Consider the following 115,343-nt stretch of genomic DNA (forward strand, 5'->3'; position numbering starts at 1 on the left):
CATCTGTCATCCAATGGCACGGGGGCAAAAACAAATTGAACCAGGGGCAAATAGTCTCGTGCGGCCACAATTTGCTCAAAAAGCTACCCAAATAGTCAATGATGGGTAGCTTTGTCCATAAATTAAGTTACAGTTCCTAACCCTTCCCACTTGCGGGTCAACACGCCCACTTCTTCGGCAATCTCTAAGTCGTAATTCTGCTCTTTGAGCGCTGCTGCAACTTCATTCTTGCTGTGGTAGTAGCCCAATCCCAACTCGGCGATCGCCTCTCGACTCATGCTCCTCTCGGCAATCAAGTGGTTGAGGGCGCCACTTCCTACTTCGCCCCACAGCCAATCCCGGCACTGGGCGTACACCGCAGCCAGTATCCCCCGGCGCATCTCCCACTTCGCTGCTATTTCTATTTCCCTAAGGCTGTGTTCGCGTTCGGGCAGCGCTGCTCCCACCCTCGAAGCTGCTTCCCGCAAAGCTTCTACCCAATCAATGGCGGTGCATGGAAGTGATTGCCCGGTTGCGTCCGCGTAGCGAGTGCGCTAGCGTAGTTCGCATCGTTTCCCAAGAGAATGACTTTGAAACAAGAAGGATGAGAGAAGAACATCCGCTCTTGAGGATCGAACGAGCCTTATCTGAGCTCAAGGACGAGACTGAGGAAAATCAAGTAATGCTGTTGGTAGCACGCCATTTGAGAGAATCGCAGCGCAAAGTTGGTTGAAGGCTGAAAGGCTCGGGTATGGCAACATTCACCTCAAGGCGTGGAATAGCAGCAAAAAGCTAATCGAAAACACCACCACCACTGGGCGCCACCGCTATTTTTGCTGCTATCAATGCGGGCGATCGCAATTACCTTGTCAAAGCTGCAACTTTTGAAAGCTCGTGTCTGTCCCCGGTAGTTTTGTTACCGAGAAGGCTCCAAGAGTCCAGCATCTGACCGTACAAACAAGTCATTTCCCAAGCAATCCGAGCGTAGACCTTACCCAAAGATGAGTCTTTCTCGCATTGAGGAATCAGGTCAAGTCCCATTGCTAGGTGCTGTTGGTCAATCTGATTATGGATTTGCCAGTAGCGACCCGCTTGCAGCCCCAGCTTTGCAAGCTTCGGACTCGCTGCACAGAAGAAGTCATAGGACACCCCTTCTGAGATTAAATTCAGTGTAATGATTTGGTGTGCGTTTGATTCGCGCAGGACTGAACGAAAGCAATATGCGTTTACTGATATGGTTTCAAGGGTTGCCGGCACGTTAGTTGGACTCTCATCGGGTTCCAGAAAATCATATGTGTGCATCCACTCAATTAGCCGTTCGCAGTGATCGACTTCCTCCATCGCATGTCGGGCAAAGCACCCTTGGTAATAAGGGTCGTGGCACATGGCATGGCGCAGAGATAGCGCCGAGGTAAAATCGCGGGATAGGTGATATAACTGGCGAATCCAACCTCTAATCTCCTCTGGCGTTGAAGTCACTGCCAAGGTTTCGTAAAAATGTCCATTTCGGAGGAGATTCCGATATTCTTCTGCCAAACTTAACAGCCACTGCATAGATCCACTCCTGCCGTATAATTTTACTTTGACTAGATTTGGTGCCTTTAGGGGGCGAAATTTGTTAAGCGCCAGTATATTATAATAATAAAGCAGTATACTAAAACCAGTCAAGTAGACTAATGCCCCTTGAGTGGCCCTACCGTGTTCTATTCTTTTTTCTCTCATTGCCAGACACGTAAGCGTTGCTATCCGCTAAACACTGGACAAAAGTGGACAAGATAGCCAGTCTAAGTCTCTAACCAGGCTACGTTAGTAAGGTCACGACACCTATGGGTGCTTTCCAGCCCATAGCTATGTCGCCGGAGATTAAACATCTCTATTTAGCTAAGGAAGTGTCTCCGGCACGACAAGCCCCACTAACATTGACGAGGAAAACATTACCGGAGAAATCCGAGGGGGATTTATCCCTAAGAAACGCCCCATTGAGGCGGGTCTTCATCGAACAGTATCAATAGCCTCTGTCCTGTAATGCCAGCAGGTATGCCAAAAAGAATGACCGCTTTTGAGGCGTCTTGGTTTTATTTTGTATGCTGAGTCCACGTTTGTCCAATTAATTGGCGATTAGAGACGTACCGATCGGAAAACCGATCCCAGGCCTTTGTGAAAGTGTCAGTTCTGCGTCTGTCCTGACACAGCGAAGTTTATTCGTACCGACCTACCTATTTTATGGGCTGATCGTGCAACCAGAGCAAGTTGCTTCCCAACTCTGTTAGACTTGCTTTAGGTATGCTTCATCAAAAATACCCAAACATCACAATTATGAGCAAATTATATCAAGGGAAAAGTCAATCTAATACGGGAATTCTTGTAGTCGATAATAACAGAAGAATAGTGAGTATAAATCGAAATTTTATAGAGTTGTGGAGTCTCCCAAAATACGTTATAGACTCACAAAACGAGTTCCAAGCTTTACAGTTAGCTTCTCACTATTTAGAAGAACCTCAAAAATTTGTTAAACAAATAACAGAAGTATACCAAAAGCCGGAATTGAATATTTATGCAATTATTAAATTTAAATGCGGTCGGCTGTTAGAGATATCTTCTCAGTCGCAATGGCTTGAAGAACAATATGTAGGGAGAGTCTGGAAAAGTCGCGAACTTGACAAATTCATATTTGATGAGCCAAAATTAATAGTTTATATTTGCCCTGATTTTTTTAGACATCTCCCAAAAAGAAATGGTTGACCGATCGCTCTTAAAGTATTATAAAACTTCATTCAGTTTGTAAGCAGGGATAAGCGATTGTGGTATCCTGTAATCAGGATGTTAAAAATAAAACTATCAAACTACGCTAAAACAATAATAAGTTACACAACCGCATGGGGAGGCGTCCAAGCCCTCTGGCATTGCCACATCCGGCATGACAGACAGAAAGTGGTTTAATTATAGTTGACTACTCCCCACAATCGCCGAGCTGAAAGAAGGAGGTTCAGAATGCAGCTAACAGAACGTCACATCATCAAATCTACCGAACACCGTTTTGCTCAGATTGACGAACTAGCTTTCAAATCGAAGAATCTTTACAATGCAGCCAATTATGCGATCCGTCAAAGCTTTGTGTATGGATGGGGCTACATCAATTACAACGAAATGAATCGCCTCATGAAATCTCACGAAGCTTACAAAGCAATACCCGCAAAAGTAAGCCAGCAAATCTTGATGTTGTTAGATAAAAATTGGAAATCGTTTTTTGAAGCTCTCAAAGCTTACAAAAAAGATGCCTCTAAATTTACGGGTCGTCCAAAACTACCTAAGTACAAAGATAAAGTAAAAGGTCGAAACATCCTGGTTTATACAAAGCAAGCGATTAGCAGCAGGCAGTTAAAGAGTGGAATTATTAAACTGTCGGGTACTGAAATTTCAATCAAAACCAAAATAAATCCCGAACAAATCTGTCAAGTTAGATTGGTTCCCAAATGCGATGCTTATGTAATTGAGGTAATTTACGATGAACCGGAGTCCACCGCTAGAATTAACAACTTCGTAGCTAGTATTGATTTGGGACTGGACAATTTACTGGCGCTAACTTCAAATCAACCGGGATTTATCCCTCTTTTGGTTAACGGGCGACCACTCAAATCGATTAACCAGTTCTACAACAAACGTAAAGCCCAATTGCAGTCTCAATTAAAAGGAAATAGCCAGACATCATCACGGATTCAACGCTTGACCCGGTGTCGCCACCAAAAAGTAGATAATTACTTGCATCACACCAGCCGATTAATCGTCGATATTTTGACGGCGCATCAAATTGGGACGCTAGTAATTGGTAAAAATGCACAGTGGAAAACCGGAATAGACCTGTCCAAACAAACTAATCAAAACTTTGTCAGCATTCCTCACGCTAGACTAATTGAGATGTTGGAATACAAAACTCGATTGGTGGGAATTAAAGTGATAGTTCAAGAAGAGTCTTACACCTCTAAGTCGAGCTTTTTGAACCTAGATCCAATTCCTGTTTACGGACATATTGATGCGTCGAATGTCATATTTAGTGGCAGGCGAATCAAAAGAGGATTGTACAGAACATCAATCGGTCAATTAATTAATTCCGATGTTAATGGTTCTTATAACATCCTCAGAAAAGCAATCCCAAATGCTTTTAGCACTCTTGATAGAGAGCTGCGTAGTTCAGCCGAGGCGGGTTAATCCGCTCAAAGTAAAAGCGAAGGGGGAGGGATTTAACGCCTCCCATGTCATGTGCAATAAATGACTATACTTTTACAAGCTATAATGAAGTTTTACCCCCTCTCAACATGAGCCAACTTCGAGAATATCTTGAAAAGCATCCATCCGAGACTCAAAGAATGTTGGGTATAGACTCCGACCAATTAATACAACTAATTACTAATGCCGAAAATCTGTATGCTCGTCAAAAAAAATCTTGCGTAAAGTCAGAAAACTCGGCTCATTAAACCCGGCAGTGGTCGCCCCCCTAAACTAACGATCGCAGATCAAATTCTGTTGACATTGGTGTACCTGCATAACTTACCTACTTTTCATCCGGTAAAGAGATTGTTGACGTAGTAGTAGGAGAAACCGGATCAACAGCCGACATAAACATTTGGAGAAAGCAGCGATTGTCACTCTTAACCTCACAAAAGTTTCAAGGGGATAAAGCTTATGTAGGATAACCGTTAATTAATACTCCTCATAAAAAACCTCGTCACGGAGTTCTGACCCCAGCTCAAAAAAGAGCGAATAAGTCAAAGACTCAAAAAAGAATCTTTGTCGAACATCTAATTAGATTACTAAAAATCTGGAGAGTAGCATCGGAAAGATTTCGCTGAAAATCGAAAAATTTTGGTGGTATGTGGATTAGTAAGATGGCGAATAGGTGCGATCGTTATGTGTCAATAAAAGTCCCTACAAGCTGAAAAAAAACAGTAAAATTTAGATCATGAAACCGGGCAGTTTTTATCGCTCGACCGTTGAAACCCTTATTGAAGCGTTGGTTTTGGCAGCCAGGCCCTTGAGCAGGGCTGTTTCATTCTCAGACGAATCATCGTTTTGTAGGGGTAGTGCCCCCGTGCCTACCCTCCCCCTCCACGATTTTGTAGGTGTTTCAGAGATCGGGCGGGCACTCTTGGCACCGCCCCTACAAGAGAATGAAACAGCCCTGGGCCCTTTAGGGGGCCGGGTTCCCAAAACCAAGCGGGGGAAGGGATTAGAATTATGGGAGAGGTCTACTGTATCGAAAAGCACAAAGATTTGGCGATGAAATCGCTGAAATCCTTACCCTGAGACACATAAGCTATATCAATCACCGGATAGCCAGGAGCGACCCGTAGTACCAGTCAACCAGTGTTATCTGGGAACTTTCGTGTTTCAGTTGTGGTAGGATGTATTGTAAGTAGGTAAAACTGTCCTTCTACAGTTTTAAAAGTGTGATAAGAAAATTAAATATTGGAGAAACAAACTAAATATTTATTTTTCTTAATAAAAAGTAACCCCGAACCCCAATCACTTTTTGATGTTGCCAATTTCAGACAAGTTAAAAAATCAAGATGCAAACTCTGGAATTTTGTTAGTAAACAGCCAGAGACAAATTTCAGGGCTGACTCCCAGTGTGTTAAAAATCTGGAATGTACCTGAATTTATTATCAGGTCACTATCCGATCGCCTAGCGTTGCAGTTTGTTGCCGAACAATTCGACAATCCCCAAGTTTTTCTCAAGAACATAACAGAAATTTACAAGCAGACTCAGCTAGAATTTCACGATAAAGTTCAACTGAGGGACGGCCGCACAATCGAACGCTATTCTAAACCGTTGTGGACTGATGGGGAATACGCCGGGCGTCTGTGGATATGTAAACTTAATTAATGGATAGAAAAGTACCCACAAAAAGCGGAGTGCAAACATACATTTTAAGAGAGAGGGCGCTTTTCGTACTGAATTTTAGAAATTGCTTGAATGTCAAAAAGATTAATTACTAAAATAGTCACAAATATGCCAGCTTACATGAAAGACCCGGTTTTACTCCCTATTGTTGTGGATACTGGAGCGCCACTAACAATTGCCGCTCAAATTACCGAGCAGATTAAGCTATTGATCGTGCGGGGCAGTCTCAAGCCGAACCAGCCACTACCACCGGGCGTTCATTTAGCAAAGCATTTAGGAGTCAACCACAATACTGTAGCCTTGGTGTACAACGAACTGATTAATTCAGGATATTTGATAGGTCTGCGGGGCAAAGGAACTTTTATCGCCGATTCCCAGTCTGTGAAACAAATAATAGCCCGGAAAAGTTTCTACGACTTGCTCGATCAAGCTTTTCGTTCTGCATCTCAAAGTGGGCTGAGCGTGTCGGAGTTTTCAGCAGCGGCTTACGCTCAAGCAGTCCTTGTCGATCGCCATCAAATCAACGTAGCATTTGTGAATTTTTTCCCAGATAGTATCGATATTGGCAGCAGCATTCAATCTGCAACCGGGTTAGCTTTAGTATCAATTGATTGGAACACGTTAAAAAATAAGGAAGCAGAATCAGTTCAACAGTTGTTGGCGGCAGATTTGGTGGTAACAACTATTAAAAACTTGTGGGATGTAGCGAAGCTGGCAGATCCCAACAAAGAAATAATCGGAATTGACGTGCAACCCGATATGCAATTGTTAAGCTGTATTTCACCGCTGCCCCGCAATGCCAAGCTGTTATTCGTATGTAAAGAACAAATTAGCAGCGAAGCGATGAAGGAGATAATCGAGTACAACGTGCATCACGTAGAGTCAGAAGCAGTTACCCTCGAAACCGTTCAAAATAATAAATGCGACCTGGATCAATTTGATTTGATAGTGTGTTCGAGTCAAGTAGAGAGTCGGTTGAGTAAATACGTCCCCCAAAACTTGAAAGTAATGACTTTTCGTATCGCCATAGATCCGATAAACTTGTTGGTACTTCAAGCTCGTTTGGCTGCTGTTGAAATGGAAAAGTTAATGTAATCCGAATCTTTCCAAACTTGTGAAACAACTCGAACTTTTCCCCAAATTCAACTCCAACTATCCGAGTCGGGCATCTAAATTGGCGATGAGCGCTGATGCCCTACATTCTTGGAAAAACCGAATTTTCGAGTGTCAGCAATTTGCTAGCACGCCCGCAACCGCAGCATGGAACTTTATTCGAGTTAACTCCCAATCCTTGCTACTCCGATACCCTCGACCCTTTTACCCTGCAACTTCACCGAAAAACGAGCCCGGCGTGCCTCTGGCTTTAGACATGAGGAGGAAGTCGGCAGCGGTTTCAACCGCCTTTAATATTTATTTACATAATGGATCTAAAGATTTGTTATAATTAGATTGTAAGTGTGCGATTCGTTTAGCCGAAACTGAGTAACAATACTTGGGGGATGACTAGGATGACTATAAAGTCATAATAACTGGATACACATCTGGGTGCGGGTCATTCTTAATCCCAGTCCGCAAGTGCAGCGGTTAAAGCATATCCCCTATCTTGTCAGGTAGCAACTAACAGGGTAAAGCGGGGATAAAAGACAGACTACTGGTAGCCGAAACTGGTAACTGTCAAGCAAGAGTTCATGTGCAGCGAAAGCAAAGATGTGTCTGAACCATCGTTATCTAAGATGGTCTAACGGCTCAATCAGAATAAACCCGTCGCAAAACACGGTAAAGACTGATTAAGACCAAGCCAAAAGGCAAGGATAGGGCATAGGCGATTGTTTACTCGACCTATAAGCACCGCCCATAAACCCGGTGGATAGCATCGCACTAAAAACTCAAACAATGTGTATTTGGAACGAAGTAAAGCACTCACAGCCCTTAAATAATTAAGTAGGTTGCTAGCCGTAAGCTGTGAGTGTGAGAGATGGTTGCAGAAGCCAAAGCTCTACCGTAATAGTAGAGATATGCTGACAGCGCCGGGTGGTGTAAAAGATGGAGACTGAGTAACCCTTTAAAAGCCTAATACCACAGAAAAATCTGATGGTGGGATGTAGGGGTAAAAGGAAAACTATCAAGTGGTATGAATCATTTCTGATGCGTTCGTACTATATCCATACCCAGGATTACATCACTCAGGAGCCGTGTGCGGTGAAAGTCGCAAGCACGGTTTTGTAGGAGAGGTGGTGGGGGACACCCTGCCATCGACTCTCTAATAAAAAACCCATCTACGTGTTGAAACTTGTCTAGTATCGGAGAAATCCCGGCGCAGTGAGCCACCACTACCATTCATGTAATAAGCCTGTATAACTGACAAGTAATGGCAGAATGTGTGTTGCGTACCTATCTGGCAAATGTGATGGATACTGACAAGCAAACACAATTTAAAGTAAGCGCAATTGCAATACCTTTTGTACGGGTAGTTGTTTTGAGCGAATAGAGGTGATTTGATAACGCCTTTGAGAGTTTTCCGATTCATTCAAGAATCTCCGTGGCTTTAGCCCTGGGGAGTATCAAAACCTTTCATTTTGCGATCGACCCGATTCGGGCGATCGCACTTGCCTCTACTTCGTTATCGATAACGCGCTCCCGCTGCTGCTGTACGTCGGAGAAACGCAGCGCACTCCAAAACAGCGGTGGATGAGCCACGATTGTCATAAATACATTGAAAATTACATCGGATTGCACCGGAGTTATTCTTTGGATGCGGCTGTGGGTATTGCATTTTGGTACGGAGCGCCCGGTAATCGCAAACAGCGGTTGCAATTGGAGTCAGAGCTGATTTATAAGTGGAAGTCGCCCTTCAATAAAGAGTGTTGGCAGTGGTGGGGACAGCCGTTCGGGAAGTGAAATGGCTGGAATAACGTATCGAATTGATGGCGCTAACAAAACACCCCTTGTCGTACCGATTCAGGTGAAAACCTACGCCAACTAAGAAATGAAAAAGTACCTCAACCTCGCCACCGCCCTCATCGCCTCCCTCAAACCCAAATCCCAGCCACCCGAAATCGATACTTGCGGTCAACCGCGTTAACTCAGGAACAGCAGCTAGCTCTCATGGAATGGTTGTTCGCTAGTTTGATGGGTGTTGGGTACTTCGGCAAAGCTCACCTGATTTGGGATGATGGCAAAGACAGGGAGCGGCAGATATTCACCGCATTGATGAGAAACGAGCCAATATTCCTCTATAGCCAAGGAACGCGACCCACCCCAACTGCTGAGGGATATTGCTGGCGGCTACTTGGCGAACATCCCAGTTTGAGTGTGTATCAGTTGCAGGTGGAAGTGGAAGGAAAGTGAGGGCAATGGAGAGCTATAAAAACCAGAAAGCCCACAAAATTGGGAAACATACACTGTCAAAATTTCGAGCTTTTTGTACGCGTGTAACATTTAAGACCTCAAAACCCGCCTCGAAGCGCTACTCCCCTCAACAGCATTCGAGATGGTGCAGGCGCGCGAAAGGCAATATATCAGTTGCACATAAAAATTGAAGCCTGTTGGTAGCGCAGAAGTGTTAAGAGCCTTTACCTAATCGATTCCAAGGTTCCTGCAAATGAGAGTTGCTGCAAAACTTGCATAAATCATTTGTATTGGCTACATATGATATCCGCAGCGAAATTTTAACTTGACAAACGTAAAATTTATTACTTATACTGCTATACAGGTATTTTAATACCGTACAAGCGGATAAAACAAGTCAGACCGAGCAAACTACCGAACCTTTGGTTTTTGCGGCTCTATTGACACGCAGGAAAATGTATCGACTGAAGTTAAACTTCCGTCGGGACTAAATGCGATTAAAACCAAATGAAATGCAACTAGCAAAGATTTTGCCTCAGTGACAGGCTTGAATGAGCGCAACTATTGGTGTTAACAGCCGCTCTCGTTCAAAACTCTCTATCGGTACTGTACCAATAGAGAAACAACAGCATGATTTATGGCGCGAACCTAACAACACAGGAATTATTGTTTGATGAATACTCCAAGAGACACTCAAAGTCAAGGCTTTGAAAAAGCCCGCCGCAACCTGCAAGAACTTTCCCGTTCTTCCAACCTTCCAAAACTGGACAGCACGTCAGGAACGCGCTCCCTTGAAGCATGGTTTATGGGGCCAAAGGGAGAAAATGCTGGCGTGCTGGAGACTTTAATTGTAGAAGCAATTCGCGACCAGGCTGAATGGAGAAATAATTATCATCCAGAAGATCCCAAGCACATTACAGACGAAATTAAGCAGTCTCCAGAATATTTACAGGCAATGGAGAATTTCAATGAGGGCTATCACTCATTGCTGGAGTTTCTTAAAAATTCAGTTCCTTTCTTCAGCATGCGCTATCAAGGGCACATGGACTGGGATTTGACAATGCCGAGCGTGGTTGGTTACTTCGCGGCGATGCTCTACAACCCCAATAACGTAGCATTTGAAGCATCAACAGCAACGACCTACCTGGAAATTATCGTCGGTAACGATTTGTGCCTCATGCTGGGATACAAAATCCCGGAAAATGAGGAAGAGATTGCTCCCTGGGGACACATAACTTGTGGGGGTACAGTTGCCAATATAGAGGCTCTATGGTCAGCTAGAAATCTCAAGTTCTATCCCATTGCTTTGCAACAAGCTGTAATCAACGACTTGAAAGAAGCAAAAAATATCGAGGTTTCTTTTTACGAAGATGGTATTTTGGTGGTGAAGCCTTTAATTGAACTAACCGTTTGGCAACTGCTCAACCTCAAAGCCGATGACATTCTAGGATTGCCCGCCCGTCTAGAATCGGAGTGTGATATCGATTCGACTGTCCTCTCAGATGCTGTGTCAAAATATTCGCTGCAAGATTTGGGAATACAAAAGTTTGCCAAAAATTTCCTGAGCGATGTGCCAGAACCTTTGTTTTTTGTACCGGGCAGCAAGCACTACTCTTTCCCCAAAGCAGCAGCACTGTTAGGCATGGGAGCGTCTCACATGCAAGACGTTGATGTGGATGCGAACGGTCGAATGAAGATAGATGTTCTGCGCGCTCACCTCGATAAATGCTTGGTAGAAAAAAGACCGGTGTACACAGTAGTTGCGGTGATGGGAAGCACTGAAGAAGGTGCAGTTGACCCGCTGCGGGAGATTCTCAATCTGCGGGACGAATATCGCAAACAAGGTTTAGAATTTACAGTTCATGCTGATGCAGCTTGGGGAGGCTATTTTGCATCTATATTGCGCGATGACTTTGAAATCGAACCCCTACTCTTTCGCTCCGCTCCCCCACCAATTTCACCGTTAAGTGCCTACGTAACCACCCAATTTGAAGCGCTCGGCGAGACTGATTCTATCACCGTCGATCCTCATAAAGCAGGTTACATCCCGTATCCGGCAGGAGCACTTTGCTACCGCAATTCAGCCATGCGCTCTCTAGTTACCTTTGCTGCGCCTTATATATTTCACGGCGATGCTGAACCAACAACAGGTATTTACGGTATAGAGGGTTCTAAACCCGGGGCTGCTTGTGCTTCAGTATATTTGAGCCATCGAGTAATTCGACCAACAAAAAGCGGCTACGGCAAACTCTTGGGTCAGGCTTTGTACAGTTGTGACAAGCTTTACGCACGGCTAATGTGCATGAACAAGCCCGAAGATAGTTTTATCGTAGTTCCCCTATCCGCTCTCCCAAACGGTGTTACCGAACAACAAGTTGGGGATTTGATTGATGGCAAAACTAATGAGGAGATCCAAAATAACCCAGACGCAATGGCCCTCCTGAAAGAAATTGGACCCGACCAAAATATCTTGGTCTATGCTTTCAACTTCAAGACTCCATCGGGCAAAGTCAACAACAATTTAGAGAAGGCAAACAAACTCAACCAAAAAATTTACGAGAAGCTGAGCATCAAACCGGAGACTGATATCTCTGATTACGATCTGATTGTGAGCACGACGGATTTCTACGAAAAGTCCTACGGGATAGAATTCATCGAAACCTACAAAAAACGTTTGTTGGAAGTAGATGACTCATCAGACATGCCCATCACCGTTTTGCGTTCTGTAGTGATGGACCCCTGGGTCACAGAAACTGCAACTGGTTCATTTATTGACGTGCTAGAAAAAATATTGCGCGATACAGTTAACCAGGTTATCAACGAAAATCCCGGTGATTTCCAAGTCGAAAATATAATGCCGGTGATTTCCGAGTCGAAAATGTAATGCAGTCCAGCGCTTCACAGATGCGCGCGCATTAGGATTAAAAGCCTGGGCGGTTTGTTCTTTTTCTTGATTTCTCACCAATCCAGAGTACGGATTGTTGAATCAGGGCAGAGAGCCGTAGCTGGCAGCAGGTAAATCAAGTACGAAATGCCAAGATGGAGATGCAATTCGCATCGGCATTCGTACTTGAGTTACTAGCAAACTACATATTGGATGGGTTCTACAGGTATGGCTTGCAGGCAAAATTCATTAAAAAAAGCAACAGCAAGAGTTTGTATGATTTTACATTTGGTTGCACAATACGGTTGACTCACGCCTATTTACCAGTCAATTTGAGTGTAAAATTTGGGTAAGTATTACTAATATTTAGGTAGGGTATTTTCCTAGACCCTGGTGTTCAGCAGCTTTGATAGAACGATCGCGGTGTGACTGTCAACCACAACCTCCAAGATTACTTGAAACTTACAGCCAGAGTTTAGGCATTAGAAATGAAATTAGGTTCTCAATTATCTAGCATTTCAAAGCAGTCGGATCGCTCGTCAGATACAAGCACAAATTTTTGGCAACAATGGAACCAGCACCGAGATTATCTTTACCGTTGCTGTTTGAAGTGGATGGACGGAAACGCGACTAATGCCGAAGAGGTACTCAGTCGAGCGATGCTCAAAGCCTTTGAGAAGAGTCAAGATTCTACTGGTGTCATCACTAATTTTAAAGCTTGGTTGACCCGACTGACTTATAACCTCTGTATGGATATACATCGAGAAAATAAGAGGTTGGGCGATCGGGTTGAGAGTTTGGAAGTAATAATTGAAAAAGGGGAAGAGGGACTGGTTTCTCTCTCCCATAGTCCTGAAACTGTCGCTTTACACTGCGAATTAGCAATGATAATCCAACGCGCTATTGAGGATTTGCCGCCCAAACTGCGCGAACCTTTTATCCTACACTTCATTGCGGAAAAATCCTATCTGGAAATAGTACAAAAGCTAGGTGTATCCTACGAAAACCTTCGCAAACGTATTTCACAAGCGCGAAAAATTCTGCAAAAGCGTTTGACAAAGTATTTGTCAGGGTTGGACAATTCTCTGTTAAATTCCTCCGAGTCACCGGACAAAAAGGGAGAGCCCGGAATGGAAAGTTTTCACTCCGATGAAATAATCACGATTTACCAAAAAATAGCTCCATTCCCCCAACAAAAGGGGCGCTTTGATTGTTCTCTTAATTATCAAGTAAGCGCAATATGTCTGGAAACAATTTTTCCTGCTTGGTACCAGTCACCCACTGCTCTGGGGTGGAGTTGAATGTTCATCTAGTCTTAGAAAAAAAGCTAACGAGACAAGAGCAGAAGCTGAACGCATTAAGTCAGTATGTGGAGCAGTATCCCTCGGGCTGGAAGAAACGCTTGGAATTAGCTAATCTCCTGTCAGTAATTGGTAACTGGGAGCGGGCGGTTGAGGAGTATCGCCAAGTCATTGAGCGGCAACCTCAATTAATAGATGTGTTGTTAAAATTGGGGAAACTCTTGCAGCTAATGGGAAGGGAAGCTGAGGCGATCGCAGTTTATCAGAGTGCCTTACCATTATGCGACAATGAAGGGATAGGACAGTATATCAATGGAGCGATCGCAATTTGTCGAGGTGACAGTAAAAAAGCCATCACTGCGTTGGAAACTGCGGCTAACCTACAACCAGATAACGTAGCTAACTGGCTGGTTTTGGGACAATTGCAGATGGGGAGAGAGAATCCTGTTGGGGCTTTAGGAGCCTTTGAGATGATTTTGTCACTTAACCCTGATGATATTGTCGCCTTAATTCATAGCTATGATGCCCTAATGGCGGTGGGGAATCTTCAGGAAGCACAGCGACGGTTGCATAAATTAATCGTCTTAGCTGCTGATGATTTCCGGGTACTTCAACGACAGTTGAATGAGCGTTGCGCGATGAGATTGGTATCTGGGAAGGAGGGGAAGGAGACGAAAAAGATAATTACCTCTGCTCTGCGACAGTATCCTCATGGGGCTGAGGCTCACAAATCTCTGGCATATTATCACATCTTTCGAGGAGATTGGAAGGAAGGTTTGGAGGTGTTAGCAGAGTTTACCGCACAACACCCGAATCATCCTCATGGTTGGTATTACTATGGGCGCTGCTTGTTTGAGACGGGGGAATATCAGAGGGCGGCGGAAATGATGCTAAAAGCTTATCATCTGTATCCCGATGAGTGTGAAATTTATCGGGCTTTGTGTGAGATTTTGCCTGTTGCGAAAATGACCTCTCTTCCTCTAACTTTCCCCTTAAAAAAGGGGGTCGAGGGTACTCTCCAAACAAAAGAGGGGAATAACATAACCCTTGCTTCCATAGTGGAAGAGATGCTAGAGCGTTTCCCTCAACGCTGGAGTGTTTGGGCGATCGCGGGGCGAGTGTTGGTGGAATGCTTTAAAGAGGTTGAAAGGGGGTGTCAGGTTTCCGAAGAGGGGACAAAACTACAGCCTCAGTTAGCTAATGCTTGGTTTTGTCATGGAAGGGTGTTGGCTTTGGCTCTTAAACATCGGGAAGCGGTGGAGGCGTTGGAGAAAGGATGGGAGTTTTTACCAGCAGGGGGTTCTCTGCAATCATTACCTGCTGCGCTTTGGCTGGGGGAGAGTTACCGAGTGCTGGGGGATGTTGGGGCGAGTTTGCGATCGTGGGAAGCAGCTTGTGAGGGATGTCAGGAATTGAGGGCATTTAATCCGGCTTCGGCTGATTACTGGCTGGGGAGGGCCTTGGTGGGGTTGGGGGATAGGTTGGGGGCGATAAAAGCTTATGAAAGTGCTTTGGGTCAGCAGTTGTTGTATCCGAATCGTGGGGAAGTTGAGAAGACTTTGAAGAGGTTGAAAGGTAAGGGGAGGAAGGGTTTGGGGGGTTGAGGGTGGATTTTGGGGGAGAAAATTTGCCTGTAAGTCGAAAAATTCACAAATGGGGGTTGGGAAACGTCATTAAAGTGCAAGCGGAAAAAACTTAAGTCGTCTCTAAAGTCCAAAACAGAAGCAACACAGGAGAATAAACATGACGTTAATCAAAAACCGACTGATGACCGTACTAGCAATACTCATGCTAGTTGTAAGCGGCATTAGCATGACAGTAAACCCCGCAAACGCCCAAGCAGCAACTATTGAGTGTCAGTCACAGACTCCTTACACACTCAACCCCGGCGATAAGTGCAACTTGGTAGGAGCAAGTAAAATTACTTCGTTGTACGTAAATGCAAGTATATTATTTGCACCAGACGGTACGCAGGATGTTAAAATTCAAGGACAGCCAGCAGCAGTAACATCAGAGTGTAACAAAACATTAACATTATCTGCTGCTATTCCCACGGCAACCCATAATTGTGTACGTGCTGCAAACACAACAGGCATTACTGTTGAAAACGTAGAAGTACCTTTTAAAGATATGCCTGTCCGTATTCGATGGGGCAATAATACATTGTAGGTCTAGCAACCTGCAATTGAAGATCCTCAAGCTCTGCCAGCATCTGATCGGCTTCGTGTCCAAGCCTATTACAAAGCAACTTACCCTAGTGAAGGAAATCCTTGGTACTGTGCCATTCCCGTCTATTCACCTACAAGAGGAGGATTTGTGGTTACTTGGATTGCAGCATCGGGAAATACCTTGGGTAAAACTACCATTACTGGACCGGATGTAACCAATCAAATCATAGAGAATTGTCAAGATCATGACTTAAACTGAGATCTAGCCCCATTCTCAACAAGACCTGAAAAATAGCATTTTTAAAGAATCAAGGGTTACAAGTTTCAATGATTGCAATAAATTAGACTTGCATTGGTGCAAGTCTAATTTATTGCAGTTCTATATGGTGTAGTTACAGTACAAATGATCTAAATTTCTACTGAGCGAGCATCCATCATCTAACCTGTAACTACCCCAGCGCGCAGCGCCATAAATCCCGTTACAGGGATGCGATAAACAGAAGTGGAACTGGATTCTATGTAGTAATTTTTGACAGGGTTGAGAAACGTCATGAAAATGTAATGACTTAAGTCTTAGAAGACCAAGGAAAAAACCATGAAACGAATTGCTCTAATCGTACTTGCAACAGTATTAGCTTTTAGTACCAGCCTTTTTGGGTTTGTTAATACCGCCCATGCCAACACTGGACAACCTGCTGCTATTAATCCTAGCGTAGTTCAACTATTAGCACAACCAGCACCTACCAGAGCCACAATTGTGGTGAATAGCATTAAAGATGCAGTGAATGACCCTAGCGTTACCACCTTGCGAGATGCGATCAATAAAGCCAACGCTGACTCTGAAAAAGACTTGATTGAGTTTGACCGTTCTTTATTCTCCACACCACAGATTATTACCTTGCAGTTAGGAGAGCTGGATATTATTCATAGTTTAGATATCATTGCTCCACAAGATACACTGACGGGTAGGCCTTTGGTAACGGTGAGTGGAAATAATGCGTCGCGGGTTTTTAAGATTCAGTCGGGAGCAGCGGTGACGCTTGCTGGATTGATTGTAGAGTCCGGTCGTGTCACAAGCAAAAACGGAGGGGGAATCGAGAACTTGGGTAAACTTACCTTAGATAGCAGTATTGTTCGCAATAATTCTGCATTGAATAGTTCTGGATCGCTTCATAATACTGAGGGAGGTGGTATTGATAGCACTGGTGACTTAACGGTAAATAACAGTAGCATTACAGGTAATTCAGCACACTCTGGCTCTGGTATTTATAGCCATGGCAACTTAATGGTAAACAACAGTACCATCAGCGATAATTCAGGAACTTGGTTTGGTGGCGGTATTTATCATACAACTGGCACCCTTACGGTAAACAACAGTACCATTAGCGATAATTCGGGAATTGGCTTTGGCGGCGGCATCTATAATGACAGAGGCACCATGAGGGTAGACAAAAGTACGATAAGTAGTAATTCGGCTAACTCTTCTGGTGGCGGCGGCGGCATCTATAATGACGGAGGCAACATCATAGTAAATAACAGTACCATTAGCCGTAATTTAGCTGGCGCTGATGGTGGCGGCATCTTTAATAACAGCAATAGCACCATTACAGTAATTAACAGTACCATTAGCCGTAATTCGGCTGGCACTTTTGGTGGCGGCATCAATAACTTGGGCACCAATACAGTAATTAACAGTACGATCAGCGATAATTCGGGTGGGTTTAGCGGCGGCATCACAAACTTGGGCACCAGCACAGTAATCTACAGTACCATTAGCAATAATTCGAGTAAATTTAGCTCCAGCGTGATTCATAATGGATCTAGCTCATTCACGGTGCGGAATACTATTATCAGTGGTGGTCAAACTCAATTTGCTCCGAGTACCGATGTATCAGGTTCATTTGCCAGTAACGGCTACAACCTGATTGGCAACAGCGGGGATAGTACAGGATTTGGCACTAAAGGAGACATCGTTGGTACAATTAACAACCCGATTGACCCCCTTCTGAGTTCATTGAGTGACAACAGTGGCCCCACCCAAACAATGCGTCTTCTCCCTAATAGCCGAGCTATTCGTGCTGGTGACCCAAAGAAACTGCCCACAGACCCCGAAACTGACCAACGAGGTAAACCTCGTCGTGCTGTCGATGGTAGTGCTGATATTGGGGCGTTCCAATTAACTCAATAGTGCGATCGCTTGATCTTGTAGGGTGCGTTAGCCAAAGCGTAACGCACCTTCTCAATTGTCGATGCGATGTCCACAATGCCATGAGCCAGAGAGCGATCGCTCATCAATTTTAATCCCTTAGTTGACCATTTGACGTTGGGGGCGATACAGGCTTATGAAAGTGCTTTGAGTTAGCAGTTGTTGTATCCGGCGAGCGGGGAAGTTGAGAAGATTTTGCGACGACTCAAAACTAAGGGGCGGAAGGTTTCTGGGGAATGAGAGTAGATTTTTGGGGAAGAAAATTTGCCTGTAACTCGAAAAATTCACAAATTGGGTTTGGGAAAGGTCTAAAAGATGTGGGAAAAAACAATACTTGGTTTTAATTACCTGTCTTGTATGATGCTCGTGTCAATATCGAACCATAATTACAATGGAGAATACCAATTATGTCAGGACATTTTTTGTTACTCAATCTGAAAACACAAGAACTTAACGACATAAAAAGAGCATGGACAGCTCCAAACGTAAAACAACCACAACTATCCCCGGTACAACACCAAAATGTAGGTTGGAACGCAACAAGTCGAAACACATTAAAACAAGCTCAAACGGAACAGGGCATAAAAAATAGGGATGGGTTGCCTCCACACATATATCTAGACTTCGGAGTAAATGAAATAAATGATAGCGCAGTACAATATGTGCTCAGTAATTCTATCGATAATGGGTGGGTAACAAGACTGCAAAAACCACCCAATATGGGATTGAAAGAGATTACCGTGAATGCACGAAATGAATGGAATCAAAACCGAAAAGCCCAAGCATTTATAAAACAACTAAAAGAAAATGGAGCAACGTTAGAAATATACTATCTAGATGGGGCAGAGATTAAATAATTAAGCAGTTTTTCAGAGACAGGTCTTCATGCCTACCGCATTAAATGTTTGCATGCCTGCATATCTGAATATGCGCATACCCAACATTAAGGCGTCTGTGACAGCAGGCGATTGCGTCATCCGCCGTTAGCATCGAACTGTAGGACGCATCATCAAGGGGAAACGTCTTTAGAGTGTAATCACCTAAGTCTTAGGAGACCAATGCCTTTAACCTTAGACCATAAAATTTCAATTGGGGAGAAATCAGAAGAATATGGGGGTATAAATATTAACCCCCACGACGGCTTATTTGATGGCTTTTTCTATTTCTTCTCCCTTATGAATGCCATAGTTATTCATAATTACACAAGCACCTTTCCAGAGTTGGGGAAGGAGTTTTCTGATAATAAAAGCCTCACAAGTATAGCGTTTCTGGGATAGATGAGGTATCTATCAAAGGTTGAAAACCTTGATGTACCTAGAATCTGGCATACCTCATCTATCCCAGAAAGGCTATACCTGACCCGGAAGCGTTGGCACTTAAGGGTGAGGCAAGAATTCAAACGGAACGGTCGCTACAAACTTTTCGGTGAGGTTGCCGCCCAACTCCCACTTTTCGATTAGTTTCGTCCCTTCAGGATGGTTTACTTCTTCGAGCATATCGATCTTCCGCACTTCCGAGCCTTCGCCAAGGTCTAATTCCTTGAGGTCGATCCAACAGACACTCGCACTGCGGGTGTTTGCGTAGTAATAAACCAGATTCTTGTGGTCGGAAACGGTGCTCCAAAGTGTGGAGGCAAGATTGGGCTTTTCGGGGTCTGCGATCCCGATCGGCACGGCGGCATTGCGAATTATGCTAAAGGTGGTTGCAATAGCTGTGCGTACATCGTTGATATGATCGCGCGGGACTGCCGATAGGTAAAACGAGCAACGGGCAAATCGATCGGAGGCGTTGTTAGTGCCCGGCAGCACGATCATGCCATCCTTTTTTTCCCAGTATTCGTTGATTGCCAGTTGTTTGTCGTAGGTCGGAGAATTGGTCATCACGATATAATCTTTACCGTGGTGGATTTGTAGCTTGCCGCCTACGTACTCGAAAATTGCGGAATCGCCAGTTGCGTCGGAAATTGACAGGTGAACTGTACTTTTCTTATTGCTGCCGTCCGGTATGACGGGCGCGTCCACCTCGAACAAATTGTCTGGTTCCATCGCTACAACCGCCTCTTTGACCGTGGCAAAACTATCGAGGAAGTACTGCGCCCATGCCGCAGTTGACATTTTTGGCAATTGTTCTTCCCCGTCCCCTCGTTCGTAGTCCGATTCTACCAGGAACAGCAAATTGGCAACCAAACCCTGAGTGTTGATACCGTCGGTAGTGCAAGCGTCTAAGGCGGAGGTAATTACGCTGCCGTACTTAGATGTCCACGTAAAGGAACTATCACCATTATTATTGTATGTTCCCCCCTGGCGCTCCATATTTGCTGGAAATGCCCAAATCTCGCTTTCAAGCGGGGCTGCCCAGTCCATGTTGCGACCGGTCACAACGTTACCAGCCGCAGTTGCCGATTTTAATGATTTTCCATCAACGTATAGAATTCTCGTACACATGATTCAGATAGCTCCATAGAAGGTATTGGCTGTTACAGAGTTTTGTTGGTTCTCCCACTGCTGTAACCGCTTAAATAAGTATACACCAAATATTACTTTTATAGCAATAGAGGCGAGGAAATAATTAACTTGAATCAGACCAGAGTTACGCACTCTTGACAAGCGAAAGTGCGGCTCGTACTATACCCGAAACCTACTAAAAAATGCGGTTATTCAAGCTCTGAGAAGTCGGTGTGTTAAAGCTTACTACAAATCAACCGTTTTGGGGAAATTTGTACCGATCGCTTTCTCGATCCAAATACTTTGACAGCAAGTCTTGAAACAAGAAAAGCACATCATCTACCTCGCGATTGAGAACGCACATTTTTAAATATAGTTCTAGTACGTGCTGCCGTCTGCGGTTGCGTATTTTCTAGATTAATTTGTATTGTTTGGAGAGTTGGGAACCAAACAATACCGAAGGCTCGGGGTGATTCATTTAGTGGCTTGACACAGAATTAAACCAAACCACTTTTGGGGATCTGTAAAGCTTTTTATGGTTTTCAGTCCTTTGGAGTCTAGTTCTTTTTCCACAGTGTCTAAATCAAATTTACGAGAAATTTCCGTAAGGATACTTTCGCCAGTTTTCCAGGTAACATTCAATCCAAGCTTTTCTAAATTCACTACATGACTTGTTTGGCAATGCAAGTACATTTCAATTTGGTTCTCTTGTTGATTGTAAATAGCTTGATGGGTGAATAAATTAGTATCAAAATCACCCTGAAAACGCCAGTTTAAATGGTCGAGCATATTTAAATTAAAAGCGGCAGTTATACCTTGAGAATCGTTATAAGCTGCTTCTAAAATTTGCTGGGGTTTTTGCAAGTCAATGCCGAGTAAAAAGTAATCTCCCGGAGCGAGTACATCTTTAATTTGGTTCAATAAAACATCGCATTCCTGCGGCGTGAAATTACCCAGAGAACTGCCCAAGAAGAAAATCATCCGCGCAGGCAAAGATGCAGGCGTTAATTGAGCGAGGGCTTGTTCGTAAGTCCCTATCAACCCTTGAACGTACAAAGCCGGATATTCTACTTGCAATTGAAGGGCGCTCTCTTTGAGAATGCTGGCGCTAACATCAACAGGCACATACTTACAGGAGTAATTTCGAGATTGATAAGCATTTAGCAAAAGGCGAGTTTTTGTGGAACTGCCACTGCCTAATTCTACGAGTTCGCAATCACCTGTTATCCGTGCGATTTCACCAGCATATTGGCGCAAAATCGAGGCTTCTGTGCGAGTTGGATAATATTCGGGCAATTCGCAAATTTGTTCAAAAAGTTGAGAACCGCGACTGTCGTAAAAATATTTAGCGGGTAAAGTTTTTGGGTTTTTGGTCAATCCTTGAATGACATCTTCGCCATCATTTTTTAGAGTAGAATGGCAATCCAGAATAGTTATTAGAGTTGTTAAAGAGGCGGTTGACATTTGGCTTTCCGAGAGTGCGAGTGCGGTAAATTTAGCAGGAATCCCCGTTGTTATTAAACGGAGCGGGATATTTTTCCCTCAAATGCTTGGATGACCGATATATTTGAGGTTGAATTATCGAGAGAAAAGCAGGCAATTTAGCATTAATGAGTGGAGTCAAGTACAGATGTCTGCTAGGACTGTAACTGTACTTCACCCGATTTTCAACCGCTATCGCACGATGCGAGCAAGCAGTTACTCTAAATTGACTTCGAGCCAACATGAATGCTCAATTGTTGGTTGCTTGCAGGCTCTTTTTGTATTTTTCAGGTTCCGTTCTTAGTTCCACGTGTAGGAAATCTATTCCTTCTTTTTCGAGTAATTCTAGTATAGCTAGATTTAAGTTTTTCTCAGCATCAAAGTAGAAATTATCGTCATTGACAACTGCCATAATTTCAATAACCCGGGCATTTTTGTCAATTTGTTTGAACCGCACCGTACACGACGGAGACAAGCCTTGAATGTACTTCGGCAATTCTTCAAGCTTTTCACAAATCCGCGCCGTTTGCCCCGCCGAAATGCCGTCTATTTTGAGAGTCAAGACTAAGCCCCATTTTAATTCTTTACCCGGATTTTGCGACCAGTTTTCGACAATTCCAGAAATCATTTTGGAATTGGGCATTTTGATGATAGAACCCCACTTAGTTATATGTAGAGTTGTAGTTCTGAATCCAATATTGAGTATCTGCACGAAACCATCGACCCCGGATATCCCCACCCAGTCACCTTCTCGGTAGAGATTGTCGGAGTAAATAATCAGGGTGCAGAACCAATCGTAAACAATATCTTTCAGCAGCAAACCAAAAGTGATACCGGCACCGCCCAATAGCCCCACCAATGCAGCAGCAGATTGTCCTAAAAATGCCTCGCTGATCTTGATGATAAAGACAATAATTGCTGCTGATTGAAAAATCTTGGGCATTAAAGGTCTGAGCAATTCATCGAGCTCTGTTTCGGTGTGCAGCACTAAGTTGGCTATAATCTGACCGAAAATAGAAGAGCATCGGTAAATAACATAGGCAACTATGAAAATAACTGTATAGTTGAGCAGGCTACCGATTGTTTGATTTAGTTGAGAACCTAAGTTATCTGCCAGAATTTCTTTACTCAGCCAAAATCCACCTATCAGAATCAGCCAACTTAAAGCAGGCTTGATAATTGTAATCAACTCATCATCAAGTGTTGTTTTAGTTTTGCTAGTAAAACTCTCAATAGTTTTAACAATGACTGCTACGAAAAATCGCCTTAACGTCTGTGTCAAGGTTAGAACAACGAGCACAATAGCGATTCTAGCAATCGGTATGCCAGAGTAATTGATATTCTTTAACGTATCCCAAACTGCTTCCATAGGTTAACCAACTGGTAATTGAGTTTTTCTAATTGATCGATCGAATATTGCCCAAATCAGAGAAAGGAGGGAAAACACGATCCTCTCCCTAGTTTGGCGGGACTCCTTACTTCGGCGCTCGCGCTCTAGATATCGGTGGGTTTGGTGGCGGGTGCGCCTCGGCTTAACAAGGTCTTCTGGGGAGGCCATTTGAAGGCAGTCGGCATAGTTCCCAGGCGATTCATAGCCTCTTGCAATTGCCGCTCCAATTCCCACTGCTGCTTGTTAATCTCGGGATCGCCATTACCAGCTAGGTTCTTGTCCTCGTAAGGATCTACTTCTAGGTTATAGAGTTCCCAATCCCCTTCGGCACCCTCAGCCTTCGCCTCGTCTTGTTCGTTGAAGTAGACCGAATATTTCCACTTGGAAGTCCGAATCGTTCGGACGATACTGGGGTGCAAAATCCTCTGCTTCGGTTTATCTTCTGGAGGAGGTATAACCGCTGGATTATCGTCGTATGTAAAGTGGATGGATTCCTGGACAGTGGAAGTCGGATTGTTGAGAATTGGCGACAAATCTTGCCCGTAAAAAATCGTCGGGTTGGCTGTTGCTGGAATCGCTTCCTCCGGTTTGTGCCACTCGACACCAAGCAACGAGGCGATGGTCGGAGTCAAATCGACGCTGCTGGCAAGGGATTGGGTAGTCTGCGCTGTAGGCCAGGCTACAGGATTGGAGAACACGAAGGGTATGCGAATGCTTTCTTCGTAAGCGTTAAAGAATTTCTCAACTAAACCGTGGCTCATAGCCATTTCACCGTGGTCAGCGAAGCGGATAATCAGGGTATTGTCGATCAGATTCTGCTTCGCCAGACAGTCCAGGAGTTGCTCGATTTGTCGATCGACCAAAATCTGGAGATAGGCGTAGAAGTTGACATAATCCTGCGGTCTGTGCTTGGGAGGCATCTTAGAGCCAGGTCGAGCGAAAGTCCACCAGCTCGCTGAGGCGTGGGCGCGAGGCTCTGAGTGTAAGTTATCCAAGAGGTGTTCGTTCAGATGCTGCCTGTAGTTACGTGGCAGCTCCACGATCGCCTCAGTGAGGGTACTGCTTGCATATCCAGAGCCACCCAGCCCTCTGAACGCTACGAACCCGTCGTGAGGATTGACAAAGGACGCAACCAGGCAAAACGGATCTTCAGCCTTCTCGTCCTGCCGTTCCACGAACTTCAGCATATCGGCGAGGTAACGGCTGTCGTTATCTGCCTCGCCACCGCCGAGGGTATTGTAGTCGCTGATGGTGATGCCTGCGTCCGGGTCATCCCATTCCGTGAATCCAGCCTCGATGGGGCTAGTATCAATTTCTCCAAGGTGCCATTTGCCGAGCCAAGCACGTGTTTTGTAGCCAGCCTTCCCTAGGACATGGGCGAGGTTGGGCAACTGTGTGTTCAGAGGCTCCTTCGGCTGTAGCTGACCAGTATCCGTTGTTTTGTGCTTTGCCGGATACTGGCTGGTCAAGAAAGTTGCGCGACTGGGGGCGCAGGCAGAAGCGGCGGTGAATGCCCGATCGAAACTCAAACCGTTGCTCATCAACTGCTTCAGTGCGGGGAGCCTGTAGATGAAGTCCCGCGGATAGTGCTGCAAGGCGCGCTGTTGGTCGGTAATGATAATAACGATGTTGGGCTTTTTGTACTTGGCGAAAAGATCCTCAATTGCCATTTTTGGGTATGAAGTAAATAGGTTTGGGGGAGCCGTGCAGGAGCGGCAAGAACTGAAGCCAGTTATAAGTTGTAGAGGGAAAATATCAGAAATATTTGGCCGTCTCAAGCTTTGAGTCCACCCGCTTGTCGAGTGGGTGGCCCTACACAAGGAAGAAAATCGCCATCGGTTTTTTCCGATTCGCTTTAATTACCCAGGATTTGGATTAAATCAGCCGTTTTCTGGAAAAATAGTTAGATTTGACTGGTTGTTCGCCTCAAAAGATAGATTACTTGAATTTGCGCCTAAAAAAACTTTTTAGCTAAAAAGTTTTGTTAACTTTTGTTTCCGGCTTGCAGTCATCTTTTTTCTTATTTATTTGGTGTATTAATTTATACGGCTTCAAGCACAGAACTAGGATGAGAACTAGCTTCCAGCCTTTGCTGGCGCTATTGCTCTCTGGCGCAAGCCGTCTTGCAACCAAGCATCAATCCACAACGCTCGCGATCGACTTTCTTTCACCTGCGAGCTTCCTGATGGTGGTCTGTGAGGAGAATTCTGATGTCGCTCAGCAGGTATGCTATATTAGCTGAGTTCGTTAAACAGTGGATTTTTGGGTTGGGCTTTCAACTTTAATCCCGAGCCGACAACTTGCCAGTTCTTGATTGGTAGCAGTCGCAAGCAGCTAAAAATCTGTAGCAATCCTTGCAGGAGTCGTAAATTTTTTCCGCCACCCCAACCCTCTCCTTAACAAAAGGAGGGAGTAAGAAATTCACAAATGATTTAGGATTGCTATATCAACTGATGCAACTAATACAAAATTAAGAGTCAAACTGTTACCAACCAATACTGAAGAATCTAATCTCGATTAACCCAATCTAGTAACTTCTCGATTCACCCAATCTAGTAATATTTTTTTGGAGCAAAATATGTCTTTTTCCAGGCAAGAAATCATTCAAACGCTGTACCGTTTCGTCACTTTTTTAGCAACGGTTCCTTTGGCTCGCAGGTTGATTGTATCTGGTAAATACGAATATGACTATACAGTTTTAGCTCCTCTAGCTATGACTGAGGTGCCACTTAGTCCGATCGCCAACCTGCCTAGACTGCCTAAAGCCGATGAACTTCCCAGCCTGAAATGGGTGAGTTTAGTGTTGAGTACGCTGAGTATTTTGAGCGAGGCTGAAAAGTCGGCTAATCTTCTCAAAAGCTCGCTGTCAAACGAGCGTGAAATTGATTCGTTAGAGTCTATCGAGCGTGAAATAAGGGCAGCCCAGGGACAAGCAGAATTAACTAATGCTGTTTTAAAACTAGAATCAGTCTTGGAGCGAAAAGTATCCCCCAAGGTTAAAAGTAGCATTCCCTTGACAGGGGATTTTAGTGAAGTTGAAAATGTATTCGATCGAATAGATCGAGAAATACAAGCTGAACTCAGCGGAAACTTAGAAGTGAAATCTGCACGAAATCTCAAAAGCGAGCAACTCGATGAAGTTGACCGAGTTGATGAAATTGAGGAAGTCGCTCAATTCGAGGAAGTTGAGGAAGTTGAGGAAGTTGACAAAGAATTATACAAGCACCTTCAAGGAATTGCTAGATGTTTGGGAGAAGAATTGATTAACCAGGAAGCTGATTCTACGGAAATACTTGTACGCGGTACTGTCAATCCGACTCTCGAAGATTACGAAAACTTACTCAACCCGTTAACAATCAGACCCGCAACTGTAGGAAATTTCCAACAAGATGCAGTTTTTGCTTATATGCAAGTAGCAGGGCCAAACCCTGTAATGCTCAATCAAATCCAAGAACTAGACGAGCGCCTGTTAATTACCAGCGAACAGTACGGAGAGATTCTGCATGAAGATAATCTAGAAGCAGCACTGCAATCCGGGCGACTTTATCTAGCAGATTATTCCAAGCTCGATAGTTTAGTCAATAGCGATATTGGTGGGTTGCCAAAGTATATGTATGCTCCAATCGCATTATTTGCAGTACCGCCCGAACAGTGTCAAGATCGAAATTTACGGCCAATAGCAATTCGCTGCCAACAAGTTCCGGGGGATAACAATCCTGTATTTACGCCCCTAGATGGCGACAACTGGATGACAGCTAAAACCGTCGTGCAAATGGCAGATAGCAATTACCACGAGCTGATATCTCACCTAGCTCAGACTCACTTATTTATTGAGCCTTTTGTTCTGGCAACTAATCGCTGCTTTACCGATAAAAGTCATCCTGTAATGGTTTTGTTGAAACCTCACTTGCAAGGTACTATCTTGATTAATTACGGCGCACATAAGAATTTATTAGCACCAGAAGGGCCTATAGACTTCTTATTGAGTGCCACTATAGGCAGTAACGGCCAACTCGCTATTAAAGAAGCGATGAGCCACTTAGCTAACTTTAATGAAGTTGCCTTCCCCCGAACTTTAGAAAAACGGGGTGTCAATAATTCCCAGCAATTACCGATTTATCCTTATCGAGATGACGGACAACTAATTTGGGATGCGATCCATCAGTGGGTGGGCGAATACCTGCGCCTGCACTATTCTAGCGATAAGTCCGTAGTGGCAGATCGACAACTGCAAAATTGGGCTGGTGAATTGTTTGCCAAAGGACACTGCTATATTGGCGAAAATGCTGACGGTCGGATTGCAAGCTTAGATTATTTAGTAGAGGCCATCTCTACGGTTATCTTTGCAGCTAGCGCCCAACACGCTGCTGTTAACTTTCCGCAAAGTGGCTTGATGACCTACGCACCAGCATTTCCTTTGGGTTGCTATTCTCCAGCACCTACCAACTCCGCACAGCAGCAAAATTTCATGGGTTCGCTACCGCCACTAGAGCGAGCATTACTCCAAATAGAAGTGCTTTATTTGTTGGGTTCAGTTTACTATACGAACCTCCTCGATTACCCCGGTTCATCTTTTGTCGAGCCGCAGTTGAAAAGAGCTTTCGAGAAATTCAAGGTAAACCTGAATGACATCGAAGCAAAAATTCTCGAAGCAGATGCCCAAAGGCTGGTGTCTTATCGATTTTTGCAGCCTTCAAAAATCCCTCTCAGCATCAATATTTGAGTAATACAGGACTTACGCACGGGAGGCACAAAACCAGGGTTCTGCGTCAATATTCATCTAAAAAGCGACGATTTTTGTCAGAACCCGGAGTTTTTGCGTAAGTCCTATAGCGATCCTAAATCATTTGCATAATTCTTGTAGGGGCAATCCCCCCGTGGTTGCCCAAATCGCCCGGAGGGCGGGCACGGGGGCACCGCCCCTACATATCTGCATGAATGATTTAGGATTGCTATATAATATAAAGCTTGAGGGCTGACATTATTGGACATGACGCAACTGATAAATAGGGTAGCAAGCGGTTGCCAAATTTATCAGTTGCACTACCAAACAAAGGGATACCGCTATTTTTAAACTTATTGCTTCAGTCATCCAAACTGCCAAATTGCCAACTCTCCACCCACATTTAACTGTGCATTATCACCGAAAGTGAACTTTCTTTGCTGATGAACTTGATCCTTCATCGTGCAAACAACCTTGCGAATTCGATAACTTGGAGCAACTTTCTGAGATACTTGTAAAGTAAAACCATGAGAACGATAGGTAGTAATATCTCCTGAGCAAGATGAGTGATAGCCAAAGACTCGAAGTAGTAATGCTAGTTCCTCGTGTTCCGCTAAAGTCAATTCAAGATGAACTTCTGAAATGTCTTCAAATAAAGAAGTTTCGGAGGTAGCAAGGTTTTTTAGATAAGCAGCACGGTCAAAGCAACCAGCACTGGTAAGCTTGATGTTTTTATAGTCTAAATAATCCTGATGAAATTCCATCAACCACGCACTGAAGGCTTCTCTCTCTGATTTGAGCGCCCAATAATGAAACCAGGGTACTTTTCCATCTTCGGTTTGACGAATTTGCAAATCAGAAAACGTTTCTTGGGCGACTAAGGATTTTAGTTTTTCATCTACAATATCAATCTGTCCTGCTTGTTTACTATTGAAACCAATACCCGAAAAACCTTCCCTAAACCCTTCAGCACCCCCTGGTGCAAAAAGCTCAAGATAGCTATGTTTCCCTCTGAGATAAGTACCCGCCCAACTCTCTGTATCAGTTTCTACGGTATCTCTGGATATTGTGCAGAATTCTTGGCTAATGAACTCTGATTTGGCTATTGACTCTAGTGTTTCTGTGTCGAGAGTAATATATAAATGGTTAAATTCTATTCCCATGTTTTTACTTCTTGAGCCTTAGCAATACAAATTGTGGAACAGACAAGATGCCTGTTCATAAAAACTCTTTAACTTAAGTCGCGCAAAGGTATTAGGATTATTCCTAAAATTACGAGTACCTTGAACTGAGATCTTGCACCATTCTCGCTTAACAGGCTTTCCGGCCTGTTCCACAAAGAGTGAGTTTTCTTGTGGGGTGGGCGTCCCGCCCGCCCATGAAAGGCTAATTGAAAATGGTGCAAGATCTCAGTTCAAGGAAATTCTGGAATGGCCTAGAAGCTCATGTCATACCGACTCTTGTGACGTGAGTCCGTCACCAGTGCGTTCAACTCACTTTACCAGGGATTGACCAGCTCCTCACCTCACCCAAAGTGACTGGCATCGGCTGCACCACATCAAGGGTAAAGCGGAAAACCTTGCGCGATCGACTACTGCTTTCCGGGTCGAAGAACTCTAGCTTGACATCCCAACAGTCACTGTTGAGGCGACAGAAAGGGCTTTTTTCCACTGTAATGGTGTCCAGTTGACGACGCTGGGCGATCGCCCGAGCAAAGGTCACAGCGGCTTGGAATATGTTAGTGGCAGCGAAGTTGAGCGCTCGATCGCGCGAAGTCTGCCCCAAATTCCGGAGATCGTTGTAGACTCGGTTGAGGAAGGAGGTCAGAGCTTGTCGGACGATCGGTTCTTGGGCTTCGTCTAATTGACGAGAGATTCGCACCATCGCCGCGTTCACCAGAGCATTCACTTTCCAGCCGTACATCCCCCGCACGTCATGTACCTTCACCACAGGCACAAACTCACCGGAGAAGAGTTCCACCGTGCTGTTGGTACGTCGGGCGGGGACGCTAATCCGCTCCACAAATTCATCGCTGGTTTCTGGCTCCAGTTGCCCCGCCAGCATCAGCAGGAACATCTCGTAGATATCCGCTGAAAATGCTCCCGTTGGCTCTAGGACATAGATTGTGTCTCCATCGAGGCTCAATGTCCAGATCAAGGAGCGGGCTTCGTTAGGATTGCGATCGAGGTACTCGATCATCTGGCGAGTATCGTAGGGATCTGCGGTCACTATGATGCCGTTTACTTCGGAGGGAGCCATCAGTTGTTTGAAAGTGTCGCGGCGGGTTTCATCCCCGAAGTCGTAGCCGATCGTCCCTAGGGCGTAAACGTTACCAGAATAGGCGGTGCTAGCTTCCACTGTGGCAGGGTCAGCAGCAGTGACGGATGCTTCCGTAGGTGTAGCAAGAGTGGCGGGCTGCACGGCTGGGCTGCTATCCGTAGCCATAGCACCGATGATGCTTGCTGGGGCAACCGTAGCACTAGGCATGGCATAGCCAGCACGTTCGGTGCGGGTCACTTGGTCGCCCGCGAAGGAAATGGTGACGGAGGGTTGCCCAAACAGCACCCTCATTGCGCCTGGGATATTGACAAAGCCGCGCAAACAGCGTTCCGGTTCGGCGACAACCTGTGGGTCACAGGGAATCGCCGTGTTGAGCAGTGCTGTTCGGACGGCTTCGGCATCGACGGGTTTGCCCTCTTGCAGTTGCAAACTCATCAGCAGTGCAGAAATACCCGTTATCACGGGAGCTGCCATGCTGGTTCCTGTTAGGCGCACGGGTTTTTCGGTGCAGGGTTGTGCCCCCAAAATATCTTCACCCGGAGCGAGGATACCTTCTTCTGTGTTGTTGCCACCCCAGTTGCTAAAGTGGCAGGGTGTCCCATCTATATTTGCGGCTCCCACTGGCAAGGTTCCTGACACAACGGCAGGCAAACACCAGCATTCATTTGAATTGTTCCCTACCGGAGCGACGATTAAGATATTGTTGTCTTGACACTTTTTAATCGCTTGGACAAGGATCTCTTCTCCTTCACTGGTTTGAGTGGGGCGACAAAAAGCACAGTGGATAATATTTGCACCCAACTCTAAGGCTAACTCGAAGGCACGGGCTAAGTTGAGGGGAGATAGCATATCGTCATAGGTAACCAAAGCATCTTGGGGCATATTGATGACCCGGCAGTTGGGAGCCACGCCGAAAACAGGGCTGTGCTCTTGACCCATGATTGTACTGGTGACATGGCAAGCATGGTCGTTGATTTCAATGCGCGTCTTGACATTTTCTGGTAAGGCAGCGTCGATCGCATCTTCTTTCTCTTTACCCTTGAGCCCCTTGTCCCGGATTGCTTGGAAGGCGGCGTAATCTTCTGGGTTGATTGGATCTGCTGGTTCGTGCCAGTAGGGAAAAACCTTGGAGACTTTGGCTCCTGCAAAGCAAGACAATGTGTAGTCTGGATTGCCATCTATAATTACGATCCTGATCCGGGGGTCGCCGAGAGTTTGGTTGTGGAGTTCAGCTAGTCCGGGGATGCGATCGTCGAGTTCGTGGGGATGGAGTGCGATGGGGATGGGCGTTGCCGAACTCTCAACTTCACTGACTGAAACCCCTGCTGATTCGCTTTCTTCTTCAGCGACACTGGATGAATCTGGAGTCTCGGCGTAGGCGTAGCCCGTCGTAGACATTGCATTTGAAGGAGCCATGTCCTCAACTTGCACCGAGGTATTCTCAGGACTTTCCCCTACATCAGTCTGTGGATTTTCTGCCACTAACCCAACTGACTCAGCTTCACTAAAATTCTGACTTTTCACGGGATCTGGAAAACCTCTCTCCAAACCTCTCTCCTGCAAGGAGAGAGGCTTTGAATTCTCCTCCTTCCCTGAATAAAAGGCTTCGTCCTCTGCCATCCCTCCTTGTAGCGAAGGTTGGGGGGTTAGGTCTAGCGTTGATTTTTCTACATCATGTGAAAAGTCAGCACCAAACTCACTTTCAGCCTCAACTCCATCCCACTCAGTATCAGTTGCTGAGATGATTGCCTCAGTCAGCTTTTCTGAGCCATCCACCTCCATCGACTCCAACCCACTTGCTTTGACATCTTCGTTAGGCAACGATCCGAGCATAAACTCTCCGACAACCGATTCTTCGAGATAGTCTAAACCCGTTATCCCAGCAAAAGCATCGCTATCCCCAGCCCCAGCCGCCGTAGGAGCTAAACCCATATTAGTTGCTACGAGGTAAAAATTTTGTTGCAAGATCCCAACATGCTTCAGCACTAACGCATAAGCTATAGAGCGATATTTACGAAATAACCGACCAAACCGTGCCGTAATCACTAAGATAACTTGTGGAGCCGAAGTAAGAGTATGCCATAGCCCATAACCTGATGTAGTCAAGATATCAGTATCTGATTCAAATTCAAAAATCATCTCCAGGTGGTGATTCAGTGGATCGTAGTGATACACCCCTTGACTTAATCCTTGACACAGCCTTACTATCACATAGATTTCCAATTCATACATTCCCCCACCACTTGGATAAGGGCGACGAGTCAACTCGCCATAATCTACACCTGCTTCTTCAAATTTTGGCTGTTCTTTCAGCCAAAATTTGCCAAAACTCTCCTGTGGAGAAAGAATTTTCTTAACACGAGCAGTGCGATAAAGAAGTTCCCCCACTTGCTCGATCGAGATCGGATTATTGTCGTCATCTTCTCCTCTTATCGATCTTCGCCTTTCAATCGCTTCCGTGAGGGTGGCATCATTAGATATCAATGCCCCCAAGTTCGGACGTGGTAGTGGTACAATCTGGTCACTCATGGGAGGCTTCACGACTGGGAAATCTGACCACTGCTCTATATCATGGTCTATGGAGAGATAGTCATGGCGACCGAAGCGGCTACGGCTGTGGAACAGTAGGTTATGAAACTCCCAAAGCCGGAGTGAGGGGGGTTCAGGGTCAGCCGTCAGAAACCCCGCAGCCCACAGCAGGTTGAGGAACTGGTAGGCGGTTTCTGCTCCCAAGTACGGCGGTGGCGTCAGTGATCCTAAAGTTTGGGGCTGGGCGAGTTGAGCTAAGATCGCACTGGCTCCCCAGTCGAGGAGCTTGACCCGAAACTTGGAGAGGGGGGACTCCAGCACCATCGTGCCTTCGTAGGCATGCTGATAGGCAAAGCGGGAGAGGCTGAGACGGGTTTGTGTCCAGTAGGGTTCAGTGAGATTCAACTCGGCGGAATCCACCATCGGAATCACCACTGCCAGGGGCAATACAGCATAACTCAACCAACCTCGTTCATCCAATTGTTGTAGCATCTGCCCAAACTGTTCCCCGGCAGCCTGACCCTCGATTTCGGCTAACCCTTGCACGAGTGATTCAGGGGTGGTTTTGCCTGCCTTGAGGCTATCAAGAGCCATACCCATTCCGGGCGTTGTGGCAAGGGTTAGCCAAGCATTCGGCTCAGATTCTGCTCCGTGCAGGGTATAACCGTCTTCAGTGCTGGTGACTTGGACAGCAGGGTTAAGGGAAATAGCAAAAGGGCAATTGTTCATATTGATTGATAATGATAATGGTCAAAAATAATTAGATAGGTAGTAACTTGAAAAAAGTTATAATAAACCTTATCAATTGTAGAATGGGTTATTATACTTTAAATAATCCTGATCAAATTCCATCAACCATGAAGCAAAAGCTTCTCTCTCTACTGGATTGATGGACAAATAATGAAACCAGGGAACTTTTCCATCTTCGGTTTGACGAACTTGCAAATCAGAAAGTATTTCTTTAGCTCCTAATAAGGATTTTAGCTTTTCCTTGACAATATCCATCTCTCCTGCTTGTTGACTATTGAAACCAATACCGGAAAAGCCTTCCCTTAACCCTTCACCACCGCCTGGAGGAAAAAGCTCTAGATAGAAATGTTTTCCCCTGTGATAAATTCCCGTCCAGCTTTCTGTATCAGTTTTTACAGTATCTCTGGAGATTGTGCATAATTCTTGGCTAATAAACTCTGATTGGTCGATTGAATCTAGGGTTTCTGGGTCGATAGTAACATATAAATGGTTAAATTCTATTCCCATATTCTTAGGCAGTAAGCATAACTAAAGTAGAGACGGGGAGAGGGGGAGAAGACTAACTAATCTTTGCGTTTTTTAATATGCAACAAAGGTTGACATTCATCCCGTTGATTATAAAAAATACTAAAGTTTTCTAACCTGTCTTTTTCCAATTCCCGCTCTGTGACAGATACTCCAGCATAAGTCATACAATCTTGACCCTGACAAAAGCTGTAGATTCTATCCCCTAAAGTGTTAAACAAGAAATTCTTGGGTATCTCTTTAATATCCTCATAATTAAACATGAGAATTGGCTCTACATTTTTAGAAAAAACAACTACTAAGAAAGTAGATTCTTGAAATAAATAATTGATTTTTGGTGAAAAAATTCTCTGTATATAGTGCTTCAAATATTTGCCTTTATCTGAATTAGTTACTTCATATTGTTCTCCCGGAGAAGTAGCCCATAACTCAATATCACTGTAGCCATTTAAGAAAAGATTAAACCCTATTACAATAGTGCTTTTGAGTAAAACCTGTATTAGTTCAGGTGAATAGCTACCCCCATCAAGTTCGAGTGCTGTTTTGACTAATTCTTCAGGATCTTCTTCTGGGGCAAGATGCAGATATACTTTTATACAAGAATCATCATTTCTAGGTCTTAGGTCAATTCCTACCGTGTTGTCATGTATTTTATGGGAGCCAAGGTGTAATGTGGCAAACTGCTCCAGCAAATTACGATTGAGTCGAACACCTACTGTACTTTCAATTTTATCCATAAACTTGACCGCATGGGTCAAAGACATTGGCCAAGTACGTCCTTCATCATTAGAAACCTGAAAATCAATTGCAAATAGTTGAGCTTTTTCCACATTACATTGAGATTCAACACCACAAGTCCCTTCTATGCCAAGGACTGCTTCTTCAAATAGCGAAAGCATAAAGGTTGGCTCCACATCAAAAGCCTCTTGATGGCCTCGCAAAAACTGAAGACGACGGGCTTTGAGATGATTATTTTTCAGCATAGAAGTTAGGGTCATTTCCAGTAGGTTTGTTGTTGGGTTTTAGTCCCTAGAACCGAGCGGGCTTTACCCCAACAACTGATACACCGCTTTGCCGCCAGTCAAAAGTACGATGGCTCAGGCAGAGAGAGCAAGGGGATTTCCTGTACGGGTGCTGTGGCTGCGGAAGTCGTGTCAAATTGGGTACAATGAGAACTTAAAAATCCAATTAAAAGAAAACGAGGTAGATGAGAAAAGCTTACCCAATCTAGGAAAAAGCTTGGAGTGCGACTCAACATCTTTAACCTCGTTTTCTCAAATAAACGAATACACTAAATCCGGTTGAGATAGGTTAATCAGTCAGATAGACCCTATTCTCACAGATTTGGTATAGGCTATCCTTATGCTTCGTCACCGTCGAAGGCGCACGCGCAGACAGTGAAAGACGCTTCTGCACCATCGAAGGCGCAGATAGTGACACAGTGAGAGGCTTCTGCACCATCGAAGGCGCAGATAGTGACACAGTGAGAGGCTTCTGCACCATCGAAGGCGCAGATAGTGACACAGTGAGAGGCTTCTGCACCATTACCACCGAGAGACTCTTCCGAGAGTTCGGCTAAGTGGCTAGGAAGTTGGCCAGCAGTCATACGGATGACGGGTGCGCCTTGTTGGGGGAGAATGTTCTTTTTATCCATGAGTAATTTCCTCAATTGGTTGTTTGGTTTTTTGACCCGTTGAGGTGGGCCAATCCTCTTCTTCCTTGGAAAGAAGCTTATTAGGACGACATCTGGTATGTAGCGAAGCCCGTCGTCCGCAAACTTTAAAAAGACTTAAAACGGTATATTGATAGGGTTCATCTCTGCCTCAGCCGAGGGTACGGTTCGCCACCCCAGCTTCACCGGCACATCGTAGATTCGCCCTGGTCCTAACCGCGACCATAAACCTCGCATTCCCGGTATAATCACCTTGACCACGTTCAAGCCAATGTCCGGTCGCGTCTGGTCTAGCACCAATGTTTCTAGCCCTACCGCTTTTGCAATCCCCACGCAGGTCATCACATCTACATGAATGTCATCGCTCCAGCGCTTTGGGTAATCATTAGCAGTTTTCATCGGCTGCGAGGCATCTGGAGCCAAACAAGGATGAGTCTCTAAAGTTACGCCCAGCATCCAGTCCCTTGACTCGCCGTTGAGCCGATCGTCTGGAATTTTATCCAGTTCCAGCCCAACTTGGCTGACCTCAGTGAGAGCGCGCAGGATGGCAATCGTCGGGTCAAGGTGCGCTCCGAAACCAATAGATATCCGCTCTGAACTGCCTACCGTGCGACGCGATAGCCCCGCAAACGCCGGAATCCCAAAGTCAGCGGTCAAATCAATCACCCAGAGTTCCCGGTTCAGTTCCCGGTAAAACTGCTGCAATTTGGCAAAATATGGCTCATCGAAGCTGCCCAGATCTACTCCCGGACGACTGAGGCGGTTGTACCACCACATTGCTACACTATCCCGCTCCACCAGTTCAAAGAACCCTTGCAAGATGGCTTCTTCCAGGGTGTTGCCTGCTGCGTTACCGTTGGAATCTGCCTTACAGAAGCGAGAATCGTCTGGCATCGGATAGTTGTAGTAACAAAAGGTAGTGGGTAGATATTTCTGCGTCTGCTCGGTCAACGACCACACCGGCGTCCAGTCAATGGCTTGACTGGCATCAAACCGATGGGGAATCCAGCGATAGGCAGCCGATGAACCTTGAGCGTTCAAGGCTTCCCGATTGGCATACTGCTCGTCGCTAAAGTGCAAGCACTGCTCTGGATGAATTGCCAAATCTCCTAGTTCTGCCAGGGTTGCCCGTTTACGGGGTTCGTCGCCCTGAAAGATACCCGAATAGCGTTCTACGGCTTCGCACAAACCACTTGCCCGCGATTGGCTGTCGGTTTTACCTTTACCAGAACTCTTGTGTTTCAGGGTATTGCGTAGACCCCGCAGGGAGGTGGAGCTACCAAAGCTATGCCCCGCCTTGTAGGTATGTACCAACTGGTTAGTCGGGTCAGAAATCCGCACCAGTTCCGTCACTACGCCCGTGATGGGGCTAATCAAGTGCTGGTATTTCTGCACCGTTTGTTCTGGCGTAGTTCCACGGTGACCGCCATCTGAGGTGAAGTGCTTAGGGCGCGACTCCAGCTTCAGTGGCTCAAACCCTCGTTTCTGCAAAATTGTGGAGTCACCACAAGTGGGACATTGCGGTCGCTTGATCGAGATATGACTTTTCAAGTCCAGAATCGTCTGATTGAAGGTGATAATCTTGCCATCCAATGTCGGGAAGCGAGCAGTTCCCGGTGCAGCGGCATTGACGTGGTGCTTGACAATCCACTTGGCAATCTCAGTGGTGGCAAATTGTAACCCCATTTGCAGGGTCGAAGGCAGCGTTGCTCGTGCTGTGGGCAGGCATTCCATCGCACGCCCGTTTTGACCATTACGCTGCTGTTGGGCTTGTTTTTGCACTAACACCGATGCCTCAACTTCGCGGTTCCCCCGCAACCGATGAGCCATACAGCCCCAACACCCCGTCTTTCCAGGAACAAACACCGGCCCTAACCAGAGTACACTCCCCACGGGCTTTACGAGCAACCAAGTTTGTTGACTCTCCAAAGCCTGCTTGTTGATGGTGGCTAGTTCCGGCTGCAAATAGTCATCGGTCAAGACGACATTAAGGACGGCTGAAGGGCTATCCTCATTTGCAGTGTGGACATGAATGCCCATCTCCCGCAGGGCAGTAGCGAGGGCAGCAAGGGTGACTTCACTGATGTTCTCGCCCACCGTTGTTAGCGTCACCGCCTGCTGTAGCCCCTGGACTGCCACGGGGGGTGCAATCCCTAACTCGCTCCAAAATGCCGCCACTTCCGAGGACAGTTCCGGGGCTGCCTCAGTCAGATAACCTTTTTCAGCGAGGCGATCAAGTACATAGTCAATATATTCTGCCGGGACTTCCCCATCAAGTTTTTCGACAATCTGCTCCAGGGTGTGTTGCCCGTTTAAGAGGGGCACAATCTGGCAGTAGAGTTGCCCAGTGAGGGCGTGGTTGCTCTGTTCGCCAAGGAGATACACTTGCTTGGGTTCGATCGCCTCGACATGAAAGTGGGGTTTAATTTGGAGCATGGTTGGTTGCATAGGGCTAAGGCTTGTAACTAATAAGTTAAGCAAGTTTTGACAAAGGCAAAGGAAGCACTCTTTACATTTTGTTGTGGTACTTCCACGAATATTTGGCTGTTCCTTAGTAAGGAGAAGACCAAGACCGGACTTCGCCTAAGGTAACCGGAATCAAATCACTCACGTCAACAGTAAACCGGAAAATCTTTTTAGCACGGCGGCTGTTTTCGGGGTCGAAGAACTTCAACTTCACGTCCCAACAATCGCTATCGATACGGCGGAAGGGACTTTGATCAACGGTAATGCTGTCCAGTTCCATCCCCACCGCCACCGCTTGGCTGAAGGTTTGAGCAGCTTGGAAAGCGTTGGTCACAGAGAAGTTGAGGGCACGATCTTGGGATGTTGTTCCCAAATTGCGTAAATCGTAGTAAATGCGGTTGAGGAAGCCATCTAAGGTCTGGCGAATGCGACCTTCGTCAGCCATTGTGCCTTCCGCTTGAACTGCTGCCATCGCAGCATTCACTAAGTTGTTGACTTTCCAACCGTAGAGACCGCGAGTGCCGATGAGTTCAAGCACTGGAATCACCTGGCCAGAGTAGAGCTTCACTTGTTTGCCCGTTAAAATGCCAGGGAGACTGACGCGCTCAACATATTCAGCATCCCCTTCAGCTTGAATTTGACCAGATAGTAGTTCGTGGAGGGCGCGGTAAGCATCGGCAGCAAAGGGACTGGTGGGGGCGATCGCATAAACTGGAGTCAGTTCAATGTTGAGTGTCCAAATCAGCGATCGCGCTTCAGACATATTCTCTGCTAAGTAATCCACCATTTGACGGGCATCGTAGGGGTTCGCTGGAACCCGGGTTCCCTGAAAGTCAAAGGGAGGCATGAGTTGTTTGAACGAGTCCCGACGGGCTTCTGTCCCAAAGTCATAGCCTAGACTTCCTAAAGCATAGACGACTTGACCGAGGTCAGGTATTTGACTTGGGGCTTCGCTAGCAATGATGGAATCAACAGTAAGGTTCGCAATTACAGACTCTTTCGGTAAGGATTGAATGATGTCTGGCAAATTATAAAGATTATTTTGTCCAGTTTTGACTTGTTTTTGCAGGGAATTTTTAACTTTACTACTTATAGGTTTTACTGCTTTAATATCAGCACAAATCAAAGGAATGTTAGGATATAAATGATTAGCCTGATCCATAAACAGGGCAAATCCAGGCATCTTAACAGCTTGTTTGTCGTCATACTCAAGAATTTGAAAGCCCGCCTGCTCAACAAATTCCATCATTGGCTTGAGAGAAATAATATTGCTACCATACAGTACTCCCGATTTTTCTTTTGCCTTATTGAGTGACTGTTGTTCTAGGGATGACAGAGGGGACTCTTTAACAAAAAGACCGGCGATGTATAGACTTCCTCCAGGACGGAGTACGCGATTGGCTTCTGCAAGAACTTGGGAATACGGATTGGAATACTTGATGCTGTCGTTGAAAAACGCCACATCAAAGACTTCGTCAGGAAAGGGGGGAGCATGAAAATCCCCTACTTGAACCCGTATTCTATCAACCAAGTTAGCCTTGGCAATCCGATTTTGGGCTTCTGCCACTTCCACTTCAGAAATAGCAATCCCCTCAAAACACGTTCTAGGCAATGATTGAGCTATATGAATTGCAGGGATTGCCATCCCACAACCAGCATCAAAAATATAGTCTTCAGGTTGTATTCCTGCGCGAATGGCTAGACCAAGATTGTGCGCTCTAGCTATTTCCTCAGGAAGTTTCACACTTAGGTTAAGGGGATTGTCATTATACAGAGTGCGAAGTATTTCGTTCTTTGATGTCTTGTTCTCTTGAAGAGAAACGCTAGGATTAATAACATTATTGTGCATGGCAAACGAAAAAATATTCTGAATAATAAACTTAACGTGGCAGTGTAGTGCCTCACGCCTGGAGGTAACGGGCGTGAGGCACGACCTTTGTCCGCCTGTGACTTTTGCCCAGCATTCAACCGTGAATTACGGCGGGTTAAAAGCTCCCTGAAAGCCCACTTCAATGTAGTCTTTCTCGCCGTCAAACTGAGCAACTGGCACGGTTGACAGGTCTACAGATGGCGGCGCGTTTTTAGTTGACTTCGGCATAAGGAAACTCTAGTAGAGAAAAGTACAGAAGAGGCAGCAACTATGTCCAAATGCGACCCCGTCGGAAAGGCTTGCTCTGAGGATCAGGCGCTTTGGCATGTTTTTTGACGTATTCGCACCAGTAGGAATAATCTTGCAGCCCAGTCTGGCTAGTGGGGACGTAGGACTTTTTCGGTTTAGGGGTGGAGGAGACTTCCGAGGCTGTTGTTACTGTTTTATTCGTATCCATAGTTTGTTTCCGGTACTTTTTCGGTTTAGGGGTGGAGGAGACTTCCGAGGCTGTTGTTACTGTTTTATTCGTATCCATAGTTTGTTTCCGGTACGTTTTCGCTAACATTTGCTAACAAATACTGTGTATCAACCAATGCCCGTAAAAAACCTTTTGGCTGAGGCCTCGTGATTAGCTGCTAGTGGGTCGTTAATAGAATCGTCCCATGCCCCCAAAGCCACCCCAGCCCTGGCTGGCTGAACTCTGGCTGGCACTAGAGTGCATCACTTGGTTGAAACTGCGGTTGGCATAGGCTGAAGGATCGTTATAGTTAGCGCCGTGGAGCAGATCCATCCGAATATGCACCAAATCATCGGGATTACCATTTTCCACATCTACGCACAGCGCAGGCTGGATGAAATGGGGACGTTTGACGGGGGGAGACAATAAAGGAAGTCGCATGGTTGAAGATTATCCGTATGGATAGGTTGAACAAATTTAGCTCTCTTGGCGAGAGTGGTTTTTATTGTGGCACTCTCACCCCAATTGTATTGCCTTTTAGTACGGTGAAGACCAAGAACGAACTTCGCCCAAAGTAACAGGAATCAAATCGCTTACATCAATGGTGAAGCGGAAAATCTTCTTGGCACGACGGCTGTTTTCAGGGTCGAAGAATTTCAATTTCACATCCCAGCAGTCGCTATCCATGCGACAGAAGGGACTTTTCTCAACCGTAACGCTGTCGAGTTCCATGCCAACAGCAACCGCTTCGCTGAAGGTTTGGGCGGCTTGGAAGGCATTAGTAACGGAGAAATTGAGGGCGCGGTCCTGGGAGGTTGTTCCCAAGTTGCGGAGGTCGTAGTAGATGCGGTTGAGGAAGCCATCTAATGTTTTGCGGATGCGGTCTTCGTCAGCAGTGCCGTCTTCAGCTTGTACCGCGTTCATCGCGGCAGTGACCAAGTTGTTGACTTTCCAGCCGTAGATGCCACGGGTGCTTTGGGGTTCAATTACCGGAATAACTTGACCGGAGAATAGTTTGACTTTACGCCCGGTCAAGATGCCCGGTATGCTGACGCGCTCGACGTATTCGGCATCGTTTTCGGGTTGAATTTGACCAGCGAGGAGTTCGTGGAGAGCCCGGTAGGACTCGGCAGCAAAGGGACCCATAGGATCGATCGCATAGACCGGGGTCAGTTCAATATTAATCGTCCAAATAAGCGAGCGCGACTCAGAAATATTGGCGTCCAGGTAATCCACCATCTGACGGGCGTCGTAGGGATTCGCCGGAACCATCGTTGTCCCAAAGTTAAAAGGGGGCATCAGTTGTTTGAACGAGTCCCGACGAGCTTCGCTTCCAAAGTCGTAGCCGAGGGTTCCTAGGGCATAGACAAGCTGACCCATGTCAGCGACTTCGCTGGGGGCTTGGCTGGCGGTGACGGAATTAGCAGTTAAATTTGGCATCATTGGTTGTTGGGTTGTAGCAGTGGGAAACGATTGAATCAAATCTTGCAAGTTTGGGGTGTTGCTGGGGACAGCCCCAGCAGTCGCAGTGGCTGCTGTTGCAACCGAGGTTTGAGGCGATTGCCCTTGCGCGGTGGCGATCGCTTCACCCGTATTGCTTGGGCTGCCATCACAACCGCAGCCAGCAGCTTCTATTTCTGATGCATTCACTGATGTAAATTCCTCAGCCATATTTCCTCCTTTTAGTAACGTTATTGCTCCAGGGATGTTCAGTTTGCCTGTCAGACACCGCCTGGTTTCTTCTGGCAAGTCAGGGTCACAGGGTAAAGCACTCTGCAACAGTATTTGACGAACTTTGTGTGGATCGGGGGTTTCTCCCCGCTCCCGCTGAAGACTCAGCAGCACGGCTGCTACACCTGAGACAATCGGACTGGCGAAGCTCGTACCGCTGAGACGGTCGGTGCCACCACCGGGTTTAGCCCCCAAAATATCCTCGCCGGGGGCAAGAATACCTTGGTTTTGATAGGTTTCACCCCAGTTGCTAAATCCCAAGGGTTTGCCATTTGCATCCATCGCCCCGACTGCTAGCACTGCGGGCAACGCTGCGGGTACGTGCAGGCAATCGCAACCATTATTTCCAGCCGCTGCAACGAGCAAGACGTTGTTTTCTCGACACAGACGAACCGCATTTTCCAGCCACCCATCAGCTTCGCCAAAGTCGGTCAGTTGACCCCCACTGAGGTTAATAACGTGTGCTCCTGCATTGACCGCTTGCTCGATTCCCCGAGCTAAATCTAGCTGGGATGTCTTGCGGCGATCGTCGGCAAAGATCGGCACTATTATTCCCTTACATCGGGGAGCTATTCCCTGCACCGAACTACCCGGTTGCCCAAAAATAATGCTGGCAACGTGAGTTCCGTGAATGGACATATTGCCATTAGTTTGAGCTTCCCCTCTAACTAAGGTGGGCAAATAAGTTAAATCTGCACCTTGGAAACAAGGATGATTCCGATCGACAGGGCCATCCAAAACGGCAATACAAATACTATTATTTCCCTGGGATATGGTGCTTAATGTATCTAACATTTAACAAGACTCGGAACAGTTAGGGGAACCATAATACAAGTTTTACAAGGCTAGAAGTATAAAACTCTTGAATCAAATACAAGTCAGGGACGAAAATTAAATTGATTTAATTATTCGTAGTGGCTCAAAGTTATAAAAAATAAGCCATTTGGCTATCTAAAAATAGCCCGGAATATCGTTTTAAAAGAATCAAGTAGTTCTGCATGGCAAGGATAATTACGAAGTAAAACGGTTAATCCATCGTTATCAAAGCCCTGATATTTCAGGATTACCAAGAGTCAAACTTAATAGACATCTCCCTAAATAACAGATAAGTCTAAAATAGATAAGCCTAAGCAGGATAAGGATTTTAGATTTATTTGTACCCGGTACAACTGATTTTACGACCAAATATACGGACTCTTAGAATCTTAGTCACAAGTTTATTTGATCCGATCATCTAGTTGACTATCAAGTTTTTGAGATGTACCTTACCGTTTGACTGGTATCTCTATACCTTTACAACAGTACAGTAACATTTGAAATCTGTCAAGTAAAATTTATAAAAATCATATTTCAGAGGGCGGGGCTGTTTCATCATCGAATTTTAGCTATTCTAAAAGTGTGAATGAAAATATTAACTTATATATAGTATAGATAGCTCGCGAAAAAATCAACTATTAATTTTATTAATAGTCAAATAAATTTTTTTAGCGCAAAAATTAGAGAGCGATCGTAAAATACATCTAAGTTCCTCCTGGGGCGAGAATACCCTGATTGCTGTAGGTTTCTCCCCAGTTGCTGAAGTTTAGAGGCCGACCGAGATCGTCCATTGCTCCCACTGCCAAGACTGCCGGAAGGGCTGCGGGGACGTGCAAGCAATTGCAGCCGTCGTTCCCAGCAGCAGCCACAATTAATACGTTGTTGTCGCTGCACAGTTCCACAACACTCTCCAGCCAGCCTTCGGCTTCACCTATTTCGGTAAGTTGACCGCCGCTGATGTTGATGATGTGAGCGCCGGCATTCACAGCAGTTTCGATCGCGCGAGCCATGTCTAGCTGAGACACCCGAGAGCGGTTATCGGAAAAGATCGGAACTATCAATCCCCGACACCTAGGAGCAATTCCCGGTATCTCCGAGCCGTGCTGCCCGAAGATTACGCTGGCAACGTGGGTACCGTGCAAAGACATCGCACCGGTCACGCAAACTTCTTCCTGGACTAATGTCGGCAGCCGTTTCAGGTCAGCTCCGGCAAAACAAGGATGAGTCCGATCTACTAAGCCGTCAAGTACCGCTACACAAATTTGAGAATCACCAGAGGTTTTTTCCCAAAGGCTTTGAATTCCTGGAATTTGAGTTAAATCGGCCATTTAAGCTAAAAATAGCTAGGTCTGGCTGGTTTTGAACCTCAAGATACAGATTACTTGAATTTGCGCTAAAAAAAACTTTCGATCTTTAAAAATTTATTAATTTTTATTTCTTGTTACACATATCTTTTTTTAAAAAATTTTAGGGTATTAATTTATACTTGTTGGCTCGGGTAAGTAGCAGACTGCGATCGTCGATCGCGGAAAGTTCGCGTCCCGCGAAAGCTCTTTGACGGACATATCAACGGTAAACCCGACCGTCGCTTCTTTATCGGGTACTTGAAGTCAGTGAGTCAGGCTGCTTTCCGTGAATTGAACGGGGAGGGGTTCTGCTGCGGGTGTTTCGGGTGATGGTGGTGTTGGTGCTGGCAATACAGCTTCGGGCGTTGGCGGTACTAGCGATCGTGTTGATGCTGATGTTGGTGCAGCTTCCCGATCGCCAAAGACAAACTCTTTCCCCGAATATGAAGCGCTGACCGCCCAAGTCCCACTCGCGATCGCTACTTGACCCGACTAACGCTCTTTCATCACTCTAAGAAAGGAAAAATCTGACCATAATTTGATAATGCTAATCTGGTATGGTTTTGTGGAGCGATTTTCTAACACCTTGCTGGCGTTGGGAGCATTTGGCAAGAGATCCTTTGCTGTGGTGTCTTCGAGAATTTACTCTCATGAAAGTGACGAAAGAGCGCTAATACCATTTTTTTAAAGTTATGACAGACTTTAGCAAACAGGGAAAGTGTATAAATTACAATGTCTTGTCGTGTTCGATCTCTATCGGATCTTTAGAAAAATGGTATGAGGTACGGGTTCTAAACAGGGAGTTAACTTTGAGAACTGTCTTGGGATTGGGCGATCGTACAATCGGCCGAAATGCACTTCTGAGTCAAATCGCTGATAATATCTAAGCTCATATTGTCAACTAATTTAGTCAGAGCCACAGCAATTTGCTTCTGCGACAGCGCAACTCGCTCAATCAACAGCCTTACCGCTTGCTCGTCTCCACAAGCGGCTGCTTTATAAAGCTTCTCAATCGACTCCCTCGGCAACACAGACAGCGACTCAGAAGTCAGTTGCACAACAGGCTCATCCTGTTCGGACTTCCTCGGCGACTCCTCTTGATAGATATAGCGAACTCCCAAAGGTCGCGCCATCTTCTCGAAAATTACTGCCTCTCGGAACGGTTTGGCAACAAAGTCATCGAAGCCTTTCGACATGGCGAGTTCCTGAGTTTTAACAAAAGCATTAAGTAGGTAGGCGGGAAAAAACCACTCTATGTAACAAAACATTAAGTTACCTAATTGGAGTTAAACTTAAGACGTTGCGTAGTGTAATTTCCCCTTTGTCCTCTAGCTTCTACTCCATGAATTACGGCGTAGGCGAGTTCTAATTCATCATCAAACAAATGTCGCAGCCAACTCATCTTTCTTAATGTGTTGCCACTCCAATTCAATGGGGTTCATTTCCGAACAATACTTGGGTAAAAAGAAGATATATAAACCTTGCTTTTCCCAATGTGGCCATAACTCTTGGACTTCTTTGCATCGGTGTATTGGGCCGTTGTCTTGTACAATTACTCTCGGTCGTCCAATCTCAGCAGCTTCCTGGGCTTGGAGTTCCATAATTTTGATATAAGCTTTTCGATCGACACCTCCAATTACCAAACCGTAGACAAAACTGATGTCAGGTTGAAGAAGTCCGACAATACTTAGTCTACGACCACGCCGTTTCGTTTGTTCTAACCGTTTTTGCTCACCTATTGGGTAATAAGTATAACCTGGTTCACTCCACATACAAAACCCTGATTCATCTAAATACTTTAAGTCAATTCCTCCCGCCGCTGCCTCTAATTGCAACATATCTAAGTCGGATTGCTTCGTTTCTTGTACTATGGGGTCTTGTTTTCCTTTGTGACTTTTTCTCGCTCTTTTCCAAATAAACCTTTTTTTTTAGTATGCGTCTTAATCGATCAGCACTTAGTTTAACAGAACGTTCTTTTTCTAATTTCTGGGCTAATTAAAGACTGTTATATGTACGTGGTTCGTTTTTGAGGCATTCTTTTAAAAACTCTATATCTTCCTCTTTCCACACTTGAAGGGCTCCTCGACCAGGTGACTCCCAAAGCCCTTCCATGCCTAGATGCGACCATTTATGTAAAACCTTTCTCACTGTTTGTGGAGTCCAGTTAAAATGAGCAGCTATTTTTTCAACGTACCAGCCATGTGCATTTAATCTAATTACTTCTGCTCTGTCTTTGACTTTTTGTGGTACATCCGCAGTTCTCAGTTTTAAGAGAGTTTTGTCTTGCTGTTGAGTCAGGAATACCCTTAATCTAGCACCCATATATTGAATTACCTCAGTAGATATATTCTTTTTCTTTACTTATCTTAACATAGTTATGTTTTTTTGTGCCGACCTACTTAGTCGCTGTTTTGTGGCCGCATCCCAGGCGATCGAATCTGCCTACGAGTTGGCAAGTGGTTCCTATAGCGTATTGACGGATGGGCTTTTACAGGGATTGAATCCGGAACGTTTGCCGGGGCAATCGATCGATACCCTATCTCTATGTGCCTTTGTTAATCAATATCTAGGACTTACGCATTGACAAAATCACAAAATAGTGAATCGATCAATCAATATGAGTAGTCTACTTTCCAGGTATTTGACAATGAGAAAAACTACCAAACCCTCGACAGCACAATGCAACGCCGAAAAGTATATTTTATTTTTGCTCTTAGAACCAAAGTTTGGGGGGTGTAATAGGTTAGCAGAAATATTGGGAGATGTTTCGCATGATTCTATCAATCGATTTTTATTAAGAGAAAGATATGAACCGAAAGATTTATTCGAGACAGCTCAGAATATTATCACCTTAGAAGGAGGAATACTGAGTATTGATGATACAGTAATATAAAAACCTTATAGCGACCCCAAAAGCACAAAACTAATCGGTCGTTTTTGGTCTGGCAAATACCATAAAACGATAATAGGGTTAAACTTAATCACCCTGTATTATAGTGACATTAATGGTAATTCAGTCCCGATCAATTATAGAATATATGATCGAGAAGAGGGAAAAACAAAAAATCAATATTTTAGAGAAATGATGACGGAAATCATGAATTGGGGGGTGAAAAAAAATAGTGACGGGTGATAGTTGGTATTCAGGGGTAGAAAATTTAAAATTTCTCAGAAACCAGAAATTGGGTTTTTTATTCGCAGTTAAAAAGAATAGAACTGTCTCCAGTAAACCTCAAAAGTATTGTGCAGTAGAGATTATGGAGGTTTCAGGTGAAGGAATAATCACTCATTTGAAAGAATTTGGATTTATAAAATTGTTTAGGAAAGTGTTAAAAAAAGATGACTCTAGACACTATATTTTATATTTACCAAACTCGGAAGAACTCGGATAAACAACTAGAAGTCAATTTGTGACGATTCATGATACTCATTGGGGCATTGAAAACTTTCACAGAGCAATCAAACAAGTTTGTGAAATTTGTCGTTTCATGGTGAGAAATACCAATGCAATCAAGACTCATATATTTTGTTCACTTCAAGCATTTGTTAAATTGGAGTTGATGCGGTCTGAAAAGATAATTGGTACTTGGTATCAAGTACAAAGAAATATGTTCACTTTAGTTATACGTGAGCATATTTTTGCGAACCTTCAGAGTGATGCTATGGCCGAGAGTACATAGATAATGCTTTTTGTCAATGCGTAAGTCCTAGATTCCATGAATTCAAACGTCAACTGGAATACAAAGCTAAAAAGTTTTGCTGTGAAATAATTGTTGCTGACTGCTGGTTTCCGTCAAGCAAAACCTGCTCAAGCTGTGGACATACCCAAGATATGCCACTAAAAGAAAGAACTTACAACTGTGGAAGTTGCGGTCATTCGATGGACAGGGATTTGAACGCAGCAATTAATTTATCGCGCTTGGCTTTCATCGTGAAAGCTTACTGAGGGATAACCGCTCCCATGCTCCCGATGAAGTAAGAACCAAATGTCTAGACTTGTCTAGTATTTGTATAGCAGGACACGAACATTGGTGCCAACGTTGTCATATTGTCAGATCTACCTCCTGACACAACAGCGGTTAGTATGTCTACGAATAGGCTTAAATCTACCCAGGCTCAGGAAAATGATTAAATCAATCTTTCAGAAAATCCTTCGCCACTTTGCCATGCGCTATGGCAAGTTCCGAGGCCTCTACGTCAAATTCTGCGAGCCAAGTTCCGAGGAGTACACCCAATTTCTCCGCCTTCACGGCAACCTGTACTCGATCGGCGAAAATTGCACGATCCTGCCAAGCACGGTGTTTACAGACCCCTCCTACGTCCGCATCGGCAACAACGTCCACTTTTCCAGCTCTATCCTGATCGGCCACGACGGAGCGATCGCCATGCTCAATCAAGCCTACAACGTCAAACTAGATGCTGTGGGCAAAATAGACATCCGTGACAACGTATTTATCGGCTATCACTCGATCGTCCTCCGCAACGTCACCATCGGCCCAAATGCGATCGTCGCCGCCGGTGCGGTCGTCACCAAAGATGTCGCAGAAGGCGATATAGTTGCCGGTGTTCCCGCTAAACCCATCGGACGCGTCGCAGACTTGGTGGAAAAATTGCAGGCTGAAACTCAAAGCCTACCTTGGGCCGATTTAATTAACAGTCGCGAGGGAGCCTACGACCCCGAAATGGAACCCCAGCTTGCACAATTGCGATTGTCACACTTCTATGGAAATAAATAGACATATCCAATAATACTCAAACCCTTATATACAATCTTTTTTTGAAGATTTTTTGGGCATTTTTGGGGTTTTTCTTGGCAGTAAAGCAGGCTTTTCAACAGAAGAGCTTAATAAGAGTGACCGCTTTTGTAAAATATGCCCGAACTATCAAAAAAGTAGGCGATGCCTCAAATGGCGATCGCGCCAGCTTGCCATAGGGGTACAACTTGAGCTAAAAAGTTGTTAAACCAACAACTGCACTTATGTCCAAAGCCAGCGAGTCCAATCACCCGTATCCACTGCTGGTTGTCATTGTTAACTACCGAACCCCTGGTTTAACCATTGACTGCTTGCGCTCTCTAGTTACCGAAGTGCGATCGCTCCCCGGTATGCGAGTTGCAGTTGCCGACAACGCATCAGGCGACAATTCTAGCGAACAAATAGCAGCCGCGATCGCAGCAGAAGGCTGGAGCGAATGGGCATCCTTCGTTCCCCTAGACCGCAACGGCGGATTTGCCTTCGGCAACAACGCCCTCATACGTCCTGTCCTGCAATCCACCAATCCCCCCCCTTACTTCCTGCTGCTCAACCCAGACACCGTAGTTCGCCTAGGTGCCTTAAAAGCCCTCGTCGATTTCATGGACTCCAACCCCGAGGCCGGCATCGCCGGCAGCCGCTTGGAAGACCCCGACGGAACGCCGCAACATTCAGCTTTTCGGTTTCACGATTTCTTAACCGAACTCGATTTTGGTTGGCGGACGCGCTTTTTATCCAAATTATTGGCAAAGTGGAATGTAGCGCCTCCTATTTCCCAAGAAATCTGTCAAACTGATTGGGTAGCTGGAGCCAGCATGATCGTCCGTCGTGAAGTATTTGAAAAGATTGGCTTGATGGATGAAGCTTATTTCATGTACTGCGAAGAAATGGACTTTTGCCTGCAAGCGAACAAAGCTGGCTGGAGTTGCTGGTATGTACCTGAAAGTCGCGTGGTACACCTAGTAGGTCAAAGCTCAGGTGTGACTGACACCAAAAAACCCCCTAAGCGACTCCCACAGTATTGGTTTGATTCCCGGCGCAGGTACTTTCTCAAAAACTACGGCTTGGTTTACACAGCATTAACTGATGTCACCTGGGCTTCGGGCTTTGGAGCCTGGAGGGTGCGCCGCGTACTTCAAGGTAAGCCGGACGGCGATCCGCCAAAAATGCTCACCGATTTTATCATGAATAGTGTATTTTTTAAGGGAGGTAAGATTGAAGATTCAAAAATTTTTTAAAAGGTGTTTGTAAATAAATCAAAGCCAGAGAAACCCCGTTAATCCTGGCCAACCAAACATTGCTTCAGTTGACAGTTGATCTGGGACAGCTTGTCAGTCATCGAAGCCGAAGGGTTGACAACTTGAGGACACTTAACAAAGGAAAGAAGAGGATTAGATTAATGAATCGTCTGATTTTAATTTCTCCCTACAAGGGTTCCGGATTTCAAGCAATTCTTTGAGATAATTCACCGCAGCACTTGGTGTTTTTGAGTGAATAAACCGGGTGCACTACTCCCTAAAAACCAGAGAAATAGCTTAATATCTGGGGCATCTAATAACAACTTAAACAAAACAGAGTGTTGAGTACAGCTTATGGTAACGGAGTCAAATTTAATAGCAACTGAAAATCAAGTAGAAACCCCTGCACTCGGATTGTGGGAGCAGATTAAAGAAGACTGGATTGCTCACGGTCGCGATTGGACAAAACCGGGATTTCGCGCCGTAGCAGTTCAAAGATTCGGTGTCTGGAGAATGCAGGTAGAACCAAAACTGCTGCGGGCTCCCTTGAGCATTCTATATCGATCGCTCTACCGAAAAGTCCGCAACACCTACGGCATAGATTTGCCGTACACAGTCAAGCTCGGCCGCCGAGTCGTCATTGAACACGAAGGCTCTATCATCGTTCATGGACACTGCACTCTTGGTGACGACTGCATTATCCGCCAAGGCGTTACCCTGGGGAACCGCTACTTGGAAAAACCCCTAGAATCGCCTCAATTGGGCGATCGGGTGAACGTCGGCGCCGGAGCAAAAATTCTCGGCAAGGTCAACCTGGGAGACGACGTAAATATCGGTGCAAATGCTGTCGTTTTATCAGACATTCCTGCTGGTCAAACTGCCGTTGGCATCCCTGCCAAAATTATCAAATCCCGCCCTGTCGAAAACAATCCTTAAATTAGTACCAAAAAAAGTGACCTGTCTCTTCTGTTACTTAAACTAGAGATCTACCGCCTCTATAGTGATAAATGCTTGTACGAAATCGTGGATTTCTATGGCAATTGTGATTGTTGCACGCTGGGAGCGATCGCTACTGCTTGTTAGTAGACATTAACTCGGTCAACCAAATAATTACAAGTTGACAATATAGTAATTCTGTATGAATTGTAACATTTTGTAGGTTAGTACCCCGCCGTGCCTACCAGTAAAACCTGGCAACATACAAAAACCTTACAACTCAAATAGGATTGTCACAGAATTTCAACAAATAAATATTGTCAATCACCAACCAGCGATCGTATACTGATAATTGAATGTCACATGATTATCAGTATATCTTATCTGTTATCTTGCACAAATAATGCTTCAATCAATAACTACACCTGTCGTTTCTGCCACCGAGCCAGATTGGAGTCGCGAAAAACTTTGCCAGTGGTGGGATCCCAGTCGCCAACTTCTAAAATCTATCCGCGACTATCAAAAATGGCGGCAGCAAGGTGGAATTTTAGGGTATTTTTTATCCCGGTTCAACATAATCCAGCATATATTCTGGAGCATTGTAGCTGGAACTGACATCCCTTTGAACTGCCAGATAGGAGGGGGACTCATTATGCTTCATCCTAATGGCATAGTCATTCACCCAGAGGCATCTATTGGCCCGAACTGTATGATTTTTCAACAGGTGACAATTGTTTCTAATGTCCAAGTTGGCGGTCACGTCGATATCGGTGCAGGAGCAAAAATTATTCGCTCCGTAACGATCGGCGATCATGCTTTGATAGGCGCCAATGCAGTGGTGATTTGCGACGTACCACCGGGCGCAACCGCAGTCGGAATACCAGCAAAAATTATCCCCAAAAAACCCTAAGCCTGAAAATGCACTCCTAGAAATATTCGCAGGAAAAAGGAAGTTGCAGAGCAAGGATTCTTTCAGATAATTCTCCTAATTCCTAAACTTTCAATTTTTCCTGCATCAAATCTTTCCGGCGGCGTGCTACTTTTTCCCAGGTAAATTCCTCGGCTTGCTGGCGAGCATTATAACCCATCTGTGCTCTCAACTCCGGGGACAAAGCAAGCTTTCGCAAGCCTTCAACAAAAGCTTCACAGTCGTAAGGGTCTATGACTATCCCATCTTTGCCGTCCCGGGCAATGGCCCCCGCTCCCATAGGTGAGGTGAGAACTGGCAACCCGTAAGCCATAGCTTCATAAGTAACCATCGGGCCACCATCTTCGAGACTCGGAAAGGCAAAAATGTCAGCTTCGCCATATACGCCCGCAATATTGAGCGTGTAATCTATATGAATTACATCCGAGCGTCCTAAAATATCGCTGCAACTTTCGGCAATTGCAGGCTCCATCTCTCCGCAAAGCACCAGTCTGCCTTTAATGCCAGCTTTTTCCCAGGCTTGCAAGAGCAAGTGAGCTCCTTTTCTGACGCAGATGGTGCCCACAAAGAGCGCAGTAACGGTGTCTGATGGCTGTTTTTTGGGCGAAATATTTGGGAAACGCTTGGGACACCACCCGTAACTGCTTGACATCAGTTTGTATTCGGGAACTCCTATTTCGAGAAAAGATTTTTTTACCTCTGGACTAGGAGAAAAAATGAAATCAGCCAAGCTCATTTCTTCATCTTCTTGCTGAATCATCGCATCTGTAATTCCATGTTGGGGAGCAATGCCCAAGCGACCGTAAGCATCGTCAAGAATATATTTTGCCTTCTTAGTAGAGCAGTTAATACGCTCAAAAAAAAGTGTTTGCCCCTGCTGCTTTACCTTTCTAACAGTTTCGATTGAAGTGCGAGGCCACAAGTAAACTGCATCAAAATCATTGATATCTCTCAGAAAACGCTTTTCAGCAGAAGATTGCGCAAAATTTCCGAGCCTGTAGTACACCCTTCTGAAATATGGGGGTACGCTTTCGACCATATTATACCCGCGATATGACGGTGCACAACTGGGAACAACCATGCGGGTTTTAAAGTCTGGGTAATCCCACTGACAAAGTGACAAAAATGTATGGCTAATTCCTTGACCGCCACAGTAAAAGGTGAACAAAGAACTGATATTTAGCATGGTTGACTCTTCTCAAATAAAAATGCTGGATCGGATTTGACTTAATATATAATAAGCTAAACACGCTTTGACGCGCACTACAGCCACTCGCTAAAAGTTTGGGAATCAAGATATTGTGAAATTAGCTTGACTTTTACTAAAATATTAAAATAATAGATCGCAAGTGGAATTCCAGAGGTAAGCTTTGAAACAAGTTGGATTGGTTGCTATCGGGCGGAATGAAGGATCTCGCCTCGGAGCGTGCTTGCTGTCAGCGATCGGCAAAGTAGCTTGCGTAGTTTATGTCGATTCCGGCTCAACAGACGGCAGCTTGGAATTAGCCCGATCGCTCGGAGCTGAGACAGTAGAACTCGACTTATCTACACCCTTTACAGCAGCACGCGCCAGAAATGCAGGATTTGCCAGCCTGCGACAAGCAGTTCCAGACATCGAATTTGTCCAATTCGTAGACGGCGACTGCTCCATAGTTGATGGGTGGCTCGAATTTGCCCAGCAAAAACTCGCAGCGCAACCCGAATTAGCTGTAGTGTGCGGGCGCCGCCGCGAGCGGTATCCCAATGCCACACCATACAACCGACTCTGCGACATTGAGTGGGACAGCCCGATCGGGGAAGCCAAAGCCTGCGGGGGCGACTCGATGATGCGGGCATCAGCCTTCGAGCAAGTCAGCGGTTTCAACCCCATACTGATCGCCGGTGAAGAACCGGAACTCTGCGTGCGGCTGCGCCAAAATGGTTGGAAAATCGAGCGATTAGATGCAGAAATGACTTTGCACGACGCCCAAATGACTCGTTTTGACCAGTGGTGGAAGCGCTGTCAAAGAGCAGGCCATGCCTACGCCGAAGGTTCCTGGTTGCACGGAAACACCCCCGAACGCCACTGGGTCAAAGACAGCACCAGCATCTGGTTCTGGGGATTCGTTTTGCCCGTGCTAGCAATCGGGACAGCGTGGGTTACGCACGGCTGGAGCCTGTTGTTGCTTTGGGGCTACCCGATACTTGGCTACCGCATCTATCGGCGGATGCAGCAAAACTTAAAATCAAAGGATGCTGCTCTCTACGCATTATCTTGCGTGTTGGGGAGATTTCCTCAATTGCAGGGTCAGATGCTGTTTTACAAACGCCGGTTGCTCAGACAGCGCAGCAACTTGATCGAATACAAGACATCAAGCCCATCAATTGAGAAAGTTACAATGAGTGCTAAGTCTACTAAGTAGATCAGTTACCATCAACTTAACTTGTTTTTTCTGCAACTTCTCCCCTGTAATTGCAAATCGGGTGTTGATGTAGAGGCGGATTTTTCCATCAACCTCTACAGCCGACTCTCGCATCGAAAAAAAAAACGCTTAATATCGATTAATCTCTTCAAAACTCAACTTCCAAATATTCATCGATCGTCAACAAAGGAATCTAACCAATGAACGACCAAAAATTAAAAGTTTTACTAATTGTAGAGCAGTGCAATCCTGAATGGGCTTCTGTACCTTTGGTGGGGTACAATTTTGTTGAACAAATTAGCAAGCTAGTTGATGCAACACTTGTCACCCATGCTAGAAATAAATCCGCTATTCAAAAACACCCTGAATACGAAAAAGTTTTTTATATTGAAGAAGGAAAGATTGCTACGCAGTATTACAAAGTAGTAGAAAAAATTACCGCGAATGGTAAAATAAATTGGCCACTGTATAATGCTTTGAGCTACCCAATTTATGAAGAATTTAATCAGCAAGTATATCAAAAATTTCACTCCAAAATTCTCAAGGGAGATTATGACATAGTTCATGCAATTACCCCGATGATGCCGCGGTATCCGTTTAAGGTAGTCAGCGCCTGCCAAAACACTCCTTTTCTGCTAGGCCCAGTCAATGGAGGCATTCCTTTTCCACCAGGCTTTCAAGAAACTGCCAAACAAGAATTTGCTCAATTCAACTTTTTGAGGGCAGTTGGTCGAGCCTTAATTCCAGGTTATGTAGAAACTTACAAAAAAGCAGACCAAATTTTGGCAGGTTCAACATATACCTTAAATATGCTCAAAGATTTGTTTGCGATACCAGACCAGAGAATTCAACTATTTTACGAAAATGGTATTGCCAGTAGTTTCTTAAAACAAGAACCAAAAACAAAAAAGGGTGGCCAGATAAATTTACTTTTTGTAGGTCGATTGGTTCCTTACAAATGTGCTGACATTCTCATCGAAGCTGTGAATAGACTAGAACCAAAAATTAAAGAAAAAGTTCAATTAACAATAGTAGGTGACGGGCAAGAAAGAAAAGCATTAGAATCTCAAGTAGAGAAGCTTAACTTAGGAGAAAAAGTTAAGTTTGCTGGTTGGGTAGGTCAAGCAGAAACACTTGACTATTACCAGCAAGCGGATATTTTTTGCTTCCCTTCGATTAGGGAATTTGGCGGCGCAGTGGTAATGGAAGCTATGGCTTGTGGGTTGCCTTGTATTGTACCAAACAATGGCGGTATAGCCGAATACGTGACTGAAGAAACTGGATTTAAAATAGAGCCAACTTCTAGAGAGTATCTTACTCAGGAGTTAACAAATAAAATTCAGATTTTGGTCGAAGACGATCGCTTGCGGCAAGTTATGTCAGCTAAGTGTATCGAAAAAGCGAAAGAATTTACATGGGAGCCAAAGGCAGAAAAAATTCTTGAAATTTATCATAAAATGATTGACGCTAAAAGTACCGCTCGCTCTAAATAAGCTGTTGTGCATCTAGATTGTGTATGGTAATTGAGGGTTAGAAGGGCAGCGGATTGAAGATTTTTGTTCGCAAACCGAAATATACAATTTAAATGCACAACAGCTTAGTAGATAAATCTCTTTATGGGGTGGAAAACAAGTTATGCGAATTGTAATTGTTGCTGAAAATGCCTCTAACAAATTCGGTGGAGAGTCATTGCTGCCGGTGCACTACTTCCGAATACTTCGATCCCGCCAAATAGAGACATGGTTAGTGGTACACGGGCGCACTCAAGCTGAACTCGAAGCGCTGTTTCCAGAAGAATGCGATCGAATGCGCTTTGTACCCGACACATGGGTGCATCGGCTGCTTAACAATTGCGGGCGATTCTTGCCTCCAAGGTTAGGTGCGCCTACTTTAGGGCTGCTCAGTCACCTATACACCCAAGTGCTACAGCGCGGTATTGTCGATCGGCTGGTGAGCGAAAAACAGATTGATATTGTTCACGAGCCGACACCAGTTTCGGCAAAATTTCCGTCCCTGATGTTCGCCTTAGGGGTGCCGGTAGTTATGGGGCCACTGAATACGGCGGTTAAATTTCCTTTGGCATTTCGATCGCGCCAAAACCGTTCAGTAGATATTTTAATCGAGATCGGTTATCAGTTCGTCAACTTGTTCAACCGTCTTTTGCCCGGTAAAATCAAAGCAGAGACGGTGTTAGTGGCAAACGATCGCACGAAGCAGGCACTTCCGGCGGGGGTGCAGGGTAAAATCATCGAACTTGTGGAAAACGGCGTGGATTTATCGGTGTGGCGATCGGAATCTATGGCATCAAAGGAGCCTAATCAACAAATCCATTTTGTTTTCTTGGGGCGACTGGCAGACTGGAAGGGGGTAGACTTGCTGCTAGAAGCCTTCAGAGCCGTCGCCGCTCAAACGGATGCTGTTTTGGAAATCATCGGCGATGGGGAGATGCGAGGGGAACTCGAAGCTCAAACAGCTCGTTTAGGCCAGGAGGCCAGGGTTGTATTTAGTGGCTGGTTGTCTCAGGATCGATGCGCTCTCAAACTGCAACAAGCCGATGTACTGGTGCTGCCGAGTTTGCGGGAGCCTGGGGGAGCCGTGGTAATGGAAGCAATGGCCGTCGGCTTGCCCGTCATTGCCACCAATTGGGGCGGCCCGATGGATTATATAGATTCCAGTTGCGGTATTTTAGTAGAACCAGCTTCTAAAGAAGGCTTTGTCAAGGGACTGACTGACGCTATGCTGAAGCTCGCTCAGTCGCAGGAGATGCGACAGAGTATGGGTAGGGCGGGATGGGAGCGGGTTCGGGAGCATTTTGACTGGGAACGCAAAGTCGATCGCATGATTGAAATTTATCAACAAACGATCGACACTTGCCAGAAGCATTAGCTAGTCAAGCACAAAAGCAGCAACTTTCAGATAAAAAGCTGCTGCTTAAGCTTGCAAAAAAGTACGTAGCGGATAAAAAAAACACTCTACATCCTCGGTGACGCTCCTACTCTGAATCAACGATTACAGCGTAGGCATCTGAGTCCTCTTACGGATATCAAGATCTTCCTACCCTTCGGGAACGCTTCGCGAACGAGATACTCCAAAATGTTTCTCTCGCTCGGCATTTTATAGTGAGGAACACGTCCAGCCCCACTGTATTTACAGCATATCAAAAGTTGGTTGATTTCGGCGGTGATGGTTTCCCAGCCCTCCAGGATTGGTCAACCATCCCACCTCAATCAACCGGGCTTTCATCCCACACCAATCTGTAAACGATATAGTGTGGGGATTCCCGCCGAACTAGCTAAAAACGGGTTAACCAGTATTTGGTTAACCCGCAAGCTTAGAAACACGCAGAGTTATTAATTTTGCACTACCAACTTGACGTTGGCGTTTTGCAAACCGCGCTGCTTGACTGCTGCCAAGGTCTTGTTAACTGCGTACTTCTGGTTAATGGAGTTAATTAACTCAGTTTGATTGTGCTTTTTGGCAACGCCCCAGAGGTCTGCAATCAGATCAAAGGAACCGTCGCTATTGCGAGACCAACCCAGGTCGTATTCGCCTTCCAGAGTCGCCACGATGTCGGAGCGAACGCGCTGACCATTATAGCCACGAACATCAGCTTCTGACTTGACTGAAATGCCCAAGTCACGTAGGGAAGCTTTCAGGATTTCGGCATCAGTGATTTTGGTACGCAGAGTGCTAAAGTGAGACATTGGATTTCCTCCTAATAAAACTGAGAGAGAAACAACAACGGTCTGGATTTAACGGTGCCGCTGGGCGGCTCTTCAATCGAACTGCTAGCTGTTGCTAGCCTTTGCTCCTGTTTGGACCAGGAGAAAGCTTTTAGAATTCCATTCGCTGGTATTCAGCGACGGAAGACGCAGCGGGCCGTGCGCGCTGTCTCGCCCAATCTCGGAGGGCGCTGACCTGTTCGGTCATGGTTTTAGACAGTGGCAATGTAGATTTAATGGCCGCGATGATATCTAACTGCGTAAACTCTCTATCTTGAGCGAAGGCCTCGTACATGGCTGCTACTAGCCCTTGCTCAATTTCTGCTCCTGAAAAGCCGTCGGAAACATTGGAAAGTTGCTCTAAATCGAAGCGAGAAATTTCCCGACGCCGTTTTGACAGGTGAATTTTGAATATATCTTGGCGTTCTTCTTTCGTCGGTAGGTCAACAAAGAAGAGTTCGTCGAATCGACCTTTTCTCAAGAATTCCCCGGGTAAACGCTCGATGCGGTTGGCTGTTGCCATTACGAAGACTGGGGAAGTCTTTTCTTGCATCCAAGTGAGGAATGAGCCGAAAATCCGGCTGGAGGTTCCTCCGTCTGAGTCGGCCGAACCAGTGCCTCCTGCAAAGGCTTTGTCTAGTTCGTCGATGAAGAGGATAGCTGGGGAGATGGATTCTGCGGTTTTGAGCGCGTTGCGGAGGTTTGCTTCCGATCGACCTACCATCGAGCCGTCGTAGACTCTACCCATATCTAGCCTGAGCAGGGGCAGTCCCCACAGGCGGGAGGTAGTCTTGGCAATCAGCGATTTTCCGCATCCGGGTACGCCGAGAATTAGCATTCCTTTGGGTTGGGGCAAGCCGTATTCTCTCGCCCTTTCTGTAAAGGCGTTGGAACGCTGCTTGAGCCACCGTTTGAGTTCTTCTAAACCCCCGACTGCATCCAGGGTTTCGTCTTCTTCTACAAACTCTAGAATGCCGTTGCGCCGAATTAATTGCTTTTTCTCCGACAGAACTATGTCTACTTCTTCTTCGGTTAAGCGCCCCGTGGAAACTTGGGCTTTGCGATAAACTTTTTCAGCTTCATCCTTAGTCAATCCCAAGGCTGCTTTTAAAAGTTTTTCTCGCGATTCTGTGGTAATGCGTCGCGATTTCGTTTGCTCCAACTGGCTAGACAATACTTGGTTTAGTTCCGCCATGTCTGGGAGCGCGAAGTCTAAGACTACCACTTCCTTTTCTAGCTCGATCGGGATTTGCTGCAAAGGAGACATCAGTATAATTGTCTTTTGTGTTCCTTTGAAGTTGGCGATCGCATCACGCAACAACCTTGTTACGGTTGCATCATCTTTAAAAGGATGCAGGTCTTTGAATACATAGATAGTAGCGTTGTTGTTCGGTTCGCGCTGCCTAATCGCCCATTCAATAGCTGCCTGCGGCGAGAGGGTGCTTTGCTGAGTGTTTGCACGAGGTTGACCGTACTCTATCATGCCCTGGGTTACAGTCCAGACAAAGACTCGGCGCTGCGGCTTAGCTTGAGCTATTGCGGAAATTGCTTGCTCACACCGCTCTTCCTCGGATGTCACGAGGTAGATCAGAGGATATTGAGCTTGGATTAGGATACTGATCTCTTCTTGCATATTCCTCGACCCACTAGAGACGGTGCTATCTTTGCTGAATCTCAATGCTGCCATTAGCCCATTGCTGAATGAGATTTCCAGTTATGGCTTTTTGAGCAAGCAAGGCATTCTTAGCAGGGAACCAATTCTTCCTCTCCCGGTTGGGCTGTGCTGGCACTGACGCCTGACACTTGCTTGACTGGAAGATCCTGCTCAGCCAATACACTCGGCTGACTTGTTACGGATGCCAGTTCTCCATCTCGCATTACTACTGAACCCGTGCATTCTGGACAAGTGTACACCCGGTGGGTTTGTCCGTAGGAGGCTTCTACTTCGTCAACCAGTTCGGGGTTTCCTAGGTAGAAGACAATTGCCCTTTCTGCAATTGATGACATCGGTTCGGTTTCTACTGCGGCTTTGATTTTGAGCTGGCGATGCAGTTCAGGTGGAAGATACAGTGTAACTTTTTGCTTTTCTTGCATATCAGTGAATTGACTTACCCGGGTATGTATATTAGATTAGCTACTTAATTCTTTGCTGTCAAGCCTCTATGCTGCTTTAGCGTCATTTTGTAATATGTCGTTACAATTGCTGCGATCTTGGGGCGGCTAACAACGGAAAAACAAGGAATAGAGTTGATGAGGCAGCTATCTAGGTACGTAGTTGCGCTTGGGCGCTCTTTATATATATGAAAGAGCGCTGAAGCGCAACTACGTACCTAAAGGCGAATGCTGGGAAAAACTCTAATTTGAAAGCTGATTAGCCGATCGCCCCCCGAGATATGGGAAAATCAATCAGAGTCTGCCGGTAAACATCCGGCAATCCCGTGTCATAACACCGCCCTCGCACCACATAACCAGCCATTCCCTCGAACTCCCGCAACTTATCCAAACACGACGTTAACTGAAATTCGCCTCTTTCTCGAAAATTGCTATTAATATGTTCTGCCAAACAATCAAAGATTTTAGGATCGAGGACATACATCCCAAACATTGATAAGAATAAATCCTCTGCCAAGCCTTCTACGCTTAAATGCTGCCGCGCATACTCGATATCCGGCTTTTCGTAAACTTGCGTCACCGACAAAATAGCATCTTGTTCCTGCCAAACTCCCGCCGCACAGCCGTAGTGATGAATTACATCAGATGGTGTTACCCTCAAACCAATGACGCTGTGCTGCACTTGCGAGTAAATATCCAATAGTTGGCGCGCACAAGAGCTTTCTGTTTGCGACGAGTAAATGTGATCGCCCAAAAGCAGGAGAAATGGCTCGTTGTTCACCCATTCTCTAGCACAAAATACAGCGTGTCCGAACCCTTCCTGGACATCCTGAGTGAGAATTGTAACGCGCTGTCCCAACTCTTGTAAATATTGGCTATAATCCTGATTTTGCTGAGACAGTTTTTGGAAAAGTTCGGGAGACGGCCCAGTTTTAAAGAAATCTTCAAAAAAAGTGCGATCGCCCTTTTGGACAACTATACCAACTTCCTCGATTCCCGCACTCAAAGCTTCTTCCACAATTGCCAAAATTATCGGTTTAGCGCGGCCAGTGCGATCGATAATTGGTAAGAATTCCTTCTTCACTGCCTTAGTAGCCGGAAACATCCGAGTGCCGAAACCAGCGGCTGGAATCACGGCTTTTCTGACTTGCAGTCGGGAAGCTTTTCCTGCATCTTTTCTTTCTTCTATCTGCGTGGAACAGGCGTCCCGCCTGTATATTTCTGGGGTTTCTGCATCTTTTCTTTCTTCTATCTGCGTGGAACAGGCGTCCCGCCTGTATATTTCTGGGGTTGTTGCTGCATTAAATTCTGTTTCAGGCTGCAAATGGGTCTGAGAACTAATAGTAAGTTTCACACATTCCATCTGAGGAAAATTCCGTGAAATAATCTCGATAACTTGCTGTTGACTTTTTGCATCTTTCACGATAAATTGCGCCGTGCCGTCTCCCTGAGAACCAACTCCCTTACCGCCCAAAATATAAGGCTGAATCGGTTGACAATTCAGGAGTTCGTGCAAGACTGGAGCCGTTAATTGACCAGGACAAGCGGGGATTAAATGCTTGTCAAATTCCCTCTGGGCAACTTTCATCAACTCGCCGAGTTTGACCGCATCTCCCTGCTGCAAAGCTGCGGCCGCATCTTGCGTAATTTTAGAACTAATCGCGCCAAGATGTTTCTGCACGTTTGCTTGAACTTCAGTCACAGCAAAGGGATAAGCCTGATTCAGACTTGCCAGAATTTGTTGAGTGTTTTTGCTAGCGCCCAAATCTACGATGACAAAAAACAAATCTTTGGCAACTTTTAGCTCAACAACATCCATTTGATCGCCGTCAAAAAACATCAAAATTGGTCGATTTCCATAGGCACAACCCTGATCCATGCGGCCGCAGCGCGAAGGTGTGGCAATTTCGCCTAAATAAGCCATTTCCATTTCGTCGCGGACGTTCATTTTTAAATCGTATAAGCGATTGAAAGCGCGGGCTACTAACACGCAAATTGCGGCACTTGAAGACAAGCCTTTCTGAATTGGCAAATCAGTTAAATAATTGTCAATTTCTACTCCTCCCGCGTAGCCGTGCGAGAGAAATTGAGCGGCAACACCGGCTGCATAACTGAAAAAAGTTCCTGTTTGGGCCTCAGCAAGCAGAGCATTTTTTGCCATCGGGAGTGCAGTTTCAATTTTTGTGCCATCATTTAAAGCTGCCCGCAAAATCAAGTGTGTCGGATGTTTTTTGACTTCGGCATAAATTCCTTGATTTGTACTGGCTATCAGAGTACAGCCTTTTTCTATAGCGGGATTGTGCGGGCGATAACTGGCGGCCCAATCGCTGTGTTCGCCAAACAAACAAAGGCGACCCGGAACAAAAAGTTTCATTGCATCTATCTAAGGGTATCTATATTGTGATTACTCTAACCTGAGATGGAGATATTTTACTAAAGTGCGATCGTCCTTTGGGTTGATGTACTTGACGGAGGAAATTTGTTGTAATAGATGGAAACTAAGAGTTTAAGGAACAGTTTCAATGCGTAAGTTAAACATAGGTCTATCTGACGAACAACGTGCAGGCGTTATCGAACTATTGAATCACGACCTGTCAGATGCTTATCTGCTGTTAATCAAAACCAAAAAGTATCACTGGGATGTAGTAGGCCCGCAGTTTCGATCGCTCCATCAGTTGTGGGAAGAACACTACCAGGCGTTAACAGTAAATATCGATGCTATGGCGGAACGGGTGAGAACTTTAGGTGGCTACCCAATTGGTACTGCTGAGGGTTTTCTGAAGTATGGTTCGATTAAAGAACATATCGGCGATTTGCCTTTGGCGACTGAGATGGTGTCGCGTTTAGTTGATGACCACGAACTGATTATTCGCAATCTCCGCCAACACGTCGAACAGTGCGGTGAAGAGTTTAAGGATGATGGAACCGCCGACTTTTTGACTGGTTTGATGGAACAGCACGAACAAATGGCTTGGATGTTGCGATCGTTTATTGAAGGGGAATCTATTTCACCGGATGGTAAGCAGCCGAAAGCTAAAACTCCTACAGCTTCTCACGCTTAGATTATAGCTCGATCGAACAGATTTAACTGTTGTGAGTCAGAGAATTTCACCGCGATTCTCGCAGTACGACAGGGGTTTTCAACCCCTGTCTCATAGCGAAAGTCCTCTTTTAGAGGACTGGAGTTAACCTGATTTCGATCTGGTTTTTGAGTCGTTTTTTAACCGACTTTCGCCTTGAGGCAGGGGTTTAAACCCCGGCCGGACTCCGAGGAGAGCGTGCTTTTTGACAGATTTTGAGTAAGACATGATTACGGACAAATTTGATGTACAGTCTCTACGTATCTGTTCACAGAGTGATATTATTATACTGCTCGATTTCCCAAACTCTTCAACCGCATTCTTTCATACACCTGCGACGGCAACATTCTGTGAATATTCATTCGCTTTTCGATCGCAGCAATTGTCGTCCCGGCACTTGAATCCGATGTTTGCTTCAACTCCAATCCCGATTCACTTCTCGATCCTAATATCATTTTTACCAAACTTTCTATTGACAACAAATACAAATTATGACGCAGCAAAGCCATCACAAAATCTTCTTTTAAAGCTCGATATAGCCAAAACAATGTACTCCGGTAATTGCCGTTGCGGTTGCTTTTGACAGCTAGATAAATGTAAAAATTACTGCTAGACCAGCAGTAAACTTTCTCGGGAACTTTCGAGTGATACCGCCGGACATCTGCCAAAATCAAAGTATGGCCTTTTGCCATTGCGGCATAGTTGCAAGACATACTGCTGGAAATCTGTCGGTAGCCGACTAAATACTCCGGTACTACTTTAAATTGATAGTATTGGGCGATGCGGAGGTGCAATTCCCAGTCTTCGCAACCTTGAGCATTTTCTAGTTTGAATTTGCAGTTGTAACCGCCGACTTTTTCAAAGCAAGCGCGACGGATTAGAGATGAACTGGCATTGCCGATAAAATATTTATAAACTAAGGCATCGTGAACCGATCCTTCGATCGTTGAGTTGTAAAATCCACCTGTCAGCAAACCTTCTTCGTTAATATCCAATGACCAGGAATAAATAACTCCAACAAAAGATTCCGATTTTGTCAGGCATTCAACTTGTTTTTCCAGGTTTTGCGGGTACCAAATATCGTCAGCGTCGATCGGAGCAATATGTTCGCCTTTTGAGTGTAAATAGGCTAGGTTGCGAGCGACGGCTACACCTGCATTTGATTGCTGCAATAAGATGATTCGGCTATCTTTTTGAGCAAAAGATTTGATGATTTCAGCGGTTGTGTCTGTAGAGCCGTCGTCCACAACTAAAATCTCTATATTCTGATAAGTTTGAGATAGCACAGACTCGATTGTTTGGGCAATAAATTCCTCAGCATTGTAAGCCGGTATAATTACTGAAATTAATGGCTGATTTAAATTGTGTTTGGTGTTGTTCATGCGATATAAAAACTTTTTTATGTAAAATTTTTGACTCTCAGGCACCGATTTAATGGTATCTTAACAAAGTGGTAAGGTCGATCGCACACCGTCGAAAATTTGCAGGTGTACATTTGAAATATATTGCCAAAACTCATCAAATGTGCATTGACACAGCAGTCGGGATACAGACTTGGTGCAGGAGTGACTCGCCGATCGCATATATAAAATCAACTGTACTGGGCAACTCGCGATCGCCGGAGAGTCTCAGTATATCATATGTTGCTTTTTATACTTGTTACGGTCAAAAAAAATCAAATTCTTGTGCGGTGGAATACTCTGAAACACAATGGCTGGTGGGGCTTTTTAGAAGGTTTACAAAAACAATGATATATATAAAGATTTCGTAAAGCTGTTGTCTTCATCAGGTGAGTCTCAGCCAGATGTGGCTTAGAATACAGGCATGAATGGGGATCAATGCAGCCTACATTGCCAGCAAAAAAATTAGTTGAAGATAAACAGAAATCGGGTTATAAACAAAAATGTAGAGCTGATTTTACTTTTCGTAAAGTAGGAGCATTGAAATTCAATCATTGGTTTTCCATGCAATTCAAAACAAACTCGGTAATGATTTATACTAACGAACCGACTGTATCCGTAATTATCCCAGTCCACAATGGGGGAGCTTACTTCCGCACCTGTTTGTCAAAGCTGGCTCAAGCTAGACCGAAGCCGATCGAGATTATTGTAGTAGCAGATGGGGAAAGCGACGGTTCTTGGCGTCTGGCCAAGGAATTCGGCGCCAAAGTCATCAGAATTCCCGAATGCGGCGGCCCCGCCCGAGCCAGAAATTTTGGAGCGCAAGCTGCGAAGGGAGATATTCTGTTTTTTGTGGATGCTGATGTCGCTGTTTGTCCTGAGGCTGTGGGTTATGCGAAATCGGTGTTCAAAAATAATCCCTACTTAGCTGCTTTGATCGGTTCCTATGACGATGCTCCTGGAGATCCCGATTTTTTATCGCAGTACAGGAACTTGCTCCACCACTACGTGCACCAAACAGGTAATGAAGAAGCTTCGACTTTTTGGGGCGCTTGCGGAGTGATTCGCCGGGAAATTTTTTTGCAGATGGGTGGCTTTAATGAGAGTTACCGCCAAGCTTCGATCGAGGATATTGAGCTGGGCTACCGTTTGAAACAAGCCGGTTATAAAATTCGATTGTGCAAAACATTGCAAGTCAAGCATTTAAAGCGCTGGGAAGCGGTGGGGATGGTGAAGGCTGACTTTTTTTACCGAGCGCTGCCTTGGACTGAACTGATTTGGCGCGATCGCAAATTGAATAATGACCTCAACTTGCAAGTATCGAACCGAATTAGTGTAGTTTTAACTTATGCCATGCTGCTGGCAGTGGTGGGGACGTGCTGGTCGCTGAACTTTCTGCTATTGGCTGGGTTGCTGGCAATACCCTTAGTAGCAATTAATTCAGAGCTTTATCGATTTTTTCAGCAAAAACACGGTATCTTATTTGCGCTGAAAACCATTCCTTGGCACTGGCTTTTCTATTTTTACAGCGGACTGGCATTTGCGATCGGCACGGGTCGTCACTTATCCCAAAAAAAGCTGTTGACTGGCAAAGTTAGGTTGCCAGTATCCGCTCAATAAATCAAGGCAAATTGTCCTTCAACTTCCAGCCGATCGATATTTTATCAGGGTATTCACTGGTGCATATATTAATTTTAGAAGTTATAAATAATTGTATAGTGCAATAAAAAGGCTGGAGGTAGGCTGAGTGAAACATTATCCTGTGGCGATCGTCGGTGCTGGGCCTGCGGGTTTGACGGCTGCTTACGAGCTAGTCAAGCAAGGGATCGTCCCTGTTGTACTCGAAAAAGGGGATAAAGTTGGCGGGTTGGCCCGCACCGAAAGCTACAAAGGCTATCGTTTCGACATTGGCGGCCACCGATTTTATACTAAAGTTGCAGCGGTGCAGCAGTTGTGGCAAGAGGTACTGGGAAATGAGTTTATTAAAGTGCCGCGCTTGTCGCGAATTTTTTATAGAGGTAAATTTTTTAACTATCCGATCGGGGCCTTCAATACTCTGTTTAATTTGGGGATAATTGAGAGTGCGCTAATTATTTTGAGCTATCTGAGAGTTAGACTCTGGCCGCTTCCCAAAGAAGAAACTTTTGAACAGTGGGTAATCAATCGTTTTGGCGATCGCTTGTACAAAACATTTTTTAAGACTTATACAGAAAAAGTTTGGGGAATTCCCTGTTCGGAAATTCAAGCAGATTGGGCGGCGCAACGGATTAAGGGGCTGTCACTGACAACCGCAATAATTAATGCTTTGTTTGGTAGTAATGATACTAAAACTTTAATCAAAGAGTTTGACTATCCGGCTTTGGGGCCGGGGATGATGTGGGAAAAGTTCGCTGAAGCTGTGGAAGCTAAAGACGGCAAAGTTTATCTCGATACTAAGGTGATTAGCTTTGAGCGTGAAGGTAATAAAATTAAAACTATTACTGCTGAACATAACGGAGAAATAGTTGAATATTCGGCGGATAATTTCATTACAAGTATGCCGATATCGGCGCTGGTAGCACGGATGAAACCGCAGCCGCCTGAGCCAGTGTTGCACGCGGCGCGATCGCTAAAATATCGAGATTTTTTGATTGTATCGCTGATTGTCGATCGCCCAAGTTTGTTTCCTGACAACTGGATTTACATTCATTCTCCCGAAGTGAAAGTCGGACGGATTCAGAATTTTAAGAATTGGAGTGCTGCATTGGTTCCCGATGCGAGCAAAACTTGTTTGGGAATGGAGTATTTTTGCAATGAAGGCGAGGAACTTTGGGTAATGTCGGATGCTGAACTTGTGGAGTTAGCAACTCGCGAGTTGGTTGAGTTGGGTTTGGCAAAAGCTGCGGATGTTGAGGATGGGGTGGTGCTGAGGCAGCCGAAGGCTTATCCTGTTTACGATGCCGAATATCGCGGACATTTGCGGGTTTTGGAAGGTTTTTTGACTGGGATTGAGAATTTGCAGACGATCGGGCGAAATGGTATGCACCGATACAACAACCAAGACCATTCTATGCTGACGGGGATGCTGGCGGTGAGAAATCTGCTTGGGGAAAAGCACGATTTGTGGGATGTGAATACTGAGCGATCGTACTATGAAGACTTTAGTGTCGATCGGTCTAAGGAAAAAAAGGATTCGGATTTGATGGCGCAGTCTAGTTGATATTTGGGGATTGTAGTTGTGACAATGTGAGTTAAATCACACCTGAAATGGCGATCGCCCGTTCATATTTTCCGCATAATCTTGTAGGGGCAATCCCCCGATCAGTTGCGTCGCTTCATCCGGCGTAGGTACGGGGTGACTCGCCTACATTTACCACAACCTATTTAGGTGTTGTGAAGTGGAAATATTGTATATTGGTTAAGTAAGCTGACCATTTTTTTAACTTTTCACTCCTCGGAGTCGTTTTTCTATGCTCCAAAGACTATACGTACATAACTTCAGATGCCTGGAGAACTTTGAACTGATTCTCAAAGAGATGCCATCCTCCCTTTTAATTGGGAAAAATGGTGCAGGTAAATCAACCATCCGCGTTGTATTGGAAATCCTTCAACACATCGGTCGAGGCATTAACAGAATGCGTGATTTTGATAAAAATCATCTTGGTCTTATCGACCCGAAAGATTTCAATCGAGGCAGGTCTGATGTTCCAATTCGATTTGAGATAGAAGTATTACTTGACAATAAATTATACAAATATATTCTGGCATTGGAATTACCAGAAAACTTTAGAGAGCTTCGAGTTTTTGAAGAGCAACTGTTAATTTCAGGAAATCCAATTTACTCTCGCAAGGAAGCCCAAGTCACTATTCATTACACCAGCCCGCGAAATCCTGAAGCTAAGTTTCTGGTGGATTGGCATCTCGTTGCTCTTCCAGTGATTCAAGAACAATCAGAAACCGATCCGCTTCGTATTTTCAAGACTTGGCTGGCGCGCACGATTATTTTAGCCCCGATCCCAAGCCTGATGACTGGAGACTCTAACGGGGAAACGTTGGAGCCAAAACGAGACGGTTCAAATTTTGGGGAGTGGTTCTCTGGGTTACTCAGTCGCTACCCTGCTGCCTACACACAGGCTTACAGATACCTCCAAGAAGTTATGCCTGACTTTCAGGATTTTCTGAATGAACAAATCGGGAAAGACTCTAAAAGTATGATTGTTCGGTTTGAAGAAAAGAATGCCAATCTGAGTGTTGACTTTAAAGACTTATCTGATGGGGAGAAATGCTTTTTTCTTTGTGCTGTTGTCTTAGCTGCTAACAAGTATTACGGCCCACTTTTTTGCTTTTGGGACGAACCTGATAACTATCTTTCTCTGTCAGAGGTTGGACATTTTCTTACATCACTACGACGCTCATTTAAGGATAGCGGTCAGATTATAGCGACCTCACATAATGAAGAAGCAATCAGAAAGTTTTCAAATGAAAATACCTTTGTACTCGATCGAAAAAGTCACTTAGAGCCAACCTTAGTTAGGTTGCTCAGTGATATACCTGTCAGTGGCGATCTTGTAGATACCTTGATTCGCGGCGACATAGAATTATGAAAGAGAAGCAAAATCCATACAAGTCTCATGTTGTTGTGTTGCCAGAAGACCGTGCTAATGAAGAGATCGTAAATGGATTTAATAATTTTCTAGACCTTTACTCCAGAGCTATTCAGATTGAGCGGCCTGCTGGTGGTTGGGAAAAAGTTGTGGAGAAATTCCTAAAAAATCATGCCTCTGAAATGAAGAAAAAATTTCCAGAAAGAAAGAATGATGGTCTTGCTGATTGATTTTGATGAAAATTATGAAGATAGGTTTAGTTATGTAAAGGAGCGGATTCCCGAGGATTTAGAAAATAGAGTATTTGTTCTTGGAGTATTATCTGAACCAGAGAAGTTAAGGAGCGATATTAGAAAGAATTTTGAAAATATCGGAGAAGCCCTTGCAAATGACTGTTCCAATAATAACACGAATGGATTATGGGGGCACGATCTTCTCAAACACAACAAAACAGAGTTAGATCGTATGATTCTATCTGTTAAACCATTTCTGTTTAATTAAGTCAACGAGGAATGAATGCGTTTTGTCGATATCTGAGCATCTTGTGCTAACTCTTGACCACATACTGATAAAATAAGAAGAGCTAGATTGAGATATCATCTTATGTCGCTGATTAAACAACGCCTTCTAGAAGCGATCGAACGAACTCCTGAATCGCTTTTAGAGCAAACCCTGACATTCCTAGAATTTTTGACCAGTCGGACACAAACCGCGATCGCCCCAGACTTCGACTCAGATTTTGATTCAGACACCGACTCCAACGACCAAATCCTCGCTGATCTGAAAACCTCCCTCCACCAAGCCAAAACGGGACAAACATTCCCCATTGAGGAACTCTGGGATGGCATCAATGTCTGATACGCCAGTCCAACTAAAATTCACAGTTGAGACAAATTTTTTTAACTTGTGCTAAGTCTTGACTTACAGACTTAGAGAGTGAAAATATGCTAAGACGCAAGCAACAAACAAACCAACCTATGAACTTTTCAGAAAAATCAGGGGGCAAAAGTCCCACATCCACAAAAACCAACCCAACACAAAATCTCAACACCGGCGGGCTGCGGACATTACTCCTCGCCGCCGGCATAGCCTCTCTCTGCGCCAGTTGTCAGAGTCCCCAAACACCAAGCGCCACAACCCCCGGCAGCAGTCCTGGAAGCTCTCCCGCAGCCTCTCCCATCGTCGTTAGCACCCCCGGAGACCCAAATACCGTCAAAATAGTCTCCATGCTCCCCATGACAGGCAGCGCCTTGGGTCAAGCTCAAACAATGGTCAACGGTGTCAAACAAGCCCTTGCCGAAACCGACTCTAAAGCCTGCGATGGCAAAATCAAAATCGAATACGAGATTCTCGATGACGCGACTGCTGCGGCTGGCAAATGGGATCCCAGCCAAGTCACATCGAATGCTAACAAAGTAGCAGCGGATGGTTCGGTAGTTGGTGCGATCGGTCACTACAACTCAGGTGCGGCAAAACTTTCCATTCCCGTCCTCAACCAAGCTAATGTAGCGATGGTGAGTCCCGCCACGACCTATCCGGGCTTGACAAAACCAGGAAAAGGCGAAGCCAAAGAACCCAATGTTTATTACCCTACAGGCACTCGCAATTTCGCCCGTGTTGTCCCCGCAGACGACCTTCAAGGTGCTGTAGCGTCCAATTGGGCGAAATCTTTAGGAGTTAAAAAAGTCTACATCCTAGACGACCAAGAACTCTACGGCAAGGGTATTGCTGACATCTTTGAAACAACTGCTAAAGCTGCGGGAATTGAAGTTCTCGGCCGCGAAGGAATTGATATCAAAGCCAGTGATTACAAAGCTTTAATGAATAAGATCAAAGCTTTAAATCCAGAAATGATTTACTTTGGTGGCACTACTCAAAGTAATGCTGGACAAATCATTAAAGACATGAGAAATGTTGGGATGACACCGGAAGCAGTCAAATTCATGGGCCCGGATGGCATTAAAGAACAAGCTTTAATTGATGCCGGAGGCAAAGATGCTGAAGGAGTTTATGCTACTTTTGGTGGTTTGCCTCCTAAAGAATTGACTGGCGTTGGTGCGAAGTGGTATGAAAGCTACAAGGCAAAATATAATGCTGAACCAGAAGCTTATGCAGCTTATGCTTATGAATCTGCTAAGGTGATTATCGGCGCAATTAATAAGGTTTGCAAAAATGACCGCGCGGCTATCCGCGATGCTGTTTTGGCAACTAAAGATTTTAACGGCGTACTTGGCAATTGGAGTTTTGATGCTAATGGTGATACTAGCTTGACTACAATGTCAGGAAATGTTGTTAAAGCTGGTAAGTGGGAATTTGTGAGTGCACTTAAGACTGAATAATTAGTCAGTTGACTGTTGTCAGTTGACTGGTTAACTGGTTCCCCGGCTCTGCCTGGGAACCGATGTCTAGAGGCTCTGCCTCGCTCTTATACCAGGAAAATTGCCTCGCTTTTCTAGTAGGAAGATTGTCTCGCTTTTCTAGTATAAAAATTGGAGGCAGAGCCTCCGGATCTGCGTTACCAGGCAGAGCCTGGGAACGAGTAGAACTTCCCCATGCCCAATTCCCAATTCCCAATTCCCAATTCCCAATTCCCAATTCCCAATTCCAATAATTATGAAAAACTGGAAAAGTATTCTCTTATATATAGGTGTAGCGTATATAGTTTTGTTGTTAGGCCCGATCGCAGGATTTGACTTACCGAAAATTATTGGCGAAATAGTCCGCAGCCCAGAAGTGTTGATTCAACAGTTGTTAGTGGGTTTGGTCAACGGGGCGCTGATTGCAATTATTGCTTTGGGTTACACGATGGTTTACGGCATTATTGAGCTGATCAATTTTGCTCACGGCGATTTGTATATGTTGGGTGCTTTTGCTTCGCTGACTGTTTTCGGGGCTTTTGGGATTCAAGACGGCGCACCTTTAAGTGTTGCGATACCGGTGATGTTAGTCGCTTTGGTTGTATGTTCGGTGTTTTGTGCTGGACTAAATATTGTGGTCGAAAAGTATGCTTATCGTCCTTTGCGAAATGCTCCTCGTTTGGCTCCGTTAATTTCGGCGATCGGGGTTTCTTTTATCTTCCAAAATCTGGGATTATTTTGGGGAGGATTGAAAGCTTTTATTCCGGTGATGGGTTCTAATTCGGCGGCTCCGAAAAGCTTCCCCGATTTGTTGCCGCGAGTTGATATTCTCAAAGCTATGGGAATTCAAACAAGTATTGTATTTACTACAAAAGATTTAATTGTGTTGGTGGTGGCTCTGGTATTAATGGTTTTGCTTCATGTGTTTGTGCAGTACACTCGTCTGGGAAAGGCGATGCGGGCAACTGCTCAAAGCCGCGATGCTGCTAAAATCATGGGAATTAATGTCGATCAGATTATTGCTCTGACTTTTTTGATTGGTGGGGCTTTGGCTGGTTCGGCGGGAATTTTGGTTGGTTTGTATAACAATACGATCGTGTTTACGATGGGTTTTACGGCGGGGTTGAGGGCTTTTACGGCGGCTGTTTTGGGGGGGATTGGCAATATTGTCGGGGCGATGTTAGGAGGGGTTTTGATTGGGGTGTTGTCGTCTTTGAGCGATCAGTATTTGTCGAGTCGCTGGACTAATGCTTGGGTGTTTGGAGTTTTGGTGGTGATTTTGGCTTTCCGGCCGGGCGGTTTGTTGGGTGAGAATGTTCAGGAGAAGGTTTAAAGGTGCAGGGTTGAAAAAATGGCAAAAGACATTTATCATTATCAAATAAGGACTGCTTTAGAAAAGGATGGGTGGATAATTACAGACGATCCTCTGACTCTGCAATTTGGTTCGCGCAGTGTGTTTGTGGATTTGGGAGCTAAAAAGTTACTAGCAGCCGAACGCGAGGGACAAAAAATTGCAGTTGAAATCAAAAGTTTTGTCGGCAAGTCTCTAGTCAAAGATTGGGAAAATGCGATCGGACAATACAGTTTGTACTTAAAAATACTCTCTAAAAGAGAGCCATATCGCGCCCTATACCTAGCCATTACTGAAGAGATTTATACCAGCTTCTTTCAGGAGGATATCGTGCAAGTCGTACTTGAGGATAGAGCAATGAAAATTATCGTTATCGATCCTATTCAGGAGGTTGTTACCAGATGGATAAACTAGATGAATACCGTGAGTTGATTTATAAAATCCTGTCGTACTATGCCAGCCTACCCTACAATTACGCCGAGATTAATAACAAAGTCATTGTCAGCGAAGACCGAAATGATTTTTTATTGATGACTGAAGGCTGGGAGGGGCACAAGCGACTCCACTATTGCCTCATTCACGTTGAAATTCGCAACGGTAAACTCTGGATTCATTATGATGGTATGGAAGACGGCATTACTGATGAATTACTGGAGGGTGGTGTTCCTGAAAACTGCATTGTTTTGGCGTTTCATTCGCCTGAAGTACGCAAGCATACCGGATTTGCGATCGCCTGAAATATACGCTTGCAAATCCAGAAGCGATCGCAGCAGTCAACAGTCAACAGTCAACAGTCAACAGTCAACAATCATTCCGGTGCAACCGGAATTGATATCAATCAATTCAAACAAAATTAACAAAAGGAGCTGGAAGTCTTCTCGCTTCCAGCTCCTTTTGTTAATGCTAACAGTCCCAAATGTTAGACAGTTAGCGGTTGCGCCAATTCCTTGACTGGTGCTTCACTGTCACTTGACTGCTGCACCCGAATTAGCCACCCTTCGGCTTTAGAGTAGTTATCTTTTTGCACCTGTTTGATAGCTTGTTTGAAGTTCAACTGCACGCCCCAAACATCGCTCGTGAAACGCTTTTCTTGCTTCATATTGTCGAAGAACACGGCGGCTTCGATGTGAGATAAACCGCCTTCGGTTTTGGCAATAGAGAGCATCACTTCAAACACATCATCCGCCATCTTCGCATCCCCACAAACGTAGTAGTGACACTTAGGATGACTCAGCAGCTTCCAGACATCCTGGGAGTTTTGCTGCATGAGGTTCTGCACGTACAGCTTTTGGTCTCCAAGACGGGAGAATGCTACTTCCAGGCCCGAAAGTACACCTTGATTCTGCCACGTCTGCATCTGCTCCTGATAGAGGAAGTCACTGTGATTGCGACAGCCAAAGTATAAGGTAGCATCGCCCAAGGGTTGTCCTTGCTGCAACAAGGCATCTCGGTACTGAAGGAAAGCAATCAGGGGAGAGACCCCTGTACCCGGTCCTACCATTAGCATCGGTGCATCGAGTTCGCTAGGCGGACGGAAGCTAGAAGTACGGACACCAATGCGAACCTTCGCTCCGGGTTCCAGTCCAGCTAGGTAGTTGGAACAGAGTCCTTGACGGACTTTGCCTGCGTCGGTTTTGATTTGCAGCACGCCAACGGTGATTTGTAGGTGCTGGGGATGGAGCAAGGGAGAGGAGGAAATCGAGTATAGGCGTGGCTTTTGCTTCGGCAGCAACTCTAGTAGGGTGGCGAGGGTAATCTCTGCTGAGGGAAACTCATCAAATAGATCGAGAACACTCATGAAGTTGTCTGCGATCGTTTTCTTGAGCAAAACGCTGTCGGCATTGTCGTCTACCTGCCGGAGAATCTCCAGCCAGGTTTCTAGGCGATGTTTCTCCTGGGGATTTTGGGCTACGGAGTACAGGTAGGTAAGCAGTTCGTTGAAGGGTTCCCGCAAAGCTAGATCGAGTTCTTCGGAGAAAACCTGACCTACGGTTGTTGGGACGGCAATGGGGGGTTGGTCTTCTATTTGAGTGCCATCTGGTGTTACGTAACTAGCTGTGAAATAGGTATTAGGGGTGACTGAAAGGCGATCGCACAACCGCTGTACTAATTCTGGTGGATTGCAAGGATAAATAGCAACGTGATCGCCGGTTTCGTATTGCAAATTGCTATCGGAAATATCGAACATGATATAACGAGTAGAACGACTACCAGGAATCACCTCTTGGAGCAGTTCTTGATTTGCGACGACAGGAACTTCGATGGCTTTATCTCCACTCACGGCTAGAGGGGCAACGGTTGCCGCTTCTGCCTCATTTAAGAAGGTAACGTTGAGTTTTGGGGCGGATGCGGTTGTGGCATCTGCGGAGGTGACATCCTCACCTAAAACGCGGGAGATGAGTCCCAGCCACTGTTTGAAGGTGTCTGCCTGTCCCTTAATTTCATCCCCTTTATGCAACGGCACAATGCAGTTAGCCCCTGCCTTTGCGAGTGTTTTATCTACCGAAATTGCCGCAGCACAGAAGTGTTCGTAAACGGTACTGCCAATGCCGAGGATGGAATAGCTCAACCCACTGAGGGAACCCGCAGGCTGTTTCTTCAACCACTGAAGGAATTTTTGGCCGTTTCCGGGGATTTCGCCATTACCGAAGGTGGAGGTGACGATTAGGAGGAGCTTTTCAGAGGCAAGGGTATCGGTATTGTATTCATCGAGGGCCATCACTTTCGCTTTGTAGCGCTGGAGTTGACGGGAGGCTTTCCGCGCAAAGCCTTCGGCTGTACCTGTTTCAGAGGCGTAGAGAATCAGGATGCGGTCTTGCTTGTTGTCGTCCTCGTCGGTAGTAGTGATGAATTTTTCCAGGTCAATGCCGTCTTCCACTGTCCATCGATCGGCTCCATAGTGATAGGCAGGGTCTAGGTAAAAGTCGCGCATCTGGTGATGCCAGACTGGGCAGGTACTCCCTCCAGAGGGTGGTACGACCCAACCCCAATCTGCCGGACACTCGCGCCCTGCTTTCTTTTCGCGCAAGTCGTGGGCGATGAATTGTTTGGAGGCAGTCTGGTGATCCACCATCGAAACTTTAGCTTTTTGGAATGAGTATAGGATAGCGATGTTGAGTTCTAATGCTACGCGATCGCGCCACAACGTTTGCTCAGAACTGGTATCCAGCTTGAGAACTTTGGCGATGTCCTCCGTTTTGTCGTAGCGCCAATCTTCCAAGAAATCCCGCATAATCTCGGTACCCATGTACCAGCCATTGAAAGGAAGGCAGGCGTAGGTAATGCCGCCGATGTCCATGCGGAAGTTGCTGATGGCTGGGATGGCATACCACCGAAAGCCGAGGGACTTGAACTCTGGAATTGTGGGATGCTCAATTTCCACTTCCAGTACATCGTCTTGATGAAACTCATAGAATTTCGGTTCCATTCCTGGGACTTCAATCACTAGGGGGAGGATGTCGTAGGGTGTGCGTGGTTCCGGTGGTTGCCAGCCGAGTTTTAAGATTGCTGCGGTGAGCTCAAAGTTGGCGCCATCGCCCATAATACTCCCGTTCGGTTGCTCGTAAGCGGCATAGCGAATCAATTGGGAATTCCAGACGCGTGGGCCCCAGCGTTCCTTCGGCTGTTTGGGACGGAAGACGGTCATCGTAATTTGAATATTGCCCCCATTCGTGGCGTATCGCAGGTGTTCTTCTAACTCGCGAAACATCTCGTCGGGGTTGGTGACATAGCGGCGATCGCGCACCACCATATTATTCCACTGAATTCGAGCAATACACTTGGAAGCATTGCGCCACGACAACTGTGCCCCATAGGCTAATTCTTCGTAGGTGTGGGTGTAAGTGCCTGTGGCTTTCACTTCCTCTTGGATTTCTACCCAACGCCGCGCTTGATCCTCCGGTTCCCATTCTTGCTCGGTAGCAATCTGCTTCAAATACTGCTTGGCTTTTTTGAGAAATCGCTCCTCATTCAGCTTGGGCAACTTCATCACGTTAATAACGCGATCGAACAACGTCTGCCATGCGTGCCCTAACTCAGGGGTGAAGTCTGGCACATACTTCTCAAGTATGAGCACCAATACCTGTACCATACCAGCATAGGCGCAGGAGGGTATATCATCAATACTCACCTGGGTTCCTAACTGCTGGACTATCAACTCTTCAAATTCATCAAAGTCAATCTCGCCACTACCATCGACATCTACGCGAGCAAACAGATCGTTCAACTCGCTGATGGGGATGGATAGCCCGGACTTGCGCGAGTAATCGATGAGTTCCTCAATAGAGATTGTTCCAGTCCCGTCTGTGTCAATCTCATTAAAGATATACACGCGGAGATCTTGAATTAGTTCGTCTCTACTGCCGCCGTGGAAGCAGTTAACCAAAAATTCCAATACCTCAAACAGGTTCAAGGACAGATAATCCATGTTTGTCCGTCCAAAAATAGGCAGCATGAACGGGTATTTTTCAAATAGAGTTTGAAAAAATGCCTCTCCAATCTGCTGCGTATTCTGTCTGAGGATGGTTAAAGAATCCGCCATGCGTTGCTTGACATCTGGAAGCATTGCCTCTTCGTAGCGACGCATCGCCTCTACCATTGGGACAATCACATCGGTGTTGAAAAATCGGTAAACAGCGGAGTGGGTTCCTTTTGCTAGATTTTCGCGATCGTACTCTTCTAGGTACGGAATCGACGGCAACATCCACATCCACACCTGCCGGGCTTTCAACCAGTGATGAGGACGCATCCCCATATCGGCAAACAGCGCTCCGTAATCCTCAACATTATCGAAGCTATCACCTTTTTCTGCCGGCACCCCCATCAGAGGTTCCGAAATCACGTTCTGGGTATAAGGCTGAAGCTGATGTACGCAACAGTCAAGCAACTCAAAAAAGTAGTCGCTTACGGTGTCGAGGGCATCCCCAAAGATGTACTCTAGTTCTGGAGCCTCCAGCAAGAGGCGCTTCAAGAACTTTTCCATTTGCAATTCTTTCCACGCCCGCAGCTTGTTCCAAACGTCTTTGACAATTACTTCCTCTTGCGGTGTGAGGGGAACCGCTTCGGGCATCTCGAATTCTATTTGATCGTTGCTCTGACTTGCTGGCGCGTGGAGGCGACGATTTCCCGAATGTCCCAACAGCGTCAGCGTGCTGCTACTTACGTCACTGGTACTTTGGGTAAGGCGAGTTTTCAACTTCAACTGAGGTGCTAGATTCCAGTTGGCGATCGGAAATTCTAACTCGGCGCTGGTTTCACCATTGAGGTAATCCTGCGTCGCCAATGTGACCGTTGCGGCATCCTGCCAGGGCAGAGTAATATCTCCTTCCCGGTAGCATAGGGTAATGGCGATCGTGCAGTCTCCGTTGTTTTTCAGATCCAATAACCAGCTTGGTTGCTTGCGGCTAAAGGAATCCTTTTGCAACAAAGGTTGTCCCTCATCGGAGAGCATCTGCACGCGGCACTTGTACCTGTAGTTGTCGGAAGTGGGGAAATCGGTCGCCGAAACCTCGGTTAAGTGGATAATTCGTGGATTATTGTGCATACTAGGCAGGAAAATTATGTAAGAAGAGCAAGCAGGCTAGGTGTCGTGCACCTGTGTAGCAAAAGCTTAAAGTATATTATCTTATATTCAAGATAAAAAATAGTCCGCGATCGTGCTAAGTTATATTACTGAAAAAATACTTAATGTTGTGTCGATAGATACAATTAAAATTTATGTTTATTTGTAACATAGCACTTCTCAATTGAGTGCAATACAGTAGCCCCATTAAATATTCCCTGGTTTCAAACCGAGGGATAGCCGCTCCCAATTTGATATCACTCCCTCTTCCCTCTTCCTTCTTCCCTCTTCCTTCTTCCTTCTTCTATGTCAAACAAAATAATCAAAGCAATTAAATCTAGTGGTATTCTAGGAGCGATCGCCTCTTTGACAGTCATCCTATTCGGCGGTTGGAGCGGCACCGTCATCGGCTGGCTGATGGGCACAGCCGCAGGCTTTATGGCTGGTCAGGAACAGAAGGTTAACAACCCGAAAATGGGTGCGACAATTGGCAGTTTAGCCGGATTGGGATTGGGAGTTTGGCTGTTAGTTGCTAGCGTCCTCGAAGGAGTTGTGATTCGACCTTTTTCTGGTCAATCTGCGGTGGATTTGCCGACTACTTTACTGCACGGAATTTGCAGTTTGACGATCGCAATTTTGACAGCTACGTTAATGGGCGCTTTGCAGGGTTTGCAGGGAGAACGCCAGCGACAGGCTACTCTGGTAACATTAGCTTTTATCTTAATTCTGTTTCCGTTTATCGATCTTGAGGCTAAGACCGGCTGGATTGCTACGGTAGTACAGATTCAAATCTTTATTATGTTGGCGCTGGGTTTGAATATTACTGTGGGTTTTGCGGGCTTGTTGGATTTGGGATATGCGGCGTTTTTTGCGATCGGCGCTTACACCACGGCTTTGCTATCTTCGGGACAGGTAAATATTGCTTGGAATTTTTGGGTGGTTTTGCCGATCGCCGCTGCTGTAGCTGGTCTATCCGGCGTTATCCTCGGTATTCCGACACTGCGACTCAAGGGCGATTATTTGGCGATCGTCACCCTCGGCTTTGGTGAAATTATTCCGGTGGTATTTAGAAATTTAACCGCGATTCGCATCGACGAACCAATCTCGAAGATAGTCGCTGCTGTTTTGGGCAAGCCGGAATTGGTGCTTTGTCTCGTTGGGTGCGATCGACCTTTTAACCTCACCGGCGGCGAAGCGGGCATAAACCCGATCGGGCGTCCATCTCTCCCGATCGTCGGCACATTCAGCACCGGTAACTACTTTCCCTGGTACTACCTAATTTTGCTGCTAGTTGTCTTCGCATATTTCATGATTTCGCGGCTGCAAGATTCCCGTTTGGGAAGGGCATGGAATGCCATGCGCGAAGATGAATTAGCAGCGAGTGCCATGGGCATTAACCTCGTCAAAACCAAACTTTCGGCTTTTGCAATGGGAGCGACATTTTCGGGGTTTGCAGGCGCATTTTACGCAGCTTATATCAGCGCCATTTTTCCCAGCGTCTTCGATTTCTCAGTCTCCGTCATCATCCTGTGCATGGTGATTTTAGGCGGTTTGGGCAACATGACAGGCGTGATTTTGGGCGGTATCATTATCATGTCTGCCGATCGGCTTTATCTACCCCAACTCGCCCAAGTCCTCAAAGGTTTTATGAATACTTTTGTGTTGCCGAGAATAGCAATTCCGCAGTTAGCAGACTTTCTCGCCACCAGTTTAGACCCGATTCAAATGCGTTTATTTCTCTTCGGTTTAACTTTAGTTGTGATGATGATCGTGCGGCCGGAAGGGCTGATTCCCGATAAAATTCATCAAGCAGAATTGCATGATGATGCTGAGGCGAACAATCAGACTTTAGCAGATGCGAGAAATCAATAGATCCATCCAATAATTCTTGTGGAACAGGCATCTTGCCTGTTCAAGAAAGGACTTTCTGGAAATATCTAATAGTTAAGGGGGAAAATGAGCAATGAGTAAGAATGTAACAGCAACTGCTTTTGTTGTCGCAGAATTTAGAGCAGAAGAAAATGCAGAAACTGCTCCTCTTTACACCGACAATGTAGTCAAAATTTGGCTGAATGAGGAAACAAAAAGAATTGCGGGCGAAATAGCTCAAAACTCTCCGGCGGCTAAAGAAATGATTAAGTTGCGTACTAAATATTTTGACGATGTGTTGTCAAATCAAATTTTAGCAGGCTGCAAGCAAGTCGTGATTTTAGGATCGGGTTTGGATACTCGCGCTGCGAGAATGAATGGAGAATCAGTGGCTTATTGGGAAATAGACGATCGCGCGACACTTGAATTAAAAGCCTCAACTCTCAAAGCTAACAAAGTTACAGCCAATGTCCGCTACATTCCCGGCGATTACGTGCAAGATGATTTAATCGCTTTGCTGAAACAGAACGATTTTGATTTTGAGCAAGCTACATACTTTTTATGGGAAGGTAACACTACCTTACTTGCCAAGAAAGATGTCATATTTGTATTAGAAAAAATTCGCGACAATGTTAAATCTTTCAAGTTGTCCTTTGATTATATGTCGGAAAAGGTGATTGCAAGAACCACGGGCTACCAAGATATCAATGATTACATCGATAAATACGAAAGTATGTATGCGCCGTGGATTACTGGATTTGAAAATATTGAAACTTTGACTGAAGAACTCCAACTCAAAATTATTGACAACTTCTCAACTGCGGAGTTGCACCAACAATACCGCCCTCACCGTTCCCTAGAATCTAATCTATTAAAATTCTACTTTGTTTGTACGTTAGAAAATGCAGTCTAAAATATCGAACATAACATAATTAAGTCAAGCGAATTCGTAAAGAATCAATCAGACGGTTTTTAGCCAACCAATCTTTTACCTCTGGCGTTAAAAGACTCAGGGTAGCACCCTCATTAGCAGCAACTCTCAGAAAACGAAGCACTGCTTCAGGAACCTCATCAGCATTTAAGCCATCCCAGCACTGCTTTAATTGCTCAATTAGCCGATCGACTTTCTCAAAATCCTCAATGCTTTGGGGAATTGAGTTAGACTCCCGAATTTGCAAATCTAAACTTCTAATCCGTTGAACAGTTGGCTTAAATGCCGAAACTTTATCCAATAAATTCAGGATTTCATGATTAGTGCTGGGCTTATTTTGATTTCGATAGCACTGCCAAGCTTGACTCAATTGGTCTTCTAGAGCTTTTTGCAATTGCTCTATCCTAGTAGTGAAATTCTTTTTGTTAAAATTTTTATTGTCTATGATCCACTCAGGATCTGCTTTAAATTCTGCCTCAACATCCGTAATAAATATCAGTAGGGTATCTGCTTTTTGAGCTAAAGCAAAATTAGCAAGTCCTCTTTGATGAAAAGCTCTCAAACATTGAACGAGAGGTAGAGTTCCAGCGACAGCTTGCTCGATTTGTTGTTGTCGAGATTGAAAGCCTTGAAGATTAGTTGCATACCTCTGAAGATTAATTCTTTTTTGAGATAACTCAATCAGTTGAGTGGATTTTTCGACAAGCATATTATCTATCCTTTAATTTCAGTAATTAGATTTCGCAGTCTAGCCAATCCATCTTGAATAGCTCTATGGCAAGATTCTACTGTCGCGCCACCTGACCTTTCTAGTAGTTCAATCTGGTTATTGACATCGCTTATAGAAGCATTAAGAAAATTGTTAGTGTTTCCGAGAAATTCCGAAGCTTCTGTCATTGCTTTTTGATGATTTTCGCTGAGATATTTAAGCAGCTTGCTCGGTTTGCTATCTGAATTATCTTTCTCAGCTTGCACGCGCTTCATTGTTTCTAAATAGCTAGAAAGCCCAACTCGTTTAAACTGTTCCACTACAGATGTTAGGTCATCGCCACTCTTTCTCCCTCGAAATACACCAGCTTCTTTTGAACTATCGATCGCCTTTTTGACTAAATCGATAACATTTTTTTTCTTGATGTCTTCTCCTAATTCAGATATGAGAGAATTGTAAACAGCAAGTTGCCGATCGCACTCTTCTTGAATCGCTGTTTCTAGCATTTCATCCGCAGCTTGACGCGCTTTATTGATTTCGGGAAACTTTTCTCGAACATCGACCGGAATTTCACATTGAAGTTGCCAAGATTTGCTAACCTGTTGCAATGGATCGAGGATTTGTACAACATCAATAATCTGAAATTGTTTAGAACTTCCTTTTGTGCAAGCCGTGCGGCTGGTAACAATTTCTAGTAAAGCCTCGCGCTGGTTTTTCAAGCTATTAAATAGCTTTTTCCAGTTAGCTGAACGATTTTCTAAATCTTTTGCTTCTAAGTCGAGAAACAAACTATTAATCAAATCTTCCATCGAATTTGCAGGATTTCCGGCCATTGTTGCTGCGATCGCCAGTAGCTCAACTGCCGCAGGTACAGGACTCCAGGGTTCCCCAGACTCGCGGGGATACAGGCGAATCTGGTCAACAACATACTGACTCCATTTTTCCAGTTGTTTGGCGTAGGTGCGGAAGTAGCGATCGCCCTCGGGGAACTTCCAATGCTTGTAATGATTGTACTGCAAAATGGCTTGAAAGGCGATCGCGCTTTCTCGAAACTCATCTGCATCATCAGGATTAAGGGGAAGAGATAATTTAACTCCAGAAATCGTCTCCCTTGTCACTTTTGGACTGAAAAAAGTAATATTTCTGCTTTTAAAGTATGTTGTCCCACTACTAGCAAAACTCCCCTTAAGCAGCATTTCTGTGTCCCATTCTATCCGATCGCCGATCGCTGAGTAAATCAACGGTCGCAGTTCTCCACCGATATCTTGCGGGAGAATATCTTGGTTGTTCCAGCGATCGAGAATTTGCAGTTGATTCGTCAGCTTTTCCGAAACTTTTTCAGTTTGAGATTGCGGCTCAACTTGATAATTATTAACCGAAGTTCTAGACTCTTTAGCCCGCGAAACAGATGGTGAAACTTTAGTCGAATGTACCTTCAGGCCCAGTGCAGGAAGATCGAATGCAGAGTGAATTTCCGGGTGCAAATCGCAAAGCTCGTTACTATCAGTCCACAAATCGAGGAGAATTTGGCGGCGATCGTAATTTTGTTGGTCTTTGGCTTTAATATCTGCCTGAACCATTGCACTCAGCCGCATCTTACCAAAATGTTCTCGCAGAGAAATAGCAGGAAAATCTCCATGCTGAAGATCGGAAATAGAATTTTCTAGAGTCCACTTGAGAACATCTCTAATCAAAAATCGAGGTTTAAAAGTTTCGGGGTTTACCCTGGCAAGCATCTGCTCTAATGCTTCAGGCGTGAAGGGATACAAACCAAAACCGTCCGCTTCTCCAAAACCTGCATGACAAGCTAGTTTGTGTTCGCATTCACTGCAAGCACTACTTAAAGCTGCTTTATCTGAATCTTCATCATTGCGAGACTTAGCCCAATCTTGAATTATTTTATCCTCCAAACGCACCGCGTTGAGATATCGCGCCACAAATTGTTTGATATCTGAATAATTCACTAAAGATTGTTGTTTTCCAACTGTACCGACATCGAGATTAACGCTAAAAGTAATCCGTTGTTTTACAGTATCTAACCTCAGACCGTCAAAATATCCCGTAGTACAAGCTAGCGCCGTTCGGATCGCGCACAAAGATTTGCCTCCGGCTTGTTGCGGCCTCGCTAAAACTGCTTCTAAAACTTCGCGATCGATTCCTTGAAATTTCGCAAAATCTTCAATTAGCAAAACTAATTCTACTCCTTCTTCTGCTAAAGTTTCGCGAACTTCTCGCATTAATCTTTGCAAATCTTCCCGCCCGAGGCTCAAAACTTGAGCGATTGCTTCATCTAAATGTCGGTTCAACCAATCTACAGTTTCCTTTTGGATATCATCATCGCCGATTAACAAGCTATAAAATTCCCGCGATCGCTCCCCAGCTTTTTGCAAGTCTAAAACATTGAGAGGCAAGTCCTCAAGCGAAAATTGCCGCCGTTCTTCCACAATTTCTACCGTATCTTGATGTCCGAGAATGTGGATAACTAATTGATGAATAATTCCTTCATCCTTTAGCCAGTGTTCTCGGAAAAATGGATCGTATAAAAAAGAGTCAATTACATCAACTAGGTAATCTTGTGCATCAGAAAGATTAGTGCGATCGCCCCGACCATTTGGGCCAACCGCAGCAGCAAGCTGATTCAGAGTTTGTTCCCGCGCTTGTGCTTCAGTCAAGGTGCTAGTCGCTCGATTTAAACGCTGGCGGTATTCATCGAAGGTGGCTCCTGCCATCCCTTCTAATATTAAACTGATAATATCTTTGAGATTCGTTCCTATTTTGGGAATCAGCAAAACTCGACGCTTTTGTGTCGATTCAATATTGGCGGCCAGCCAGCGAATCAGGTGAGATTTTCCTGTGCCAGAACTTCCTAAAACTGGTACGAAAGCGAAATCTTGTTCTGCCAGAAAATCCTTCAGAAATTGTTCCTCACTGTAGCGAACTTGCGACGGTATTTCGATAAGTTCCTGGCGGTACATGGCGATCGGATGGTGAGTTGCTAGAAATATACTATTTGCCGTTTGGGTAGCTTCCACACCCATCACGCGGCGAACGCGATCGACATCCCAGCAAACAAATTTTGTAAAAGTCATAGTTCTATTCCCGTCCAAATAATATGAGAAAATCCTGCTTCTTTGTCACCAATTGGAAGGATGAATAAATCGGCATCCGACTCTTTTACAAGCTGGATGCAGCCATCATCCTGAAGGCGGAATAAAGCAAAAGCCGTGCTAGTTGATAAATGATTTGGCAAGCGAGAACCGATTTTATCCTCAACTTGTTCTCGAAATTTGCCAGTTTCAAACAGAGGACATTTTTCGGCTAAACGATCGACAAACTCTGCGATCGAAAGTTTAGCTTGCACTTCTCCTTGAAATAACTCTTTTAAATTGCGTTTGAGGTAAGCAGTTGGCTCGGCAACTATTCTTTTGTTTCCTCCTAAAGCATGACTCCAAGCAAACCCTAAATAACACATCCAATCCTCGACTTGACCGGACAAAGTATTACTGGATATTTTCAAATCTAAAGACTCAGCAACTCCCTGCTCTGCGACAAGCTGTTCTACTTTTTCCCATGTATCGGGAGCATCATAAATATCTTGGGCTAAATACCATGCTATTAGGCGTAAACAATCAGAGGGCGAGGAAGATGATAAACAGCTTCAATTAGTCGCTGTTTTCTGATTTCTTCACTCTGACACCAAGCAAACCAGTAAGAAGGTTCTGGGCGCAACTGCACGGCAGATATCACTTGAAATGGGCCTGGTTTTCCGAATAAAGTTTCCAGGGTATCTAAACAGGATTCGGTTAGGGTTGCAGTCAGCAATAAAGTTGTAAAAGATGTTAAACGCAATAAGTCTCTTCGCAAGCCTGGAAGTTCTTGGAATGCCGGGCGAAAATCATCGCCCCACTGCTCGACGATATGAGCTTCATCTATTACGAAATACCTCAATTTATTTAAGCTTGCTGCTTCGTAAAGAGCCGGTGCAAGGGAATTCATCAAGCTTTCGGGTGAGGTGAAAACGATGCGCTGGCTGCCGTTGCGAAGGCGATCGCGAATTTCCTGCCGTTTCTGTTGTCCTTCCTCAGACTCATCGCCATAATAGGCAGTTGGATGGTTGACAAAGGGTTTTAAAGCTCGTTCTTGGTCGATCGCGAGTGCTGTAGTCGGCACAACGATCGCACTGACACCATCAATGTGCGATCGCAAAAGCGCTGGCAACTGAGCGCAGAGACTTTTGCCCGAGCCCGTAGGCAGATTAATCGCAAGTGTAGCTCTCTCAGGAGCAGTCAAAACAGCACGAATTGCTTCGCGTTGCCCGACACTCCGATACTTCTTCCTATCCACCAATTCCAGGAACGGATCTCCCACTACTTCCTCGTAATTACGGCGATTTTTCTCTTTAAATACGGGTTTATCTGGAGCATATTGTTTGGAAAAATCCAGCCAATTTGGTTGCCAAGGACGAGCGCTAATTAAATAGTAATCCGAGCCTTCAACCAAAACATCGATGCCGCTTTGCTGCCAAATTTCTCGATGGGGGAAAGGATAAGTCGGAGGTACTTTGAGAGTTTGCGGCATTCCACCCTGTCGCTCATCTTCCCGCCGCAATACGTGACGCACTAAAGCAGCAATATCCCCTTTTTCCGGTGCGTCAGGAGTTCCCGCAGCAGCCAAAGCATCCAGCAAGCGCCTGTAACAAGCTTCGGAAAACTGACTTGTATTAGCAGGAATCTTACCTGTTTGGAGAATGTCTCTTAACTCTTGAAATGAATCAGCCATCACTCATCCTCCTCTTTCTGAATTTGAACTGGAACTCGCCCAGAAACGATAGTGAATCCTACAGAATCGAGCTTGATTTTGGGATGGCGAATTCCTTGTAAAATAACTTGACTTAAAGCAGTTTCTATGCTGAGTTCCTGCGCTAATAACGAGTGCGAAGTTGGTTGGCTTTGGGCTAAGCGATTGAGGCGCAGGCGCAGTTGAGCAAGTCTTTTTCCTAGTTTGCGATCGGCAATTTTGGCCTGTTGTTCGCAGAGTTCGATGAAAGAAGTGCGATCGCCCAACAGTGTTTCAGAAGTCCGACGCGCCCGGTGGCAAAATTCTGACCAATTACTAGGATCGACAAACTCATTCAGAATTAGCGATCGGCTTTTTGCCAAGTTGTAATCTCGACATGAATGACTGGTTTTACTCTTATACGGACGTTGCAGGATCTTCAAAAGTGCTTCATCTTCAACAATGCTCATCGGTTCGCACCTAGCATCAATAAAAATTGTCTCGATGGTTGGGGGAAACAGTGCATCAGCGCGTCGTTTGAGAGCCTTGTATTTGCGATCGTCTATCCCCAAATCTGTTAAAACTTTTTGGGATATTTCCAAATCAATCTCGACTAGATAATTAAAGCGAAAACCGAACCATTCCATCCCTTCCCCAGCATCCCAAGATTCATCGCACCGCCACATCGCAAAGGCTTGACCCCGGTCATCCCAATTGATATAAGATGCTAGTGCTTCCACAAATCCTTCGCCAATTCGGTACAGATTGACACCGGGATGCTGAGTTGATATTCTCCGGTTATAAGTACCGGGTTTTTCGGTACGAGTAGCAAAGCGAGTTTGCAGGTCGCGGATGGGAATTAAAGTACGTTTACTAGGTTGATAGCGCGCTACTTTTTCTAAGTTTGGGTCGTCAATTTGTTTAAAGTGAAGTGCTTCACAGATCCAGCCTTCTGTTACTCGTTGAATTTGCTGATGGCGAGCGTCAAAATCATCTAAATTTTGAAAATATTCGGTAGCGTTTTCATCCTGGGCATCTATTTCATCTAAAGCGTTTTGTTCGCTGATTTTCAGTTGTTCGCGCTCTATTTCTTGTTGAATGGCAGTGATTTTGTCCAATAGTCCGCTAGCACCAGATTGAAACAAAGCAGCTTCTAGTTCTGGCAGTTTTTCATCTACATAAAACTGAAGACTGGCGATGGATTGACGGAAGATGCCGAAACCGTCTTTTAATAATTGATACCAAGCATCGTGAGGGCTATCTTCTAAGTCTGAGCCTGCGAATACTGTAAATTGAACATTTAAAGGGCGGCCGATGCGATCGATCCTGCCAATCCTTTGTTCTAAACGATTTGGCGATCGGGGAATATCGAAATTAATCATCCAATTGACAAATTGAAAGTTGCGACCTTCTTCGCCGGAGGAATCGCAAACAAGCATGAAACAATTTCGGTCGTTTTTGAAGCGATCGAGGTTTTTTTCAACATCAGAACGAGACAGGCATAATTGATGGCTAGCTATACTTCCCTGACCAAAAGTATCTGATAAGCACCGGAAAATTTCAGCGGCTGTTTGGGCAAAACTGGTGAAAATGACAATTTTAGGTAGGGTGTCTCCCGATATCGGTCGGCGAATTCGCTGTTGCACCTGTTCGAGCAATTTATGCAGGTTGCTGCGATAAGATTGAAGCTTAAGAGTGTCTGAAAGATGAGACAGTATTACTATTTTTAGTAATTCGATGCGATCGCCTTCTTCTGAAGGTTGCTGAATAACTTTTAGTAAAGATTGCAGGAGTTCTGATTCGCCGGAAAAGTGAGGGGTTTCTGCGAGAATGCGGAGATTATCTGCGCCAAATTCCGAAATTAAACTCGTATGGGAAATGCCGCTTAAACGGGTTTCCAGCACTTGCGCTAAAATCCCCAACCAAGTCCCGCTAGCACAAAATAAAATTTGAAAAATTTGCTGATATTGTGGTTGGTTAGGAGCGACTGTGCGCCATTCATCAATTAGTTCGTGAATTTGGGCCGATCGCTCATCTAAGTCATATTCTAATTTTGGTGTCACATTGCGGTCAAAAATTACATCTTCTACCGCAGCGCGGCGGTTGCGGAGCATTCGGCGGTGCAGCCGATAGGTTTCGCTGATGTGGGTGCGGATCGATCGCACTATTGGATCGCGATCGCCCGTTCGTATTTCTGGAGAAAGCAAGCAATTTTGCAACTCCTCTACCATATCTAGCAAATATTTATCTTCAGCAAACAAATTTCGCAGTTGGTTGAGGTTAGTTTTAAGCACAAACGGATTTGCACCCTCTTTAAATGAAAGTAAAACTCGACCAATTTGTTGGCGGTTTTTCACCCTCGCCCGAAAACCTTCCACATCATCAATTTGGTAGGTGATCGGATCTAGGAGGTGCAGCATTACCAGGAAATCTTGCTCGCGATCGATCGCTGGAGTTGCGGATAATAAGAGTAGGCGATCGCTTTTGTGAGCGAGGTGTTTGCAAGTTTGGAAACGCCTGCGCTCTCTCGAATCTGAAGAAGTCGCCATTGCTGCAATATGATGTGCTTCATCTAAAATCAGGAAGCCCAAAGCGGCATTCGGGCTGACTCGATCGACATCCTCTACAGCAAGTACCTGGACGCGATCGGCAAATTCAGAGAGAAAGTCAGAGAGATGGAATTTATTTTCTAATTCTTGAAGCCACTGTTCTCGCAGGTATTGCGGCACAATTACCACTGCACGTCCCTGGGGTTCATCGAGGAGATACTGGCGCAGAATAGCACCTGCTTCGATCGTCTTTCCCAGTCCAACTTCATCAGCTAAAAGATAGCGTTGAATCGGGTCTTCGAGCACGCGGCGGACAACTTCAACTTGATGGGGATAAAGGTCAATATTGGCAGAAATCAGCCCTGTCATCCCGCGACTGACGGCGCCCTGTTGGATCAGACACCGGACAAAAGCTAAACGCCGATCGTGAAAGTAAGGCGTTTCCTGACCTTTCATCGCTAGAATTTCGATGGGATCATCGATGGGTAGGTTGCAGCGAACGTAAATTTCCTGTTCGGCAACTAATGCTATCTTTTTATCGGGTAGATCGATGCGATACAGACTTTTATCTTCGTCCCAGTCAAAAATTCGACCAATTATCCATGTATCCTGGTTTTCTGGCTGGATGTAACATCGTGTCTGAGGCGGGAGTCGAACTCTAGAAAGCGAAGTTAAGGGTAAGATTTTTTCTAGGCGTTGCCCGATCGAGCAGAAGTATTCAACCGTTGCTGTAGAGTAGGATAGCTCGGTAACTTTTCCGATTCCTAAGTCGTTGTTTGGAGATTTTTCTGCGGAGAGGTTTTGCGATCGCACCAGCAAACCAAGCTTCATCATAATTCCGACCTCAACAATACCCCCTACTATAGTAGCCGATCGCCCGCGACCAAATATCAGTGTAATTTAATTTTCCACCCTTTTTGTCGTCGTTAAGCTGAAACCCAGTTATAAAGCTTAGCCTAAGACTTTATGTAACGCATTCCGAGGCCCTAATTTTTCCTTGTCGTAACGAGCATCCCACCACAGCCAAGCTGACGCACTTTAACAGATCAGATTTGGTATTATATAGAATCCGAACTCTCATACCAATTTAATGTGAAGTTGCACATATCCCGATCCCCCTCGCATCCCCCGAATAGTCGGGGGACTTTGAGTAACTCTTGTCCCCCCCGACTATTCGGGGGGTTAGGGGGGATCAGATTCTATGCACCCTCATAAAAAATTGGTATCACAGCTTAACTAATATTAGGAAACACAACCAAAATGTCACTATTAGAAGCACAGCAACTGACAATGCGATTCGGCGGCTTGACTGCGGTAAATCAAGTTAGCTTAACCTTAGAAAAAGGATCGATCGCCAGTTTGATTGGCCCCAACGGTGCGGGTAAAACCACATTCTTTAATATGCTGACCGGCATCTACAAACCGAGTGCGGGCCAGTTGGTACTGGAAAATAAAAATATCACAGGTTTACCGCCCGATCGCCTGACAACTTTCGGGATTGCTAGAACTTTTCAAAATATCCGATTGTTCAACAACATGACTGTGTTGGATAATATTTTAGTAGGCAGACATTGCCGTTTAAAAGCTGGTTTGTTGGGTGCAATCCTCCGCCCTCCGACTGTGAATTCGGAGGAACGGGAAGCTAAAATAAAAGCGCTGACTATGCTAGATTTTGTCGGTTTAGGCGTGAAGAAAGCGCCGGAGTTGGCAAAAAACCTTTCCTACGGCGACCAGCGCAGATTGGAAATTGCGAGGGCTTTGGCATCTGACCCAAAAGTTTTGCTGTTGGACGAACCGACTGCGGGGATGAACCCGAATGAAACGGCCGATCTAACTCGGTTTATTTACCGGATTCGGGATGAGTTGGATTTGAGTATTTTGCTGATCGAACACGATATGAAAGTGGTGATGGGAATTAGCGATCGCGTGAGTGTAATGGAGTACGGTACTAAAATTGCTGAGGGAACTCCCGATGAAGTTCGCGCAGATCCTCGCGTGATTGAGGCTTATTTGGGAAAAGAAGAAGATGCCAACGGGTAATGGTAAATATGTCCGTGTTTTGATTAAAATCTATATAAAGATAGCCGACAAAGAGTAATTATGCTAGAAATTCAAGATATTCATACCTATTACGGAAATATTCACGCCCTCAAAGGAGTCTCATTAACGGTTAAGGAGGGAGAAGTTGTGACTTTAATTGGTAGCAACGGGGCGGGGAAAACTACCACTCTCCGCACGATTCAAGGATTGCTGCGCCCGCGCAGCGGCACTGTATTATTTGAGGGTAAGCCTTTGGAATCGCTGTCTACAGAGGCGATCGTCCGTTTGGGCATTTCTCAAAGCCCGGAAGGAAGGTTGATTTTTCCGCGGATGACGGTGCAAGAAAACCTGGAAATGGGTGCTTATCTACGCAACGATACTCTGGGTATCAAGTCGGATATGGAAAAAGCTTTAAATTTATTTCCCCGTTTGCGAGAAAGAATTAGTCAAAAAGGGGGCACTCTCAGCGGGGGGGAACAGCAAATGCTGGCGATCGCCCGCGCTTTGATGTCCCGCCCCCGTTTGCTATTGTTGGACGAACCGAGTATGGGTTTGGCGCCGATGTTAGTGAGTCAAATTTTTGCGATCGTCCGCGATATTAATGCTGAAGGTACAACTATTTTACTCGTAGAACAAAACGCTCGCATGGCTTTAAGTGTAGCCCACCGCGGCTATGTGATCCAAACTGGTGAGGTTGTAGTCGCTGGTAGTGCTAGCGATTTGCAGTCAAATGAAACTGTTCGGAAAGCATATTTAGGTGAAAGTTAAATATGGGAATTGGGCATTGGGAATTGGGAATTGGGCATTGGTGATTGGTTATTGGTTAGGTGCATCTCAATTTTGTAAGGGCGAAGCATTCCGGCAGACAATTTATTAGCGATCGCCAGAGATTTACTGCCGGAATGCTTCGCCCCTACGAATATATTTGCAAAAAAGAGATGCACCCTATTGGTTATTGAAACTGGGAGCATCTCAGTTTTGCAAGAAGCATTTTTTATGGTAGTGCGAGCTTAAGAGCTCGCGTGCTTGTACAAGCACGCGAGCGGGGACAGCACTGTAAAACTAACAAATAACAACCAACAAATAACAACCAACAAATAACAACTAACAAATAACAACCAACAAATAACAAATTACCCCATTTGCGATCGCAAATTCCCCGTTTTCAATTCCGTCTCAAAAGCCGATCGCACCTTTTCCCACTCAGCTTCGGCTTCCAATAGGCGATCGCGCGCCGCCCTCGCATCAAAAACCTGTTCCCCTCCAGACTCAACCGCCACGCGGCCCATCAACTCCAACTCCTTGCATACTTCCGAAAAAGACACCGCTCCTAAATTGGCGCTGCTCGACTTCAGCGTGTGAGAAGCTAGCTTCAAACTGTCAGCGTCACCTAGAAAAATAGCTTCCTTAATTGTTTCTAAATGCTGCTGTGCGTCTAACAAATATATCTTAATCAACTCCCCCAAAAAATCCGGATCGTCCTCATCGTCTAGCTCGCGGAGATTGTGCAAAACCTCAAAATTAATCGGCGAATTTGCTGGCGGTTGAACGCTCGAATGTCTAGTAACATGACTGCCATTTTGATCGGAAATATCTGGATTTTTTGGTTCAGTAACGGCATTCAATTCATCCCGACGCAGAGGTTGGCACTTGCTGAGGGCGAGGGCCAACTCTTCCCGGCGCACGGGCTTAGTAATATAATCGTCCATACCCGCTTCCAGACACTTTTCGCGATCGCCCTGCATGGCATTAGCCGTCATCGCAATAATTCTCGGCTTCTTGTTAGCTGGCCATTCCGCACATATGCGGCGCGTCGTTTCCAAACCGTCCATCTCCGGCATCTGCACGTCCATCAGCACAACATCGTAAGATTGCCGCTTGCACGCCTCCAAAACCTCCAAGCCATTAGCCGCAATATCCGCCCGATATCCTATCCTGTCGAGCAAATGCGTAGCGACTTTTTGATTCACCACATTGTCCTCTGCCAGCAAAATCCGAATCTGATTAGCATTACTTGGATCGTGTGGGGCTGAATTGCTCGGAACCTGCCTCAAAACCGCAGGCGTCCGCTGCGCGCGGTGCTGTTCTTGAGAATTTTCAAAATACTTCAATCCCGAAGTCAAAGTCGCCACATTTGAAAGTTCTCCCTTGCTGCTTCTACCAGCAACATACCCAAAAACTTGCAGCAATACATTATAAAACTGGGACTGTTTTAGAGGCTTAGTTAAAAACGCCGAAAAATGTACTTCTGTAGTTTCAAGTTTTTTCCAAACTTCCGCCTTGCTCAAATAAGTAAACAGCACCAAAGGTAGCGTAACTTTGCGAGGGCTTTTAACTTTGATGACATTCGGATTTAGCGCGTCGCCATTAGATAAATTGCTCAGCTCAAATTTCCGAATCTCCACAGCCAAAGCCACACCGTCCATATCTGGTAGATTCATCGCCAAAATAGCCAAATCGATCGCCGAGTTTCCTTTGATGATTTCCAAAGCCTCAGCGCCTGAAGTTACAGCCACGGGTATCATGCCCCAAGCCTCAGCTTGCCGGATCAAAACTTGGCGGTTAATGGCATGATTCTCGGCAATTAACAAACGCTTCCCAACAGTAAATTCCGGTTTTTTTTCTTCAGCCGCGTTTTGATTAGCTTCAGCAATCACCGTGAAATAAAAAATCGAACCGGAACCCGATATCGACGGTGCAGAAAATCCCGCAGGTGGGATTCCTGCCGTACTTTGTCCGATCGCAGAAACAGCAGGTTGAGACTTGGAACTGCCCGGAGCTACCTGACTGACAACCCACATTTTACCGCCCATCATATCGCTCAAACGTTGGCTGATAGCCAATCCCAGCCCAGTCCCGCCGTAATGTCGCGTTGTCGAGGCGTCTACCTGCGAAAAAGCTTTAAACAGGCGATCGATCCGGTCTGGCGGAATGCCAATGCCCGTATCTTGGACACCAAATTGAATCTCGTATAGTCTCCTACCTGCCAACTTTCCCTGGTTAATTGCTAGCGGTTGCGGCTCTAGAATATTGCTAATTTCCGGCGAACTCTTAGCAGGTAATTGTTCAACTTTCCGAGCCGTACAGCAGACAACAATTTCTCCAGACTCTGTAAATTTAACTGCATTGCCCAGCAGATTTACTAAGATTTGGCGCAGCCTTGTGACATCTCCTAAAATGTTTTTCGGAACAGAATCATCAATAAAATAAGCCAACTCTAAACCTTTTTCCGACGCTCTAGGAGCTAGCAATTCCAGAGATTCTTCTATACAGTTTTGCAGATCGAAGGGGCTGCGTTCCAAATCCATTTTACCCGATTCAATCTTGGAAAAGTCGAGGATATCGTTAATAATAGTTAGCAAAGCATCGCCACTGGTGCGAATTGTCTCAACAAAATCCCGCTGTTCTGGAGTTAGTTGCATATCCAGCAGCAAACCCGTCATCCCGATTACCGCATTCATCGGAGTGCGGATTTCGTGACTCATAGTTGCTAAAAATTCGCTCTTAGCTCTGTTAGCTACTTCGGCCGCTTCTCGCGCTTGCTCCAAAGCTTCATTTTGCTCTGCTAACTGTCGCTGGCGCTGAACTTCCGTTTCTAAGAGTAGTGCTTGAGCTAAGGTAATTCCGACTTGAGCGGCAACATCTTCTAAGAGTTCAATTTCGTCGGGAGTCCACTGGCGAGTTGCATCGCACTGGTGCAAAGTAATAATGCCATTCGGTTCTCCTTGATAGGAAGTGCGAACCGCCAACATAGATTTTAATCCGATGCGGCGGCACATTGGTACGGAAGATTCGAGCAAAGGATCGGCAAACACGTCGGGAGATGCCAGGGCGATATCTTCTGCGAGTAGTTTTTCGGTGTAGGGGTTGTAAGTGACAGAAAGTTCTAAATCTAAAGCCGATTCGTGACCTGGTTCTAGGTATTCTGCGACGCAAGGAAGGTGGGGATAAGGTTGGGAAAGATAGGTGTGAATTGTGCAGCGATTGACGCCGAATACGCGGCCGATTTGGGTGGCGGTAGTCTGAAAAATTTCTTGAGTGTCTAAGGTCGATCGCACTTTTTGAGTAATTTGTTTGAGCAGCAAGACGCGCTGGTACTGTCGCTGCAAAGTTCGCTCTCGCTCTTCCCTGGCAATTTCCGCGCCGATGTAATTGCCCATCAGCTTTAAAATTTCAAGATTCAGCGGTTTTAAAGGAGGTTTAGCGGTGCGGGAAGTAAAGCTTAAGGTGCCAAAAACTCGCCCTTGGACGATTACCCTGGTGCCGACAAAAGCCTCCAACCTCCGCACGGCGTAAGCGGGATGCTGCTTCCACTGAGTAGTGCCGGCTGATTCGATCGAAATAGGTTCGATCGATCGCAAAACCTCTCGCTCGAAGGTTCTGCTTAAAGAAAAACCGTCTCCTTTAGCAAATCCGAAGGGAAAATCTTGCGGTACATAAGCCGCGAGCACTTCGTAGCGATCGCCCAAAACCCTGCCCAACAGCCCGATATCCATCCCAAACTGACTGCAACCCATTGCCAGCAACCGGGCCGTTCGCTCGTCAAAAGAGCCGGACGAGCCTACCATTACCTCGTAGAGCGATCGAATTGCCCGCTCGCTTTCCCGCAGTTCCTCAACTCCTTCAACGCGGTTGCAGACATCGTGCAAAGTCCCTAAAATTCCCAGTATTTCACCTTGGGAATTCAGCCGGACTTGGGCAAATATTTCAACTGAAACAAAGCCTGAATCAATCTGAATTCCCAATTCGTTTTTGCCAGATTCCAACTTGTATTTAAATCGCAGTTCTCGCCGATAAAATGGTGAATTACCAGACAGCAAAGACTCCAATAAATTTTCACAATGCGAGCGCTCATCTGGATGCACCCAATCTAAAAAATTAGTTGTCAAACTTTCAGCCACCGAAAAACCCGTTATTTCAGTCCAAGCACGGTTGAGAAATGTCCAAATCCCCGCCGCATCCATCTGGAAAATTACTGTTGCTTTCAAAGCATCAAATACTTGGAATTCCTCGACGCCATCGGAGTTTTTGAGTTCTAACTGCTGGTTTGGAGTAATATCTGTATGAGTTCCGACTACCCGCAGCGGTTTGCCCGTAGCGCTACGCAAAACTTGACCTCGGTTCAGCACCCAGACAGTGCTGCCGTCTTTGCAGTACATTCGATATTCGGCTGCAAAATCCGCTGTTTTTTGTGCGAAGTGATCTTCTAAAGCTGCCTTTACTCCGTCAATGTCGTCTCGGTGGATGCGACTCCACCATTCCGATCGCCGATTCGAGATTTCCCCTTCTTTGTAGCCGAGCATTTCTTGCCATCGCGCCGAATAAAAAAACTCATCTGTTTCGAGATTCCAATCCCAAATCCCCTGATTGTTGACGGTAGCGGGGAGATTTGGGGGCTGCACGACGCTACTGTTTTGAGCAATTTCTGCATCTGGGTAGGGATTGGCTGCCGGAATTTGTATTTGGGCCAAGAGTTTTTTGTACTGCGCGTTGCTAGATTCTAGCTGGCGCTGCAAAGCGAGCAAGCCTGAATGCAGAGATTTTGAGTCCAGTGCTTGTAACAGGATAGTTTGAGGATTGACAATCCCGATCGGGTGATTGCTGTCGTTGATGACTAATAGAGGTAACTGGCAGTAGTGTTTTCGCAGCAGGGCGATGGCTGCTTCGAGGGTAGAGTGCGATCGTACCAGGGCTGGCGAACTGCTGCAAATCGCTCCTGCTTTAATTCTGCTAGAGTCTCTCCCCGTGGCTTGCAACTGCACGATGTCCCGCGAACTTACCACCCCAACCAGTTTGTGGAGGTTGGGATTTGTAAATTTGGCATTTTGAGCTGCACCATTCGAGTTTGGTTCCGGGGTTTCAGTGATTAATACATAGCTAACATTGTGTCGGAACATCAGTTGCGCCAAATAGCGAACTGAAGCAGTAGCCGGAGCGTGAATAATTCGCGACGCTGCGATTTGAGGGATTTGATCGAGTTTAATTAAATTTGCGGGGATCTCTAATTTCGGATGTAAAATTGGCAGTGGCGGAGGAAATGGCAAGGGCGAAGCAGGTGGCGAAGGGCTGCTAATGGGTTGTGGCGATTCCCCAATTTCCTGCAACAGTTGTACCAAGCTTTGAGAGCTAATTAAACCGACAAGTTCTTCAGCGTCGTTGACGACTGGTAAATGCCCGATCAGATGTTTGTCCAGCAGATTGGCTAAGGCAAAAAAGTCGGGAATTTCCGATTCTCGGGCTACAGTTACGGTTCTGATCATGATTTGCTCGATCGCAAATCCCCTCAAAGCAGCGCCGATCGAATTTAGCTGTACGACATCTCGCGCTGTAAAAATCCCCAGCACCATCTGGCCACCGGTATCGTCGGCTTTTGAGCCGTTGAGGCCGTTGAGACTGAGCCTGTTAGCACCTGCGTGTAGCGCACGCGGTAGGCCTTTGTAGAAACCTAACTGTTCCCGCGACTGCGGGGAAGTCCCGTTGGTGGGATTTCCCAGTTGAAAATTTCCGCGCGGTTCTACCACAAGGACGTAACTGGCTCCTGTGCTGCTCATCAGCTCGATCGCCTCTTCTACGGGCGTCCCAGGGGTGACGGTGAGGGGATGGCGGTTAATGACCTGACTGAGAGAGGGAATAAACATCAGCGGGCATAAGAGTGATATTTGTTGGAAAAACCCGATCGTCGCAAGCAGCAGGTTGATTGAGAGGCTTTGCGCGCGAGGTTACCTGTGCGCGATCAAAGTTTCTGTAAGATTAAAATCACCCCTACTATCAGCATCTTGGCATTAAAAATTAATTCCGTGCCAAATCCTGACAATTGACGGGCGCTGAAAGTCAGAACCAATGCTATCTAGCAGAGGGCGGACATGAAGACTGGCCGGCAATTCCTCGCCTAACCTAACTACTGCGGGTTTACGAGCAAGAATTTCTGCGATGTCTAGACTTCGGCTACCTTCTCGCGCTCAAGGGAATTCTCGATCGGATTCTGTTGGAGGCAAGATACTTACACGCTACCAATTTACCAGCGACAGGAGGGGAATCACAACACGATTTAGATATTTCAACTGTCTAATTAAGGGTTCGAGGGTTCGAGGGCACAAAATAAATAATTGCGATCGTAACTAATTCTATCTTATCCCAATTCTGAACTCCGAGAATTTGACATTCAATTCGGGCGATCCTCTTCGAGGGCTGCGCTAACGAACTTGATGAGAATAGCACTCTTCCCCGGCACCAAAAAAGTCGCCTTACCACCCTTCAGGGTCAAGCTGCTAACAACCTCATCCATTGACTTCAAACTAAACTCCCGCACCGTCCCATTACCAGCTTCGATTAAAGCTGAAATATCGGCACGAACAGTATAAGATTTTGCTCGATCGTTGACAGCCAGCAAGTAAACATTCTTACTAGAATCGAGAGTTGCAACTGCCATTAAATCGGAACTATTAGCGATCGGAAAAAAGCTAGCCCTACCCCCTTGCAAAGCCCGAATTCCCATCCGCAAAGCATAGTAGCTCGCGCGCCGTTTTCCCCCGTCCCCCAGCAAACCTTCCGCCAGTGCCGGCTTTCCCCAGTCGTACAAACAGAATATGTGACTCCCGTAAATATAATTATCCCCCGGTTGGGAACCTCGGATCAAATTTTTAATCAAACTTAAAGCTAAAGGGAAATCGTTATAGCTAATTTGATAACTTCCCCATTCTCCCACCCAAACCTCCGAGTTAGCACGGACTGTCCCCTTCATCCAGCCGCGCACTTTGCGGGTGTAGTTAGAAATATCTGCATCGTAATTGTGGAAGTTGACAGTATCGAAATAATTAGGAATTTCTCGCAAAGCCTCAGCAGGCCAAATGCTGCCACCTACGCTTGTCGGGCTGTGGATGCGGTAAGCGCGCCCAGGCAAATAACTTTTGTAAACAAAGTCGATCGCATCTTTGGTCACTTTCACCAACTCAAAATAGTCAGCCATAGTTCCACCCCAACCCTGTATGCGGTAGTCCGGTTCGTTGTGAATTTCCCAATCATCAACGCGGTAATCGTTGCGTACATTCAACCAATAAACCGTAGCAAACACGTGTTCCCACCACTCGTTCCAATCTTCTTTAGTTCGGGGCGGATTTAATTGCAGCGCCCAGGACGGATTCCAACTACCGTCCACATTGCGAATGCTCACAACCGGGCGAATCTTAGCCTGTTTGAGAGCATTAAAAATAGTCCTAGCATTGCCTTCCCAAACTTTACCACGTTCTCCCGACCACGAATAATCGCTACCCCGGGGCGGATCGGTCATAATTTTATCCCAATGCGCCCAATTAATAATATTTGGATTTGCCTTAATTTGGGAGATTTCCGGCCAGCCGTATTTACCGTCATCGTCTTCCGGTTCCCATCGAGACATCCCGCCGTAAATGCGGTATGTATTAATTCCCAAATCTTGCAAATCTTTGAGATCAAAGTTAATGTTGCCCTCGACTGCACCGATGTAGCGAGTGCTGACACCCGCAGCAGTACCGGAGAATTTAATTGTTGCGATGTTTTGAGCAAAAGTTGTCGTTGGGCCCAACAACTCTAGGCCGATGGCAATTAAAAAGGCGAGGGTGAAATTCCGAATTAGAGTTTTTGATAACACTGGGTTAATAACTAATGGCTAACCGCCTAAGACCTACTGACTAATTAACTTTAACCTACGCTGAAGTTCCCCCGCCGCCGTGGCGATTACGATCGCCAAAATCGGGTGCAGTGGCTCGCTGTGGCGAACTTCTGCATAAGTAAGCGCATGAATCAAAGTAAAATAGCCGCAGACTGCCAGCAGTGGCAAAAACTCCCGCCAGCGATGCCGCAAAACTATCATGCCCAAAGCCGCAAATACAGGCAAAATTCGCGACGCTAAAATGCCGACAATCCGTTGCGGCGAAAAGAATTTCCGCATTGCCTGCACATTAAACATAGCGTGATGAGGCCAGTCACTTATAGGGTTTCCCAACCACAAATAAACTGCCTTTTGCAAACAATACCAGAGATAGACAGCCGGCTCGCAGAGTATTGAAGCGATCGCCCGTTTGGTAAAATAGCGATCGCCCTCAATGGTAAAAACATCGTGTCCGCCATTCCGAGCCGGATTGAGTTCTTCCTGCCAAATTTTAGTGATATGGCGTTTTGGCAGTTGTTCGTAGGCAAAATGATAAAACTCTGGACTTCCTTGCCACAGCAGCCCCGTAGAAACACTGTAAATCAAAAAAGTCTTGTGAGTTCGATAATTGTGGTAAGTCCAAGGTGTGGTAATGATGATAATTGCGCCCAAATAAGCAACAAACAAAGCAATCTTGCGCTTAAAAGACCATTGGCGCGGCATCAATAGTGGGACAATTACCGGAAACAACATCGCTGTCGGCCGACAAAGATTCGTAATTGCCAACAACCCACCTGCTAATGAAAAATTTTGCCACTGCGGCTGTTCCAATGCTCGCAGCAAGCCCAGTATTGTTAAAATCATTAAAGGCGCGTATAAAATCTCTGTTTGCAGCAGCCTGACATGAAGAATCAGGGAGGGATGTAGCGCAATTAATCCAGCGGCGACTAAGGAACTTTGAGGGCCAGTAAAACGCCGTGCCAGGATAAAAGTTAGGGGTATGATTGTCGCCCCCAAAAAAGCTTGTATGTAGACTACAGATGCGGGAGAACGACCGAAAATTACATAACATCCAGCTACAAAAAAGGGATACACTGGTGTCCTGCCCGGCCAATCAAAAAATTTACCCTCTAGCAAAGAGTGTCCCAAATACTCGTAACCTGGTTCATCGCCTGTGAGACGGGCGGGGGTATCGGGGAGAGTTTGGTTGGTGCGCCACGCCAAATAGAGCCGGAATGCTAGTCCCAGCAGCGTCAGAAAAATCAGCGCCAAGACAATTATGCGGTCATTTCTTTGCTGCTGCGTTGCCAAGATATCTCGTGTCATCAAAGCTGACTGCGAAAATTTGATTGGTTTCCTCTCAATTTTTTAGGTTGGGAATGTCAAAAATTATATCGTTTTAGATACATTTTTTTCGAGAATTGATATTTTTCACGCCATGTCCGATTATTCCAGCGGACGATCGCATTTTGAGAATCTTGGGTGCAAGTAGATCTTTGGGCCAATCCATGCTGCAAGCTTTCCGTGTCGCAAAAGCTAACGCGCTCCGGGCGATTGTTCCCCACTCCTATCAGGCGCCACAGAGTTGAGTAGAGAGTTGACAGCGGCTCTTGAGAGTCAATCGATTTTAGATTTTAGATTTTAGATTTTAGAGGCGACCCCACGGATAAATTCGGGGGAAGAGAGGATTTTCGATTTTCGATTTGGGATTGATTCGAAATTCTTGGTCAAGAGTTGACACAAAGTTATTGATAATATTTCCCTATAATTGATATTCAAATGCGATCGCCCGCAACACCAATTAAATGAACTTACTCGCCAAAAAATCTCTGATGTACCGATTGACTAACTGCGGCTGTTCCTGATGCACCCAGTGGCTGCAATTGGGAACGTAATGAATCTGAAAATCCCGCACGTAATCTGCGGTTCCGTAGGTTAACTCTTTGCCGAGGGCTCGATCATTTTCGCCCCAAATCATCAACGTCGGAACTTCGAGGATCTCTCTATGCGGGCGATCGACAAATCCGCGAGCAATATTGCGGTAATAATTGATAGTAGCAGTCAGAGCCCCCGGTTTAGCTGCCGCATCTTTGTAAGCTTGGATATCGGAGGGGGTAAAGCTGCTTTTGTCAACTGCCATGCCTTGCAAAGCGCGATCGATCGCCCGATAGTCGCCCAACTTAATTAAAAATTCCGGCAAAAATGGCAACTGAAACAAAAAGATGTACCAACTTTTCAGCAATTGTTGGCGAGTTCGCAACCCTTCAGCAAACTTTGCCGGATGCGGTATATTCATCACAATTAATTTATCCACCATCTCAGGATAAGCATAAGCAAAACTCCAGGCGATCGCGCCTCCCCAGTCGTGGGCAACTAAGACGCAGCTTTTGTATCCAAAGCCTTGAATAATTCCCTTGATATCTTGTACAAATTCTGCCATCATATAAGCAGATTTATCCTTAGGTTTGTCGCTGTCATTGTAACCCCTGAGATCCACAGCAACAACTTTACGATCTGATGCAAATTCCGGGATTTGATGGCGCCAAGAATACCAAAACTCAGGAAATCCGTGCAGCATCAGCATCAGCGGCCCAGAACCTTGAGTGACACAGTGCAGTTTGATGCCGTTTGTAGCGATAAATTCGTGTTTCCAAGCAGCTTCTAGCACAGACATAAATTTTCACTCTAGATGTAAACTTATACTAGCAGTTGCTATCTTCAATAGAGGTAAACTGAAGACAGAGCTCAGCCAAAACTAGGAAGTTAAGGAGTCATTACCATGTCTGGCGATCGCCTGCAAACAATTGTCAACCGCTTGACAGAACGTCTCAAGCGCGACGTATTAATTGAAAAATCCCTATACGACATTCGAGAAGTGGTGCAGAGCGATCGCGCGGTACTGTATTATTTTTACAGGCAGTGGCAAGGTCGAGTGACTTGTGAGATGCTAAGTGCGATCGAACTGTCAATCTTGGGTTCTACTGGCCCAGACGAGTGTTTTAACGACGAATACGCTGCTTTGTACGAAGCGGGTCGAGTCAGAGCAATTACAGATATTGAAACAGAGCCAATCCACCAATGTCACCGACTGTTTCTGCGTAGCCTGAAGGTTCGCGCCAATTTAGTCGTGCCAATTTTAACCAAAAAAGGACTGTGGGGGCTGTTAGTTGCTCATCAGTGCAGCGGGCCGCGCACTTGGTTGCGATCGGACATTGAATTCATGCAGCAACAAGCAGACAATATAGCCATGTCTCCTACTGTTCAAGATAGTTAACTAATTAAAATTGACATCAGATGCTGTAGATGCTAGCGTAGAATTATAAATTTATCGGTTATATTTACCATGTCACTTTTGAATATTCAAGCTTTAAACAAAGCATTGCCTACCGTAATCTTAGGGTTATTCCTTAGCAGTTATACCACCAACATTGACCGCGGCCAAGTGCCTAACATTGACTCGAAATTAAGCAACAATCAATTAACTACACCTATACTCATAAACTCAACAGAGATTCTAGCTGATAACACCAGCGATCAAGCAGCAATCAAATTATTAATCGATCGGCAGTTCAAAGCTTTGAATGAAAGAAATCCTGAATCCTATATGGCGACAGTAGATCCAAACTCTCCTGGTTTTCAACCAACAATAATTACAATTGCAGAAGTCTTCAAAAGAAATTTAAAGTACGAACCAACAAAAATTGAAATTGTGGGAATTTCAGGAAACGAAGCCAAAGTAAGAATCGAACAAACAACCACAAAGATTGACGGGTCATCTTCAACTTTCAGAGATAATAAGATGATAATATTACATACGTTACGCAAATCAAATGGAGAATGGAAATTTTTTAGTTCGGTACCGGAAAATATTCAGTATTTGAATTAGGCTAACTTATACCATGAGAGCAAAAGTCGCCCTAGGGCGCCGGTACAGTAGAATATTTTGACAAAAATAACGAAATATGTATTATGTAGGGCGAAGGATGAGGGTGACAGTAGATCGCGATCGCCAACCATGCGAGAGCCCTGCCAAGGTCTACATCAACATACATACTATGTCGCTTGTGTCAACCTTTAATACTGAACCGACGCCCTAGACAATAGACCTTTTGCAAAAGCCCTTTTAATCAAATTGTGGGACGCTGCTGGGAGAAACGTCCCACAATAAAAAAGATTTTTGTGGGACGTTGCTCCCAGCAACTTCCTAACTATTTTTGCAAGAAGTCTATTCCCCCTCTGACAATTAATCCACCCTGGGTTAACTGGGTTTAAAGGGGGTTGCTCTCAGTTTATTGTGCTGTTGTCGGAATGGTTTTTTGTAGGATGAGTTGAAAGGTTTTTTCAATGCTTTGTACTGTCATAACTCAGAAACGAAACGAGATAACTGTTTGCTTAATCTGCTGCAAACTACCTCGTAATGTATCAGGATTTCTCGCCAGTACGGTACACCACAATTGTTAGACTACAACAGCATATTAGATAGAGCTTGGATCGACTCCCATGAATCCGACTTTTATGCCAGCAGATTTCATTGCTTTCATTGCTTTATCGTGTACCAGTAGACTCAGAATTGGCACAAGTGAACCAACAATAAGCCAAATTATCCATGCAGAAAGCTTGAGGGATCTTACCAGCTTGTATAGCGCAAATATCCGAAATCCTGTTGCTGCAAAATGTGCGAGTAAACGTATAGGTTGTAGATTTATAGCTTGATTTTGTAAAGAAACATGAAATAGGTTAATAACTATCAAGGCGAGGATAGACCATAAAAACAATCTGTGATCCTCGGCAATTTTCTGAAGTTCTAGACGCGAAAAAGTTGTAGTCATTTACGACTCCTTAAAGATGATTTAATGGTGGATATTTCAACTTATTGATTGATGAACTATATCGAAAATTGCGATTGCCAGATCAAATATAGGTTCTTCCTTTGTGATTTGAGCGATCGCTCTCTGCTTTATAGTATTCCTTTTAATATTATTTTATTGTAAGGCTCTAAAATATAAAGATTTATGACCTACATTCCGCACTTCTTAACATAGCCAGAAGTGTATCCGCTCAATAATCCGGGGTAAATCGCTCAACGATGCACCTCAAATGACGCAAAATCGTTCCTGAGTGGGTAGCAGTAGGGTGCGTCAGCCACTTCTGCCTCTCCACCTGAAAATTAGGCTAATCGCTGACGCACCCTACAATATCTATCCTGACCGAGTATTAGCTAACAGCTACAGCACTCCCTAAAGGATGCTGCTCTAAAACAGCTTTCAAATATTTCCCAGTATAAGAACGAGGATTTGCCGCCACATCCTCCGGCGTCCCCGCCACAATAATTTCCCCTCCCTTATCTCCCCCTTCTGGCCCCAAATCGATCGCCCAATCGCAGCACCGAATCACGTCCAAATTGTGTTCGATGACCAAAATTGAATTACCCTTATCCACCAATCTTTGCAGCACATTGAGTAAGTGGTGAACGTCATAAAACGACAAGCCAGTCGTGGGTTCATCAATCAAATAAAGCGTCTTCCCAGTAGCGCGACGCGACAGTTCCGTAGCCAACTTCACCCGCTGCGCTTCCCCGCCAGAAAGCGTCGGTGCAGGCTGTCCCAACTGAATGTAACCCAAGCCAACATCCACTAACGTTTCCAGTCTGGCGCCCGCCCTCGGAATATTTTTAAACATTTCCGAAGCTTCCTCCACAGTCATGTTCAAAACATCAGAAATTGACTTGCCTTTATACTTCACTTGCAGCGTTTCCCGGTTGTACCGCGCACCTTTACAAACCTCGCACTGTACGTAAACATCCGGCAGAAAATTCATCGAAATCACGTTCACGCCTTGGCCGCCGCAAGCTTCGCACCTTCCCCCTTTCACGTTAAAAGAAAACTGCCCGGCTTTGTAACCTCTTGCCTTCGCTTCAATGCTTTCGGAAAACAAATCCCGAATCACATCAAAGACTCCCGTGTAGGTAGCGGGATTGGAACGCGGAGTGCGGCCGATGGGAGATTGATCGATGACAATGACCTTATCAACCACATCATCTAGAGAGCGTTCGCCCTTGGTTTTTAGGGCGTCCATATCGGGTGGTAAAGGAACTTTTTTGGTCAGATAGTGTTGCAGTGACGGATAGAGCAATTCATTGATTAAAGTTGATTTTCCAGAACCGGAAACACCTGTCACGCAGACAAGTTTTCCCAGGGGAATTTCCACATCGACGTTTTTTAAATTGTTGCGACTCGCATTTTTGAGCGAGAGAGCTTTGCCGTTGCCTTTTCTCCTTTCATTGGGAGTTTCAATTACTCGTTTTCCCGACAGATAAGCACCAGTCAAAGATTCTTCGGCCGCTAGCAAGTTTTCTAAACTTCCTTGCGAGATGATTTTGCCGCCGTGAACGCCTGCGCCGGGGCCGATATCGACAATGTGATCGGCGGCGCGCATGGTTTCTTCATCGTGTTCTACGACAATCAAAGTATTGCCTAAATCGCGCAATTTTGTTAAGGTTTGCAGCAGGCGAAAGTTGTCTCTTTGGTGCAGTCCGATGCTGGGTTCATCTAAAACGTAGAGGACGCCGGTCAAACCGGAACCGATTTGAGTTGCGAGGCGAATTCGCTGGGCTTCTCCGCCGGAAAGTGTCATGGCTGCACGGTCTAATGTCAGGTAATCTAATCCGACATCGAGCAAAAATTGCAATCTTGCTTTGATTTCTCTGAGGGCTAAATCGGATATTTGAAATTGCCGATCGCTCAATCCCAAATTATTGACTCGTTCCCGACATTCGCGAATCGAAATCCCCGTCAAATCCACAATTCCATAGTTTCCTAACCGTACAGACAGCGCCTCTGGTTTCAAGCGTTTGCCGTGACAACAATCGCAAGAGCGATCGACTCGATACTGTTCCAGCTTCTGTTTGATCAAATCAGAACCTGTATCGTCGTACTGGCGCTGCAACATGGAAATTACGCCCTTAAAATCTCTCCTCAAATCGCTGGCGTTGCTGTCTCGCTTCTTGCTTTCTGCGGTTTGTTTTGACTCATTACCGTACAAAATCACTCGCTGGTGTTCGGGCCTCAAGCGGAACCAAGGAGTGTCGATATCAAACCCGCAACTATCGGCAACGCTGCACAGCAAAGAGAGATAATAGGAGTTGTCTTTGTCTGACCAAGGGGCGATCGCACAATAAAGAGGTGCTTTCTCATCAGGAATGACTAACTCCGGTGCAAAAGTCCGCAAACTCCCCAAACCGTGACAGTTGGGACAAGCGCCGTAGGGCGAATTAAACGAAAACAACCGGGGCGAAAGTTCTTCCATCACCGCGCCGTGTTCGGGACAAGCAAAGTTCTCCGAAAATACGATCGGCCCATTGGCTGGTTCAGAATTTTCGTCAGGCGGTAACTCTTCTACGATCGCAATTCCCTCAGAATGTCGCAAACAAGTTGCCAGAGAATCCACTAAACGCTCTTCTAAACCCGGTTTTTTAACTAACCGATCGACAACTATCTCGATATTGTGGATATGATTTTTATCTAATTCGATATTTTCCGAAAGTTCTAAAATTTCTCCGTTAACTTTGACGCGAATAAATCCTTCGGAAGCTAAACTCGACAATAATTTGCGGTGAGTGCCTTTTTTTCCGCGCACAACTGGGGCCAGAAGGTGAAAGCGAGTACCGTCTGGAAGTGCCATAACTCGATCGCACATTTCATCAATTGTCTGCGGCGCAATGCAGCGATCGCAAATCGGACAGTGCGGTTCGCCAGCTCTGCCGTAGAGCAATCTAAGATAATCGTAAATTTCTGTAACAGTGCCGACAGTCGATCGCGGGTTGTGCGAAGTTGACTTTTGGTCGATCGAAATAGCAGGGCTCAACCCCTCTATCGCATCGACATCCGGCTTATCCAACTGTCCCAAAAACTGGCGGGCGTAGGCGCTGAGAGACTCCACGTAGCGGCGCTGTCCCTCGGCAAAAATTGTATCGAAAGCCAGGGAAGACTTACCGGAACCGGAGACACCGGTAAAAACTATCAGTCGATCGCGCGGCAGTTCCAGATCGATATTCTTAAGGTTGTGCTGTCTCGCACCGCGAATCCGAATCGTATTTTGGCTGTTGGAGTTAGAAGTCATCACATGATGCCCGTTGTCGGATGCACTTGGCTGGCTGTGTGAGGTTTTGGCGCGTTGGGACATGAGAGTAGTGCAAAACAGTGCTTAACCATCTTAGCGCTGCCTTTGGACTAGCTGGCATCCAAACTCAAGAATATCGAATAATTTTAAACAGTTGACAGTTGACAGTTGAGGGTTGAGGGTTCAGTTTTATTTTCCGCTGCTGTTTGCACAGTAGACTGGATAATGTTTACTTCCCCTGCTTTGAAATTCATATTAAAGAATCTTAAAAAATTGACAGTTAACAGTTGACACTTGAGGGTTCAGTTTTAATGCCCGCTGCTGTTTGTAGAGCAGACTGCATATCGTAGACCAAGTGCATTTCTGAAGTAAAATCGAGTCTAATCCTTTAATTGCTGAGGTCTGGTGTGATGCCAATTCCCAAACTTAGTGAAACGATTATCAAGAATAACAGTTCTGAGCGATCGCTCAACCGAGCCGAAGATTACTATCTCGGTGGCAATGTTGCTAGCGCAGTTCTCCGCGGCAATATGGTGCAAGCAAAAGTATACGGTTCTCAAGTTGAACCTTACGATGTTACCTTGCCCTTTACTCATGCCGGATTAACATCTGGAGTATTCTGCACTTGTCCTTACGATGGCGATGGATGGTGCAAACACATTATCGCTACGCTGTTTTTGTGCCTGCGAGAACCAGAAAAAATTGAACGGGGCGAAACGCTGGAAGAGTTGCTCTCTCGCCTCAATGACGCCCAAATCTATGAGTTAGTAGAGCATTTAGTGGACAACGAACCCTCGCTGATAAGTGCGATCGAACTATACGTCAACTCAAACGCTGTGTCTGGGCCGACAAACCAACTGGCGACAACACATCGGCGAAGTGCGATCGATCCTGCTCCTTTTCGGCGACAAGTGCGAGAAATTTTCCGACAAGCTCAGAATCATTGGGAGGATGAATATGCTTATGATGAAGAAGACCCGATTACAGAAGAAATTTTAGAACTGATTCAGCAAGCCCAGGAATTCAGCGAACATGGAGACGGCAAAAATGCTTTAGTAATTTTAGAAGCCATTACCTCAGGTTGTGTTGATGATTGGGATGACGTAGCAGAATATGGTTGTGAAAGTTATGAAATCACTAATGCTTTGGATGAAGCTTGGACAGAAGCCATTTTGACGGCTGAGCTAACTGCTGAAGAAGAAATAGATTTCGAGGTGATGTTAGAAGGTTGGAAAGATGAATGGGATTGTGATTTCAGTATGAGCTTGGAAGCTTTACGGCAAGGTTGGGACTACCCGCCACTCCAGCAGATATTGGAAGGAAACCTTAGTGGACAAGGAATTTGGGATGTTGACGCACCAGATTATGCTCATGACTTAACCTTGACTAGATTGCAAATTCTCGATCGGCAGAATCGCGACAAAGAATACTTATACTTAGCCAAAGCAGAAGGCTGCATTCAACAATATCTGACAATGTTAGCTCGTTTGGGGAGAATAGAAGAAGCTGTGAAAGCTGCCACAACCGACATGACATCAGTGGAAGAAGCTTTTGCTCTAGTTCAAATTTTACAAGAAGACGGATACTCAGAAGAAGCTCTAAAGATTTGTCAAGCTGGGTTAAATTTACCCGGCAATTCTACCTACAAACTGGCAGTTTGTATGAGTGAATTAGCCGATGAATTGGGAGAAAAAGAAGCTGCGTTTAAGGCTAAAATGAAAGTTTTTGAAATTCAACCTTCCTTGAATGATTATCTTTCATTGCAGGAGTTATCAGGAGATAATTTGTCAACTTTGAAAGCAGATTTATTGGCAATTTTAAGAGCCACTCAAAGCTACAATTCTACCGAAGCGAAGGTGGATATTTTTCTGCATGAGAAACTGATTGAAGAGGCGATCGCCCTTGTTGACACATCCTACGGTTCACAACTGGTTCATCGAGTGATGGTGGCGGCAATTTCCCATCGCCCCGATTGGGTAATCGTCAATGCTAGTCGCCGCGCTGAATCGATTCTAAATCAAATGAAATCAGCCGAGTACGATAGTGCGATCGAGTGGCTAGAAAAAGCCCGTGCTGCCTATATACAAACTGGGCGAAATGTTGAATGGTCTGCTTATCGCGCTCAACTCATGGAAGTACACAGTCGGAAGCGGAAATTCATGGGCTTGTTCAAAAACTCATATTTAAACTGAGTCTTAACTTTACCTTCATTCAGTTCACAGTTGACAGTATTTGTAGGGTGCGTCGCCACCAACAATCTTTGCATCAAGACCGACAATTTGATAGCGATGCACCTGACACAATTCCCATGTATGAGGTGCATCGCTTGCTAGATAATTGATTGAATTATGGGATTAAAGAAGGGAGAGGCACCCTACGAACAATCTGCGTTTATCTGTGTTTATCTGCCTCGCATCTGCCGTTGACTTATCAATATTATTTGACAACAGCAGTCGGTGCAACCATATTCCAATTTACCCGTGAAGCACCGTACAAAATAAAATTATTCAAAAGCCCGTAAGCATCCCCGCAATTGTAACCTTTAGCCTCAACACACTTCTTATCAGCCCTCTGATTCACAGCCACAAAAATATCAACTCCATCCGGCAACAAACCCGCATACATCTGCAAATTAGCAAAATCATCAAGAATGCGACCTTTATCGTCCACAGGCGGCAATTTCCACTCTTTCGGATTGTTACTTCCCCCTAACTGAATTGCCCAAGCCTCAGTACCATCGAGCGCTCCGTTATGAGCAGTATATCGATTCCAAACATTATTTCGCCTTTCCCCAATGCGCGGATTGTTTTCATAACCGCCCACCCAATATTGTGACATGAATTTGAGAAAAACTCCAGCTTCCGCAGCAAGCGAACCAGTTCCTGGACTCAAATCTGTACTTCTTCGGGAAAAAGGAACCTGGCTTAAATTCCAAGACCAGTTAATCTTCCCTGGCTGCGGATTTATCCAGCTAGAAAAGTCGCAAAAATTACCATTCCAAATACAGTGCGGTCGCTTCAAATCCCATCCCTTACCGTAGTAATTTTTGCCGTTCCAGTGGCGTTTTTCCGGCTCGCGATCGCCAAAATTTTCTACTCCTTGGCTCATGAAAATTCCCTTGGTAGCCGTAGTAGGAATTCCCAACTCGGTTTTGAAGAAAACCTCCAAAGCAGAGCCTTGATGAGTTTCTAGTTTACCCGTTTTAGCAGCAAATCTGCCGGAAGCTACCAACTGCTGCAAAATAATCGTAGGAAATGCCGGACTGGTATTGGAATAATGATATTGACCGAGAGGATACTGAAGGCATCGCCCAGCCAAAACCATCATAGTTTCTTCTAAATTAGGACTAGGCAAAAAATAGCCTGCATTAGCAGAGATGCCGAGTTGATTTTTAGCAGAAATGACAGATTTGTTCCCCCATTCATTGACAAGTAGCTGTTCTTGGGATTTAAAATCTGCTGGGGTTTTCAGATTTCGCAGCACTGGCAAATTTGCCGTCATATCTTCACCGTATCTGGGCGCGCTCCGCTGAAGTCCCGAGCGATGGGATAATAAATTTCCGAGGGTGACGTTTTGCCACTGTTTGTCTGCAAATCCTGAGTTAAGATTGCCACAATTACTGTCTTTAATAGCAACTGGAAATTTGACTTTTCCCGAAAATGCCGCGTGCAATTTTTCCGGGATAATGGCTATTGGATATTGCTTGTTCAAACCGGGAATTAGCGGCGGATAATGTTGGGGGTCGAACAATTTCATCCCTTCAATTTGGTCGTCAGTCAGTTCTAAATTTGCCCGATCGCGCGCCGTCTGTTTTAGCGCCCAGCGCACCATGGCAAAGGTAACAGGCTTGCTGATACTGCCGATCCGCATGGGGGTATCTGCGGGTACGATCGCACTTAGAGGGGTCTGCATATCGTCACCGCAAGCCGGATTTGAGTTATTGGTCGATCGGTCTTTCATGCGCCCCAAACCCCAAACACCCACGGGCTTACCTTTAACAGAAACACCGAGTACGGCGGCACCGACGCAGCGGTGGCGCATAAATTCTGTCAGCGATTGTACAATTGGCTGGAGTTGTGCGTCGCCGCTACCGCTAACGGGGATGCTTTCTTGGGCCAAAGCTATGTTGTTGTTGGACTCGAAAACCTTTCCCAATCCTCCTAAAAGGATAGCTGAAATTAATATCAAAGTTGTGTAGAAAAGTCGGTGGTATTTCGGTCGATCGTCCGCAATTTTCATCATAAAAACTCCTATTTTAAAATAGTGAGAAATCCTCAATTTTCGCCCTGAGGTAGCGAAGCTTAAGCGTGCATTTCAGAGTGGCAAATGTGTCTGGTAGGGGCGAAGCATGACCGCAGTAAATATCAGATTATAACTAATAACTTATATGCGGTCATGCTTCTTCAGGCTTCAAAAACCAGATGCACCCAAGCTTAAGACTATTGAGGGATTGGAGGCGCGGACAAGAATACTTGATTCGGGTTAACATTAGTTAAGTTTGTCTCTAAAACAACACCAATCAAATTGTCCTTGTAGAAGATACCAGTATCTTGAACCTTGTTATTGCTCCAATCGCCAGCTTTCAGCGAATAGCCGTCTGCTAGATTGCCTTTAATTTGGATTTTATCAGTACCTAACGTAAAATCCGTAATCGTAGCGTAGCCAGTGCCGAGATAGTAAACATTATTAACATTACCGAGTACAAATGTGTCCGCACCCGCGCCGCCGGCGAGAGAATCGGATTCACTACCTGCGCCGATACCGTTACCAGCACCCGAAAAATTAGCACCGTCAAGGTAATCGTTACCGTCGCCGCCGATTAGATAATCTTTGCCGCTTCCTCCGAATAGATAATCGTTGTGAAGGCCGCCAGACAGTGTATCTTTGCCACTACCTCCATACAGGAAATCCTCGCCAGCTTCGCCGTATAATTTATCATTACCCGCGCCGCCATCTAGCTTATCCCCCCCGAAGCCACCGTAGAGGATGTCATCTCCGCCGCGACCTGACAAGATATCATCGCCTTTATAGCCGTAGATTATATCATTTGAAATCTGAATTTGACCTTGACCGTCGATTGTCCAATCATCTCCCACTAACGATTTATGGAGTTGACCGTCGCCGTTGACAGTGTTGTTGTCGTCGTAGTCAGTACCTTTGATAAGTGAGGACATTTTTGTTGCTCCTTGTGGTTTTCCAATTAGTGCAAGAATGAGAAAGACTCAACTAACTGGCTTGATGTATTTAGTTTCTCCTCTCGTCAAAGAACCGACAATGGGAATAAAATCAGGTGTTTAAATAAACACAAATATGGCCGGCACCACTGATTTACAGTAAAAACCAAAGTTAATCAGTTAAAATAGGGAAAAGTCAGGGTGATTTCCCGATAGAGGAACAACTCCTCTCTTGCCATAGTCTGCATACTTACGTGTATATTTAATTACCCGTGTCCAGCCCATGAAATCAGAATTAGAATTCTCTTGGAACAAAACCAAAGAATCTGCCGATCGCATTTTTGCCCAAAACACCGGCAAATATCTCAGCGACATCGAAATGAAAGTCCTGCAAGGTTCTTGGGAAGGCAAAAGTTACGATGAAATCGCCACAACTTACGGCTACAGTGCTGAATACCTCAACAAAGATGTCGGCAATAAATTGTGGCATAAGCTTTCCGAAGCTTTGGGAGAAAAAATTACCAAGAAAAATTTCAAAGAAGCTCTAAGAAGAGCTTATGAAGCAGAATGTAGTCAATCTATTCAGACAAATCCACCTTTAGAAACATTGCCGGCGGTGGCAAATTTGCAGTTCCCCGAAGGTTCAGTAGCCTTAGATTCACCTTTTTATATAAAACGTTCTAATATCGAATCACTCTGCAACGAAACAGTTCTCAAACCCGGTTCGCTGATTCGGATTAAAGCACCGGAAATGATGGGCAAAACTTCACTAATGAACCGCATCTTAGCTCATGCAAAACTGGAAAAATATCACGCAGTTTATTTAGATTTGAGCGCAGCAGACCGAGGAATATTAACAAATCTTGATAAGTTTCTGCGCTGGTTGTGTTTGATGGTCAGCCGACAGTTAAAATTAGAAAACAAATTAAACGAATATTGGGATACGGATATCTTAGGTAGCAACGATAACTGCACAGTTTACTTTGAAGAGTATTTGCTAGCAGAAATAGAAACTCCCCTAGTGTTGGGATTGGATGAAGTCGATCGCCTATTTGGCTACACTGAAGTAGTGGAAGACTTTCTGGGGATGCTGCGAAGTTGGCACGAAAAAGCCAAGATTTCGGATATCTGGCAAAAACTGCGGTTGGTAATGGCGCATTCTACCGAAGTTTATATTCCTTTGGACATGAATCAATCTCCGTTTAATGCGGGGGTTCCCGTGGAGTTGCAGGAGTTTGACAGCCAGAAAATTCACGATTTAGCGCGGTTGCACGGCTTGGATTGGGATGAAGGGCAGTTGGGAGAGTTGATTTGTGCGATCGGCGGACATCCTTATTTAGTAAGATTGGCAATGTATGAGATTAGCTGTGGCAAAATTTCCTTAACTCAGCTATTAGAAAACGCAGCCTCAGAATCGGGAATTTACAGCAATCATTTACGCAAGCATTTGGAAATCCTGCAACACAATCCCGAATTAGCTTTAGCTTTGAAAAAAGTTGTGAATTCTGCCGAACCAGTTGAATTAGATTCCATGCAAATTTACAAATTGCACAGTATGGGAATTGTGCGGCGGCAAAACAATTATGTCCTGCCGCGTTGCAATTTGTACCGCGAGTATTTCTGCCGTGTTTTAGGTTAAAGAAAACACGCTCACCTTTCGGTGAGACGTAGGGCTTCTCGCGAGTTAAGCTAAATCTTTTTCAAAGTGAGCTTCGTCAATGTATTACCAACCTTTTCGCAAGAAAGCTTGGTATTGTTTGGAAGTTTGCATTTGAAAAACCAACTAGGTTTTTTGTTTGTTTGCTTGAATTCCAGATTTACATTATTAGCACCTACGGAGGCAACTACTGCACCACTTTCAAAAG

At 45.3% G+C, this 115,343-nt stretch carries 83 protein-coding genes and 4 pseudogenes (1 of these 87 running past the window's edge); 44 read left to right on the forward strand and 43 right to left on the reverse strand.

Annotated features, from left to right (window positions below; translation table 11 throughout):
- Window positions 1-122 precede the first annotated feature (122 nt).
- Window positions 123-446, reverse strand: coding sequence for a hypothetical protein (locus JGK22_RS01755; RefSeq protein WP_293219321.1), 324 nt, complete (start codon window positions 444-446; stop codon window positions 123-125).
- A gap of 47 nt (window positions 447-493) precedes the next feature.
- On the opposite strand from JGK22_RS01755, the gene JGK22_RS01760 reads away from it, so the two are divergent.
- Window positions 494-712 (forward strand): hypothetical protein, encoded by a 219-nt coding sequence (locus JGK22_RS01760; protein WP_293184639.1) that lies wholly within the window; start codon window positions 494-496, stop codon window positions 710-712.
- Between the two features lie 128 nt (window positions 713-840).
- Here the strand turns inward: JGK22_RS01760 and JGK22_RS01765 are convergent, their stop codons facing one another.
- Complete coding sequence (locus JGK22_RS01765; protein WP_293219323.1) at window positions 841-1,533, reverse strand: iron-containing redox enzyme family protein; 693 nt, start codon at window positions 1,531-1,533, stop codon at window positions 841-843.
- A 696-nt stretch (window positions 1,534-2,229) separates the two neighbouring features.
- On the opposite strand from JGK22_RS01765, the gene JGK22_RS01770 reads away from it, so the two are divergent.
- The 13 genes and pseudogenes from JGK22_RS01770 (at window position 2,230) to JGK22_RS01830 (ending at window position 18,642) form a co-directional block, all read left to right on the forward strand.
- The gene (locus JGK22_RS01770; protein ID WP_293219325.1) at window positions 2,230-2,721 is read left to right on the forward strand and encodes a PAS-domain containing protein; all 492 of its coding nucleotides are present in this window, start codon (window positions 2,230-2,232) and stop codon (window positions 2,719-2,721) included.
- A gap of 249 nt (window positions 2,722-2,970) precedes the next feature.
- Window positions 2,971-4,249, forward strand: a pseudogene (locus JGK22_RS01775) (transposase).
- 463 nt (window positions 4,250-4,712) lie between these two features.
- Window positions 4,713-4,826 (forward strand): hypothetical protein, encoded by a 114-nt coding sequence (locus JGK22_RS01780; protein WP_293219358.1) that lies wholly within the window; start codon window positions 4,713-4,715, stop codon window positions 4,824-4,826.
- A 683-nt stretch (window positions 4,827-5,509) separates the two neighbouring features.
- A complete protein-coding gene (locus tag JGK22_RS01785) occupies window positions 5,510-5,860 on the forward strand; it encodes a hypothetical protein (RefSeq protein ID WP_293184628.1) in 351 nt (116 codons plus the stop codon).
- Window positions 5,861-5,950: 90 nt separating this feature from the next.
- The gene (locus JGK22_RS01790; protein WP_293184626.1) at window positions 5,951-6,973 is read left to right on the forward strand and encodes a GntR family transcriptional regulator; all 1,023 of its coding nucleotides are present in this window, start codon (window positions 5,951-5,953) and stop codon (window positions 6,971-6,973) included.
- A gap of 1,551 nt (window positions 6,974-8,524) precedes the next feature.
- Complete coding sequence (locus JGK22_RS33185) at window positions 8,525-8,776, forward strand: hypothetical protein (RefSeq protein WP_363319082.1); 252 nt, start codon at window positions 8,525-8,527, stop codon at window positions 8,774-8,776.
- Window positions 8,777-8,983: 207 nt separating this feature from the next.
- Complete coding sequence (locus JGK22_RS01800) at window positions 8,984-9,226, forward strand: hypothetical protein (protein ID WP_293184621.1); 243 nt, start codon at window positions 8,984-8,986, stop codon at window positions 9,224-9,226.
- Between the two features lie 673 nt (window positions 9,227-9,899).
- Window positions 9,900-12,110 (forward strand): pyridoxal-dependent decarboxylase, encoded by a 2,211-nt coding sequence (locus JGK22_RS01805; RefSeq protein WP_293312216.1) that lies wholly within the window; start codon window positions 9,900-9,902, stop codon window positions 12,108-12,110.
- Window positions 12,111-12,598: 488 nt separating this feature from the next.
- Window positions 12,599-13,411: an RNA polymerase sigma factor gene (locus JGK22_RS01810; protein WP_293211700.1), complete on the forward strand. Its 813-nt coding sequence runs from the start codon at window positions 12,599-12,601 to the stop codon at window positions 13,409-13,411.
- Window positions 13,351-15,015, forward strand: coding sequence for a tetratricopeptide repeat protein (locus tag JGK22_RS01815; RefSeq protein ID WP_293219333.1), 1,665 nt, complete (start codon window positions 13,351-13,353; stop codon window positions 15,013-15,015). The genes JGK22_RS01810 and JGK22_RS01815 overlap by 61 nt, the downstream gene beginning before the upstream one ends.
- Window positions 15,016-15,199: 184 nt before the next feature.
- Window positions 15,200-15,580, forward strand: coding sequence for a hypothetical protein (locus JGK22_RS01820; RefSeq protein WP_293312218.1), 381 nt, complete (start codon window positions 15,200-15,202; stop codon window positions 15,578-15,580).
- A 594-nt stretch (window positions 15,581-16,174) separates the two neighbouring features.
- Entirely contained in the window at window positions 16,175-17,767 is a 1,593-nt protein-coding gene (locus JGK22_RS01825; protein ID WP_293219337.1) for a right-handed parallel beta-helix repeat-containing protein, read from the forward strand.
- Between the two features lie 425 nt (window positions 17,768-18,192).
- Entirely contained in the window at window positions 18,193-18,642 is a 450-nt protein-coding gene (locus JGK22_RS01830; protein ID WP_293219338.1) for a hypothetical protein, read from the forward strand.
- 179 nt (window positions 18,643-18,821) lie between these two features.
- On the opposite strand, the gene JGK22_RS33190 is transcribed toward JGK22_RS01830, so the two are convergent.
- The 5 genes from JGK22_RS33190 to JGK22_RS01850 form a co-directional block, all read right to left on the reverse strand.
- Entirely contained in the window at window positions 18,822-18,911 is a 90-nt protein-coding gene (locus JGK22_RS33190; RefSeq protein WP_366024844.1) for a hypothetical protein, read from the reverse strand.
- Between the two features lie 250 nt (window positions 18,912-19,161).
- Window positions 19,162-20,229, reverse strand: coding sequence for a linear amide C-N hydrolase (locus tag JGK22_RS01835; protein ID WP_293219340.1), 1,068 nt, complete (start codon window positions 20,227-20,229; stop codon window positions 19,162-19,164).
- Window positions 20,230-20,703: 474 nt separating this feature from the next.
- A complete protein-coding gene (gene egtD, locus JGK22_RS01840; protein ID WP_293219342.1) occupies window positions 20,704-21,693 on the reverse strand; it encodes an L-histidine N(alpha)-methyltransferase in 990 nt (329 codons plus the stop codon).
- A gap of 268 nt (window positions 21,694-21,961) precedes the next feature.
- Window positions 21,962-23,011: a mechanosensitive ion channel domain-containing protein gene (locus JGK22_RS01845; protein ID WP_293184599.1), complete on the reverse strand. Its 1,050-nt coding sequence runs from the start codon at window positions 23,009-23,011 to the stop codon at window positions 21,962-21,964.
- A gap of 194 nt (window positions 23,012-23,205) precedes the next feature.
- On the reverse strand, window positions 23,206-24,879 hold the full coding sequence (locus tag JGK22_RS01850) for a sulfatase-like hydrolase/transferase (RefSeq protein WP_293312220.1): 1,674 nt from the start codon (window positions 24,877-24,879) through the stop codon (window positions 23,206-23,208).
- An 800-nt stretch (window positions 24,880-25,679) separates the two neighbouring features.
- Here JGK22_RS01850 and JGK22_RS01855 point away from each other — a divergent pair.
- Window positions 25,680-27,824 (forward strand): lipoxygenase family protein, encoded by a 2,145-nt coding sequence (locus JGK22_RS01855; protein WP_293211723.1) that lies wholly within the window; start codon window positions 25,680-25,682, stop codon window positions 27,822-27,824.
- Window positions 27,825-28,189: 365 nt separating this feature from the next.
- Here the strand turns inward: JGK22_RS01855 and JGK22_RS01860 are convergent, their stop codons facing one another.
- The 12 genes and pseudogenes from JGK22_RS01860 to JGK22_RS01915 all read right to left on the reverse strand — a co-directional run.
- Window positions 28,190-28,987, reverse strand: coding sequence for a DUF5829 family protein (locus JGK22_RS01860; RefSeq protein ID WP_293190728.1), 798 nt, complete (start codon window positions 28,985-28,987; stop codon window positions 28,190-28,192).
- A gap of 325 nt (window positions 28,988-29,312) precedes the next feature.
- On the reverse strand, window positions 29,313-33,362 hold the full coding sequence (locus tag JGK22_RS01865) for a PatA/PatG family cyanobactin maturation protease (RefSeq protein ID WP_293312222.1): 4,050 nt from the start codon (window positions 33,360-33,362) through the stop codon (window positions 29,313-29,315).
- 72 nt (window positions 33,363-33,434) lie between these two features.
- Complete coding sequence (locus JGK22_RS01870; protein ID WP_293204289.1) at window positions 33,435-33,890, reverse strand: DUF5829 family protein; 456 nt, start codon at window positions 33,888-33,890, stop codon at window positions 33,435-33,437.
- A 56-nt stretch (window positions 33,891-33,946) separates the two neighbouring features.
- Complete coding sequence (locus JGK22_RS01875; RefSeq protein WP_293204291.1) at window positions 33,947-34,891, reverse strand: LynF/TruF/PatF family peptide O-prenyltransferase; 945 nt, start codon at window positions 34,889-34,891, stop codon at window positions 33,947-33,949.
- Between the two features lie 377 nt (window positions 34,892-35,268).
- A complete protein-coding gene (locus JGK22_RS01880; RefSeq protein WP_293204293.1) occupies window positions 35,269-35,562 on the reverse strand; it encodes a DUF5837 family cyanobactin class RiPP in 294 nt (97 codons plus the stop codon).
- A 135-nt stretch (window positions 35,563-35,697) separates the two neighbouring features.
- Window positions 35,698-38,028: a TOMM precursor leader peptide-binding protein gene (locus JGK22_RS01885; protein WP_293204295.1), complete on the reverse strand. Its 2,331-nt coding sequence runs from the start codon at window positions 38,026-38,028 to the stop codon at window positions 35,698-35,700.
- Between the two features lie 103 nt (window positions 38,029-38,131).
- The gene (locus JGK22_RS01890) at window positions 38,132-39,895 is read right to left on the reverse strand and encodes a PatA/PatG family cyanobactin maturation protease (RefSeq protein WP_293204297.1); all 1,764 of its coding nucleotides are present in this window, start codon (window positions 39,893-39,895) and stop codon (window positions 38,132-38,134) included.
- Between the two features lie 126 nt (window positions 39,896-40,021).
- A complete protein-coding gene (locus JGK22_RS01895; protein ID WP_293204299.1) occupies window positions 40,022-40,144 on the reverse strand; it encodes a hypothetical protein in 123 nt (40 codons plus the stop codon).
- A 40-nt stretch (window positions 40,145-40,184) separates the two neighbouring features.
- On the reverse strand, window positions 40,185-40,481 hold the full coding sequence (locus JGK22_RS33195; protein ID WP_363319079.1) for a cyanobactin biosynthesis PatC/TenC/TruC family protein: 297 nt from the start codon (window positions 40,479-40,481) through the stop codon (window positions 40,185-40,187).
- 81 nt (window positions 40,482-40,562) lie between these two features.
- Complete coding sequence (locus tag JGK22_RS01905; protein ID WP_293204301.1) at window positions 40,563-40,814, reverse strand: cyanobactin biosynthesis system PatB/AcyB/McaB family protein; 252 nt, start codon at window positions 40,812-40,814, stop codon at window positions 40,563-40,565.
- A 96-nt stretch (window positions 40,815-40,910) separates the two neighbouring features.
- Entirely contained in the window at window positions 40,911-42,899 is a 1,989-nt protein-coding gene (locus tag JGK22_RS01910; RefSeq protein ID WP_293204303.1) for a PatA/PatG family cyanobactin maturation protease, read from the reverse strand.
- A 734-nt stretch (window positions 42,900-43,633) separates the two neighbouring features.
- A pseudogene (locus JGK22_RS01915) lies at window positions 43,634-44,248 on the reverse strand (S8 family serine peptidase); the annotation flags it as partial.
- 335 nt (window positions 44,249-44,583) lie between these two features.
- On the opposite strand from JGK22_RS01915, the gene JGK22_RS01920 reads away from it, so the two are divergent.
- The gene (locus JGK22_RS01920; protein ID WP_293184582.1) at window positions 44,584-44,721 is read left to right on the forward strand and encodes a hypothetical protein; all 138 of its coding nucleotides are present in this window, start codon (window positions 44,584-44,586) and stop codon (window positions 44,719-44,721) included.
- Between the two features lie 348 nt (window positions 44,722-45,069).
- On the opposite strand, the gene JGK22_RS01925 is transcribed toward JGK22_RS01920, so the two are convergent.
- Together JGK22_RS01925 and JGK22_RS01930 are read right to left on the reverse strand one after the other, a co-directional pair.
- Window positions 45,070-45,534 carry a hypothetical protein gene (locus JGK22_RS01925; protein ID WP_293198729.1) on the reverse strand — a complete coding sequence of 155 codons (465 nt, stop codon included), beginning with the start codon at window positions 45,532-45,534 and terminating at the stop codon, window positions 45,070-45,072.
- 108 nt (window positions 45,535-45,642) lie between these two features.
- Window positions 45,643-46,588 (reverse strand): annotated as a pseudogene (locus JGK22_RS01930) (IS630 family transposase).
- A gap of 385 nt (window positions 46,589-46,973) precedes the next feature.
- Between JGK22_RS01930 and JGK22_RS01935 the strand changes: the two are divergent.
- The 6 genes and pseudogenes from JGK22_RS01935 (at window position 46,974) to JGK22_RS01960 (ending at window position 52,101) form a co-directional block, all read left to right on the forward strand.
- Window positions 46,974-47,946 (forward strand): annotated as a pseudogene (locus JGK22_RS01935) (transposase).
- Complete coding sequence (locus JGK22_RS01940) at window positions 47,943-48,212, forward strand: zinc ribbon domain-containing protein (protein WP_293220195.1); 270 nt, start codon at window positions 47,943-47,945, stop codon at window positions 48,210-48,212. The pseudogene JGK22_RS01935 and the gene JGK22_RS01940 overlap by 4 nt, the downstream one beginning before the upstream one ends.
- Window positions 48,213-48,390: 178 nt before the next feature.
- A complete protein-coding gene (locus JGK22_RS01945; protein WP_293186648.1) occupies window positions 48,391-49,002 on the forward strand; it encodes an acyltransferase in 612 nt (203 codons plus the stop codon).
- A gap of 242 nt (window positions 49,003-49,244) precedes the next feature.
- On the forward strand, window positions 49,245-50,255 hold the full coding sequence (locus JGK22_RS01950; protein ID WP_293186649.1) for a glycosyltransferase family 2 protein: 1,011 nt from the start codon (window positions 49,245-49,247) through the stop codon (window positions 50,253-50,255).
- A gap of 354 nt (window positions 50,256-50,609) precedes the next feature.
- Complete coding sequence (locus JGK22_RS01955) at window positions 50,610-51,191, forward strand: serine acetyltransferase (RefSeq protein ID WP_293186650.1); 582 nt, start codon at window positions 50,610-50,612, stop codon at window positions 51,189-51,191.
- A gap of 652 nt (window positions 51,192-51,843) precedes the next feature.
- Complete coding sequence (locus JGK22_RS01960) at window positions 51,844-52,101, forward strand: hypothetical protein (RefSeq protein ID WP_293200845.1); 258 nt, start codon at window positions 51,844-51,846, stop codon at window positions 52,099-52,101.
- A gap of 82 nt (window positions 52,102-52,183) precedes the next feature.
- On the opposite strand, the gene JGK22_RS01965 is transcribed toward JGK22_RS01960, so the two are convergent.
- Entirely contained in the window at window positions 52,184-53,305 is a 1,122-nt protein-coding gene (locus JGK22_RS01965) for a glycosyltransferase family 4 protein (protein WP_293186652.1), read from the reverse strand.
- A 184-nt stretch (window positions 53,306-53,489) separates the two neighbouring features.
- Here JGK22_RS01965 and JGK22_RS01970 point away from each other — a divergent pair, with 184 nt between their 5' ends.
- The 3 genes from JGK22_RS01970 (at window position 53,490) to JGK22_RS01980 (ending at window position 57,407) form a co-directional block, all read left to right on the forward strand.
- Complete coding sequence (locus JGK22_RS01970) at window positions 53,490-54,521, forward strand: glycosyltransferase family 2 protein (protein ID WP_293186653.1); 1,032 nt, start codon at window positions 53,490-53,492, stop codon at window positions 54,519-54,521.
- A 200-nt stretch (window positions 54,522-54,721) separates the two neighbouring features.
- Complete coding sequence (locus tag JGK22_RS01975; RefSeq protein ID WP_293190833.1) at window positions 54,722-56,014, forward strand: glycosyltransferase family 4 protein; 1,293 nt, start codon at window positions 54,722-54,724, stop codon at window positions 56,012-56,014.
- A gap of 142 nt (window positions 56,015-56,156) precedes the next feature.
- Window positions 56,157-57,407, forward strand: coding sequence for a glycosyltransferase family 4 protein (locus JGK22_RS01980; RefSeq protein ID WP_293190834.1), 1,251 nt, complete (start codon window positions 56,157-56,159; stop codon window positions 57,405-57,407).
- A 464-nt stretch (window positions 57,408-57,871) separates the two neighbouring features.
- Here the strand turns inward: JGK22_RS01980 and JGK22_RS01985 are convergent, their stop codons facing one another.
- The 4 genes from JGK22_RS01985 to JGK22_RS33200 all read right to left on the reverse strand — a co-directional run bounded on the left by JGK22_RS01985 (window position 57,872) and on the right by JGK22_RS33200 (window position 62,729).
- Window positions 57,872-58,225, reverse strand: coding sequence for a DUF1257 domain-containing protein (locus JGK22_RS01985; protein ID WP_096832348.1), 354 nt, complete (start codon window positions 58,223-58,225; stop codon window positions 57,872-57,874).
- 130 nt (window positions 58,226-58,355) lie between these two features.
- On the reverse strand, window positions 58,356-59,876 hold the full coding sequence (locus JGK22_RS01990) for an AAA family ATPase (protein ID WP_293186656.1): 1,521 nt from the start codon (window positions 59,874-59,876) through the stop codon (window positions 58,356-58,358).
- A 110-nt stretch (window positions 59,877-59,986) separates the two neighbouring features.
- Window positions 59,987-60,337 carry a hypothetical protein gene (locus JGK22_RS01995; protein WP_293186657.1) on the reverse strand — a complete coding sequence of 117 codons (351 nt, stop codon included), beginning with the start codon at window positions 60,335-60,337 and terminating at the stop codon, window positions 59,987-59,989.
- A gap of 277 nt (window positions 60,338-60,614) precedes the next feature.
- The gene (locus JGK22_RS33200) at window positions 60,615-62,729 is read right to left on the reverse strand and encodes a sugar phosphate nucleotidyltransferase (protein WP_366024801.1); all 2,115 of its coding nucleotides are present in this window, start codon (window positions 62,727-62,729) and stop codon (window positions 60,615-60,617) included.
- 148 nt (window positions 62,730-62,877) lie between these two features.
- Between JGK22_RS33200 and JGK22_RS02010 the strand changes: the two genes are divergently transcribed.
- Window positions 62,878-63,417, forward strand: coding sequence for a Dps family protein (locus tag JGK22_RS02010; RefSeq protein WP_293181673.1), 540 nt, complete (start codon window positions 62,878-62,880; stop codon window positions 63,415-63,417).
- Between the two features lie 302 nt (window positions 63,418-63,719).
- On the opposite strand, the gene JGK22_RS02015 is transcribed toward JGK22_RS02010, so the two are convergent.
- The gene (locus JGK22_RS02015) at window positions 63,720-64,817 is read right to left on the reverse strand and encodes a glycosyltransferase family A protein (protein WP_293312225.1); all 1,098 of its coding nucleotides are present in this window, start codon (window positions 64,815-64,817) and stop codon (window positions 63,720-63,722) included.
- Window positions 64,818-65,423: 606 nt separating this feature from the next.
- Here JGK22_RS02015 and JGK22_RS02020 point away from each other — a divergent pair.
- From JGK22_RS02020 to JGK22_RS02050, 7 genes are all read left to right on the forward strand, one after another.
- A complete protein-coding gene (locus JGK22_RS02020; RefSeq protein WP_293181752.1) occupies window positions 65,424-66,455 on the forward strand; it encodes a glycosyltransferase family A protein in 1,032 nt (343 codons plus the stop codon).
- A 127-nt stretch (window positions 66,456-66,582) separates the two neighbouring features.
- Window positions 66,583-68,034 carry an NAD(P)/FAD-dependent oxidoreductase gene (locus tag JGK22_RS02025; protein WP_293190840.1) on the forward strand — a complete coding sequence of 484 codons (1,452 nt, stop codon included), beginning with the start codon at window positions 66,583-66,585 and terminating at the stop codon, window positions 68,032-68,034.
- A 250-nt stretch (window positions 68,035-68,284) separates the two neighbouring features.
- Entirely contained in the window at window positions 68,285-69,418 is a 1,134-nt protein-coding gene (locus tag JGK22_RS02030; RefSeq protein ID WP_293181679.1) for an AAA family ATPase, read from the forward strand.
- Window positions 69,415-69,648: a hypothetical protein gene (locus tag JGK22_RS02035; RefSeq protein WP_293181681.1), complete on the forward strand. Its 234-nt coding sequence runs from the start codon at window positions 69,415-69,417 to the stop codon at window positions 69,646-69,648. The genes JGK22_RS02030 and JGK22_RS02035 overlap by 4 nt, the downstream gene beginning before the upstream one ends.
- Window positions 69,629-69,919, forward strand: coding sequence for a hypothetical protein (locus JGK22_RS02040; protein WP_293181683.1), 291 nt, complete (start codon window positions 69,629-69,631; stop codon window positions 69,917-69,919). The genes JGK22_RS02035 and JGK22_RS02040 overlap by 20 nt, the downstream gene beginning before the upstream one ends.
- Before the next feature lie 102 nt (window positions 69,920-70,021).
- Window positions 70,022-70,276, forward strand: a complete 255-nt coding sequence (locus JGK22_RS02045; protein ID WP_293181685.1) for a hypothetical protein — start codon at window positions 70,022-70,024, stop codon at window positions 70,274-70,276.
- Between the two features lie 119 nt (window positions 70,277-70,395).
- The gene (locus JGK22_RS02050; protein ID WP_293312227.1) at window positions 70,396-71,757 is read left to right on the forward strand and encodes a branched-chain amino acid ABC transporter substrate-binding protein; all 1,362 of its coding nucleotides are present in this window, start codon (window positions 70,396-70,398) and stop codon (window positions 71,755-71,757) included.
- Window positions 71,758-71,761: 4 nt separating this feature from the next.
- On the opposite strand, the gene JGK22_RS02055 is transcribed toward JGK22_RS02050, so the two are convergent.
- Window positions 71,762-72,013, reverse strand: coding sequence for a hypothetical protein (locus JGK22_RS02055; protein WP_293181689.1), 252 nt, complete (start codon window positions 72,011-72,013; stop codon window positions 71,762-71,764).
- 18 nt (window positions 72,014-72,031) lie between these two features.
- Between JGK22_RS02055 and JGK22_RS02060 the strand changes: the two genes are divergently transcribed.
- The 3 genes from JGK22_RS02060 to JGK22_RS02070 are packed head-to-tail and all read left to right on the forward strand — an operon-like array spanning window position 72,032 to window position 73,863.
- The gene (locus tag JGK22_RS02060) at window positions 72,032-73,108 is read left to right on the forward strand and encodes a branched-chain amino acid ABC transporter permease (RefSeq protein WP_293181691.1); all 1,077 of its coding nucleotides are present in this window, start codon (window positions 72,032-72,034) and stop codon (window positions 73,106-73,108) included.
- A gap of 18 nt (window positions 73,109-73,126) precedes the next feature.
- Window positions 73,127-73,540 (forward strand): element excision factor XisH family protein, encoded by a 414-nt coding sequence (locus JGK22_RS02065; RefSeq protein ID WP_293181692.1) that lies wholly within the window; start codon window positions 73,127-73,129, stop codon window positions 73,538-73,540.
- Window positions 73,528-73,863, forward strand: a complete 336-nt coding sequence (locus JGK22_RS02070) for a XisI protein (protein WP_293181693.1) — start codon at window positions 73,528-73,530, stop codon at window positions 73,861-73,863. The genes JGK22_RS02065 and JGK22_RS02070 overlap by 13 nt, the downstream gene beginning before the upstream one ends.
- Window positions 73,864-74,045: 182 nt before the next feature.
- On the opposite strand, the gene JGK22_RS02075 is transcribed toward JGK22_RS02070, so the two are convergent.
- On the reverse strand, window positions 74,046-78,668 hold the full coding sequence (locus JGK22_RS02075; protein ID WP_293312229.1) for a nitric oxide synthase oxygenase: 4,623 nt from the start codon (window positions 78,666-78,668) through the stop codon (window positions 74,046-74,048).
- Between the two features lie 384 nt (window positions 78,669-79,052).
- Here JGK22_RS02075 and JGK22_RS02080 point away from each other — a divergent pair, with 384 nt between their 5' ends.
- Both JGK22_RS02080 and JGK22_RS02085 read left to right on the forward strand, forming a co-directional pair.
- On the forward strand, window positions 79,053-80,558 hold the full coding sequence (locus JGK22_RS02080; RefSeq protein WP_293312231.1) for a branched-chain amino acid ABC transporter permease: 1,506 nt from the start codon (window positions 79,053-79,055) through the stop codon (window positions 80,556-80,558).
- A 91-nt stretch (window positions 80,559-80,649) separates the two neighbouring features.
- Entirely contained in the window at window positions 80,650-81,468 is an 819-nt protein-coding gene (locus JGK22_RS02085) for a class I SAM-dependent methyltransferase (protein WP_293190843.1), read from the forward strand.
- 19 nt (window positions 81,469-81,487) lie between these two features.
- Here the strand turns inward: JGK22_RS02085 and JGK22_RS02090 are convergent, their stop codons facing one another.
- Genes JGK22_RS02090 through dpdE form a run of 5 tightly spaced genes read right to left on the reverse strand, consistent with a single transcriptional unit; the run spans window position 81,488 to window position 90,354 of the window.
- Window positions 81,488-82,195, reverse strand: coding sequence for a hypothetical protein (locus JGK22_RS02090; protein ID WP_293181697.1), 708 nt, complete (start codon window positions 82,193-82,195; stop codon window positions 81,488-81,490).
- A gap of 5 nt (window positions 82,196-82,200) precedes the next feature.
- The gene (gene dpdH, locus JGK22_RS02095) at window positions 82,201-85,284 is read right to left on the reverse strand and encodes a protein DpdH (RefSeq protein WP_293312233.1); all 3,084 of its coding nucleotides are present in this window, start codon (window positions 85,282-85,284) and stop codon (window positions 82,201-82,203) included.
- Window positions 85,281-85,811: a protein DpdG gene (dpdG, locus tag JGK22_RS02100; protein WP_363319083.1), complete on the reverse strand. Its 531-nt coding sequence runs from the start codon at window positions 85,809-85,811 to the stop codon at window positions 85,281-85,283. The genes dpdH and dpdG overlap by 4 nt, the downstream gene beginning before the upstream one ends.
- A complete protein-coding gene (locus JGK22_RS02105; protein WP_293204315.1) occupies window positions 85,811-86,974 on the reverse strand; it encodes a DEAD/DEAH box helicase in 1,164 nt (387 codons plus the stop codon). Before JGK22_RS02105 ends, dpdG begins: the two co-directional genes overlap by 1 nt.
- Window positions 86,974-90,354: a protein DpdE gene (gene dpdE, locus JGK22_RS02110; protein WP_293312235.1), complete on the reverse strand. Its 3,381-nt coding sequence runs from the start codon at window positions 90,352-90,354 to the stop codon at window positions 86,974-86,976. The genes JGK22_RS02105 and dpdE overlap by 1 nt, the downstream gene beginning before the upstream one ends.
- 426 nt (window positions 90,355-90,780) lie before the next feature.
- Between dpdE and JGK22_RS02115 the strand changes: the two genes are divergently transcribed.
- A complete protein-coding gene (locus JGK22_RS02115) occupies window positions 90,781-91,560 on the forward strand; it encodes an ABC transporter ATP-binding protein (RefSeq protein ID WP_293181701.1) in 780 nt (259 codons plus the stop codon).
- A 60-nt stretch (window positions 91,561-91,620) separates the two neighbouring features.
- Window positions 91,621-92,328, forward strand: a complete 708-nt coding sequence (locus tag JGK22_RS02120; RefSeq protein ID WP_293181702.1) for an ABC transporter ATP-binding protein — start codon at window positions 91,621-91,623, stop codon at window positions 92,326-92,328.
- A 365-nt stretch (window positions 92,329-92,693) separates the two neighbouring features.
- Here the strand turns inward: JGK22_RS02120 and JGK22_RS02125 are convergent, their stop codons facing one another.
- The 4 genes from JGK22_RS02125 to JGK22_RS02140 form a co-directional block, all read right to left on the reverse strand.
- A complete protein-coding gene (locus tag JGK22_RS02125; protein ID WP_293196934.1) occupies window positions 92,694-98,198 on the reverse strand; it encodes a response regulator in 5,505 nt (1,834 codons plus the stop codon).
- A 524-nt stretch (window positions 98,199-98,722) separates the two neighbouring features.
- Window positions 98,723-100,186, reverse strand: coding sequence for a hypothetical protein (locus JGK22_RS02130; protein ID WP_293204321.1), 1,464 nt, complete (start codon window positions 100,184-100,186; stop codon window positions 98,723-98,725).
- Window positions 100,187-100,219: 33 nt separating this feature from the next.
- Window positions 100,220-101,512, reverse strand: a complete 1,293-nt coding sequence (locus JGK22_RS02135; protein ID WP_293204323.1) for a glycosyltransferase family 39 protein — start codon at window positions 101,510-101,512, stop codon at window positions 100,220-100,222.
- A 475-nt stretch (window positions 101,513-101,987) separates the two neighbouring features.
- Window positions 101,988-102,860: an alpha/beta hydrolase gene (locus JGK22_RS02140; RefSeq protein ID WP_293181706.1), complete on the reverse strand. Its 873-nt coding sequence runs from the start codon at window positions 102,858-102,860 to the stop codon at window positions 101,988-101,990.
- A gap of 105 nt (window positions 102,861-102,965) precedes the next feature.
- On the opposite strand from JGK22_RS02140, the gene JGK22_RS02145 reads away from it, so the two are divergent.
- Both JGK22_RS02145 and JGK22_RS02150 read left to right on the forward strand, forming a co-directional pair.
- On the forward strand, window positions 102,966-103,460 hold the full coding sequence (locus tag JGK22_RS02145) for a GAF domain-containing protein (protein ID WP_293212664.1): 495 nt from the start codon (window positions 102,966-102,968) through the stop codon (window positions 103,458-103,460).
- A gap of 69 nt (window positions 103,461-103,529) precedes the next feature.
- Complete coding sequence (locus JGK22_RS02150; RefSeq protein ID WP_293218799.1) at window positions 103,530-104,072, forward strand: hypothetical protein; 543 nt, start codon at window positions 103,530-103,532, stop codon at window positions 104,070-104,072.
- 589 nt (window positions 104,073-104,661) lie between these two features.
- Here JGK22_RS02150 and JGK22_RS02155 read toward each other — a convergent pair.
- Together JGK22_RS02155 and uvrA are read right to left on the reverse strand one after the other, a co-directional pair.
- A complete protein-coding gene (locus JGK22_RS02155) occupies window positions 104,662-105,015 on the reverse strand; it encodes a hypothetical protein (protein WP_293181709.1) in 354 nt (117 codons plus the stop codon).
- A 385-nt stretch (window positions 105,016-105,400) separates the two neighbouring features.
- Window positions 105,401-108,367: an excinuclease ABC subunit UvrA gene (gene uvrA, locus JGK22_RS02160; protein ID WP_293181710.1), complete on the reverse strand. Its 2,967-nt coding sequence runs from the start codon at window positions 108,365-108,367 to the stop codon at window positions 105,401-105,403.
- A 347-nt stretch (window positions 108,368-108,714) separates the two neighbouring features.
- On the opposite strand from uvrA, the gene JGK22_RS02165 reads away from it, so the two are divergent.
- A complete protein-coding gene (locus JGK22_RS02165) occupies window positions 108,715-110,496 on the forward strand; it encodes an SWIM zinc finger domain-containing protein (protein WP_293312238.1) in 1,782 nt (593 codons plus the stop codon).
- Window positions 110,497-110,740: 244 nt separating this feature from the next.
- Here the strand turns inward: JGK22_RS02165 and JGK22_RS02170 are convergent, their stop codons facing one another.
- Both JGK22_RS02170 and JGK22_RS02175 read right to left on the reverse strand, forming a co-directional pair.
- Window positions 110,741-112,546, reverse strand: coding sequence for a serine hydrolase (locus tag JGK22_RS02170; protein ID WP_293241565.1), 1,806 nt, complete (start codon window positions 112,544-112,546; stop codon window positions 110,741-110,743).
- A 197-nt stretch (window positions 112,547-112,743) separates the two neighbouring features.
- Window positions 112,744-113,478 (reverse strand): calcium-binding protein, encoded by a 735-nt coding sequence (locus tag JGK22_RS02175; RefSeq protein WP_293181713.1) that lies wholly within the window; start codon window positions 113,476-113,478, stop codon window positions 112,744-112,746.
- Between the two features lie 283 nt (window positions 113,479-113,761).
- On the opposite strand from JGK22_RS02175, the gene JGK22_RS02180 reads away from it, so the two are divergent.
- Complete coding sequence (locus JGK22_RS02180; RefSeq protein WP_293181714.1) at window positions 113,762-115,117, forward strand: AAA-like domain-containing protein; 1,356 nt, start codon at window positions 113,762-113,764, stop codon at window positions 115,115-115,117.
- A gap of 50 nt (window positions 115,118-115,167) precedes the next feature.
- Here the strand turns inward: JGK22_RS02180 and JGK22_RS02185 are convergent, their stop codons facing one another.
- Window positions 115,168-115,343, reverse strand: the 3' portion of a protein-coding gene (locus JGK22_RS02185; RefSeq protein WP_293181715.1) for a hypothetical protein. Its footprint extends 325 nt past the window's final position; 176 of the gene's 501 nt are visible here — the last part of the coding sequence; its start codon lies beyond the right edge, outside the window; its stop codon occupies window positions 115,168-115,170.

It is taken from the genome of Microcoleus sp. PH2017_08_TRC_O_A (genome assembly GCF_020738665.1).
Taxonomy (GTDB): domain Bacteria; phylum Cyanobacteriota; class Cyanobacteriia; order Cyanobacteriales; family Microcoleaceae; genus Microcoleus.

Excerpts from the sequence above, each read along its gene's own strand:
- JGK22_RS01760 (WP_293184639.1), top strand. The coding sequence starts at position 494 with ATGGAAGTGATTGCCCGGTTGCGTCCGCGTAGCGAGTGCGCTAGCGTA.
- JGK22_RS01765 (WP_293219323.1), bottom strand. The coding sequence starts at position 1,533 with ATGCAGTGGCTGTTAAGTTTGGCAGAAGAATATCGGAATCTCCTCCGA.
- JGK22_RS01785 (WP_293184628.1), top strand. The coding sequence starts at position 5,510 with ATGTTGCCAATTTCAGACAAGTTAAAAAATCAAGATGCAAACTCTGGA.
- JGK22_RS01790 (WP_293184626.1), top strand. The coding sequence starts at position 5,951 with ATGTCAAAAAGATTAATTACTAAAATAGTCACAAATATGCCAGCTTAC.
- JGK22_RS01800 (WP_293184621.1), top strand. The coding sequence starts at position 8,984 with ATGGAATGGTTGTTCGCTAGTTTGATGGGTGTTGGGTACTTCGGCAAA.
- JGK22_RS01805 (WP_293312216.1), top strand. The coding sequence starts at position 9,900 with ATGAATACTCCAAGAGACACTCAAAGTCAAGGCTTTGAAAAAGCCCGC.
- JGK22_RS01810 (WP_293211700.1), top strand. The coding sequence starts at position 12,599 with ATGAAATTAGGTTCTCAATTATCTAGCATTTCAAAGCAGTCGGATCGC.
- JGK22_RS01815 (WP_293219333.1), top strand. The coding sequence starts at position 13,351 with ATGTCTGGAAACAATTTTTCCTGCTTGGTACCAGTCACCCACTGCTCT.
- JGK22_RS01820 (WP_293312218.1), top strand. The coding sequence starts at position 15,200 with ATGCTAGTTGTAAGCGGCATTAGCATGACAGTAAACCCCGCAAACGCC.
- JGK22_RS01825 (WP_293219337.1), top strand. The coding sequence starts at position 16,175 with ATGAAACGAATTGCTCTAATCGTACTTGCAACAGTATTAGCTTTTAGT.
- JGK22_RS01830 (WP_293219338.1), top strand. The coding sequence starts at position 18,193 with ATGTCAGGACATTTTTTGTTACTCAATCTGAAAACACAAGAACTTAAC.
- JGK22_RS01835 (WP_293219340.1), bottom strand. The coding sequence starts at position 20,229 with ATGTGTACGAGAATTCTATACGTTGATGGAAAATCATTAAAATCGGCA.
- egtD (WP_293219342.1), bottom strand. The coding sequence starts at position 21,693 with ATGTCAACCGCCTCTTTAACAACTCTAATAACTATTCTGGATTGCCAT.
- JGK22_RS01855 (WP_293211723.1), top strand. The coding sequence starts at position 25,680 with ATGTCTTTTTCCAGGCAAGAAATCATTCAAACGCTGTACCGTTTCGTC.
- JGK22_RS01860 (WP_293190728.1), bottom strand. The coding sequence starts at position 28,987 with ATGGGAATAGAATTTAACCATTTATATATTACTCTCGACACAGAAACA.
- JGK22_RS01865 (WP_293312222.1), bottom strand. The coding sequence starts at position 33,362 with ATGAACAATTGCCCTTTTGCTATTTCCCTTAACCCTGCTGTCCAAGTC.
- JGK22_RS01870 (WP_293204289.1), bottom strand. The coding sequence starts at position 33,890 with ATGGGAATAGAATTTAACCATTTATATGTTACTATCGACCCAGAAACC.
- JGK22_RS01875 (WP_293204291.1), bottom strand. The coding sequence starts at position 34,891 with ATGCTGAAAAATAATCATCTCAAAGCCCGTCGTCTTCAGTTTTTGCGA.
- JGK22_RS01880 (WP_293204293.1), bottom strand. The coding sequence starts at position 35,562 with ATGGATAAAAAGAACATTCTCCCCCAACAAGGCGCACCCGTCATCCGT.
- JGK22_RS01885 (WP_293204295.1), bottom strand. The coding sequence starts at position 38,028 with ATGCAACCAACCATGCTCCAAATTAAACCCCACTTTCATGTCGAGGCG.
- JGK22_RS01890 (WP_293204297.1), bottom strand. The coding sequence starts at position 39,895 with ATGCACAATAATGTTATTAATCCTAGCGTTTCTCTTCAAGAGAACAAG.
- JGK22_RS01895 (WP_293204299.1), bottom strand. The coding sequence starts at position 40,144 with ATGCCGAAGTCAACTAAAAACGCGCCGCCATCTGTAGACCTGTCAACC.
- JGK22_RS33195 (WP_363319079.1), bottom strand. The coding sequence starts at position 40,481 with ATGTTAGCGAAAACGTACCGGAAACAAACTATGGATACGAATAAAACA.
- JGK22_RS01905 (WP_293204301.1), bottom strand. The coding sequence starts at position 40,814 with ATGCGACTTCCTTTATTGTCTCCCCCCGTCAAACGTCCCCATTTCATC.
- JGK22_RS01910 (WP_293204303.1), bottom strand. The coding sequence starts at position 42,899 with ATGTTAGATACATTAAGCACCATATCCCAGGGAAATAATAGTATTTGT.
- JGK22_RS01925 (WP_293198729.1), bottom strand. The coding sequence starts at position 45,534 with ATGTTTTGTTACATAGAGTGGTTTTTTCCCGCCTACCTACTTAATGCT.
- JGK22_RS01945 (WP_293186648.1), top strand. The coding sequence starts at position 48,391 with ATGATTAAATCAATCTTTCAGAAAATCCTTCGCCACTTTGCCATGCGC.
- JGK22_RS01950 (WP_293186649.1), top strand. The coding sequence starts at position 49,245 with ATGTCCAAAGCCAGCGAGTCCAATCACCCGTATCCACTGCTGGTTGTC.
- JGK22_RS01955 (WP_293186650.1), top strand. The coding sequence starts at position 50,610 with ATGGTAACGGAGTCAAATTTAATAGCAACTGAAAATCAAGTAGAAACC.
- JGK22_RS01960 (WP_293200845.1), top strand. The coding sequence starts at position 51,844 with ATGCTTCATCCTAATGGCATAGTCATTCACCCAGAGGCATCTATTGGC.
- JGK22_RS01965 (WP_293186652.1), bottom strand. The coding sequence starts at position 53,305 with ATGCTAAATATCAGTTCTTTGTTCACCTTTTACTGTGGCGGTCAAGGA.
- JGK22_RS01975 (WP_293190833.1), top strand. The coding sequence starts at position 54,722 with ATGAACGACCAAAAATTAAAAGTTTTACTAATTGTAGAGCAGTGCAAT.
- JGK22_RS01980 (WP_293190834.1), top strand. The coding sequence starts at position 56,157 with ATGCGAATTGTAATTGTTGCTGAAAATGCCTCTAACAAATTCGGTGGA.
- JGK22_RS01985 (WP_096832348.1), bottom strand. The coding sequence starts at position 58,225 with ATGTCTCACTTTAGCACTCTGCGTACCAAAATCACTGATGCCGAAATC.
- JGK22_RS01990 (WP_293186656.1), bottom strand. The coding sequence starts at position 59,876 with ATGCAAGAAGAGATCAGTATCCTAATCCAAGCTCAATATCCTCTGATC.
- JGK22_RS01995 (WP_293186657.1), bottom strand. The coding sequence starts at position 60,337 with ATGCAAGAAAAGCAAAAAGTTACACTGTATCTTCCACCTGAACTGCAT.
- JGK22_RS33200 (WP_366024801.1), bottom strand. The coding sequence starts at position 62,729 with ATGAAACTTTTTGTTCCGGGTCGCCTTTGTTTGTTTGGCGAACACAGC.
- JGK22_RS02010 (WP_293181673.1), top strand. The coding sequence starts at position 62,878 with ATGCGTAAGTTAAACATAGGTCTATCTGACGAACAACGTGCAGGCGTT.
- JGK22_RS02015 (WP_293312225.1), bottom strand. The coding sequence starts at position 64,817 with ATGAACAACACCAAACACAATTTAAATCAGCCATTAATTTCAGTAATT.
- JGK22_RS02020 (WP_293181752.1), top strand. The coding sequence starts at position 65,424 with ATGATTTATACTAACGAACCGACTGTATCCGTAATTATCCCAGTCCAC.
- JGK22_RS02030 (WP_293181679.1), top strand. The coding sequence starts at position 68,285 with ATGCTCCAAAGACTATACGTACATAACTTCAGATGCCTGGAGAACTTT.
- JGK22_RS02035 (WP_293181681.1), top strand. The coding sequence starts at position 69,415 with ATGAAAGAGAAGCAAAATCCATACAAGTCTCATGTTGTTGTGTTGCCA.
- JGK22_RS02040 (WP_293181683.1), top strand. The coding sequence starts at position 69,629 with ATGATGGTCTTGCTGATTGATTTTGATGAAAATTATGAAGATAGGTTT.
- JGK22_RS02045 (WP_293181685.1), top strand. The coding sequence starts at position 70,022 with ATGTCGCTGATTAAACAACGCCTTCTAGAAGCGATCGAACGAACTCCT.
- JGK22_RS02050 (WP_293312227.1), top strand. The coding sequence starts at position 70,396 with ATGAACTTTTCAGAAAAATCAGGGGGCAAAAGTCCCACATCCACAAAA.
- JGK22_RS02060 (WP_293181691.1), top strand. The coding sequence starts at position 72,032 with ATGAAAAACTGGAAAAGTATTCTCTTATATATAGGTGTAGCGTATATA.
- JGK22_RS02065 (WP_293181692.1), top strand. The coding sequence starts at position 73,127 with ATGGCAAAAGACATTTATCATTATCAAATAAGGACTGCTTTAGAAAAG.
- JGK22_RS02070 (WP_293181693.1), top strand. The coding sequence starts at position 73,528 with ATGGATAAACTAGATGAATACCGTGAGTTGATTTATAAAATCCTGTCG.
- JGK22_RS02075 (WP_293312229.1), bottom strand. The coding sequence starts at position 78,668 with ATGCACAATAATCCACGAATTATCCACTTAACCGAGGTTTCGGCGACC.
- JGK22_RS02085 (WP_293190843.1), top strand. The coding sequence starts at position 80,650 with ATGAGTAAGAATGTAACAGCAACTGCTTTTGTTGTCGCAGAATTTAGA.
- JGK22_RS02090 (WP_293181697.1), bottom strand. The coding sequence starts at position 82,195 with ATGCTTGTCGAAAAATCCACTCAACTGATTGAGTTATCTCAAAAAAGA.
- dpdH (WP_293312233.1), bottom strand. The coding sequence starts at position 85,284 with ATGACTTTTACAAAATTTGTTTGCTGGGATGTCGATCGCGTTCGCCGC.
- JGK22_RS02105 (WP_293204315.1), bottom strand. The coding sequence starts at position 86,974 with ATGGCTGATTCATTTCAAGAGTTAAGAGACATTCTCCAAACAGGTAAG.
- dpdE (WP_293312235.1), bottom strand. The coding sequence starts at position 90,354 with ATGATGAAGCTTGGTTTGCTGGTGCGATCGCAAAACCTCTCCGCAGAA.
- JGK22_RS02115 (WP_293181701.1), top strand. The coding sequence starts at position 90,781 with ATGTCACTATTAGAAGCACAGCAACTGACAATGCGATTCGGCGGCTTG.
- JGK22_RS02120 (WP_293181702.1), top strand. The coding sequence starts at position 91,621 with ATGCTAGAAATTCAAGATATTCATACCTATTACGGAAATATTCACGCC.
- JGK22_RS02125 (WP_293196934.1), bottom strand. The coding sequence starts at position 98,198 with ATGTTTATTCCCTCTCTCAGTCAGGTCATTAACCGCCATCCCCTCACC.
- JGK22_RS02135 (WP_293204323.1), bottom strand. The coding sequence starts at position 101,512 with ATGACACGAGATATCTTGGCAACGCAGCAGCAAAGAAATGACCGCATA.
- JGK22_RS02140 (WP_293181706.1), bottom strand. The coding sequence starts at position 102,860 with ATGTCTGTGCTAGAAGCTGCTTGGAAACACGAATTTATCGCTACAAAC.
- JGK22_RS02145 (WP_293212664.1), top strand. The coding sequence starts at position 102,966 with ATGTCTGGCGATCGCCTGCAAACAATTGTCAACCGCTTGACAGAACGT.
- JGK22_RS02150 (WP_293218799.1), top strand. The coding sequence starts at position 103,530 with ATGTCACTTTTGAATATTCAAGCTTTAAACAAAGCATTGCCTACCGTA.
- JGK22_RS02155 (WP_293181709.1), bottom strand. The coding sequence starts at position 105,015 with ATGACTACAACTTTTTCGCGTCTAGAACTTCAGAAAATTGCCGAGGAT.
- uvrA (WP_293181710.1), bottom strand. The coding sequence starts at position 108,367 with ATGTCCCAACGCGCCAAAACCTCACACAGCCAGCCAAGTGCATCCGAC.
- JGK22_RS02165 (WP_293312238.1), top strand. The coding sequence starts at position 108,715 with ATGCCAATTCCCAAACTTAGTGAAACGATTATCAAGAATAACAGTTCT.
- JGK22_RS02170 (WP_293241565.1), bottom strand. The coding sequence starts at position 112,546 with ATGATGAAAATTGCGGACGATCGACCGAAATACCACCGACTTTTCTAC.
- JGK22_RS02175 (WP_293181713.1), bottom strand. The coding sequence starts at position 113,478 with ATGTCCTCACTTATCAAAGGTACTGACTACGACGACAACAACACTGTC.
- JGK22_RS02180 (WP_293181714.1), top strand. The coding sequence starts at position 113,762 with ATGAAATCAGAATTAGAATTCTCTTGGAACAAAACCAAAGAATCTGCC.